This window comes from Giesbergeria anulus (assembly GCF_900111115.1).
Taxonomy (GTDB): domain Bacteria; phylum Pseudomonadota; class Gammaproteobacteria; order Burkholderiales; family Burkholderiaceae_C; genus Simplicispira; species Simplicispira anulus.
The window spans coordinates 113,464-206,731 of sequence record NZ_FOGD01000004.1 but is presented as its reverse complement, the minus strand read 5'-3'; the positions used below and the strand labels follow the sequence as shown (position 1 = coordinate 206,731).

Annotated in this window: 79 protein-coding genes and 1 pseudogene (1 of these 80 cut by a window edge); 39 read left to right on the top strand and 41 right to left on the bottom strand. The window is 58.3% G+C overall.

The genetic code is table 11. From position 1 onward, the window contains the following. Positions 1 to 756, bottom strand: a pseudogene (locus BMX55_RS16135) (heme utilization protein); the annotation flags it as partial. A gap of 317 nt (positions 757 to 1,073) precedes the next feature. On the opposite strand from BMX55_RS16135, the gene BMX55_RS09095 reads away from it, so the two are divergent. From BMX55_RS09095 to BMX55_RS09075, 5 genes are read left to right on the top strand one after another with little or no spacing between them, the layout of a single operon-like run. After that, entirely contained in the window at positions 1,074 to 2,153 is a 1,080-nt protein-coding gene (locus BMX55_RS09095; RefSeq protein ID WP_245751350.1) for a flagellar basal body P-ring protein FlgI, read from the top strand. A 1-nt stretch (position 2,154) separates the two neighbouring features. Further along, the gene (gene flgJ / locus BMX55_RS09090; protein WP_091456275.1) at positions 2,155 to 3,081 is read left to right on the top strand and encodes a flagellar assembly peptidoglycan hydrolase FlgJ; all 927 of its coding nucleotides are present in this window, start codon (positions 2,155 to 2,157) and stop codon (positions 3,079 to 3,081) included. 19 nt (positions 3,082 to 3,100) lie between these two features. Next, the gene (gene flgK, locus BMX55_RS09085) at positions 3,101 to 5,125 is read left to right on the top strand and encodes a flagellar hook-associated protein FlgK (protein ID WP_091456272.1); all 2,025 of its coding nucleotides are present in this window, start codon (positions 3,101 to 3,103) and stop codon (positions 5,123 to 5,125) included. A 24-nt stretch (positions 5,126 to 5,149) separates the two neighbouring features. Continuing rightward, positions 5,150 to 6,547 (top strand): flagellar hook-associated protein FlgL, encoded by a 1,398-nt coding sequence (gene flgL / locus BMX55_RS09080; RefSeq protein ID WP_091456268.1) that lies wholly within the window; start codon positions 5,150 to 5,152, stop codon positions 6,545 to 6,547. 15 nt (positions 6,548 to 6,562) lie between these two features. Continuing rightward, a complete protein-coding gene (locus tag BMX55_RS09075; protein WP_091456266.1) occupies positions 6,563 to 7,768 on the top strand; it encodes an HDOD domain-containing protein in 1,206 nt (401 codons plus the stop codon). A 16-nt stretch (positions 7,769 to 7,784) separates the two neighbouring features. Here BMX55_RS09075 and BMX55_RS09070 read toward each other — a convergent pair whose 3' ends face one another. The 5 genes from BMX55_RS09070 to hemE all read right to left on the bottom strand — a co-directional run bounded on the left by BMX55_RS09070 (position 7,785) and on the right by hemE (position 19,569). After that, a complete protein-coding gene (locus BMX55_RS09070) occupies positions 7,785 to 8,906 on the bottom strand; it encodes a response regulator (RefSeq protein WP_091456262.1) in 1,122 nt (373 codons plus the stop codon). Then, positions 8,890 to 12,372: an MASE3 domain-containing protein gene (locus BMX55_RS09065; RefSeq protein WP_091456259.1), complete on the bottom strand. Its 3,483-nt coding sequence runs from the start codon at positions 12,370 to 12,372 to the stop codon at positions 8,890 to 8,892. Before BMX55_RS09065 ends, BMX55_RS09070 begins: the two co-directional genes overlap by 17 nt. Before the next feature lie 9 nt (positions 12,373 to 12,381). Then, the gene (locus tag BMX55_RS09060) at positions 12,382 to 16,149 is read right to left on the bottom strand and encodes an Ig-like domain-containing domain (RefSeq protein ID WP_177172866.1); all 3,768 of its coding nucleotides are present in this window, start codon (positions 16,147 to 16,149) and stop codon (positions 12,382 to 12,384) included. A 177-nt stretch (positions 16,150 to 16,326) separates the two neighbouring features. Further along, a complete protein-coding gene (gene priA, locus BMX55_RS09055; RefSeq protein ID WP_091456253.1) occupies positions 16,327 to 18,435 on the bottom strand; it encodes a replication restart helicase PriA in 2,109 nt (702 codons plus the stop codon). A gap of 12 nt (positions 18,436 to 18,447) precedes the next feature. After that, the gene (hemE, locus tag BMX55_RS09050) at positions 18,448 to 19,569 is read right to left on the bottom strand and encodes a uroporphyrinogen decarboxylase (protein ID WP_091456314.1); all 1,122 of its coding nucleotides are present in this window, start codon (positions 19,567 to 19,569) and stop codon (positions 18,448 to 18,450) included. A gap of 69 nt (positions 19,570 to 19,638) precedes the next feature. On the opposite strand from hemE, the gene aas reads away from it, so the two are divergent. Both aas and BMX55_RS09035 read left to right on the top strand, forming a co-directional pair. Continuing rightward, complete coding sequence (gene aas, locus BMX55_RS09045) at positions 19,639 to 21,777, top strand: bifunctional acyl-ACP--phospholipid O-acyltransferase/long-chain-fatty-acid--ACP ligase (protein WP_091456251.1); 2,139 nt, start codon at positions 19,639 to 19,641, stop codon at positions 21,775 to 21,777. A 357-nt stretch (positions 21,778 to 22,134) separates the two neighbouring features. Beyond that, positions 22,135 to 22,677 (top strand): hypothetical protein, encoded by a 543-nt coding sequence (locus tag BMX55_RS09035; protein ID WP_143059610.1) that lies wholly within the window; start codon positions 22,135 to 22,137, stop codon positions 22,675 to 22,677. Between the two features lie 86 nt (positions 22,678 to 22,763). On the opposite strand, the gene BMX55_RS09030 is transcribed toward BMX55_RS09035, so the two are convergent. Beyond that, the gene (locus BMX55_RS09030) at positions 22,764 to 24,029 is read right to left on the bottom strand and encodes a magnesium and cobalt transport protein CorA (protein ID WP_218144474.1); all 1,266 of its coding nucleotides are present in this window, start codon (positions 24,027 to 24,029) and stop codon (positions 22,764 to 22,766) included. Positions 24,030 to 24,339: 310 nt separating this feature from the next. On the opposite strand from BMX55_RS09030, the gene recG reads away from it, so the two are divergent. Then, positions 24,340 to 26,457, top strand: a complete 2,118-nt coding sequence (recG, locus tag BMX55_RS09025; RefSeq protein ID WP_091456238.1) for an ATP-dependent DNA helicase RecG — start codon at positions 24,340 to 24,342, stop codon at positions 26,455 to 26,457. Between the two features lie 64 nt (positions 26,458 to 26,521). On the opposite strand, the gene BMX55_RS09020 is transcribed toward recG, so the two are convergent. The 8 genes from BMX55_RS09020 to BMX55_RS08985 form a co-directional block, all read right to left on the bottom strand. Next, a complete protein-coding gene (locus BMX55_RS09020; RefSeq protein ID WP_091456236.1) occupies positions 26,522 to 26,827 on the bottom strand; it encodes an NIPSNAP family protein in 306 nt (101 codons plus the stop codon). A gap of 24 nt (positions 26,828 to 26,851) precedes the next feature. After that, on the bottom strand, positions 26,852 to 27,709 hold the full coding sequence (locus BMX55_RS09015; protein WP_091456233.1) for an HTH domain-containing protein: 858 nt from the start codon (positions 27,707 to 27,709) through the stop codon (positions 26,852 to 26,854). Positions 27,710 to 27,881: 172 nt separating this feature from the next. Then, entirely contained in the window at positions 27,882 to 28,814 is a 933-nt protein-coding gene (locus tag BMX55_RS09010; protein ID WP_091456229.1) for an exopolyphosphatase, read from the bottom strand. A gap of 89 nt (positions 28,815 to 28,903) precedes the next feature. After that, positions 28,904 to 29,890, bottom strand: coding sequence for a pseudouridine synthase (locus BMX55_RS09005; RefSeq protein ID WP_091456226.1), 987 nt, complete (start codon positions 29,888 to 29,890; stop codon positions 28,904 to 28,906). A gap of 75 nt (positions 29,891 to 29,965) precedes the next feature. Then, positions 29,966 to 32,341 (bottom strand): putative bifunctional diguanylate cyclase/phosphodiesterase, encoded by a 2,376-nt coding sequence (locus BMX55_RS09000; RefSeq protein WP_425432061.1) that lies wholly within the window; start codon positions 32,339 to 32,341, stop codon positions 29,966 to 29,968. Continuing rightward, complete coding sequence (locus BMX55_RS08995) at positions 32,338 to 32,955, bottom strand: methylamine utilization protein (RefSeq protein WP_143059609.1); 618 nt, start codon at positions 32,953 to 32,955, stop codon at positions 32,338 to 32,340. The genes BMX55_RS09000 and BMX55_RS08995 overlap by 4 nt, the downstream gene beginning before the upstream one ends. Beyond that, positions 32,952 to 33,893: a DUF4394 domain-containing protein gene (locus tag BMX55_RS08990; protein ID WP_091456219.1), complete on the bottom strand. Its 942-nt coding sequence runs from the start codon at positions 33,891 to 33,893 to the stop codon at positions 32,952 to 32,954. The genes BMX55_RS08995 and BMX55_RS08990 overlap by 4 nt, the downstream gene beginning before the upstream one ends. A 95-nt stretch (positions 33,894 to 33,988) precedes the next feature. After that, on the bottom strand, positions 33,989 to 34,735 hold the full coding sequence (locus BMX55_RS08985; RefSeq protein ID WP_177172865.1) for a Crp/Fnr family transcriptional regulator: 747 nt from the start codon (positions 34,733 to 34,735) through the stop codon (positions 33,989 to 33,991). Positions 34,736 to 34,914: 179 nt separating this feature from the next. Between BMX55_RS08985 and BMX55_RS08980 the strand changes: the two genes are divergently transcribed. The 8 genes from BMX55_RS08980 to BMX55_RS08945 all read left to right on the top strand — a co-directional run bounded on the left by BMX55_RS08980 (position 34,915) and on the right by BMX55_RS08945 (position 44,671). Then, complete coding sequence (locus BMX55_RS08980; protein ID WP_091456312.1) at positions 34,915 to 36,102, top strand: ABC transporter substrate-binding protein; 1,188 nt, start codon at positions 34,915 to 34,917, stop codon at positions 36,100 to 36,102. Positions 36,103 to 36,271: 169 nt separating this feature from the next. Then, a complete protein-coding gene (locus BMX55_RS08975; protein WP_091456211.1) occupies positions 36,272 to 38,218 on the top strand; it encodes an AMP-dependent synthetase/ligase in 1,947 nt (648 codons plus the stop codon). Between the two features lie 8 nt (positions 38,219 to 38,226). Then, the gene (locus BMX55_RS08970; protein ID WP_091456205.1) at positions 38,227 to 39,012 is read left to right on the top strand and encodes an ABC transporter ATP-binding protein; all 786 of its coding nucleotides are present in this window, start codon (positions 38,227 to 38,229) and stop codon (positions 39,010 to 39,012) included. An 18-nt stretch (positions 39,013 to 39,030) separates the two neighbouring features. Further along, a complete protein-coding gene (locus BMX55_RS08965; protein WP_091456201.1) occupies positions 39,031 to 39,960 on the top strand; it encodes a branched-chain amino acid ABC transporter permease in 930 nt (309 codons plus the stop codon). Positions 39,961 to 39,990: 30 nt separating this feature from the next. Continuing rightward, positions 39,991 to 41,067 (top strand): branched-chain amino acid ABC transporter permease, encoded by a 1,077-nt coding sequence (locus BMX55_RS08960; RefSeq protein WP_091456198.1) that lies wholly within the window; start codon positions 39,991 to 39,993, stop codon positions 41,065 to 41,067. Positions 41,068 to 41,117: 50 nt separating this feature from the next. Continuing rightward, positions 41,118 to 42,443: an ABC transporter substrate-binding protein gene (locus BMX55_RS08955; RefSeq protein ID WP_091456195.1), complete on the top strand. Its 1,326-nt coding sequence runs from the start codon at positions 41,118 to 41,120 to the stop codon at positions 42,441 to 42,443. A gap of 120 nt (positions 42,444 to 42,563) precedes the next feature. Beyond that, positions 42,564 to 43,373 (top strand): ABC transporter ATP-binding protein, encoded by an 810-nt coding sequence (locus BMX55_RS08950; protein ID WP_091456309.1) that lies wholly within the window; start codon positions 42,564 to 42,566, stop codon positions 43,371 to 43,373. Between the two features lie 50 nt (positions 43,374 to 43,423). After that, positions 43,424 to 44,671 (top strand): phenylacetate--CoA ligase family protein, encoded by a 1,248-nt coding sequence (locus tag BMX55_RS08945; RefSeq protein WP_091456192.1) that lies wholly within the window; start codon positions 43,424 to 43,426, stop codon positions 44,669 to 44,671. Between the two features lie 23 nt (positions 44,672 to 44,694). Here the strand turns inward: BMX55_RS08945 and tgt are convergent, their stop codons facing one another. Further along, positions 44,695 to 45,867 carry a tRNA guanosine(34) transglycosylase Tgt gene (gene tgt, locus BMX55_RS08940; protein ID WP_091456306.1) on the bottom strand — a complete coding sequence of 391 codons (1,173 nt, stop codon included), beginning with the start codon at positions 45,865 to 45,867 and terminating at the stop codon, positions 44,695 to 44,697. A gap of 65 nt (positions 45,868 to 45,932) precedes the next feature. On the opposite strand from tgt, the gene BMX55_RS08935 reads away from it, so the two are divergent. Continuing rightward, positions 45,933 to 46,415: a universal stress protein gene (locus BMX55_RS08935; protein ID WP_091456188.1), complete on the top strand. Its 483-nt coding sequence runs from the start codon at positions 45,933 to 45,935 to the stop codon at positions 46,413 to 46,415. A 3-nt stretch (positions 46,416 to 46,418) separates the two neighbouring features. Here the strand turns inward: BMX55_RS08935 and BMX55_RS08930 are convergent, their stop codons facing one another. Both BMX55_RS08930 and BMX55_RS08925 read right to left on the bottom strand, forming a co-directional pair. Next, positions 46,419 to 46,808, bottom strand: a complete 390-nt coding sequence (locus tag BMX55_RS08930; RefSeq protein ID WP_091456185.1) for a hypothetical protein — start codon at positions 46,806 to 46,808, stop codon at positions 46,419 to 46,421. Positions 46,809 to 46,900: 92 nt separating this feature from the next. Beyond that, a complete protein-coding gene (locus BMX55_RS08925; protein WP_091456182.1) occupies positions 46,901 to 48,973 on the bottom strand; it encodes an ATP-dependent helicase in 2,073 nt (690 codons plus the stop codon). A gap of 217 nt (positions 48,974 to 49,190) precedes the next feature. Here BMX55_RS08925 and BMX55_RS08920 point away from each other — a divergent pair, with 217 nt between their 5' ends. Beyond that, positions 49,191 to 49,508 carry a hypothetical protein gene (locus BMX55_RS08920; RefSeq protein ID WP_091456180.1) on the top strand — a complete coding sequence of 106 codons (318 nt, stop codon included), beginning with the start codon at positions 49,191 to 49,193 and terminating at the stop codon, positions 49,506 to 49,508. A gap of 13 nt (positions 49,509 to 49,521) precedes the next feature. On the opposite strand, the gene BMX55_RS08915 is transcribed toward BMX55_RS08920, so the two are convergent. Further along, the gene (locus tag BMX55_RS08915; protein ID WP_091456174.1) at positions 49,522 to 50,391 is read right to left on the bottom strand and encodes a creatininase family protein; all 870 of its coding nucleotides are present in this window, start codon (positions 50,389 to 50,391) and stop codon (positions 49,522 to 49,524) included. Between the two features lie 92 nt (positions 50,392 to 50,483). Here BMX55_RS08915 and BMX55_RS08910 point away from each other — a divergent pair, with 92 nt between their 5' ends. Further along, positions 50,484 to 52,721: a protein-disulfide reductase DsbD family protein gene (locus tag BMX55_RS08910; RefSeq protein WP_091456171.1), complete on the top strand. Its 2,238-nt coding sequence runs from the start codon at positions 50,484 to 50,486 to the stop codon at positions 52,719 to 52,721. 3 nt (positions 52,722 to 52,724) lie between these two features. Here the strand turns inward: BMX55_RS08910 and BMX55_RS08905 are convergent, their stop codons facing one another. The 6 genes from BMX55_RS08905 to BMX55_RS08880 form a co-directional block, all read right to left on the bottom strand. Beyond that, the gene (locus tag BMX55_RS08905; protein ID WP_091456168.1) at positions 52,725 to 53,378 is read right to left on the bottom strand and encodes a methionine ABC transporter permease; all 654 of its coding nucleotides are present in this window, start codon (positions 53,376 to 53,378) and stop codon (positions 52,725 to 52,727) included. Then, positions 53,359 to 54,540, bottom strand: coding sequence for a methionine ABC transporter ATP-binding protein (locus tag BMX55_RS08900; protein ID WP_091456165.1), 1,182 nt, complete (start codon positions 54,538 to 54,540; stop codon positions 53,359 to 53,361). Before BMX55_RS08900 ends, BMX55_RS08905 begins: the two co-directional genes overlap by 20 nt. A gap of 93 nt (positions 54,541 to 54,633) precedes the next feature. After that, positions 54,634 to 55,443: a MetQ/NlpA family ABC transporter substrate-binding protein gene (locus BMX55_RS08895; protein WP_091456162.1), complete on the bottom strand. Its 810-nt coding sequence runs from the start codon at positions 55,441 to 55,443 to the stop codon at positions 54,634 to 54,636. A 39-nt stretch (positions 55,444 to 55,482) separates the two neighbouring features. Continuing rightward, positions 55,483 to 56,844 (bottom strand): LLM class flavin-dependent oxidoreductase, encoded by a 1,362-nt coding sequence (locus BMX55_RS08890; protein ID WP_091456159.1) that lies wholly within the window; start codon positions 56,842 to 56,844, stop codon positions 55,483 to 55,485. A 31-nt stretch (positions 56,845 to 56,875) separates the two neighbouring features. Next, positions 56,876 to 58,129 carry an acyl-CoA dehydrogenase family protein gene (locus BMX55_RS08885; protein ID WP_091456156.1) on the bottom strand — a complete coding sequence of 418 codons (1,254 nt, stop codon included), beginning with the start codon at positions 58,127 to 58,129 and terminating at the stop codon, positions 56,876 to 56,878. A 26-nt stretch (positions 58,130 to 58,155) separates the two neighbouring features. After that, positions 58,156 to 59,382: an acyl-CoA dehydrogenase family protein gene (locus BMX55_RS08880; protein WP_091456152.1), complete on the bottom strand. Its 1,227-nt coding sequence runs from the start codon at positions 59,380 to 59,382 to the stop codon at positions 58,156 to 58,158. 194 nt (positions 59,383 to 59,576) lie between these two features. On the opposite strand from BMX55_RS08880, the gene BMX55_RS08875 reads away from it, so the two are divergent. Further along, positions 59,577 to 60,026, top strand: a complete 450-nt coding sequence (locus tag BMX55_RS08875) for a CoA-binding protein (protein ID WP_091456148.1) — start codon at positions 59,577 to 59,579, stop codon at positions 60,024 to 60,026. 63 nt (positions 60,027 to 60,089) lie between these two features. After that, positions 60,090 to 60,953: a DUF2817 domain-containing protein gene (locus tag BMX55_RS08870; protein WP_245751342.1), complete on the top strand. Its 864-nt coding sequence runs from the start codon at positions 60,090 to 60,092 to the stop codon at positions 60,951 to 60,953. A 16-nt stretch (positions 60,954 to 60,969) separates the two neighbouring features. Here the strand turns inward: BMX55_RS08870 and BMX55_RS16425 are convergent, their stop codons facing one another. Beyond that, positions 60,970 to 61,113 carry a hypothetical protein gene (locus BMX55_RS16425; RefSeq protein WP_177172864.1) on the bottom strand — a complete coding sequence of 48 codons (144 nt, stop codon included), beginning with the start codon at positions 61,111 to 61,113 and terminating at the stop codon, positions 60,970 to 60,972. A gap of 333 nt (positions 61,114 to 61,446) precedes the next feature. Here BMX55_RS16425 and BMX55_RS08865 point away from each other — a divergent pair, with 333 nt between their 5' ends. From BMX55_RS08865 to BMX55_RS08850, 4 genes are all read left to right on the top strand, one after another. Continuing rightward, positions 61,447 to 62,733 (top strand): cyclic di-GMP phosphodiesterase, encoded by a 1,287-nt coding sequence (locus BMX55_RS08865; RefSeq protein ID WP_091456142.1) that lies wholly within the window; start codon positions 61,447 to 61,449, stop codon positions 62,731 to 62,733. Positions 62,734 to 62,774: 41 nt separating this feature from the next. Further along, positions 62,775 to 63,731 (top strand): 1-phosphofructokinase family hexose kinase, encoded by a 957-nt coding sequence (locus BMX55_RS08860; protein WP_091456302.1) that lies wholly within the window; start codon positions 62,775 to 62,777, stop codon positions 63,729 to 63,731. Between the two features lie 116 nt (positions 63,732 to 63,847). Further along, on the top strand, positions 63,848 to 64,297 hold the full coding sequence (locus BMX55_RS08855) for an ATP-binding protein (RefSeq protein ID WP_091456138.1): 450 nt from the start codon (positions 63,848 to 63,850) through the stop codon (positions 64,295 to 64,297). 29 nt (positions 64,298 to 64,326) lie between these two features. Beyond that, positions 64,327 to 64,668, top strand: a complete 342-nt coding sequence (locus BMX55_RS08850) for an STAS domain-containing protein (protein ID WP_091456133.1) — start codon at positions 64,327 to 64,329, stop codon at positions 64,666 to 64,668. On the opposite strand, the gene BMX55_RS08845 is transcribed toward BMX55_RS08850, so the two are convergent. The 3 genes from BMX55_RS08845 to BMX55_RS08835 all read right to left on the bottom strand — a co-directional run bounded on the left by BMX55_RS08845 (position 64,665) and on the right by BMX55_RS08835 (position 67,445). Continuing rightward, positions 64,665 to 65,804, bottom strand: coding sequence for a GGDEF domain-containing protein (locus tag BMX55_RS08845; protein ID WP_091456131.1), 1,140 nt, complete (start codon positions 65,802 to 65,804; stop codon positions 64,665 to 64,667). The two genes, BMX55_RS08850 and BMX55_RS08845, sit on opposite strands and share 4 nt — an antisense overlap. A 94-nt stretch (positions 65,805 to 65,898) precedes the next feature. Beyond that, complete coding sequence (locus tag BMX55_RS08840) at positions 65,899 to 66,651, bottom strand: 16S rRNA pseudouridine(516) synthase (protein ID WP_091456127.1); 753 nt, start codon at positions 66,649 to 66,651, stop codon at positions 65,899 to 65,901. Positions 66,652 to 66,659: 8 nt separating this feature from the next. After that, a complete protein-coding gene (locus tag BMX55_RS08835) occupies positions 66,660 to 67,445 on the bottom strand; it encodes a ParA family protein (protein ID WP_091456124.1) in 786 nt (261 codons plus the stop codon). Between the two features lie 194 nt (positions 67,446 to 67,639). Here BMX55_RS08835 and queA point away from each other — a divergent pair, with 194 nt between their 5' ends. Continuing rightward, complete coding sequence (gene queA, locus BMX55_RS08830; protein ID WP_091456120.1) at positions 67,640 to 68,761, top strand: tRNA preQ1(34) S-adenosylmethionine ribosyltransferase-isomerase QueA; 1,122 nt, start codon at positions 67,640 to 67,642, stop codon at positions 68,759 to 68,761. 39 nt (positions 68,762 to 68,800) lie between these two features. On the opposite strand, the gene trpB is transcribed toward queA, so the two are convergent. The 6 genes from trpB to trpD all read right to left on the bottom strand — a co-directional run bounded on the left by trpB (position 68,801) and on the right by trpD (position 73,220). After that, the gene (trpB, locus tag BMX55_RS08825) at positions 68,801 to 70,000 is read right to left on the bottom strand and encodes a tryptophan synthase subunit beta (protein WP_091456117.1); all 1,200 of its coding nucleotides are present in this window, start codon (positions 69,998 to 70,000) and stop codon (positions 68,801 to 68,803) included. A gap of 42 nt (positions 70,001 to 70,042) precedes the next feature. Next, a complete protein-coding gene (locus BMX55_RS08820; RefSeq protein WP_091456113.1) occupies positions 70,043 to 70,780 on the bottom strand; it encodes a uracil-DNA glycosylase in 738 nt (245 codons plus the stop codon). A 124-nt stretch (positions 70,781 to 70,904) separates the two neighbouring features. Beyond that, positions 70,905 to 71,090, bottom strand: coding sequence for a c-type heme family protein (locus BMX55_RS08815; protein ID WP_091456110.1), 186 nt, complete (start codon positions 71,088 to 71,090; stop codon positions 70,905 to 70,907). Positions 71,091 to 71,111: 21 nt separating this feature from the next. Next, complete coding sequence (gene trpC / locus BMX55_RS08810; RefSeq protein WP_091456106.1) at positions 71,112 to 71,912, bottom strand: indole-3-glycerol phosphate synthase TrpC; 801 nt, start codon at positions 71,910 to 71,912, stop codon at positions 71,112 to 71,114. 81 nt (positions 71,913 to 71,993) lie between these two features. Further along, a complete protein-coding gene (locus BMX55_RS16420) occupies positions 71,994 to 72,170 on the bottom strand; it encodes a hypothetical protein (protein ID WP_177172863.1) in 177 nt (58 codons plus the stop codon). Between the two features lie 18 nt (positions 72,171 to 72,188). Continuing rightward, positions 72,189 to 73,220 carry an anthranilate phosphoribosyltransferase gene (gene trpD / locus BMX55_RS08805; protein WP_091456299.1) on the bottom strand — a complete coding sequence of 344 codons (1,032 nt, stop codon included), beginning with the start codon at positions 73,218 to 73,220 and terminating at the stop codon, positions 72,189 to 72,191. Positions 73,221 to 73,573: 353 nt separating this feature from the next. Here trpD and BMX55_RS08800 point away from each other — a divergent pair, with 353 nt between their 5' ends. The 6 genes from BMX55_RS08800 (at position 73,574) to BMX55_RS08775 (ending at position 81,462) form a co-directional block, all read left to right on the top strand. After that, a complete protein-coding gene (locus tag BMX55_RS08800; protein ID WP_091456104.1) occupies positions 73,574 to 74,386 on the top strand; it encodes a formate/nitrite transporter family protein in 813 nt (270 codons plus the stop codon). Between the two features lie 36 nt (positions 74,387 to 74,422). After that, complete coding sequence (locus BMX55_RS08795; RefSeq protein WP_091456100.1) at positions 74,423 to 76,162, top strand: bifunctional protein-serine/threonine kinase/phosphatase; 1,740 nt, start codon at positions 74,423 to 74,425, stop codon at positions 76,160 to 76,162. Between the two features lie 21 nt (positions 76,163 to 76,183). Further along, the gene (cobA, locus tag BMX55_RS08790) at positions 76,184 to 76,981 is read left to right on the top strand and encodes a uroporphyrinogen-III C-methyltransferase (RefSeq protein WP_091456097.1); all 798 of its coding nucleotides are present in this window, start codon (positions 76,184 to 76,186) and stop codon (positions 76,979 to 76,981) included. A 219-nt stretch (positions 76,982 to 77,200) separates the two neighbouring features. Then, positions 77,201 to 79,726, top strand: coding sequence for a nitrite reductase large subunit NirB (gene nirB / locus BMX55_RS08785; RefSeq protein WP_091456094.1), 2,526 nt, complete (start codon positions 77,201 to 77,203; stop codon positions 79,724 to 79,726). 26 nt (positions 79,727 to 79,752) lie between these two features. After that, entirely contained in the window at positions 79,753 to 80,100 is a 348-nt protein-coding gene (gene nirD / locus BMX55_RS08780) for a nitrite reductase small subunit NirD (protein ID WP_091456090.1), read from the top strand. Between the two features lie 36 nt (positions 80,101 to 80,136). Continuing rightward, positions 80,137 to 81,462, top strand: a complete 1,326-nt coding sequence (locus tag BMX55_RS08775) for a nitrate- and nitrite sensing domain-containing protein (RefSeq protein WP_091456087.1) — start codon at positions 80,137 to 80,139, stop codon at positions 81,460 to 81,462. A gap of 24 nt (positions 81,463 to 81,486) precedes the next feature. Here BMX55_RS08775 and BMX55_RS08770 read toward each other — a convergent pair whose 3' ends face one another. The 5 genes from BMX55_RS08770 to apaG form a co-directional block, all read right to left on the bottom strand. After that, positions 81,487 to 82,293 (bottom strand): alpha/beta fold hydrolase, encoded by an 807-nt coding sequence (locus BMX55_RS08770; RefSeq protein WP_091456085.1) that lies wholly within the window; start codon positions 82,291 to 82,293, stop codon positions 81,487 to 81,489. Between the two features lie 89 nt (positions 82,294 to 82,382). Continuing rightward, positions 82,383 to 82,646, bottom strand: coding sequence for a hypothetical protein (locus tag BMX55_RS08765; RefSeq protein ID WP_091456082.1), 264 nt, complete (start codon positions 82,644 to 82,646; stop codon positions 82,383 to 82,385). A gap of 11 nt (positions 82,647 to 82,657) precedes the next feature. After that, positions 82,658 to 83,632, bottom strand: a complete 975-nt coding sequence (gene thiL, locus BMX55_RS08760; RefSeq protein WP_091456297.1) for a thiamine-phosphate kinase — start codon at positions 83,630 to 83,632, stop codon at positions 82,658 to 82,660. Between the two features lie 40 nt (positions 83,633 to 83,672). After that, positions 83,673 to 85,658, bottom strand: coding sequence for a site-specific recombinase (locus BMX55_RS08755; protein WP_091456079.1), 1,986 nt, complete (start codon positions 85,656 to 85,658; stop codon positions 83,673 to 83,675). After that, positions 85,655 to 86,062, bottom strand: coding sequence for a Co2+/Mg2+ efflux protein ApaG (apaG, locus tag BMX55_RS08750; protein WP_091456076.1), 408 nt, complete (start codon positions 86,060 to 86,062; stop codon positions 85,655 to 85,657). The genes BMX55_RS08755 and apaG overlap by 4 nt, the downstream gene beginning before the upstream one ends. A gap of 30 nt (positions 86,063 to 86,092) precedes the next feature. Here apaG and rpe point away from each other — a divergent pair, with 30 nt between their 5' ends. After that, on the top strand, positions 86,093 to 86,773 hold the full coding sequence (gene rpe, locus BMX55_RS08745) for a ribulose-phosphate 3-epimerase (protein WP_091456073.1): 681 nt from the start codon (positions 86,093 to 86,095) through the stop codon (positions 86,771 to 86,773). A gap of 11 nt (positions 86,774 to 86,784) precedes the next feature. Next, positions 86,785 to 87,492: a phosphoglycolate phosphatase gene (gph, locus tag BMX55_RS08740; RefSeq protein WP_091456070.1), complete on the top strand. Its 708-nt coding sequence runs from the start codon at positions 86,785 to 86,787 to the stop codon at positions 87,490 to 87,492. A 4-nt stretch (positions 87,493 to 87,496) separates the two neighbouring features. On the opposite strand, the gene BMX55_RS16845 is transcribed toward gph, so the two are convergent. Beyond that, positions 87,497 to 88,993, bottom strand: coding sequence for a methyl-accepting chemotaxis protein (locus BMX55_RS16845; protein WP_281242831.1), 1,497 nt, complete (start codon positions 88,991 to 88,993; stop codon positions 87,497 to 87,499). Between the two features lie 743 nt (positions 88,994 to 89,736). On the opposite strand from BMX55_RS16845, the gene trpE reads away from it, so the two are divergent. From trpE to BMX55_RS08715, 5 genes are all read left to right on the top strand, one after another. Further along, positions 89,737 to 91,236: an anthranilate synthase component I gene (trpE, locus tag BMX55_RS08730; protein WP_091456292.1), complete on the top strand. Its 1,500-nt coding sequence runs from the start codon at positions 89,737 to 89,739 to the stop codon at positions 91,234 to 91,236. Further along, positions 91,233 to 91,562, top strand: a complete 330-nt coding sequence (locus BMX55_RS08725) for a chorismate mutase (protein ID WP_091456064.1) — start codon at positions 91,233 to 91,235, stop codon at positions 91,560 to 91,562. The genes trpE and BMX55_RS08725 overlap by 4 nt, the downstream gene beginning before the upstream one ends. After that, positions 91,559 to 92,146 carry an aminodeoxychorismate/anthranilate synthase component II gene (locus BMX55_RS08720; RefSeq protein ID WP_091456062.1) on the top strand — a complete coding sequence of 196 codons (588 nt, stop codon included), beginning with the start codon at positions 91,559 to 91,561 and terminating at the stop codon, positions 92,144 to 92,146. Before BMX55_RS08725 ends, BMX55_RS08720 begins: the two co-directional genes overlap by 4 nt. 89 nt (positions 92,147 to 92,235) lie before the next feature. Then, positions 92,236 to 92,517 (top strand): hypothetical protein, encoded by a 282-nt coding sequence (locus BMX55_RS16130; RefSeq protein ID WP_143059608.1) that lies wholly within the window; start codon positions 92,236 to 92,238, stop codon positions 92,515 to 92,517. Positions 92,518 to 92,569: 52 nt separating this feature from the next. Beyond that, a protein-coding gene (locus BMX55_RS08715) for a PhoH family protein (protein ID WP_091456058.1) crosses the window boundary here: on the top strand, positions 92,570 to 93,268 show its 5' portion. Its footprint extends 267 nt past the window's final position; 699 of the gene's 966 nt are visible here — the first part of the coding sequence; its start codon is at positions 92,570 to 92,572; its stop codon lies beyond the right edge, outside the window.

Below are 93,268 nucleotides of genomic sequence, written 5' to 3'. Positions count from 1 at the left end.
GATGGCGGCGGTGCTGAGCCCTTGTACGGCGGCGGTGCTCAGTTTGCTCAGCTCGGCGCTGTCCAAGCTCGCTAGCTGCGCGGTGGTCAGCCCGGCGCCTTGCTTGCTGCTCAGTGCGCCCAGTTGCGCTGAGCTCAGTTGGGCAAAGTCGTCGGTCTCTAGGGCGGCGATTTGGCTGCTGCTCAGTGCCAGCAGTTGTGCGCTGCTCAAGCCTTTGACGTTGGTGCTGCTCAGGGCGGCGATTTGGTCAGTGCTCAGCCCGGCTATGCTGGCGGTGCGCAGCGCGCCAATCTGTACGCTGCTGAGGGCGGCGATGTCTTCGGTGCCTAGGCCGGGCACTTGGGCGCTGCTGAGCGCTTGCAGTTGGGCGGTGCTTAACCCTACAACAGTTGCCGTATCCAGTGCAGCCACCTGAGCGGAAGTGAGGGCATTAACCTGTGCTGTGCTAAAGCCCACAATTTGTCTTGTGGTCAGCCCAGGAACAGCGTTTGTACTTAGTGCCTGTATCTGGCTGCTACTCAACACTTTCAATTGACTGGTGGTGATTCCAGGAGTCTGGACAGAAGTCAATACCGCAAAGTCAACCAAGTCCAATGCAGTGATTTGCCCGGTAGACATGGCAGCAATCGCAGCTGAGGTCAGGTGGGGAACTTGGGCGGTGCTGAGTTCCCTGATCTGTGCAGTAGAGAGACTCTGAATATCACTGCTATTCAGATCAGCGATTTGTTGCGATGTAAGAGCCGTGACAAAAGACATGAAGAGTCCCCTTCCAAGAACAGAAGCTTTGCGCAGTTTGGGCCAGCAGCAGAGTTGCCTTGGCGCAAATCGATTTAATCAAAAGATATTTTTTGCTTTATACCTCAGAAACAAAACGGATCTACTAGGGAATTGGGAAAAACTGTTGCCCCGCATGCCTGCTCCCAGCAGATTCAACCTCGAAAATTAGCCGGTCAAGCCCCCGCTTTTCGGCCATTCTGCGCCGGGGTGCCGCTTCCACAATGGACGGCATGAACGCTGTCACCACTCCCCCTCTGTCCTCACGCCTAGCGGCCCCGCGCTGGCTGTGCGTGTTGATGCTGGCTTTGTGTACTGCATTGCCTGTCCAAGCGCTGCGCATCAAGGAAGTGGCAGCGGTGCAAGGCGTGCGCAGCAACCAACTGACTGGCTATGGTTTGGTGGTGGGTTTGGATGGCACCGGCGACCAAACCACGCAAATGCCCTACACCACCCAAGCGATGCAGAACTACCTGCAACAAATGGGTATCAGCCTACCGGCCAATGCGGCTGGGCAGTTGCAACTCAAAAACGTCGCGGCGGTAGTGGTAACGGCGCAATTGCCCGCTTTTGCCCAGCCTGGCCAAATGATTGACGTCAGTGTTTCGTCGATGGGCAACGCCAAATCGCTCAAGGGCGGCACACTGATTGTGACCCCTTTGCGCGGTGCTGATGGCGAGATTTATGCCTTGGCCCAAGGAAATCTGGTGATTGCTGGTGCGGGTGCGGCGCAAGGCGGCAGCAAAGTGCAAGTGAACCACCTGAGCGCCGGGCGCATCCCCCAAGGGGCGCAGGTAGAGCGTGCCGTGCCCACGCCGCTGCACGAAGGCGGCTCTATTACTTTAGGGCTCAATAGTTCTGATTTCCAAACAGCGCGCAAGGTGGTTCAAGCCATTAACAACCGTATGGGCGCAGGCCGAGCCACAGCGCTCGATGGTCGCACTGTGCAAGTACAAGCCCCCACCGACCCCGGTAGCCGCGTCAACTTTATTGCCGATCTAGAAGAACTAGCGATTGACAACGGCAGCCCATCGGCCAAGGTGGTAATTAATGCTCGTACTGGCTCGGTGGTGCTCAACCAAGCCGTCACGCTGGGGCCTTGCGCGATTGCCCACGGCAACCTGTCCATCACCATCAGCTCGACGCCACAGGTGAGCCAGCCCAACCCGCTGTCGCAGGGCCAGACCGTAGTCACAGAAAAGACCGACATCAAGATTACCCAAGAGCCCGGCGCACTGATCCAAATGCCGCCCTCAGCGCAATTGGCCGATGTGGTCCGCTCTTTGAACCAACTGGGTGCTACGCCGCAGGACTTGCTGGCCATTTTGCAAGCAATTAAGGCCGCTGGTGCCCTCAATGCCGAGCTGGAGGTGATTTGACATGGCACTCGCACTCAACCCCCCGTCTTCTGGTGCAGCGCTAGGCACCAATGGCTTGGCGGCTGACGCCCGCTCACTCAATCAACTCAAATACCAAGCCGGGCAAAACAGCGCTGAAGCCACCAAAGAGGCGGCAAAGCAGTTTGAATCGCTGTTTATGCGCGAGATGATTAAGAGCATGCGCGAGGCAACGATGAAATCGGGCCTGCTCGAAAGCTCACAAGCCGATCTGGGCACCGATTTGCTCGATCAGCAATTGTCAGTCAGTATGTCGGGCTTGCCAGGTGGCCTGTCCGAAGCCATTACGCGCCAACTGTCACAGCAAATGGGTGGTGCCAGCGCCACATTGGCAGTGCCTTCTACCCTGAGTTTGGCACGCAGCAGCCAAACTGCCGCCGCCATGCGCCCGAATGCTGCCACCAGTGCAGTAGCTAATGCGGGCCCTGCCCCTAAAGGGCGCGATGATTTTGTCCAGTTCCATGAGACTGCTGCCCAACGAGTAGCGCAAGAAAGCGGCATTCCGGCCAGCTTCATGCTCGGTCAGGCGGGCCACGAAACCGGCTGGGGCAAGAGCGAAATTCGCGGTAGTGATGGCAGCAACTCGCACAACCTGTTTGGCATCAAGGCAGGTAAAGGCTGGACGGGCAAGGTAGCCGAAATCGTTACCACCGAATACATCGACGGCACGCCACGCAAGGTAGTGGACAAATTTCGCGCTTACGACTCTTACGAAGACTCTTTCCGCGATTACGCCCGCCTCATCAACAGCAGCCCACGCTATGAGCAGGCGCGCACCCAAACCGGCTCTGCCGAGGCCTACGCCAGCGCCCTGCAAAAAGCAGGCTATGCCACCGACCCCGCCTATGCCCGCAAGCTCAGCGGTGCCATCCAAAGTGCTCTGCGTGCGCAGCAGCGCGACCAAGCTTGAAGTATTGAGGAGTTAAACCATGAGCCTCTTGAACGTCGGCGCTCGCGCCCTGCAAATCAACCAGACTGCCATCCAAACCGCTGGCCACAACATTGCCAACGTCAACACCGCTGGCTATTCCCGCCAAACGGTGGCGTTGGGCACCGTGCCCGGCCAGTACACCACCGATGGTTATATCGGCAACGGGGTGGATGTGCAGGGCATTTTGCGCAACCACAGCGAGTTGCTGACGCGCCAAGCCAGTGCTGCCGCGTCGGTGCAGGCAGGCGACGGCGTGCGCATGGATCGCCTTAAGCAACTGCAAGACGTATTTACCGGAGGGGCTACAGGCTTGGGCGCTGCCATCAATGACATGATGAATGCCTTCTCAGATGTGGTCAATGCCCCCACCGACCTGACCGCCCGTGGCGTGGTACTGACGCGCATGGATGAGACCGCCAAGCGCCTGCGCGATGCCTCCAGCCGCACCGATGAAATCGCCGCTACGGTAGAAAACCAGATGCAGGGCGGTATCAACGTGGTGAACAACTTGGCCACCAAAGTCGCCAACGTGAACCAGCAGATTGCCTTGGCCAGAGGCAATGGACAGCAGCCCAATGATCTGCTCGACCAACGTGACCAGCTCATCCGCGACATCAACCAGTATGTGCAGACCTCGCAGGTGGAGGCCGATGATGGCTCTGTGACATTGTTTGTGGCTAACAGCCAGCCGCTGGTGATGGGCAACCGGGCAGCCACGCTGTCGGTGGGCGACCCACAAAACTTTAATACCAATGGTGCGCAGAAAAAACTGCTGTTCACTCCAGCAGGTAGCACAGACAAGATTGAACTCAATGAGGCGGTGCTCGGTGGTGGTGAGGTGTCTGCGCTGATGCGCTTTCAGAACACTGATCTGGCCGAAGGGCGCAACCTGCTGGGCCGTTTGGCCGTAGGCATCAGCGAAACCCTCAACCTGCAAAACCGCCAAGGCCTGAATTTGGATGGCAAGTTGGGTGAGAACTTGTTTACCTCCATTAATTTGGGTCAGGCCGTGCCGGGCAACAGAAACACTTCCAGCGCAGTGATGGGTATGGAAGTGGCCGATGCCAGCAAATTGCAAGCGTCCAGCTATGTGCTCAACTTCAGCACGGGCAGCAGCGGCACCGTCACCCGGCAGTCCGATGGCAAGGTGTTTTCCTTTGCTGACATGACCGAACTCGATACCCTGATGCTGGGCCAAGGGCTGCGCCTGACTAACGGTGCGGCTGCCCCTGATACCACCTTGTTCAGTGATGCCGGTGGTGCTGCCGATGGCGATCAATTTCTGATTAACCCGCTGCAAAATGCAGCCAGCCAAATGCAGGCGGCACAGTTCTCGCCACGCAGTTTGGCAGCGGCCAACCCCATCAATGCCGCTATGGGGGCAGGTAACGATGGCTCCTTGCAACTGGTCAGCCTCAAAGCTACGGGCAACCCTGCCTTGGTGCTGCCGCCCAACTCTGACAGCACCAGCACGCCGCCTGTGCCCGGTGGTATCGAGTTGCGCTTTAGCGCCGGTTCTCCCATCACTTATCAAGCCTTTAACCGGGGCGTGGTGCCAGCCGAAGCGTTGGGCGACCCAGCCACCTACACGCCAGGCCAGCCTGTCAAGATGAATGGCTGGGAGATCACCCTCAACGGCGTGCCCAAAACGGGTGACACCGTGGTGGTGGGCAATGCGGCTGATCCCAAGTTTGGCGACATCTACCAACGCGACGCAGGCAATGCCAGCGCGCTCTTGAATCTGCGTGACGCCAAAATTTTTGACGGTGGCACGCTGACCGACGGTTTTTCTGGAGCGATGGCGCAAATTGGCACGCGCACCCAAAGCGCTACCTTTGCTGCCAAGTTGTCTTCCACCATTGCCTCCAATCTGGAAAACGAGCGCGCTGCGGTGTCGGGCGTGAATTTGGACGAAGAGGCTGCACGGTTGATCCAGTTCCAGCAGTCTTACCAAGCCTCGGCCAAGATGATCCAGATAGCGCAGAACATCTTTGACAACCTGATCCAGGCCGTGGGCCGTTAAACACCGCACCGAACGGAGTCCGCCATGAGCACATCCATTTCCCGCCTCGGCACAGCCAACCAGTATGACAGTGCCCTGCGCAACATCAATCAGCGCCAAACCGACCTGAATAATCTGCAAGAGAACCTGACTTCGGGCAAACGGGTGGTGAAACCCAGTGACGATCCGGTGTCTGCCGCGCAAGCTGAGCGCGCCCTGACCCGCATCAGCCGCATCCAAACGGAGCAGCGCGCGCTGGATTTGCAGCGCAACTCGATTGCCCAAGCCGAGTCTTCGTTGGGCGAAGCCGTTACGCTGAGTCAAGAAATCCGTGAGCTGATGGTCAATGCGGGCAACGCCATCCACAACCCCAAAGACCGGATAACCTTGGCCAACCAAATCAAGAGCCTGCGCGACCAGCTGTTTGAAGTCTCTAGCCGCAAAGACACCAATGGACAGCCGCTGTTTTCGGCGCTGGGCAGTGGATTGTCGCCACTGCTGGGGCCACAATCGTCGAGCTTGGATTATCAATTTGATGGCTTGGCAGGCCAGATGGCGGCCAGTGGTGCCAACATCCCCGTTACCTTGGATGGCGATGCCGCCTTTACCTTCAAGCCCCAGCGTGATGGTGTCTACCATGCGGCTTTCCAAGCCAGCACCGCTACCGAATGGAAGCCCGGTGCCGCTGCCGCCACCACCCCCGCCACCACTCCCAACCGCAAAATTGGCACCAGCACCATAGAAATGGTTAACCAAGGGGCTGTGACGGGTGACGGTTATTCCATACAGTTCAGCGCTGTTGGCCCCGGTGCCACTGCCGGTACCCTCACTGCGACGTACACGCTGACCAACACCACCACTGGCGAGGCATCTGACCCAGTCACTTTGGCTGATTTTCCGGTGGATCAACCGTTAAACATCGAAATTTCACAAAAGGCTGCCGAGGCTGCTGCTGGCGTGGGTAACGAAGATGCCGCTGTGGGTAAATTTATCCCCGGCGTTAAGTTCACGATTTCGGCTTCCCCCACTAAGGCAGTCGATGGCACCATCACCCTAGCCCCTGCCGATGGCGATACCTTTACCGTACAACCGAGCAGCGGTATCTTCAGCGTGATTGATACGGTGGTAAAAGAGTTGATGGCGGGCGGTGATAACAATTCGGCTATTCAGGCCACTGGGCAGGCTTTGGGCAATCTGGACAAGGCGCTCGATCGTATCCATACTGTGCGTGGGTATGCTGGTGAACTGCTCAACCGTGCTGACCGCATTACTGGAGACCAAGAAAAGCGCTCCATCCAACTCGAAGCAGATCGCTCACGCGCAGAAGACTTGGACATGGTCGATGGCATCTCCAAGTTTCAGAATCAGCAAACGGGCTACGAAGCGGCGCTCAAGTCGTACTCGATGGTTCAAAAAATGTCACTGTTCAATTACATGGCCTAAAGGTTTGAATCGCTCATGGTGCAATCGGTTCTGGGCAGCCTGACGCTGGGATACCGCCCTTTGTGGGGCCGCACCCGGCGGCTGATGGGCGTGCAACTTTATGTACACGCCATTGATGAAGAAGTTACGCTGAACCTGCCGCATTTGCTGCGTACGCTGCGCGAGATTTGGTCAGAGAACTCACCGCCGCTGTTGCTCTCGCCCCAACAGCCCAGCTTGTTGCAAGAATTTTTGCGCCATGCTAACCCTGGTGCCCCTTGGATAGAAGTGCAGGGGCGCTGGCTGCTCAATCCGGACATTTTGGAACAGGTGCGCAGCGCCCACGCGCGCGGCCAGCGCTTGGTCTGGCGTGGCGACCTGAGTGTCTTGCCACCCGCAGAGGTGGCGCAATGCTTTACCAGCAGCTTGCTCAGTGTGTCGCCTGAGGTGGCATTGGCGGCGCTACGCGCCGGGCCAGGCAATAGCCCCGTGCTAGCTGGGCAAATGTATGAGGGTATTGCCAGCCGTATGGTGATGCAGCACTGCCTAGACCAGCGCAACGCGCAAGCGATGGCCGGTTGGCCCGCTGAAGATGTGCTCTACAGCCTGCGCAATACCCACGCTAAACCTGCCCACGCCACGCTGGCCAAGCTGATGCGTGCCATTGATGCCGAGCAATCGCTAGAGACCTTTGAAGACATCTTGAGCGAAGACCCCATTTTGGCCTACCGCTTCATGAACTACACCAACTCAGCAGCGCTGGGCCTGCGTACTGGCATTGACTCGCTGCGCCGGGGGTTGATGATGATGGGTTATGGCTCGATTCAGCGCTGGTTGGGTAGCCAATTGCCCCATGCCAGCACCGAACAAGACTTGCAGCCGGTGTACCAGTCGATGGTGATGCGGGCGCAACTGACATCCCGCCTACTGGATGCTGGCGTAGAAAATGAACTGCGCCGCGAGGTGTATCTGTGTGGGTTGTTCTCGCAATTGGACTTGTTGCTGCGCGAGCCGATCAGTAATATTTTGAACCGCATTCCGCTGTCCGAGCGCATTTACGATGCCATTGTGCAGCGCACTGGCCCTTATGCTCCCAGTTTGCAATTGGCCGCGCTGCTGGAGTCAGACAACGCTGCGGCCATTCGCCAACTGTGCGAAGAAAACGAGTTTCCTACCGAAGAGGTCAACCGCGCCTTGTTGCGTATGTTGTCAGAACTGGAAGTGCCGCGCACGCGCCATTGAGCAGTGCAGGCTGCGTTCAGGCGTCTTCATACTCGTGGGCGATGCGGATGAATTGTGCGTGCTCCTGCAAAAACACATCGACGATGGTGGGGTCGAAATGCGTGCCCCGGCCTTGGCAAATGATGTCGGTGGCCTTTTCAATCGACATGGCCGGTTTATAAACACGGCGCGTGGTCAGTGCATCAAACACATCGGCCAGCGCCATGATGCGCGCGGGCAGTGGAATGTCCGTGCTGTGCTTGCGTTCTGGGTAGCCGGTGCCATCCCAACGCTCGTGGTGCGATTGGGCAATTTGCCGCGCCACATCCAAAAATGCCAAGGGCCGCGAGTCACTGCGGTAGCTGGAATGGTCGGCAGCCTGCACCTTGGTCATGGCTTGGGTGATGGCCTCGCTGCCAATGGCCGAATGGGTACGCATGATGGCAAACTCTTCTTCGGTCAAGGTGCCGGGTTTGAGCAAAATACGGTCTGGAATGCCCACCTTGCCAATATCGTGCAGCGGTGCTGCCTTAACCACCCGAACCAACTGCTCAGGGGGTAATTGTGCAGCGTATTCGGGGCGCTGGGTCAGGGCGCGGGCCAGCACCTCGACATAGCCTTGGGTGCGGTAAATGTGGTTGCCGGTATCGGTGTCGCGCATTTCTGCCAGCATGGCCAAAGCAGACAGGCTGGCGTTTTGCACGATTTCGTTGTCGTGCATCCGGCGGGCGATCTCGGCTTCTAAAAACTTGTTTTGGTCGGCCAGCACATGCTGGGCGCGGCGGTTTTCCAAATGGGTACGCACCCGCGCCAACACCACCAAGGGGCGAATGGGCTTGACGATGTAATCGACCGCGCCCAACTCTAGGCCGCGCTCCTCGTCTTCGGCGCTGTCGCGGGCCGTGACAAAAATCACCGGAATGTTTTTGGTGCTGGCGTTGGCATGCAGGCGCGAGAGCACGGCATAGCCATCGAGGTCGGGCATCATCACGTCCAGCAAAATCAGATCAGGCCGTGGCTCAGAGACGGCAGCACGCAAGGCGCGCTCGCCACAATCGGCCACCTTGACCCGGTAATGGGGCTCTAGCAGATCGGCCAAGATACTCAGGTTTTCGGGCTGGTCATCGACCAGCAAAACGGTTTCATGGGCTTGGGGCATGGTAGGGGCGTAGCAGATCAAGGGCTTGGGCGTAATCAAAGCGTTCGATGGCCGCAGCCAAAGGCTCTAGCACCGTGGACGGCCAATGGCCAGCCAGCGCAGCTTGTAATTGATGAAACAGGCGGCGTGCCTGTAGATCGTCATGGGTAAGTAGATTGTGCAGGGACTGCACCTCGGCGGCCAAGAGTGCAGGCAGGGCAGATGGCACCATAACTACCGGAGCTGCTGCCGGGATGGGGGCCGCCAGCGCTGTGGGGGCTACGGCGGCGCGCACATCGCGCACCAGCGCGGGCAACTCTTGCAGCAGGGCGGCCAGCGCCGGGCGTATTTGAGTGACATCAGCGCGTTCGGCAGCCAGCTCTAGCGCTAAGGCCTGCGCCCGAATGCCTTGGGCACCGATATTGGCTGCTGCCCCCTTGAGGGCATGGGCCAAGCGTGCCGCTTGGGCTAAATCACCTTGTTCTACCAGCGTCTGTAAGCGGGCAGCATCATCGGCATGGCTGTCGGCAAACAGGGCCAAAATGCGCCGGTAGGTGGGCAGTTTGCCGCACACGACTTTCAGGCCCGCCGCCGTATCGAGTTGGCGAATGGCGGCCAAGCGTTCTTCTAGGCCCTGCTCTGGCATAGGGGTGGCGGGCAAGGCTACGGCAGCAGGTTGCACCGCTGCGGTGGTCAGCCAGTGCTGCAAGGTGGCAAACAGTGTGTCGGGGTTTACCGGTTTGCTCAGGTGGTCGTTCATGCCTGCGGTAATGCAAGCTTCGCGGTCTTCAGCAAAGGCATTGGCCGTCATCGCCAAAATGGGCACCGTGGCCCGCCCCGGCATTTTGCGGATGGCAGCGGTGGCGGCCAAGCCGTCCATGCGTGGCATCTGAATGTCCATCAGAATCAGGTCGTAGGCATGGTCGCGGGCCAAGTCAACGGCTATTTGGCCATCATCGGCCACATCTACGCGCAGACCAACGCTGTGCAACAACTCCAGCGCCACTTCTTGGTTGACCAGATTGTCTTCTGCCAGCAACACGTAGTGGCCTTGTAAGCTCGGTGCTGGTGGGGTTGGGCTGGCGGCGTTGCTGTGCAACACTTCTTTGCCCGTCACCAAGCCGACAATGGTGTCGAGCAAACTCGATGGCGTGACTGGTTTGGGCAGCGCTGCGGCAATACCGGCCTCTTTGAATGCAGTGTCTGGGCACTCACGCCCATAAGCCGTGACCAAAATGACACTGGGGCGCGGCTGGGTATAGCGCGCCTGAATCTCGCGGGCCAGAGCGATGCCGTCCATACCGGGCATTCTCCAATCCAGCAGTACCAAATCAAACGGGCGTCCGTTGCGCTGGGCTTGGGCCATGATTTCTAGGGCTTGGGGGCCAGAATCGGCCAGCGTGGTGTGGCAACGCAGTGTGCGCAGCATGTCGGCCAGAGTTTCGCGCGCTTCTTCTAAATCATCGACCACCAACACTTCAAGCTCGCGGTCTAGAGAGCGCGTTGGCGTCGCGCCCAGCGCCAAGGCGTCACCCTTGGGCAAAGACAGTTCTAGCCAGAAGGTGCTGCCCATGCCCAAAGTGCTTTCTACCCCGACTTGGCCGCCCATCAGCGCCGCCAGCCGTTGGCTAATCGCCAGCCCCAAGCCGGTGCCGCCAAACTTGCGTGTGATGGATGGGTCAGCTTGCTCAAAGGGCCGGAACAGGCGTGCCTGCTGTTCTGCACTCAGGCCAATGCCGGTGTCGCTGATTTCAAAGCGAATCTTGACGGTATCGCCTTGCTGCTGCAACAAACGGGCGCGCAAGGCGATGGCCCCCGATTCGGTAAATTTGACGGCATTGGTGGCAAAGTTGAGCAGCACCTGTGACAGGCGCGTTCGGTCGCCACGCAAGGCTTGGGGTAGGGCGGGGTCAATACGGCTGATGACTTCAATGCCTTTGGCCTCGGCCTTGTCGCAAATGAGCTCATGCAGGTTGTGAAAAACGGCCTCTAGAGAAAAATCGGCCACTTCTAGCGTGAGTTTGCCCGCCTCAATCTTAGAAAAATCCAGAATATCGTTGATGATGCTCAACAGGTGCTGGGCCGCATTGGTGACTTTGTCTAAGCGATCACACTGCTGCGGCAGCACGGCGTCGCGGCGCATCAGGTGGGTTAGGCCCAGAATGGCATTCATGGGTGTACGAATCTCGTGACTCATGTTGGCTAAAAAAGCACTTTTGGCTGCATTGGCCTGATCGGCCTCCGTTTTGGCTTGCTGCAACTCCTCCATCAGGTGCTCTTGTGCTGTGATGTCTTGCACCGTGCCCGTAATGCGTTCAATCTGACCGTTGTTGCCGCGAATTCCCTCACCGCGTACTTGGATGAAAAGGCAGCGCTCGCCATTGAGCACCCGTACTTTGCGCATCAAAGGCAGCCCCTGTTGGCGGCATTGCTCAAGCCCTTCTAAAAACGATGCCCGGTCTTGTGGATGCAACGTTTCTAGCACCTCGTGCAGGGTTTGCTGGCCGCTCTCGGCAATACCAAAGCTGCGAAACACCACCCCACTCCATTCCCAAACGCCATCGCCCAGTGTCCAAGACCAGCGTCCTAAGCTGGCAATGGTTTGCGCTTCGATCAGGCCAGCCTCGCTGTGCTTGATTTCACGAAACAACAGGTTGACTGGGTCGCGCAGCCCGGTAACAACTACAGCCCGGTAAATGAGGGCAAAGGCGGCAATTTTGCAAAGATGACCGATTTGGTTGAAAGCATCGCTCATGGTGTCGGAGACGTAGAGCGTAAAACAAAGCTCTGTGGCTACCATCAGCACTAGCGACCATTGCAAACAGTGATATATCTTGGTGTGAAACAGGTGTCGACGCTGGTAGAGAAAATAGATGCTACCTAACAGCAAGGCGCAAATCACGTACTCGCTGAATACCTTGAATGGTGTGAGGCCCTTGCCCGCCTCAAAACAAACCGGAAATACCCTAAAATATAGGATAGAGGCCACCAGTGCGGTGGTAATTGTTGTAAATATTCCTAAAGTGAGTGGAATATGCAGTTGGCGTCGGGTGCCTAAAAAACCAATCGCCACCAGCATACTGATGGATTCCATGTAACGGGCGGCAATCCAAAACTGTGGGGCATAGTAATCGTAATCGGTAAAAATGGGCATTCCCTTGTAGGAAAGGGTATGCAGAAAATCAATAGAGCCAATAAATATATAAGATAATCCAATAAATAAAATATATTGGTTGCGGATAGATGCAGCACAGTTGATCGCGATAATAAATAATGTTACTGCGATAAAAATACTAAAGAACTCAGCTATTGCATGAAAAAGCAGATAACTGTAATGGCTGCTAAGGTGAACGCTAAACACCAGCAATATAAAAACTGCTACCCCCAATGCTGAGGTATTGAAATGGGCGGGAAAGAAGGCCAGAAAGCGCTGGAGGGCACTGCTGCCGCCCAATGGGGCGGCAGCAGTGGGTGCAGAAGGCGACATTAAGAGCCTTTAGAGGTATTCAACACCAGTTTGTTGTAGCCCAGTCAGTCCCACATGGAGCAAATTGCTATCGAGTTGAGCCACAACGGCCAGAAATTGGGCTTGGCTGTAATGGGCCGCACGGCCATCCATAAAACTGACCAAGACATCGACCATGGCTGAACCAGGCTCTCTGCCACCCGTTACATTGCGAAAGGCCAGCCGGGCGAGTGCTTCATTGCTATTGGAACCTGCCAATAATTCGACCGTCCCCTTGTTGATGGCAAGCTCGAAGGCTTCTTGCATGGTTTGCCCGGCATCAAATTGTTGCAAAACACTGCCAAACTGTAAGGGGCTGTTGATAGAGTTGTAATTGAGCACCCCCCAGAACAGCAGGGCCTGTCCTGCATGGTCAGACGGTGCCAGATCCAACGCAATTTTTTTGTCGGCAAACTGCAAACGCTCAATGCTTTGCAGGCGGTCATTGCCCTCACCAGTGACTACCCAGCCATTGGTGGTGGCGTTGTGTTGCAACTGATACCGGCTGGAGAGACCGGCATACTCCACTGTGTCTATACCCACAGTGCCGGTGAACTGGTCGTTAGACGGGGTGTTGTGCAAGGCCGGATGGCTGCGCGCTGTGGTGAAGTCGTAACGGCTGGTACCTGCATAAGGATTGCCTGCCAAATCCTTGACGGTTTGGGCGGGCAGGACAACGAAGTAGCTGGTATCGGCCTCCAGATCGGCACTGGGGTTAAGGGTGAGGGTGTTACCAGACAAGCGCAGGTTGGTGCTGGTGGCTACGTTAAAACTCTCCACCAAAGTTCCTGTATGCGAGCCAGCCCGAATTTCGATGTTGCCGCTGCCGCGTTGCACCGCCTCGTTGAAGGTGAGCACTATGGTGCTACCCAGCGCTACCCCGGTGGCTCCATCCAGGGGGGAAAAGGCAGTAACGATGGGGGCTGCGGTGTCTACTGTAGTGAAATTGTGGCCACTGATGCCTGTGTAGGCATTGCCCGCGCTGTCCTTGACGGTGCCACTGGCCGCCGTAAGAACATACTGGGTGTTGGGCTGTAGATCGACGGTGGGATTGATGGTCAGGATATTGCCTGCAATGCTCAAGCTGGCGCTGGTGGCAGCATCAAAGGTTTCGACCACCGTACCGGCTGCCGTCTTGAGCACCAGACTGCCCACACCGCGCTCAATCGGTTCGGAAAAAGAGAACACGATATTGCTGTTGAGTGCCACGCCAGTGGCTGCGTCGGTGGGACTGAACCTGACCACCGTGGGGGCGATGGTGTCTACCGTGCCAAAGTTGTAACTGCTGGTGCCCCTGTAGGCGTTGCCTGCGATGTCCCTAACGGCCCCGCTGGGTATGGTGACAAAGTAGCGGGCATTGTTGTCGAGGGTAACGGTGGGGTCGATGGTGAGCTGGTTGCCGTTGAAGGTCAGTTTGCTGCTGGTTGCCACATCAAGGGTCTCTACCACCGTGCCCGTGGCAGAACTGCTGCGAATCTGGATGTTGCCTATGCCTTTTCCGACGGGTTCGCTGAACGTGAGGACGAGATTGGCTGTTCCGGTGACGCCGGTAGCCCCATCGGTGGGGCTGAAAGCTGTCACGGTGGGTGCGGTGGTGTCAGCCGTGGCAAAGTCGTAGGTGTTGGTGCCCACATAGGCGTTGCCCACGGTATCTTTGACGGCCCCACTAGGGATCGTGACAAAGTAGCGCGTACTGTCGAGCAAAGCCGTCACTGGGGTGATGGTCATGTTATTGCCCACAAACGCCAGATTGCTGCTGGTGGCCGCATCCAGACTCTCGACTAGTGGCCCTGTAGCAGACCCGGTGCGGATCTGGATTGTCCCCGTGCCCTTTTGCACGGGTTCATTGAAGGTGAGTACGATGGCGCTGCCCGGAGCCACGACGCTGGCTCCATCAGCAGGGCTAAACGTGGTGACGATAGGGGCCGTGGTGTCTGCCGTCGTGAAATCATATGCGGTGGTGCCGATGTAGGCGTTGCCCATCATGTCTTTGACGGTACCACTGGCCAAGGTGACGAAATAGTGGCGGCCCGCCAGTAGATCGGCACTGGGGTTGATGGTCAGGCCGTTGCCCACCAGATTGACGCCACGGCTGGTGGCTACGTCCAGCGTTTCTACCACGGTGCCGGTTGCTGAGTCGAGGCGAATTTCAATATTGCCTGTGCCCTTTTGTATTAGCTCATTGAAGGTCAGGACTATGTTGGCAGACACCACCACACCATTGGCTCCATCTGCGGGGGTGAATGTGGTAACGGCGGGGGCGGTGGTGTCGGCAACCATGAAATCGTAGGTTGTGGTGCCAGCGTAAACATTGCCTGCCATGTCTTTGATGGCACCACTGGCCACAGTGACAAAATACTTGCCGCCTGAAGTCAAGGTTGCACTGGGGGTGATGGTCAGGGTATTGCCTGCAAACGATAGTCTGTTGCTGTCCGCAGCTTCCATGCTTTCTACTACAGTGCCAGTGGCCGAATCGAGCCGAATCTGCAACAGTCCGCTGCCACGCTGCACGGACTCACTGAAAGTGAGTGTGATGGGGCTGCTCGCGGCCACCCCGCTGGCTCCATCTGCCGGGCTGAAGGTGGTGACGGTAGGTGCCACGTTATCGAACACGCCTGCGGTAGTGAAGTCGTAGGTGTTGTTGCCTGCATAGGCATTGCCATCGGCATCCTTGATTGAGCCGCGCGCTACAGTGACGAAATAGCGGGTTCCTGCCGCCAATGCGGTGCTGGGATTGAGGGTGAGCACTTTGCCTGAGATACTGACTGAACCGCTGGTGACCACATCAAAGGTTTCTAGCACCGTGCCAGTGGCGGAGCCGACACGGATCTGGATGACGCCCATGCCTTTTTGGATCGGCTCATCAAAAGTCAGCCGGATATTGGTGCCCAGCGACACGCCAGTGGCTCCATCGGGGGGGCTGAAGATGGCAATGTTGGGGGCAACAAAGTCGGACTGCGTGGTGGTGTAAAACCTATAGCTTGAGCTGCCAGCATAAGCATTGCCTGCTACGTCTTCAATGCTGCCCGCATCAAAGGTAAGGTAATAGTAGTTGCGTGTGAGGAAGTTAGCGCTGGGCGTAATCGTCAGGGTGTTGCCTACAAACGTGAGGCCGGGGCTGGTATTGACGTCGAAAGACTCCACCTCGGCACCGCCGCCCTGTGGCAAAGCTATGTACAGCGTGATGTTTCCGCTGCCGCGTTGCACCAGCTCGCTGAAGGTTAAAACAATCGGGCTGTCTGGCGGCACGCCGGTAGAGGCGTTCAGGGGACTAAAGGACAACACGGTGGGTGCCGTGGTGTCTTGCACGCCTGCCGTAGTGAAGTCATAAGTGCTGGTGCCAGCATAAGGGTTGCCAGCCATGTCTTGGATGCTGCCCGCATCGAAGGTAACGAAGTAGCGGGTGCCTGTAGCCAGTGCGAGGCTAGGATTGATGGTCAATATATGGTCGGAAATACTCAAATCGCCACTGGAGGCTGCATTGAATGATGCCAAAATGGCCCCCGTCGCTGATTCGGTACGAATGTAAATTTGGCCACTGCCACGTTGCACTGGCTCACTGAAGGTCAGCACAATATTGGAGGCAATACCTACACCACTGGCGCTGTCTGCAGGACTGAAAGAGAGTACCGTTGGGGCTGTTGCGTCGATAGTGTTGAGGGTCTGTGCCCAGCGAACCATGGGGTGTGCCAACAAATTAGCAGCATAAACGCTGGATGCAACGGCCTGGCCATCGATGTAAACAGTCCTGTAGCTCATAGGGGCTCCGTGTGGGCGCAAAGCGCCATAAGTGATCAGACAGGTAGAGGGGCAAAATCCTACCATTGCTATTGAATCCATAGCTCACGAGCTCTTGCCTGTCCGATATCAAGAGCAAAAATAGAGATACCCCCAATTTAGCAGTACCGAGCGCAGGGGAAGCAGCTTCTGGCATGCTCAAATAGCCAGCGGATCAACATCTACCAGCCAGCGCACCAAGCCTTTATGTTCTGGTTGGTTGCGCAGAGCCAGCAACAAGGGTTGCCATGCCGCCAAAAAATGTTGCAAGGCCGGACGGTTGTCGCTTTCTAGCAGCATTTGCACCCGCTCTACATTGGCCACGCGCTGGATAACCAAGGGCACCGGGGGATAGAGTGTCACATGGTCACCTAAACCGGGCAAGCCTTGGGTATAAGCAGCATCGCTGGCCGCCAATAAAAAGCCTTGCGCTACTTCTTGCGTACGGGCATCGGCGCGCACCAGTGCCTGAAAGGCAAAGGGTGGCATGGCGGCGTCGCGGCGCTCTTGCAATTGTTGTTCGGCAAAAGCGATGTAATCGTGCTGGCGCAGTGCTGCCACCATGCCATGCTCTGGATGGAAAGTTTGTAACCACAGCTCACCACGGCTGCCTTGGCTTGCGATGTATTGGGCATCGCGCCCAGCACGGCCACCGGCCTGCATCAGCAGAGAAAATAAACGCTCAGGGGCACGAAAATCACTGGAGAAAAAGGCCCCGTCGGGCTGCACGGCTGCCACCAAGGTAATGCGCCTGAAATCATGGCCCTTGGCAATCATCTGTGTGCCCACCAGCACATCCGTTTCGCCAGAATGCACTTGGGCCAGTTGGGCCTCCAGTGCGCCTTTGGCCCGCGTGGTGTCGGCATCGATGCGCGCTACCCGCACCGGGCTGCCATCGGGGCGGCGCACGTCGGCCAGCAGGGTAGCCAATTGTTCTTCGAGTTGTTCGGTGCCCTTGCCTATCGGGGTGATGTCGGGGCTGCCGCAGCCGGGGCAAGCCCGTGGCACACGCACCGTAAAGCCACAGTGGTGGCAGCGCAGGGTACGGTCGGCCTTGTGAAAGACTTGGTGTGCGCTGCAATGGGGGCAATCGCTTTTCCAGTCGCAGTCGGCGCAGTGCAGCACGGGGGCATAGCCCCGGCGGTTGAGCAAGATCATGCACTGCTCGCCGCGCTCGACCCGCTCTTGCAACGCCGCCAGCAAGGGCGCAGAAAACACCGTGCGCCGTGGCTGGTGGTTCATATTGACCACGCGCAGGCGCGGCAAAGCACCCTCGCCAATGCGGCTGGGCATGTGCAGGCGCAGGTAGCGCCCGCCGGGGTCGTCTGCGCTAGCCGGGCGGCTGGCATACCAGCTCTCTAGCGATGGTGTGGCGCTGCCCAAAATCACCTTGGCCCCCTGCTCACGCCCACGCCAGATCGCCAAGTCGCGCGCAGAGTAGCGCGCCCCCTCTTGTTGCTTGTAGCTGGCATCGTGTTCTTCGTCGACCACAATCAGGCGCAACTGCGGTATGGAAGCAAACACGGCCATGCGTGTGCCCAGCACGATACGGGCGCTGCCGTTGTGCGCAGCCAGCCAACTTTTGAGGCGCTGTGGGTTGGTCATGCCGCTGTGCAGTGCTACCACGCTGGTAGCGCCAAAACGGGCGATGAAGCGCTCCTCTAGTTGCGGTGTCAGGTTGATCTCAGGCACCATCACCAGTGCTTGGGCGCTGGGATCGGCGGCCAGCATGGCTTGCACGCAGCGCAGATAGACCTCGGTTTTGCCGCTGCCTGTGCTGCCAAACAGCAGAAATGGCCCCGGCTGTGCGGCAATTTGCGCTCTCGCGTTTTCTTGCTCGGCGCTCAAAGCCACCAGCGGCACCGCAGCGGCATCAGTTTGGGCGGTTGGTGCTGGGCGGCGCAAACGTCGGGCCAGTTGTTCGGGCTGCAAATCGCGCAATTGCGGCGGCAAGGCCATCAGCGCAATCTCCCCTAGACTGCGCTGGTAGTAGCGGGCAGCAAAATTGACCAAACGCCGCCAATGGGCATCCAGCGGCGCAATGCCATCGAGCACCGCTGCCACCGCACGCAGGTCAACCCCTTCAGGTGGGGCGGCCAGCGCCTCCCAAACCACGCCCAGCACCTCGCGCCTGCCCAAGGGCACGCGCACCAGTGTTCCCGGTGCCAGCGGCTGCGCACTGCGGTAGGTGAGCAGATCGCCCATGCCGCTGTGGGCAGGCGTTTGCACCGCCACAGCGATGGTGTGCCCCGGTTCAGCCGTGCTCATGCAGGGTAAAAATCAGCCTTGGCGCATGGCGCGCGATTGGCGATGCACCGATTCGACCAGCGCCGCTACATGCTCTGGCGGTGTGAACTGGCTAATGCCGTGGCCCAAGTTGAAGATATGCGTCGGGCCGGTAGTGCTGTGGTCGGTATGGGGCTTGCCAAAGCTGTGCAACACTTTGGCCACTTGGGCATCGATTTGTGCGGGAGGAGCAAATAGCACATTAGGGTCGATATTGCCCTGCAAGGCTTTGCCGGGGCCGCCTACCTCGCCACCCACGATGGCGCGGGCTTGGCCGAGGTTGGCCGTCCAGTCTAGCCCCAGCACTTCGCAGTCCAGCGGTTTCATTTCAGGCAGCCAAATGCCGCCGCCTTTGGTAAACACGATGCGCGGCACATCGGTGCCATCGACGCCGGTGCGCTTGAGTTGCGCCAGCACGCGGGCTGTGTAGGCCAAGCTGAACTCTTGGAAAGCACCATCGGCCAGCACGCCGCCCCAACTGTCAAAAATCATCACGGCTTGGGCACCGGCATCAATTTGGGCATTGAGGTACTGGGCCACGGCGTCGGCATTCACGGCCAAAATGCGGTGCATCAGGTCGGGGCGCGAATACATCAGCGTTTTGACCAGACGGTAGTCGTCCGAGCCTTTGCCCTCGACCATGTAGCAAGCCAGCGTCCAAGGGCTGCCAGAAAAGCCAATCAGCGGCACCCGGCCATTGAGCGCCGTGCGAATGCTGGTCACGGCATCAAACACATAGCGCAGTTTGTCCATGTCTGGCACAGCGAGTTGCGCCACATCGGCCTCGGTGCGTACGGTTTTGGCAAAGCGCGGGCCTTCGCCCTCTGCAAAGCTCAGGCCCAAGCCCATCGCATCGGGCACGGTCAGGATGTCAGAAAACAAAATGGCCGCATCCAGCGGAAAACGATCCAGTGGCTGCAAGGTCACTTCGGTGGCGTAATCTACATTCGTAGCCAGCCCCATAAAGCTGCCCGCCTTGGCGCGGGTGGCCTTGTATTCGGGCAGGTAGCGGCCCGCTTGGCGCATTAGCCACAGCGGGGTGTAATCGGTGGCCTGACGGCGGCAGGCGCGCAAAAAGGTGTCGTTGACGAGGGGGGCGAAGGCGGATGGATTCATACGCACCATTGTCGCAGGCTGCCCGGCCCGGCTCGCCTACCATCTACACCCAGACAACGGAGTTTTTACATGCTCAAACCACTGCTGCGCACCGCCTTGCGGGGTGTTTTTCGAATTCTTTACCGGGTAGAGGTCAAGGGCCATTTGGGGCATTTACGCCAAGAAAAGACCTTGATCGTCGCCAACCACCAATCGCTGCTCGATGGCGTGCTGCTGGGGCTGTTTCTGCCAGTCGATGCCACTTTTGTCGTCAATACCGGCATTGCCAATAAACCGTTCTTTCGCATGGTGCTGCGCCTGTCGCGCTACCTGACGGTAGACCCCGCCAACCCGCTGGCCATGAAAACCGTGGTGGCAAGGGTGAACGAGGGCGAGCCGGTGGTGATTTTCCCGGAGGGCCGCATCTCCGTGACAGGCTCTTTAATGAAGACTTACCCCGGTACCGGCTTTGTGGCCGCCCGCAGCCAAGCCAGTGTGGTGCCGGTGAGTATCGAAGGGGCGTTGTACAGCCCGTTTAGCTATGTGAAGGGCTTATTCCCGACGCGCTGGTTTCCCAAAATCACCCTGACCATCCATCCGCCGCAAACCGTTGTCCGCGCTGAAGGCCCGGCCCGCGAGGCCCGGCGCAAAGCCGGTGAAGACCTGCACCGCGTCATGCAAAACATGACGGTAGAAACCCGCGCACGCACCACGCTGTTTTCTGCCCTGTTGGATGCCCGCGCCCGCTTTGGCGGGGCCTACCTGTTGGTAGAAGACATACGCCTGCAAGAGGAGTCTTACAACACCCTGCTGAAGATGGCGCTGGGGGCGGCACGCCTGCTGCTGGGGCATACCCGCCCCGGCGAGGCCGTGGGCGTGTTGTTGCCCAACAGCACTGGCACACTGGCCGCCATTTTGGGCCTGACCGCCTTTGACCGCGTGCCCGCGCTGCTCAACTACAGCGCCGGAGTGGGCGGAGTGCAGGCCGCCTGCCATGCCGCCCAAGTCAAAACCATTGTCAGCAGCCGCCTGTTTATTGCCAAAGGGGGGCTGGATAAGCTGATTGCCGGGCTGGAGCCGCACTACCAAATTTTGTATGTCGAAGATTTGAAGGGCCGCATGGGTTTGTCAGACAAGCTCTGGATTGCCGCCCGAATGTTGGCACCGCGCCGCCTGATTGCCCCCGGCAACCCAGAAGCCCCTGCGGTAATTTTGTTTACCTCCGGCTCGGAGGGCAAACCCAAGGGCGTAGTCCACAGCCACAACTCGTTGCTGGCTAATATCGCCCAAGTGCGCGCCAGTGCCGATTTCAAACCCACCGACAAGTTCTTTCTGGCGCTGCCGCTGTTCCACTCCTTTGGCCTGACCGCTGGTGCCCTGCTGCCGGTGCTGGCTGGTTGCAAGCTGTTTCTCTACCCCAGCCCGCTGCATTACCGCATCATCCCAGAGTTGGTTTATGACCGCGATGCCACGGTGCTGTTTGGCACCAGCACTTTTTTGGGAGCCTATGGCAAGCTGGCGCATCCGTTTGACTTTGCCCGCCTGCGCTATGTGGTGGCTGGCGCTGAAAAACTCTCGGACGCGGTGCGCGAACTCTGGTTTGATAAATTTGGCGTGCGTATTTTGGTCGGTTATGGTGCCACCGAATGTGCGCCGGTGCTGGCCGTCAACACCCCAATGGCGGCGCGCAGTGGCACCGTGGGCAAGCTGCTGCCGGGCATCCAATACCACCTAGAGCCGGTGCCGGGCATTGCCCAAGGTGGTGCACTCTATGTGCAAGGCCCGAACATCATGAAAGGTTATCTGCGCTACGAAAACCCCGGCGTGCTCGAAGTGCCCCAAGCCTTGGGCCGCCTCGGCTGGTATGAGACGGGCGATATTGTCTCGATGGATAGTGATGGCTTTGTCCGCATCGAAGGCCGCATCAAACGCTTTGCCAAGGTGGCGGGCGAGATGGTGTCTTTGGATGTGGCCGAACAGGTGGCCGTGAAAGCCTCGCCACTGCACAGCCATGCCGTGCTGGCCCAAGCCGATCCCGCCAAGGGCGAAAGCCTGCTGTTGCTCACCACCGATGCTGCCCTGCAACGGGCGCAACTGGTGGCCGCTGCCCAAGCCTTGGGTGCCCCAGAGTTGGCGGTGGCGCGCCATATCCGGGTGGTGGAGCGCATTCCGGTCTTGGGGTCGGGAAAAACTGACTATGTCAGTTTGCAGGCGCAGTTGGCGGGCTAATCACATTGATGCCAACATGCGGTGCGAGGTTGCAAACGGTATTTTTGTCATCAGTGTCAACTATCAAGGTAAACGGGTAGTTCGCCGACGCCTATGCAACTGAGCTGTTCTCCATCATTTGGCGGTAATTTTATCTCCATATGGTAAGCAAAGAATAGTGACGATTAGCTTCATTGTTAGAAGCATATCGTTACATGAGTTACGTAACTCATCGATTATTAAATTAATTCACAGCTAATTTTTGCTGTTATTATTGATTTTGCTACCAGCACATGGGGGGTGGATGAGTGGCTTTGTCACTGGAATGAATAATTTTGCAGCCCATCCACTTGATTTTTCAATGAAAAGGAGATATCGATGAGCTCAAATAATCGTTTTGCCGCCGCAATCGTTGGGGCAACAATGGCGTTAGGAATCGGATTAGCCAGCAGCCATGCGTATGCTGTTACTATTTCCGCAGAAGACGTTTCAAAAAAGATCATCTCCTGCGATAGCAGAAATCCATTTTTAAGAAGTGCTCCTCTGGGATCGTGCTTGGCTACACCGGACAAAACTCTATACGTGACGGCGACCTTGGACGAAGGCGAGGATCCGACAGTCCTTGACGAGATGGATGTGGTGGTGCAAGTTGGAGAGCAGTTCTATCACTACGACGGATCAGGAAATCAGCGCAACGATACTGAACTTTGGAGACCATTTTTAATAACGGCTGAAAGTGATGGTATGCCTGTACCATCGTTTCGACGCATGGTGGGTATCGAGACGAAGTCCATCACCCGACAAGTGAACTATTCGCCGTTCGTTAAAGAAAAAGGAGCGATTATCTATGTCGGAATCCGCAAGAGTCGGGATGAGCCCTATACAGAACAGATGATTAAGAAGGTGTTTATCATTCATTGAGGTCATTGTGGCAGTCAGCCAGCCATGCTGTGCTGGCCCAAGCTAAAAAATAATTTTTTAGTATTCGCACCTTGTTACTTATTTTATTATCGGTTTCGGATGGGGACTAATTTTGCGCTTTGTTTTTCTTTGTTTTCGAAATACTTCAGTCCCAAGAAGGTTATGCCACCCATCAAACAAGAAACTGCCAAAAAAGTGCTGTAGGCGATGGGCCAAGGAATACCTTGAGTCATCATAGAAAATTCTGACATACCCCCCATGCCTGCCAAAATATTGATAGGCATAAATACTACGCTTAATACTGTCAATTTATTAATTCTTCTGTTCTGATTGATATTAATAAAACCAATCGTAGCATCCATCAGAAAGTTTATCTTATCAAAAAGAAAAGAAGTGTGGCTATTCAAGGATTCAATGTTGCGCAGAATCTGTTTTGATTCTTCAAACTGCTCATTAGAAAGCACACGACTACGCATCAAGAAGTTGATAGCGCGCTGTGTATCAAGAATGTTGCCACGAATTCTTCCGTTCAGGTCTTCTTGTTCTGCAATTTCACCTAAGATAGCAGCAGCCTCCTTATCAGTGATAGCTTCACTCAAAACCTGATGCCCAACTTTACCCAAGGTTGCATAAATATCTTCAAGAGAATCTGCAGAATATTCAACATCAGCGCCATATAAATCTATTATGATATCAAAGGCATCTGAAACATATCCCGGCTGGGCATGGGCGCGCAGTCGTTGCAAGCGAAAAACGGGCAGTTCTTCATTTCTGAGTGTAAATAAAACCCCATTATGCAAAACGAAAGCAACAGGAATACTGCGTGAGCTTCCAGCGCGATCTAACAAAAAATTAGAATGTAGGTGAATATCACCGGAAAACTCCACGTGAAAGCGTGAACTAACCTCAAGGTCTGTTACATCACCAGGGTCTGGCAGACTAAGCCCAAAATGTTGTCCCACAAAATTGCGCTCTGCTTTGGTGACGTTAATCAGATCAATCCAGATCGGCTTCTTGCCCTCAAGGTCTTTTCTGCTTGAAACAGCAATTTGTAGCAGTTTTCCATCTACCAACTCAAACGCACAAATTTGGCTTTCGTCAAAACTGGGCTCTCGCTCACCCACCAGTTGTTCACGGCAGCTATCGGACACTTCCCAGAGAATATTGTTAGCCAATTCTTCAGGGATTTGTGACCAAACTATCTGGGCAGATTCTTTATCTAAGGCCTCCAAAATCGTAGCAATTTCTTCTGCTGGCAAGGGTTCGAGCAAACTTTTGAGTTCTGCCAGATGTTGGCGCTGCACTAAGGTTTCTACAATCTCTTGCCGAGGCATCGTTTGGACGCGGATCATGTCTTCAATCATTTTTTGTCGACCTAAGATGTCTCGAACCTTTTGAAGATGCATGGCAGTTTATGATGAAGGATGTTATTCTATAAACTGCTAATGAGATGATTGCAAAAACTTTGATCTAGAGAAGAGCAAGTTTCTTAAAAATCAATCTATTGACTTTGGTGAGTGCAGCATACCTGTGCATGCTTGCCAAGGAATAGACGCTTGATAGTGCAGGCTGGGCCTGTACGATTTTAGGGGCCGCTATGTGTCAATGGTGTGTCAGCGCTGACCGACGCACTGCAACCTTGTCATCGGTCAAAATCTACCCATGCCTGCACCCTCCTCCTCTGTACCTGCGGCCCTGAGCGGCCCACAAAAAGCCCTGCGCAAACTGGGGCTGGTGCGCGCCATTGACCTTGCGCTGCATTTGCCGCTGCGCTACGAAGACGAGACGCGCATCATCCCCCTGCGCAACGCACGCGACGGCCAAATGGTGCAAATTGAGGCCACCGTGACCGCTTCGGAGATCGTGCTGCACCCGCGCCGCCAATTGCGCATACTAGTCGATGATGGCACCGGCACTTGTGAATTGCGCTTTTTTAGCTTTTATCCATCGCAGCAAAAAACAATGGCGGTGGGGGCGCGCCTGCGCATCCGGGGCGAAGTCAAGGGGGGATTTTGGGGGCGGCAGATGTTGCATCCGGCCTTTCGTTTGGCTGAGGGCGAACTGCCTGCGGCCCTGACACCGATTTATCCAGCCACTGCTGGGCTGCCACAGCCGTATCTGCGCCGGGCGATTGTGACTGCGCTGGGGCGTGTGGATTTGTCCGAAACCCTGCCGCCAGGGGCACCACCGCCGCCCTTACAACGGCATGACCCGTTGGGCAGTGGGCAGCTGTGGACTTTGCGCCAAGCGCTGATGTTTTTGCACCACCCCCCGCCTGATGTGGCGCTGGCGACGCTAGAAGACCAAAGCCATCCGGCATGGCAACGCCTGAAAGCCGAAGAGCTGCTAGCGCAACAACTCTCGCAAGCGCAGTCGCGGCAGGAGCGGGCACAGTTGCGCGCCCCGGTGTTGCAGGCCCGCGTGGCTGGGCCTGCAGGCTTGCCCTTGCCTGAGCAACTGCTGGCTGTGTTGCCCTTTGCCCTGACCACCGCCCAACGCCGTGTGGGTACAGAAATTGCCCACGATCTGGCCCGCCCCGTGCCCATGCACCGGCTGTTGCAAGGCGATGTCGGTTCAGGCAAAACAGTAGTGGCTGCTTTGGCGGCTACCTTGGCAATAGAGGCAGGCTGGCAATGCGCACTGATGGCCCCTACCGAGATTTTGGCCGAGCAGCACTTTGCCAAACTGATTAGTTGGCTGGAGCCGCTGCTGGCGGCACGGGGCCAATCGGTAGCATGGCTGGTGGGTGGGCAAAAGAAAAAAGAGCGCGCCGCCATGCTGGCGCGCATTGAGAGCGGCGAGGCAGCACTGGTGGTCGGCACCCATGCCGTCATTCAGCAGCAGGTGCATTTCAAAAATCTGGCGCTGGCCTTGATTGACGAGCAGCACCGCTTTGGCGTGGCCCAACGCTTGGCGCTGCGGCAAAAGCTGGCGGCCCACGGCATGGAGCCGCACTTGCTGATGATGACAGCCACACCCATCCCGCGCACCTTGGCCATGAGCTACTACGCCGATTTGGATGTCTCGGTGATTGACGAGCTGCCACCGGGGCGCACCCCCATCGTTACCAAAACCATCAGCGACAGCCGCCGCGATGAGCTCATCGCCCGCTTGGGGGCACAAATGGCCGCTGGCCGCCAAGCCTACTGGGTCTGCCCGCTGATTGAAGAAAGCGAAGCGCTTGACCTGTCCAACGCCACGGCCACCCACGCCGATTTATCGGCGGCCTTGCCGGGGGTCGCCATCGGGTTGCTGCATTCGCGGATGCCCAGCGCCGAGAAAAAAGCGGTGATGGCGGCGTTTAGCGCCGGTCAGTTGGGCGTGCTGGTGAGCACCACGGTGATCGAAGTGGGCGTGGATGTGCCCAATGCCAGCCTGATGGTGATTGAGCACGCCGAGCGCTTTGGCCTGAGCCAGTTGCACCAGTTGCGTGGCCGCGTGGGCCGGGGGGCGGTGGCATCCGCGTGTGTGTTGCTCTACTCCACCGGTGACAATGGCCGTGTGGGCGAAGTAGCCCGCGAGCGTTTGCAGGCGATGGTTGAGACCAACGATGGTTTTGAGATTGCCCGCCGTGACCTAGAAATCCGTGGCCCCGGCGAGTTTCTGGGTGCGCGCCAATCGGGCGACGCCATGCTGCGCTTTGCCGACTTGAACACCGATGGCCTGCTGCTAGATTGGGCCAAGGCGCTGGCACCACAGATGCTGGCACAGCACCCCGAACTGGCGCAACGCCACATTGCGCGTTGGTTGGGCGGCAAAGCCGAGTTTTTGAAGGCTTAAATTTTGACCCAGCCCGCCTGATTTTTTCAGGCTGCTAGCGTTTCAAGCCCCAGTTGAACCCTTTTCATTCGAATACAGGCCTAAAAAAACTGCGTTCATAGCTGATGATGCAGCGTGTTTCCTCGGCATATTTGAACGCAGCTAAACACTCTGGGTCTTGGAGCGATTTGGTTCTGTACTCCTCGTACAGTGCCAAGCTGGGAAACGTGAACATTGCCAAGGCAACATTGTTTGCCCCCTCTGATGGCAAAAAGTAGCCGTGGTGTTTGCCACCAAACTTCTCAACCAGAGGAATCCATACTTTTCCGTAACTCTCAAATTCTTTGAGTTTAAACGGATCAATGATGTAACGTAGATAGCAAGTAACCATTATTTACTCTGAAGGTTTTACAAACTAAGGTAGGCGGCAACTGAAATCTGTCCGCTTGAGCATCTTGTTAGATTTTTTCACGAACCGCCTCGCATTTTTTTGCTCGATAGATCGGAGCGTGTTTTGAATTTCTCGCTCCCGTAACTCTGGATCAATGGATTGAATGTATTCAATAGCTGAGAAATCATCGCCACGTTTTCTATTCTGCGGCGGCTCAAGTGCTTCAATAAGCAGAGCTTCTAGTGTGGCAATAATAGTTGAAAGTGAATTATTGAACGGGGTTTCTTGTAGTTCTCCGTTATCCGTTGCTTCAAGTAAACCAAACCAAGAGAATCGGTTCCATCGACTACCGAGACGATCAGCGGTGTGTTCAAAAAGACGCTTTCCAATCGGGCGATCAACAGAGCGGCCAACATAGACCACCGTGTGATGATCATAAAGAATATAGATGCCTTTTTGTTTCCCAAAGTCAATTGACTTTGATGCTGCCTGCTGCTTTCCGTAGAGCTTGGGGTCGTTGCGCCATACAACAAGATCTCTTTGCCAATACATTCCGAAGGAACGGATAATAGAATCTGATGCCTCAATTTCAGGGTCGATGATTGCTTCCAACTGCTTATCCGAGGTTGGGATTAGAGTAGGCGATATAGAAAAAGAATCTTTTAATGCGAATATACCTTTGGCGACACGTATGAACGGAGACTTGTTTCCATCATGTTTGATGGATGATGCAATCTGAGCATTTACTGTTGCAGCTGGCGTTGCTCCGTCAGTTTCGTAGTAGCCACGAGAAAGAATCTGCTCCGATATTTCTGTGTAGTGCAAAGGTGAACCAGACTCCTTCAAAATTCGCTTAATCGCTTCTTTCCAAGACTTCTCCACGAAAACTCCCAAAATCTAACTAAGATTAAACGACAGCTCCAGCTCAGGTTAGCGCAACCCAACACCATCAGCCCGCGCTTTTTTAATCGTCGGGTTACACCTGCTGGGCTAACCCGACCTATGGGATTTGCACAGTAGAGGCCCGATATTCATCGGGCCACCACCAACGTCTTTAGCCGTCAGCGTTAATGCGTTGAATCAGCGTTTGCAGCACCGCATCGGCTTGGTCGTTGCTGATTTGGCAAGTACCAGCCGCATTGTGGCCGCCGCCGTTGTATTCGAGCATCAGGTTGCCCACATGGGTTTTGCTGCTACGATCGAGGATGGACTTGCCCGTGGCCAACACCGTGTTTTGCTTTTGCAAACCCCACATCACATGGATGGAGATGTTGGCGGTGGGGAACAGCGCATAAATCATGAAGCGGTTCACGGCCCAGATGGTCTCTTCGCCGCGCAAATCGAGCACCACCAAATTGCCGTGCTGGGTAGCACAGCGCAAAATTTGCTCTTTGGCTTTTTCGGCGTGGTCAAAATACAGCTCTACCCGCTCTTGCACATCGGGCAGGGCCAAAATTTGTTCAATGCTGTGGTTGCGGCAGTATTTAATCAAGTCCATCATCAGCTGGTAGTTGCTAACGCGGAACTCCCGAAAGCGCCCCAGCCCAGTGCGCGAGTCCATCAGGTAGTTGAGCAGCGTCCACTTTTGCGGATTGAGCACATCTTCACGCGAGTATTGCGCCGAGTCGGCCTGATCGACGGCCAGCATCATCTCGTCAGTCACGCGCGGAAAGCCCGCCTTGCCGCCAAAGTGGTTGTACACCACCCGTGCGGCGGAGGGGGCATGGGCCTCGATGATGTGATTAGCGCGCTCGCCGGTGTTGCGCACGGTCTCAGACTCGTGGTGGTCAAACACCAAATGCGCGCCCGCCACATAGGGCAAGTTGGTGGTGATGTCGCGGCTGGTGATCTCAATCTTGCCGTCTTGCATGTCCTTGGGGTGGACAAACACGATGTCGTCAATCATTTCCAGCTCATTGAGCAGCACGGCACAGACCAAGCCGTCAAAATCGCTGCGGGTGACCAGTCGGTATTTGGGGGAAGTCATGAAATTTCTCCTGAGAAACAAATAAGCGGGCGCAAGAAAATAAGATTTGCCACTGTAGCGCGGCTATGGGGCGTTAGGGCGATAACAGTTCAAAACTGCTCTTGTGGCCCCAGATAGCGCCATTGGCCTACTGGCAACTGGCCCAACACAACGCGGCCAATGCGGATGCGTTTCAGGCCCACCACCTTCAGGCCCACCAGTTCACACATGCGCCGGATTTGGCGCTTTTTGCCTTCGGTCAGCACAAAGCGCAGTTGTTCTGGGTTTTGCCATTCCACCTTGGCCGGTTGCAGTGGCTGGCCGTCTAGGCTCAAGCCGTGGCGCAGGCGCTCCAGTTGCGCCCGTGGAAACACCGCTTGCACATTGCTACTGACCGGATCGTTTTCGTGGATTTCGAGCAGCGGGGCAGCGCGCTCGTCGGGGGCCAAAGGGCGCAGCGGCCCCGGCCCCTGATAGACCACGCGCACCAAGTATTCTTTTTCCATCACCGAGTCTTCGCCAATGATCTGCCGGGCCACGCGGCCATCTTGCGTCAGAACCAGCAACCCCACCGAGTCAATATCGAGCCGCCCGGCTGGGGCCAAGCCGCGCAGGTGGGGCGGAGTAAAGCGCAAGCCGCTGCCATCTTGACGCCAATGGGTGCGCGGGTTGATCAGGGCCACGGCGGGTTGGTGGCCGTCTTCGGCTTGGCCTGAGACATAGCCAATGGGCTTGTTGAGCAAGATAGTGACGCGGCTGTCTTGCTGGCGTTGCGCGGCGCGCTCTACCTCGACGCGGTCTTGCGGCGTGACTTTGGTGCCCATCACCGCTACTTGACCATTGACCAGCACCCAGCCTTGGGCAATCCAATCGTCAGCCTCACGGCGCGAGCATAGGCCCAACTCGGCCAAGCGCTTGTTCAGCCGGATGCCTTCAGGGGATGGGGCAGGAGCCGCCGGGCGCGCAGGTGCTGGGGCGGGCCGCGCTGGGCGCAAAGGGGGGGCAGCGGCTACGATGCTTGGGCGGCGCAGCACTGGGCGGCCTGTGCTGGTAGCGGGGGGCGAAGCCGGGGGGCGGGGGGCATTATCAGAAGACATGAAAAAATCGCTAAAGCAGTGGTGCACCCTGCGGTACGAGGGCAGGGCGCTGGGGCATAGGGTGGTGGGTGGGTATCAGCGGCCTGTCTCTTGCGCCCAAGCGCGTTGGGCATGCCATGACAAAAAGGCATCGACCGGCACCGGGCGGCTGACATGGTAGCCCTGAGCTTCATCGCAAGACAGGGCGCGCAAGCGCTCCAAAATGGCGGCATTTTCTACCCCCTCGGCCACCACGGTCAGCCCCAGATTGTGGGCCAGATCAATAGTCGAGCGCACGATCATCTCGTCATCGTGGTCGTGCTCCATGCCCATGACAAAAGATTTATCGATCTTCAGCTCATCCACCGGCAGCCGCTTGAGGTAGCCCAGCGAGGAGTAGCCGGTGCCAAAATCGTCAATTGAGAGCTTAAAGCCGTGCTGCGATAGGCGGTTAAGCATGGCCTCGGCGCGCTGCGGGTCGTCCATGATCGCGCTTTCAGTGATTTCGAGGCAAAAGCCTTGTGGCAGTACTCCGTGGCGCACCAGCATGGCTTGCAGGCGTTCGCACAATTCGGGGTCGAGCAGGTCGCGCGTAGACAGATTGACCGAAATGCGCAGGCCCATGCCTTGGGTGCGTGGGTCGGCCAGCAGGCGCGCCGATTCCTCAAACATCCACAGCGTGAGTTGGCGCACAAAGCCGGTTTGCTCAGCAAACGGGATGAAGTCCATCGGTGGCACCAAACCACGCTGCGGGTGCTGCCAACGCACCAATGCCTCCACGGCCAAGCCAGGTTTGCCTTGTAGCGGCACCTTGGGCTGCAAGTACAGGCGCAGTTCGTTGCGCTCAATGGCGCGGCGCAGCTCAGTAAGCAGCGACAGCGTTTGTGCGCTAGACGAGTCCATGATCGGGTCATAAAGCTGCGGCCCGTTGAGTTTGCGCTTGGCCGCGTACATGGCAATCTCAGAGCGGTTGAGCAGCGTATCCACATCACTGGCATCTTGCGGCCAGCAGGCAATGCCAATGCCAGCACTCAAATCTACCATCTGGTCGCCAAAAGCCAAGGGGCGCTCAAAAGATTGGGTAATGTTGCACGCCACCACCATCGCGGCATGGGAATCAGTGCGCCGCAGCAGTAGGGCAAATTCATTGCCGCCCATGCGCGCCACCATATCGCCATGCGCCATGATCTGCTCGCGCAGCCGCTTGGCCACCGCTTGCAGCAGCTTGTCACCAAAGGCATGGCCCAGCACATCATTCACATGCTTAAAGCGATCCAAATCGAGCGTGATGACAGCTAAGCTCGTGACTTCGGGGCTATAGTCGGCATGGGCAGAAATGGCCGCCAGCACGGTGTTGCGAAAGCGCTCGCGGTTGGGTAGGCCAGTCAAGCGATCCCAATAGGCCAGATGGCGGATTTCTGCCTGCTGCTCGGCAATGTCAATGCGCATACGGTCAAAGGAGCGCGCCAACAGGCCAATCTCATCACGGCGCTCGGTGTGCTCCACGGGCATGTCGTACTCGCCGCGTGAAATGCGCTGGGTGCCCAGCACCAACGAGCGCAGCGGCGTAGTCACCCAGCGGGCCATCAAGCCGTGCCCCAACGCAAACAGCACTAGGCCGGTCAGGGTGATGGCAGCCAGTAACCATTGCAATTGCCGATATGGTGCCACCACGGCATCCACCGAACGCAGCAGCAGGGCTTGGGCCTGCTCAGGGCCTTCTTGGCCCAAGGCCATCGAGCGCACCAGCAGGGTATCGTGACCGTGGGTTAGCTCGGTCACTGCCTCGCTGCTATGCTTGCGCAGTGCTGCAAGGGCTGGAGCGCTCAGGGTACTGACGGGTACCCCCCATTGACCATCGGTGCCATGCACACGCAGGGCCACTTGCACAGCCAGCAGTTGCTGCATCTCATCGGCCAAGGGCTGGTTGATGGGAAAGCCCATCAGCACCCAACCCACCAGCACCGGCGCACGCATGGGTACCAGCACAAACTGGTATGGCAGACCATGAACGGTGCTGATCTGGCTGCTTTGCTCACTGGCAGACAGGGTGGGCAACACTTGGGCCAGTGCTTGGTCAAAGGTGCCCAGTCCTTTGTCGCTGCTGACGCTGCGCACCTGTAACTGGGTATCGAGTAGCGCCACCACCGCAGCGCCCATGCGCTGGCCGTGGTTTTCTAGGGCAGACTGTATGGTGTGCTGATCGCCAGAGCCCACGGCGGTGCGAAAGCCATAGTCGGCGGTCAGTAAGGTCGCGCCTTGGCGCAGCCGTTCGGCGTTTTGCTCTAGCAGGCGACGCCAGACGTTCTCATCGGTATCGAGGGTGTGGGCAATTTGGCTACGGGCATTGCGGTCGATGCTGTTGCGCACCAAGGCAAAACCAGCCATTTGTACCAGCAACAACAGCAGCAGTGAAATCCCAACCAGCCGTGCAATCAAGCTGCGGGACAGGGTAGCCAGACGCCAGTTCAAGGTGCCAGCTCCTTGAGTTGCACAGTGGTCGCGACGGTATCCGTGGTTCCGACGGTAATGGGCAGGTCTGGCACGGGTGTATGCACCGGCAGGTGCGGATGCCATACCCTCAGCCGGTAGTTGCCAGCGGGCACTTGGTCGATTTGTACTCGGCCCGTGTCGGCAGCCGTTTGCGCATAGTAGGGGGTATCGAGCACGACAATCCAGCCCACCATCTGATCGTGGATATTGCAACCTAGGGCCACCACGCCGGGCTGCTCAAAGCGCACGGGCGCGGTGGGGGTGCCGCTGTAGAGCTTCAGCTCAAACTTTTTGGCCGCCGAGAAAGAGTACACATGGTGGCGCACGGTGTCTCGATTCGGAAAAGCCACCTCGCTACCCACTGGAACCACCAGCACTTGCGGGATAAAGCGTTTGTTATCTTGGGCCATTTCTAGGGCGGGCAGGGGTTTAACCTGCCGCCGTGCTTGGGCTGACTCCAAAAAGACCACGGCTTGCCCCAGTGGCTGGCCGGTGGGCGATTGCACAGCTACCTGCACGCTGCCAGCGTGCGCGCCCATCAGCAAACCCCAGCTGGCGCACAGCATGGCCGTGGTGTGGTGTCGTAGCTTCATGGCGCAATGGCGATGCCCAGCAGCGCCTCTCCCTCTCCCACAATACCCAGGGCTGCAGCGCGGCCTGTGGCCAAATCAATCTGGTACAGGCTGGTGACGGCAGAAGTGGAGATGCCCCGCACCGCAGCCAGCGCTTGGTTGGACACATCAGAAATATCGAAGCTGGCATCGGCCAGTGCCCCCAGCCCCAAGGGGCCAATGGTGTGCAGTTGTCCAGTGTTGGGCGAGATGACTGGCTGTGTGCCTTCGAGCGAGCCTTGCACCACCAAGGTGCCTAGGGTTTTGTCGATGGCGTAGTTGGTGGTTAGCTTGTCATTGTGCTGGTTGTAGGTGTAGGCGGCAGCGGCAAGGTCGGGTTGGCGTCCGGCATAGGCATCGCCGGGCGCGTAATGGAGCTTGCCATCGGTTTGCACGCCGGGCTGTGCTGGGTCTCCATCCACCACTTGGCCCGTGTCGGGGTGCAAACGCAGATTCAGGCCACTGGGGCCCACCACACGCAGGCGATCGACCGTAGGATTAAAGTCTAGGCCAAAACTGCCTACTGGCAAAGACATGGCCGCAGAGCCTACCGGGTGCAGTGTGGCATTTTGCACATCTAGGGTGTAGAGCTGTCCTTGCCGCGACAGCGCATACAGTACGCCACGTGCTACCCGAAAATCAATGCCTACCAACTGCTGGTCTGCGGGCAGACCACGGATGCGCTGGCGCTGCAAAATCTGCCGGGGCTGCTTGGCCTGAAAACGGATCAGCTCCATCGAGGCCGTCACGGCTAGCAGCTCAGGGGCTTGCATTTGTGGCCGAGTCTGGGCAGGGTGGGCCGGGTTGGTGGCGTAGGTGTTATTAAGCTCTGAACTGGGCGTGGTAGCACAGCCTGCCAGTGCCCAAGGCAGCACAGCCAACCAGAGTAGACGGGGGGGGAGCAAGGGCGTGCAAGTCATAGGCAGAATCTATATCTTTATCGAAGGCGTTTGTTATAACTCTTAAGCACAGACTCTGCAAATGAGTGACCCCGCTGTGCTGGAGTTTGTAAAGGTTAACGCTTTTTGCGGCCCAGCTTGCCCTGCTCCCCAGCCTGAAACACATGCCAGCGCAGGGCGGCCAAATCCAGCACCCGCACGCCGCCGTATTCCACTCGGATGGCTCCTTGGCGCTCCAGCGCTGTTAGGGCCTCATTGACGCGCTGACGCGACAGCCCGACCAAATAAGCTAGTTCCTGCTGCGTGATGTGCAGCACTTGGCCCACACTGGGATAGAGCACCGGATTAAACAAAGCGGCCAAGCTGCGTGCCACGCGCAAGTCGGGGCTGTTAAGCCGGTCAATCTCGCGGGCGGCAATAAACTGGCCCAGCCGCTCATTGAGCTGGTTCATGACAAAACGGTTAAAACCAATGGAGTGGTCTAACAGCCAATGAAAGGTATCAATCGGCAAGCCTGCCACCACACTCTTGCGCAGCGCCTGCACGTTGTAGCGGTACGGTTCGCGTTTCATGGCAGTACCCTCGCCAAACCAGCCTCCAGGGGGCAAGCCAGCAAACGTCATGGTGCTGCCATCGGCATGGTCACTGCTCATCTTGAGCAACCCTTCAACTACACCAAACCAGTAGGTCACAGGGCGGCCTAAGCGGCACACATAGTCACCGGGGCTGGCATCGCCCACCTGCAACGCCGCAATGGCGCGCTCGCGCTCGTGGGCATGCAGGGGGGCCAGCCAAGGGATACCGTTAATTTCTTCGGCGGTGGGCGTGCGCCGACGCTGGTGCAAAGACAACTCTTGGGACATGGAGCGATACAAAGCAAGGGTTAATGCGGGATTTCCATGAGACACATTGTCGGGAACAAGACAGCTTTTGCTTGCACACTGCATGGTGATGCAAAGCCCAAGTATGCGCTGTGGGCCACCATGCAGCCTCTTCTTTTATGTCTGCAAGCCTCTTGCCCTCCATTGTCGAGTTGACCCCCATGACATCTCAAACTATTACAGATACAGAGATAGCTTCTCGTGCCGCACCGGTCAGTCTGGCCCGCCGTCGTTTTCTAGCCAGTGCCGTGGCCTTGCCTGCTTGTTGCACCTTACCCTCGGCTTGGGCACAAGAGACATCGTTAAAAATTTGCCAAACCACCGCCCTTACTGGGCCACTGGGCGATCTGGGCTCTGCACTACACCAAGGCGCAATGGCTGCATTTCACGCCATCAATGCGCGCGGTGGCGTTCATGGACGCCAGATCAAGCTTGAAACTTTGGACGATGCCTACGAGGTGCCCAAAGCCATGCTCAATCTGGAAAAGTTCTTGAACGACTCAGACTGTTTTGCGCTGTTCAATTGCTTTGGCACACCCATGGTCGAGGAGATGATGCCCCGGCTCAAGGATGGCAATATGCCCTTTTTTACCCCGTTAACTGGTGGGCAAGTCTCGCGGGTGGCCGGTGCGCGCCATGCGTTTAACATCCGGGCCAGCTATGCCGACGAAGCCGAGCGGCTTGTGCAGCACTTGGCTACCATTGGCATCCAGCGTATCGGTATTGCCTACCAAAACAATACCTTTGGCCGCGAGGTGTTTACGGGTGCTGAGGCAGCCATGCGCCGGGCCAAGCTACCCGATGCCATCGCCACCACAGTAGAAAGCAATGCGGCTGATGCCGCCAAAGCCGCTGCCCTGCTGGCCGAGAGCAACCCTGAGGCGGTGCTGGTCGGGCTGGCAGGTAAGCCGGGGCTGGAGTTCATCAAAGAGTTTCGCAAACTGCGCCGGGGCGTCAGTCTCTATGCTTTGTCTGTGCTGGGCACATCGGCCAATATTAAAGCCTTAGGTGCCGATGCGCTGGGGATGGCTATCTCCCAAGTAGTGCCTTTGCCCACCAATGCGTCCACCGCAGTGGCGCGCGATTTTGTCAAGGCACTCAAAAACTTCGATGCCCAAGCGACACCTTCACATTTGGCACTGGAGGGCTATATCAATGCACGAACATTTGCCGAAATACTCCAACGCGCTGGCAAGGGGGCCAGCCGCAGTGCCTTTATGGATGCCAGTTGGGGGCTAAAAAAGTGGGATTTGGGCGGCTTTGAGATCCACGCCACTACGCCCGACCGCAGTGCCTCGCGCTTTGTTGAGTTGACGGTGGTGGGGCGCGATGGACGCTTGATGCGCTGATCTATCAGCAAAACAAGGGTTTTACCCAACAAGGACAAACCCTGCAATTGTCGTCGTAAAGACAAATTGGCGTCAAATTGCTCCCTACCATTCCGGGCAGAGTTGTAGGCCCACGTGGCCTGCCAGCGTTGGCCTGACCGGCCACCCCTTGAACCTTTTAGGATCCGGAATGAAGACCACGTTTCCGCAACTGCTACTTCAGCACGCTGCCGAGCGCCCCGATGCCCCGGCACTGCGCGAAAAAGAATATGGCATCTGGCAGACCCACAGCTGGGCAGCCTTAGCTCGTCTGGTAGAGCAAGTGGCCGCTGGCCTGCACCAAGCTGGCTTAGGCCGGGGCGAGCATATGGTGGTGATTGGGGCCAACCGGCCCCGCCTGTACGCCACCATGTTGGCCGTGCAATCCTTGGGTGCCATTCCGGTGCCCTTGTACCAAGATGCCGTGGCCGCCGAGTGCGTCTACCCCCTTAACAACGCCGAAGTGCGCTTTGCTGTGGTCGAAGACCAAGAGCAGGTAGACAAGCTGCTCGAAATCCGCGACCGCTGCCCCGCTATCTCGCATATTTACTACGATGACCCGCGTGGCCTGCGTAAATACAGCGAGCCGGGGCTGGCCGCTTTTGACACCCTGATTGAAGCGGGCAGCGCCTTTGCCAGCAAAAATCCACAGTGGTTCCGCAACGAAGTGAGCAAAACCCAGCCGCAAGATGTGGCTGCCATGTTCTTTACCTCAGGCACCACCGGCAACCCCAAGGGCGTGGTGCATACCCACAACACGCTGCTCGACCGCGCCACCGCCGGCGCCGAGTTTGACAAGCTCACCAGCGCCGAAGAAGTGCTGGCCTACCTGCCACTGGCCTGGATTGGCCAAAACATCTTTAGCTATGCCCAATGGCTGGCCTGCGGCTACGTGGTCAACTGCCCAGAATCTGCCAGCACGGTCAACATCGACCTCAAAGAAATTGGCCCCACCTACTACTTTGCGCCGCCGCGTGTCTTTGAAGGGCTGCTGACTAGCGTCACCATCCGCATGGAAGATGCTGGCAACCTCAAGCGCAAAATGTTTGAGTCCTGCATGGCACTGGCCCGCCGCGTCGGCCCCGCGCTGATGAATGGCGAAAGCGTTAGCGCCATCGACAAGCTCAAATACATGGTGGGCGATTGGCTGGTTTATGGCCCACTGCGCAACAACTTGGGTTTCTCACGGGTGCGCGTAGCCTACACCGCCGGTGAGGCCATTGGCCCTGATTTGTTTACCTTTTACCGCTCCATCGGCATCAACCTCAAGCAGCTTTACGGCTCCACCGAAACAGCGGTGTTTGTCTGCCTGCACCCCGATGACCAAGCCCGTGCCGACACCGTGGGCGTGCCCATTCGGGGCGTGCAAATCAAGGTGGCCGACAACGGCGAGATTTTGGTCAAGTCCGCTGGGCTGCTCAAAGAGTATTACAAAAATCCCGCCGCCACGGCAGAAGTGCTCACACCTGATGGTTGGTACCACACCAGCGATGCGGGCTTCTTGGATGCCAATGGCCACCTCAAAATCATTGACCGCGTCAAAGACGTGGGCCGCCTCAAGGGTGGTGCCCACGATGGGGCCATGTTTGCGCCCAAGTATGTCGAGAACAAACTCAAGTTTTTCCCGCACATCAAAGAAGTGGTGGCCTTGGGTGATGGCCGCGACCGCGTGTGCGTGATGATCAACATCGACTTTGACGCTATGGGCAACTGGGCCGAGCGGCGCAACTTGCCCTATGCCGGTTACACCGATTTGGCGCAAAAGCCCGAAGTCTATGAATTTATCCGTGAGTGCGTAGAAAAGACCAACGCCGATCTGGCCAGCGATGTGCTGTTGGCAGGCAGCCAGATCAGCCGTTTCTTGATTTTGCACAAAGAGCTAGACGCCGACGATGGAGAACTCACCCGTACCAACAAGGTGCGCCGTGGCTTTATTGCCGACAAATACAGCGTACTGGTCGATGCACTGTATGCCAATCGTACCGAGCAATTTATTGAGACCGTGGTCAAGTTTGAGGATGGCCGCACTGGCAGTGTCAGTGCCACGCTCAAGCTCTCGGATGCCAAAACATTCACCCCGGTGAAAGCCGCTGCCTGAGGAAACCCATGAGCGATAAGAAGATTGGCGACGTCATCCTCGACATCCAGAACATCAGCCTGCGTTTTGGCGGCGTCAAGGCGCTGACCGACATTTCGTTCAATGTGCGCGAGCATGAGATCCGCTCCATCATCGGCCCCAACGGTGCTGGTAAAAGCTCGATGCTCAACTGCATCAATGGCGTCTACACCCCCACCGAAGGCTCTATCACCTTCCGTGGGAAAAAGTTCGATCACATGAACAGCCGCCAAGTGGCGGAGATGGGCATTGGACGCACCTTCCAGAACTTGGCGCTGTTCAAGGGCATGAGCGTGATCGACAACATCATGACCGGGCGCAACCTCAAGATCAAGAGCAACCTGTTTATGCAGGCACTGCGCATTGGCCCGGCCCAGCGCGAAGAAGAAAAACACCGCGAGTTTGTCGAACACATCATCGACTTTCTCGAAATCCAAGCCTTCCGCAAAACGCCCGTGGGCCAGTTGCCCTACGGCCTGCAAAAACGGGTGGACTTGGGCCGCGCCTTGGCAATGGAACCCCAAGTGCTGCTGCTGGACGAGCCAATGGCGGGCATGAACGTCGAAGAAAAGCAGGACATGTGCCGCTTCATTTTGGACGTGAACGACGAATTTGGTTCCACCATCGTGCTGATCGAGCACGACATGGGCGTGGTCATGGACATCTCCGACCGCGTGGTGGTGCTGGACTACGGCAAAAAAATTGGTGACGGTGAGCCGCAAGAGGTGCGCGACAACGAAGACGTGATTCGCGCCTATCTGGGCACCAGCCACTAACCGCAGGGAGAACAATCAATGGCATTTTTTCTTGAAACCCTGATTGGCGGCCTGATGGCCGGCATGTTGTATGCGCTGGTGGCGCTGGGCTTTGTGCTCATCTACAAGGCGTCGGGCGTATTCAACTTTGCCCAAGGGGCGATGGTGCTGTTTGCCGCCTTGGCAATGGCGCGTTTTTCGGAGTGGGTTCCCAAGTGGCTAGGCACCGACAACCTGCTGCTAGCCAACCTGCTGGCCTTTGTCATTGCTGGGGCTTGCATGTTTGCGGTGGCTTGGGTGATTGAGCGGTTGGTACTACGCCATCTGGTCAACCAAGAAGGCGCCACCCTGCTGATGGCCACCTTGGGCATTACCTACTTTCTGGAAGGCTTGGGCCAAACTTTCTTTGGCAGCGACATCTACAAAATCGACATCGGTATGCCCAAAGACCCGGTGTTCTTGTTTGAGTCCATATTCCCCGGTGGCGTGCTGGTGAACAAAGAAGACGTGATTGCTGCTGCCATTGCGGGCGGGCTGGTGATTTTGCTCAGCGTCTTTTTCCAAAAGACGACCACAGGCCGCGCACTGCGCGCAGTGGCCGATGACCACCAAGCCGCTCAATCCATTGGTATTCCGCTCAACCGTATCTGGGTAATTGTGTGGTGTGTGGCGGGTGTCGTAGCACTGGTGGCCGGGATGATCTGGGGTAGCAAGCTGGGTGTGCAGTTCTCGCTGACCACGGTGGCCCTGCGCGCCTTGCCGGTGGTGATTTTGGGTGGCCTCACTTCGGTGCCCGGTGCCATTATTGGTGGCCTGATTATTGGTGTGGGCGAAAAGCTCTCCGAGGTTTACCTTGGCCCGTTTGTCGGTGGTGGTATCGAAATCTGGTTTGCCTATGTGCTGGCGCTAGTGTTTTTGCTGTTCCGCCCACAAGGCTTGTTCGGTGAAAAGATCATCGACCGCGTGTAAACAACAAGAAAAAAGAAAAGGAGACTTTCCATGTTCTACCGCGAAAACGGCCAGTTCAAGACGTCCTACCGCACGGATCAGCAGATTTTCCCGATTGCGCAAGACCGCATTGCGATTGCGGCCTTGCTGGCAGTGGCTTTTTTGGTCGTGCCCATGCTGGCTACCGATTATTTTTACCGCGCTATTTTGATTCCGCTGGTCATTATGTCGATGGCCGCCTTGGGTGTGAATATTCTGGTGGGCTACTGCGGACAAATCTCGCTGGGTTCGGGAGCCTTTATGGCTGTGGGGGCCTATGGTGCCTACAACTTCTTTGTGCGCTTTCCGGGTATGCCGCTGATTCCGGCGCTGATTTTGGGCGGTCTGTGCGCCACCTTCTTCGGCATTTTGTTTGGTTTGCCCAGCTTGCGCGTCAAGGGCTTGTATCTGGCTGTGGCCACGCTGGCAGCGCAGTTCTTTAGCGACTGGATGTTCCTGCGCATCAAGTGGTTCACCAACAATTCGGACTCAGGCTCGGTGTCGGTCAATAGCTTGCAAGTGCTGGGAATGCCCATTGACAGCGCCACATCGAAATATGTGTTCTGCTTGGCTTTGCTGGTGGTCATTGCGCTGCTGGCCAAAAACTTGGTGCGTGGTGCTATTGGCCGCGAATGGATGGCAATTCGTGACATGGACGTGGCCGCCAGCGTGATCGGTATTCGCCCCATGTATGCCAAGCTCAGTGCTTTTGCCGTCAGCTCTTTCATCATCGGTATGGCTGGTGCGCTGTGGGCCTTTGTACACCTGAGCTCTTGGGAGCCTGCCGCCTTCTCAGTAGAAATGTCCTTCAAACTGCTGTTTATGGTGATTATTGGTGGCTTGGGTTCGATTATGGGCAGCTTCTTTGGTGCCGCCTTTATCGTGCTGCTGCCCATTGTGCTCAACCAGTTTTTGCCTGCATTAGCGGCACTGGTCGGTGTGGAGATTTCTACGGCGGGTGTCTCTCACGCTGAACTGATGATTTTTGGCGGTCTGATCGTTTGGTTCCTGATCGTAGAACCCCATGGCTTGGCCAAGCTGTGGTCTATTTCTAAGCAAAAGTTGCGCCTGTGGCCCTTCCCACATTGATGATTTCCCCGTACTCTGCACTTTTCACATTTCACACCAAGGAGACATCCATGAAGCTTTCGAAAATCGTGATTGCCGTGGCCGTACTGGCCGCCGGGGCCACATCCGTCACCAGTGCGGTGGCGCAGGCCAAAGAGCAGTTCTTCCCACTGTTGTCGTACCGCACCGGCCCCTATGCACCCAATGGCACACCTTGGGCCAACGGCAAGCAAGATTATCTAAAGATGGTCAATGCCCGTGATGGCGGCATCAATGGTGTCAAGATCAGTTTTGAAGAGTGTGAAACCGGTTATGCCACCGACCGGGGTGTGGAGTGCTACGAGCGCCTGAAAAGCCGTCCTGGTGTGACGTTGTTTGACCCCCAAGCCACCGGCATCACCTTTGCCCTGACCGAAAAAGCCCCCGTAGACAAAATCCCGCTGATGACGCTGGGCTATGGTCTGTCGGTGTCGCAAGACGGTATGGCCTTCAAGTGGAACTTCCCTTACATGGGCAGCTATTGGACTGGCTCTGACATCCTGATCCAGCACATCGGTAAAAATGCGGGTGGCCTCGACAAGCTCAAGGGCAAGAAGATTACGCTGGTCTACCACGACAGTCCGTTTGGCAAAGAACCCATCCCGCTGCTGCAAGAGCGCGCCAAAATGCACGGCTTTGAGCTGCAACTGCTGCCCGTGACCGCCCCCGGTGTCGAGCAAAAAGCCACTTGGCTGCAAGTGCGCCAAAGTCGCCCCGACTACGTGATGTTGTGGGGCTGGGGTGTGATGAACTCCACCGCCCTGAAAGAAGCGCAAGCCACCGGCTTCCCACGTGACAAGCTGTATGGCGTGTGGTGGGCCGGTGCCGAGCCTGATGTGCGCGATGTGGGCGAAGGTGCCAAGGGCTACCAAGCCTTGGCTCTGAATGGCTACGGCACGCAATCCAAAGTGATCCAAGACATTCTTAAGCATGTCTATGACAAGGGCCAAGGCACCGGTGCCAAGGATGAAGTCGGCTCTGTGCTCTACACCCGTGGCGTGATTATTCAGATGCTGGGCGTCGAAGCCGTGCGCCGTGCGCAAGAGCGCTTTGGCAAAGGCAAGGTCATGACTGGCGAGCAAGTGCGCTGGGGCATGGAAAACTTGGCCCTCGATCAGAAAAAGCTTGATGCACTGGGCTTTAAGGATCTGATGCGTCCCATCTCCACCAGCTGCGCCGACCACATGGGTTCGAGCTGGGCGCGGGTACAAACTTGGGATGGCAAGAAGTGGAACATCACTTCTGATTGGTACCAAGCCGACGAGCAAATTCTCAAGCCTCTCGTCAAGACCGGCTCTGACAAGTACTTGGCTGACAAAAAGCTGACCCGCCGCGAGGCTGCCGATTGCCAATCTTGATGGCATGACTCCGTTCCGGTGCAGCTGCGGCTGCGCCGGGTTCTGGCGGCTGCCAGCGCAGCCGCCAACCGGCAGGGTTGGCCTGCAAGCCCTGCCGATTGGCACAGAGAGAGAAACCTTATGGAAAACCGAAACATTGTCCTGAACGTCAACGGTATCGAGGTCATTTACAACCACGTGATCTTGGTGCTCAAGGGGGTCTCACTCCAAGTACACGAGGGTGGCATTGTGGCCATTCTGGGTGGTAATGGCGCGGGCAAAACCACCACCTTGCGCGCTATTTCTAACTTGTTGGCGGGCGAACGCGGAGCTGTTACCAAGGGCAGCATTGAGTTTCGGGGCGAACGCATCGAAAACCTCTCGCCTGCCGATTTGGTCAAGCGCGGCGTGGTGCAAGTGATGGAAGGGCGTCACTGCTTTGCCCACTTGACCATCGAAGAAAACCTGCTCACGGGGGCCTACACCCGTGCCAGCAAAGCCGAGATTGCCGCCAACCTAGAGAAGGTTTACAACTACTTTCCGCGCCTTAAAACCCGCCGCACCAGCCAAGCAGCCTACACCTCAGGCGGCGAGCAACAGATGTGCGCCATTGGCCGCGCCATCATGACCAACCCCAACATGGTGCTCCTCGATGAGCCATCGATGGGGTTGGCTCCACAAATTGTGGAAGAGGTGTTCAACATCGTCAAAGACCTCAACACTAAAGAGAAAGTCACTTTCTTGTTGGCCGAACAAAACACCAATATGGCGCTGAAGTATGCCGACTATGGCTACATCATGGAGTCGGGCCGGGTGGTAATGGACGGCACAGCAGCCGACCTGACCAGCAACGAGGACGTGAAAGAGTTCTATCTGGGTGTAGGCGGTGGCGAGCGCAAGAGCTTCAAGGACGTTAAGAGCTACAAGCGCCGCAAGCGCTGGTTGGCCTGAAGGCGGTCTGTTTTTTTCCCACGCACCCACCCACCTCGCCCCACACCACCATGACCTCTTTTTACGATACGCTGGAAACCCGTGCCCCCGCCGACCGTGAAGCCGCATTGCTGGCCGCACTACCGGCGCAGGTAGCCCATGCCCGCAATGCGGCTCCCGCTTTTGCAGCGCTTTTGGCCGACATTGATCCGGCCAGCGTTACCAGCCGCGAAGCTTTGGCCCGCTTGCCGGTGACGCGCAAATACGAACTGCTAGAGCGCCAGCAGGCGCAGCGCGCCGACAATGTCTTTGGTGGGTTTAGCGCTATTGACTTTGGTGCTGCCATGCCACGTGTGTTTTGCAGCCCTGGCCCGATCTATGAACCCGAAGGCAAGCGCGCTGATTACTGGCGCATGGCGCGGGCTTTGCACGCCGCTGGTTTTCGTGCCGGAGAGTTGGCACACAACAGCTTTAGCTACCACTTTGTGCCCGCTGGCTCCATGATGGAGAGTGGTGCCCATGCGCTCGGTTGCACGGTGTTTCCCGGCGGCACTGGTCAGACGGAGCAGCAAGTGCAGGCGATGGCCGAGCTGCGCCCCGCAGGCTACATTGGTACGCCCAGCTTTTTGAAACTGATTTTAGAAAAATCGGTAGAGTTGCAACAACCCATCCTGAGCATGAACAAGGCACTGCTGTCGGGAGAGGCTTTTCCGCCCAGTCTGCGTGACTGGCTGGCCGAGCGCGGCGTGCAAGGCTACCAGTGTTATGCCACCGCCGATTTGGGCCTGATTGCCTACGAGACTGCCGCCCGTGAAGGCTTGGTGCTTGATGAAGGGGTGATCGTAGAGATCGTGCGCCCTGGCACTGGCGACCCAGTGCCCGAGGGCGAGGTGGGCGAATTGGTCGTCACCACACTCAACCCCGACTACCCGCTGATTCGTTTTGGTACCGGCGATTTGTCGGCCATCTTACCGGGGCAATGCCCCACCGGGCGTACCAACACCCGCATTAAGGGTTGGATGGGTCGCGCTGACCAAACCACCAAGGTGCGGGGCATGTTTGTCCATCCGGGCCAAGTGGCAGCCATTGCTGCGCGCTTTCCGCAGGTGCTGCGGGCGCGGTTGGTGGTCACGGGGGAGATGGCCAATGACCAAATGGTGCTGCGCGCCGAAACGGCAGAGTTTGCCGGTGGCTTGGCCGAGCGCCTGCAAGACACCATCCGCGAAATCACCAAGCTGCGTGGTGAGGTGGAGCTGGTGGCCCCCGGCTCTTTGCCCAACGATGGCAAGGTGATTGAGGACGCCCGCAGCTATCGCTGATCAGCCCATTTTTTAACCTCAGCTCAGACGCCCCGCGCCCGCTCTGCCTTAAAGCGGGCGCGAAAAGCGGCAAACTGCCCCACATCCAGCGCCTCGCGCACCTCGCGCATCAGGTTCAGGTAGTAGTGCAGGTTGTGTACCGTGGTCAACATAGGGCCAAGCATCTCGCCACAGCGGTCGAGGTGGTGCAGGTAGGCGCGTGAAAAGCCCTCGCGTCCGCCCTGCTCCCAAGCCACGCCACTGCTACCGGCACAGGCATAGCAGGTGCAACTGGTATCGAGCGGCTGGTGGTCAGTTTTGTGGCGGGCGTTGCGGATTTTCAGGTCGCCATAGCGGGTAAACAGCGTTCCATTGCGGGCGTTGCGCGTCGGCATCACGCAGTCGAACATATCCACACCACAGGCCACGCCTTCTACCAAGTCTTCTGGGGTGCCCACACCCATCAGGTAGCGGGGCTTGTGGGCGGGCAGCCGGTGCGGTGTGTGCGCCATGATGCCGAGCATTTCTTCTTTCGGCTCACCCACGCTCACGCCGCCCACCGCGTAACCGGGAAAATCCATCTCCACCAGTTGCTGCAAAGATTCTTCACGCAGGTTCAGGTACATCCCCCCTTGCACGATGCCAAACAGGGCATTGGGGTTTTGCAGCCGCTCCATCTCGTTTTTGGAGCGCACGGCCCAGCGCAGGCTCATTTCCATCGAGGTGCGCGCTTCGCGCTCAGTGGTCAGGTGGCCCTTGGTTTCGTAGGGGGTGCATTCATCAAGCTGCATCACGATGTCCGAATTGAGCACCGTTTGGATTTGCATACTCACTTCGGGCGACATAAACAGCTTGTCGCCATTCACTGGGCTGGCAAAGGTCACGCCTTCTTCTGTGATTTTGCGCATAGCGCCCAAACTCCAGACCTGAAAGCCACCCGAATCGGTCAGGATGGGCTTGTCCCACTTTTCAAAGGCGTGCAGGCCGCCAAAGGTTTTCATGATGTCCAGGCCGGGGCGCATCCACAGGTGAAAGGTATTGCCTAGGATGATTTGTGCGCCCATATCGTGCAGGCTGCGCGGCATCACACCCTTGACGGTGCCATAGGTGCCCACGGGCATAAAGATAGGGGTTTGCACCACGCCATGGTTGAGTGTGAGCTGGCCGCGCCGGGCATGGCTGGCGGGATCGGTGGTCAGGAGTTCAAATTGCAGCATGGTGGCATTTTCGGTGATGCTGCGCCCGCTACACTGGTTCGTATCGACTCCCACTAGGAATTTCTATGCTCAAAATCCTCATCGCCATTGATGGCTCCGAATGCTCGCTTGATGCCGTACACCATGCCCTCAAGCTGGTAGAAAAGGGCTTGCAAGCCCAATTTGTACTGGCTAATGTGCAAGAGCCTGCTTCGTTGTATGAGCTGGTGACATCGCGCGACACCGACCTGATCGCCGCCGCCAGCGTGGAGGCAGCGCAAGATTTGATGGCCCCTGCACTGGCACTGCTGCAACAAGCCGGACAAGAATGCACTACCGAGGTGGGCATTGGCGACCCCGCCAATACCCTGATAGATATTATTGAAGACACCGGCTGCGATTTGGTGCTGATTGCGGCACGCGGCCAAGGGGCTATTGCCAGCGCGCTGCTGGGGTCGGTGTCGCAGGAGTTGGCCCATTCCAGCCCGGTGCCCGTGACCATCGTGCATCCTATCGATGCTGAATTGGCCCCCGACGAAGACGTAGACAGTGCGGATGCAACAGCCTGATGCTCAGGCAGCGCGGCGGAAACTGCTGGGACTTTGGTACTGCAATTTGCCGTGGGGTAGGGTAGCCAAGCGCTTGAACAGGCGCTGCACATAGCCACGCACCCACAGGCATTTGTTCAGTTCTTCTACTGGCAGTGGGCCGGAGATGACGATGATGTCATTGGCTTGGGCCAGATTGCCCGCTGCGCGCAGGCGTCGGCGGGTCATGGTGGCCCAAGAGTGGATGCGGGTAGGGTTGCCGTGCTGCTGCACCTCGCCGGTGTAGCGATCAAAGGCAATAGCCACGCTGTCTGTTTTCAGCTTAAAGCGGCGCTCGCCCGTGACGGCACTGGGCGTCTCGCGCATATCGTACAGGTAATAGCTCCCAGCTTTGAGCTGGTATTGCAAGTCCATGGTAGTTCTCCGTGGCGCGATTTTCGTGCAAATTGGTGTATTTCAGGTGTGGAATAGACCCCACAAAACGGGGCTTATAAGCAAAAAGCGCTTTACCGAGACTTGGCCGCAACGGCAGCAGCCGCTCTAGCCGCAAATTCGGCCTGCAATGCCCTGAACTTCTCGCGGTAGTCTTCTTGCGCCGTGGCTTGGTCGAGCTTCATTTCGGCAATAAAGCGGCTGGGCTGCGCCTTGACCATCTCGCGGCCTTTTTTGCGCTTTTTTGTCCAGCCCACAGCCAAGGTTCGCTGGGCGCGGGTGATGCCCACATACATCAGGCGGCGCTCTTCTTGCAGGCGTTGCACGATGTCTTCGCCCACGTCAGTGTCGCGACCGTTGTCATCGTCGAGTTTAAAGGGTAGCATCCCCTCGGTTACTCCCGCCAAAATCACGTGGGGCCACTCTAGCCCCTTAGAGGCGTGCAGGGTCGAGAGCGTGACCATATCTTGGTCTTTTTCGCGCTCCGAGATGGTCGAGAGCAAGGCAATGGTTTGTGCCACCTCCAGCAGGCTTTTGCTTTGGGTGGTAATCACATCGCCTGCCGCCTCGTCGAGTTGGCCGCCCGCGCGCTGGGCCATCCAGTCGCAAAATTCGAGCACGTTTGTCCAGCGGGCCGCTGCGACTTTTTCGCTTTCCTCGCCATCGTAGATGTGCTTTTCGTAGCCTATCTCTTGCAGCCAGTCTTGCAAAAATGCGTAGGCTGCTTCGGCCCCGTGGGTGTGGCGGGCGCGGTATTCCAGATCGTTGATGTAGCGCCCAAACTCGTGCAACCCTTCCAAGGCTCGTTTGGGGATGGCTGCGGGCAGCATGGCATTGAACAGCGCCTCAAACATGCTTTGCTTGTGCTGGGTGGCAAAGCCGCCCAGTTGGCCTAGTGTGGTGTGACCGATGCCACGCTTGGGGCTGCTGATAGCGCGCAAAAAGGCTGGGTCGTCGTCGGAGTTGATCCACAACCGGAACCAAGCGCACAGGTCTTTGATTTCGGCGCGGTCAAAAAAGCTGGTGCCGCCAGACACTTTGTAGGGTATGTTGACCTTGCGCAGCGCCTTTTCAAACGGCTTGGCTTGGTGGTTGGCACGGTACAAAATGGCGAAGCTGCGCCATTCTGGTGGCGGGTTGCTGGCAGCGCGCAGGCTTTGGATGCGTGCCACGGCGCGTTCGGCCTCGTGCTCTTCGCTGTCGGCGTCCACCACGCGCACCGGCTCGCCTTCGCCCAACTCTGAAAACAGCGTTTTGGGGAACAGCTTGGGATTGGGCTGGATGACGTTATTGGCCGCGCGCAAGATGGCGCTGGTGGAGCGGTAGTTTTGCTCCAGCTTGACCACCTTGAGGGCCGGAAAGTCTTGTGGCAATTTTTTCAGATTGTCTAGCGTGGCACCGCGCCAACCGTAGATGCTTTGGTCATCGTCGCCCACGGCGGTAAAGTGGCCGCGCTCGCCCACCAGCAGCTTGAGCAGTTCGTATTGCGTGGCATTGGTGTCTTGGTATTCATCCACCAGCACATGGCCGAGCAGGGCTTGCCATTTGGCACGCACGTCCGGAAAGTCGCGTAGCAGCTTGAGCGGCAGGCTGATGAGGTCGTCAAAATCTACGCTTTGGTAGGCGCTCAGGCGCTCCTCGTAGCGCGCCATGAGCACGGCAGTGCTGCGTTCTTGTTCGTCTTGCGCTTGGGCCAAGGCGGCAGCGGCATTCAGACCCTGGTTTTTCCAGCGGCTGATCGTCCATTGCCACTGCCGGGCGGTAGCGGCATCGGTGGTGCCACCGGCGGCATCTTTGAGGATGCTGGTCACATCGTCGGTGTCCAAAATGCTGAACTGGGGCTTGAGGCCCAGCACCCGGCCATCTTCGCGCACCATGCGTACCCCCAGTGCATGGAAGGTGCAAATCAGCACTTCTTTGGCCCGGCGGCCAATCAAGCCTTGGGCGCGCTCGCGCATTTCGGCAGCGGCCTTGTTGGTAAAGGTGATGGCGGCAATGCGGCGCGGTTCGAGTCCGTGCTCAATCAGGTGGGCAATTTTGTGTGTGATAACGCGCGTTTTGCCCGAACCAGCGCCGGCCAGCACCAAACAGGGGCCGTGGGTGTAATGGACAGCCTGAAGCTGGGCGAGGTTGAGACCGGCAGACATGGGGGATAGAGCAAGAACAAGGCAGGCGGGAGCGCGCGCAATGATACCGAGGCCGGTTTTGTCTGCTTTTCACCACGGTACAGAAAATTGCTGTTATGCCCTGTGACACCCGATAACATCGACGTTGATTGCTTTTTATAGGTACTTAGTACCTGTAGAGTAGTCTTTTTCTATTGTCTTACTATTAACTTACCATCTTCTTTTCAGAAGTATCCCCATGAAAAAGATCGTTGCCCTGACCGCATCTGCCCTGTGGCTGGTATTGAGCAGCAGCGCTTTTGCTGCCACCGACTACAACCGTCCTCCTTCTGATGATGCCCAATACCGCCAGTGCCTGCGCTACGCCGCCAATCTTTATGAAGGTGGCGATGAAGCCAGCCCCATCCGTGGCCAAACCAAAGCGCAAGCTTGGTGTACCTGTATGTGGAATGAAACCCCCGACGACTTTGGCGGCAACTTGGTCAAGTTCTCTGAGTCGGCCAAAGGCAAGTTCACCAACAAAATGTGTGAAAAGCACGCCGATTGGCAAGAGTGATGTGCTGAGAGTGTTAGCCCGCCAGAGGGCTGGGGGCTGATACCAAGGTACTCAAGGGCAGGCGGTGCAGCTCGTGCAGCAATTGCACCAACGCCTGCGCGGCGGCCTGCACCACAGCGCCGCCCTTGTCTGCGGTAGCAGCGGCGGCATTGCCTACAGCACCCGCCGGGTGGTAGTCTTGCATCGCCCAGCCCAGTTTGGCGCTTTTGCCATTGCCCAGCAAAGGATAGTGCTGGGAACGATCAAATGACGTGGATGGGAAATCTTGCGCCCGTGCCATCTGCACGGTTTGCGGGGCCAAGTGCAACATCATCGAGGTTTCGATATCTCCGGCGTGGATGCCAAAGCGGTGCTCATGGGCGCTGAACTTCCCGGCCACGGCTTCGGGTAAGGGCAGGCTAAACCAGCTAGCGCTATACACCAATAAATCGCATTGTTGGCGCAACTGCCGCGCTACGATGTCCATTACGCTTACTTGGCCGCCGTGGCCGTTGAGCAACAGCAATTTACGCACCCCAGCACGGGCCACACATTGGCCGATTTCAGTCCACAGGGCTATCAAAGTGGTGGGCGACAGTGTCAGGGTACCGGCAAAGGCGGTGTGCTCGGTACTGAGGCCGATATTTTGCGGTGGCAAGAACAGCACTGGTAGCTCGGCAGGCAATTGAGCTAGTGCCGTATCGATTACCCCTTGCAGCAAGCTAGCGTCCACTGACAGCGGCAGGTGCGGCCCATGCTGCTCTATGGCGGCCACCGGTAGCACGGCTACGATTTGCTCGGCAGTGCCTGTAGCCTGAAGCTGGGCAAAGTCGTGCGTAGAAAGTTCAGCCCAAAAGTGCGAGGGCAAAGGAGGGGTAGAGGTGAAGGGGGCAGAGTGGCTCATGGGGGCGATTGTCAGCCCTCCGCTACCATGCGGCTCCCCGGAGAATCATAGGAACGGAACCAAAGCGGCCCATCCGGCTCCGACTGACCACCATGCTGCACCCATTTCTTTTTCGCTTTTTCTCTGTTGTGTTGTGGCTGGTAGCCAGTGCCTTTGGCACTGCGGCACTCGCCCAAACTGGTTTCGCGGCTGCCACCAGCAGCGTGGTGACTACACCCCATGTGCGCGCTGAGCTGATCGCCCAAGCTCCACAAGGCGTGGCACCGGGCCAACCGCTGTGGCTGGGGTTGCAACTCACACACCAACCCGATTGGCACAGCTATTGGAAAAATCCGGGCGATTCGGGCCTGCCCACCGAATTGCACTGGGAGTTGCCTGCCGGGCTAGAGGCGGGTGAGGTGGCTTGGCCTGTGCCGCACCCGATTCGGGTGGGCACGATGGTCAACTATGGCTATGAGGGCGAGGTCTTGCTGGCGGTGCCCTTGCAGGTGACGCCGCTGTTCAAGCCACCCCTGTTGAGCACGGGCAACGTGACGGTGCGGCTGCGCGCCAGTTGGTTGGTGTGCCGCGTGGAATGTATCCCCGAAGAAGGTCAGTTTGCCCTGAGCTTGCCGGTGCAGGGTTCCACAGCGTTGCACAGTGCCGCCTTTGCCCAGCAATTGGCGGCCCAGCCAGTAGCTTTGGCGGGAGAGGCCAGCGCCCAAATTGACGGTGAACACCTGCAAGTGCGTGTGGCGGGCTTGCCAGCCTCGGTGCAGGGGCAAACTTTGTTGTTGTTGCCCGAAACCCCTGCCGTATTGCAGCATGTGGCGCAAGCAGACCCGCGTTGGACGCAAACTTGGGATGGCGCAGTCTGGGCTGCGCGCCTGCCGTTGTCCCCAGACCGAGGGGGCAATATCAGCCAGTTGCCTTTGCTTTTGGTGCCTGTGGGGACGGGTCAGGGCGTTGGCCCAGTGGCAGGCACTGCTTGGCGCACGGTGGCCGCAGTGCAGGGCCAGTGGACGCCTGCGGCGCGTGCCGAGGTTTCGCCCGCTTTGGCAGCTGCATTAGCCGCGAATCAAGCGGCCCAGCAAGCAGCGCCAGCACCAGTGCCGCCGCCATCGGTCAAAACTTGGTTGCTGGCTTTGCTCGGCGGTTTGGTGGGGGGGCTGTTGCTCAATTTGATGCCCTGTGTGTTTCCCATTCTGGCGCTGAAGGTGGTGGGTTTTGCGCGCCACGGTCAGGCACGGCGGGCGCAGCGGTTGGGGGGGCTGGCCTATACCGCTGGGGTGGTGTTGTCATTTTTGGCTTTGGGCGGGCTGCTGCTGGCGCTGCGTGCCGCTGGAGAGCAACTGGGCTGGGGCTTTCAACTGCAATCGCCTGGGGTGGTGGCCGCTTTGGCGGCCTTGTTTACCCTGATTGGTTTAAATTTGGCTGGGCTGTTTGAGTTTAGCCAGTTTGTGCCCTCTGGCTTGGCCAGTATGCAGGCGCGCCATCCGGTGGCTGATGCCTTTTTGTCTGGGGTGCTGGCGGTGGCGGTGGCCTCGCCTTGTACGGCTCCGTTCATGGGGGCCTCGCTGGGGTTGGCAGTGGCCTTGCCCACCTTGCAAGCGTTGGCGGTGTTTGCTGCACTGGGGCTGGGCATGGCCTTGCCTTATCTGCTAGCCGCTTGGCTGCCGGGAGTGGCGCGTTGCCTGCCCCGCCCCGGCGCGTGGATGCAGACTTTCCGGCAGGCGCTGGCCTTTCCGATGTTTGCCACCGTGGTTTGGCTGGTGTGGGTGCTGGGCCAGCAAAGCGGTATGGATGGCGCTGGTGCCTTGCTGGCGCTGCTGGTGGCCTTGGCGGCGTTGGTGTGGGCATGGGCTTTACCGGGGCGCAGCCGCTGGTGGCTGGTGGCGTTGGCCTTACTGGGCAATGGCTGGCTATTAGCGGTGGTTGGGCCTTATGTCATTCAGCCAGCGTCTGCCCATTCCAGTGGAGAGGGCATCGCGGCGGCTGGCAGCGTTGGCGAGCAGCGCTGGCAGCCTTGGTCAGCGCAGCGCGTGGCTGAACTGAGCGCCGCTGGTCAGCCGGTGTTTGTCGATTTCACGGCGGCTTGGTGCGTGACCTGCCAGTACAACAAGCGTACTACGCTGGCCGATACCTCGTTGCTGGCCGATTTTGCTGCGCACAAAGTAGCCTTGTTGCGTGCAGATTGGACGCTGCGCGACCCCGCCATCACTGCCGCACTGGCCCAATTGGGCCGCAATGGGGTGCCGGTGTATGTGCTCTACGCACAGGGCCGTGCGCCCGTGGTGCTGACGGAAATTTTGAGCGTGCAAGAAGTGCGCACTGCCTTGGCAGCACTGTGAATTTCAACGTGCGCGCAAACGGCGCACCCAAAAATCACCCGCAAACTGCACCAGACTGACCAAGGCGATCAGCACCACAATCACCGCCAGCATCACGGTGGTGTCAAAGCGCTGGTAGCCATAGCGAATGGCCAAATCACCCAAGCCCCCAGCCCCCACGGCACCAGCCATGGCCGAGGCACCAATCATCGACACCAAGGTGATGGTAAAGCCCCCAATAATGCCCGGCAGTGCTTCGGGCAACAACACATGGCGCACGATGTGCCAGCGGCGGCAGCCCATGGCTTGAGCAGCTTCGATCAGGCCGGACTCCACTTCGCGCAAACTGACCTCCGCGATGCGCGCAAAAAACGGCGTGGCGCTGATAGACAACGGTACCACCGCCGCCCAAATCCCAATCGTCGTACCCGTGATGAGGCGAGTTAGCGGGATCAGCGCCACCAGCAGCACGATAAAGGGCGTAGCCCGAAAAGCGTTAACGATACTGCCTGCAATCTTATGAAAGCGGGGCGCTTCCAACACCCCACCCGGCGAGGTGAGCACCAACAACACCGCCAGTGGAATACCCGCCAGCAATGCAATCAGGCCCGAAGCACCCACCATAATCAGGGTGTCTAGCAGGGCTTCCCAGAGGCGCTCATACATGATCGGTGACATAGCCCAGCTCCTTGGCATAGTGGCAGAGTTGCTGGCTGACCAGCGCGGCGGCGGCAGGCCCTTGGCCCGCCGTGGCAATGAGCAAACGACCGTGGGTGTGCCCTTGAATGCGATCGACACCGCCATGCAGCAGCCGCACGCGGCTGCCCAGTGTTTGGGCGATGCGGTCTAAGTCTGGTTCAATCTGGCCTTGGCCGGTAAAAACCAACTCCAGCACCCGCTGAAACGATCCACTGCTGGGTGCTTGCGTGTGCAGTTTTTGCAACAAATCTGGTGGCAAGTCGTGCTCCAATGGCCGCAGTAGCGCACGGGTGGCGTCATGCTGTGGGTCGCCAAACACTGCCCAGACTGGCCCGGTTTCGGCAATACGCCCGTTTTCGAGCACCAACACCTGATCGCAGATTTCCCGGATCACGCCCATCTCATGGGTGATGAGCACCACCGTCAGCCCCAGTTTGCGGTTGATGTCGCGCAGCAGTGCCAAAATCGACTGGGTGGTTTCGGGGTCAAGCGCCGAAGTGGCCTCGTCACAGAGCAAAATCTCCGGGTGGTGTACCAGTGCGCGGGCGATACCCACACGCTGCTTTTGCCCGCCTGAGAGCCGCCCCGGATAGGTTTGGTGCTTGTCACTCAGGCCCACCAAGTCGAGCACTTCAGTGACACGCTGGTAGACGTTGGCTTCGCGCACGCCTGCCACGCGCAGCGGCAGCGCCACGTTATCAAACACCGTTTTGGCCGACAGCAGGTTAAAATGCTGAAAAATCATGCCCACGCGCCGACGCAGTGCCACCAATCCATTCTCGTCCAAGGTGCTGATGTCTTGTCCATCCACCAGCACGCGGCCTTCGGTAGGGCGCTCTAGCCGGTTAATGGTGCGCAGCAGGCTGGACTTGCCCGCGCCGCTGCGCCCAATAATGCCAAAAATGCTGCCAGCGCGAATATCTAGGTGGATGTTCTCCAGCGCATGTACCGGCCCGGCGGAGGAGTGGTACACCTTGCCCAGACCTTCAAAGGTCACAGAACCGGCCACTGGATGTGCTGCACTGGTGCCACTGGAGGCGTCTGTGCGGCTAACTTCAGGAAAAGCCGGGGAAACAGGCCGAGATGCGTCGTGAGCGACAAAAAACGCATCGCGCTGGAGGGCAGGGTTGGAAATAGTCATTGCGATTTTCCTTTCAACCAAGGCTGGCTGTAGAAACTCTCACGGCTGCCAAAAGCCTTGTGAATCAACAAGCCAGCCGGAAGGCCAGTGTTTTTACGGGTTCAACCAAGCCAAGGTATAGAGCTTGGCATCACCAGCAAACAGCTTGTGGACTTGCTCGCGCACCGCCTGCGATTCCTGGAATATCTTGACGAATTTTTTAATGCGTGGGTCGTTGGCGTTGTCTTGGCGGGAGACAAAGCGGATCGCGTAATAGCTGTCAGATGCGCCAGAGTAAATCAGCCCCGCACTGGCAAACTGTGGTTTGCCTGCGCTGACAAAATGCGCCGGAATGCCTTGGGCCAAGTCCACATCGTCAATGGCGCGCACCAACTGCGGCCCTTCAACTTCGGCAAACTTGAGCTTTTTAGGGTTGCTGACAATGTCATTGACATTGGCCTTAGCACCCGCACCATCACGCAGTTTGATTAAACCGGCTTTTTCCAGTAGTTGCAGGCCGCGCCCTTGGTTGACGGGGTCGCTGGCCACGGCTACTTTCGCGCCCTCTTTCAACTCGTCAAAGCGCTTGATCTTGTACGAGAACAAACCGATATTGGGCAAAACGCCAATGCCTGCCACTGCAAACTTGTAGCCGCGCTGCTGGATGGCATTGTCCAAAAAGGCTTGGTGCTGGAAGTAGTTCAAATCCAGATCGCCGCTGGCTACGGCCTCGTTGGGCGTTGTCCAGTCGGTAAATTCGATAATCTTGACGTCCAGCCCGGCTTTTTTGGCATCGGCCACGGCTGCGGCCAGCGTGTCGGCATGGACGCCTGCCGAGGCACCAATTTTGAGGGTTTGTGCTTGGGCGGTGCAAACTAGCAACAGGGACGAGACGGCAGTCAGTAGAAAACGGGTCAGTTTCATGGTGATGGCTTTCTGGGATCAAGTAAAAAATGCGCGGCTTTAGGCCAGCTTGCGAAATTGCGCTGCGGCGTGGCGTGCTGGCAGGTGGTTGCCTTGGCCAAACAGCTTGTGACGCAGGCTGCCTTCGGTGTAAGACGTTTTGTGCAGGCCCCGGTTTTGCAGCTCAGGCACCACGACATCGACAAAATCTTCAAAGCTCTCAGGTACTACGGTGCGCGTCAGGTTAAAGCCGTCAATGCCGGTTTCTTTTACCCAAGATTGCAACTCGTCCGTGACTTGCTGTGCGTCCCCGACGATGGCCGGATAGCGTCCACCCAGTTGGAAGTGCTCCAGCAGCTTGCGCCGCGTGCCACCCAACTGCTCCAGCGCCCGCAGTGACGACTGGATGGCATTGGTCTGGTGAAACGCAATCGGTTCGTCTAAGTCGTAACGGGACAGGTCAATGCCCGTGCTGGAGGAAAAATGCGCCAATCCCGCTTCTGGGCTGGCATAGCGCACGTATTCATCGTGCTTGTCACGCGCTTCTTGCGTGGTGGCAGCGGGCACCACTGTGATGCCCAGCACGACCTTGATATCGTCCGCGTGGCGGCCTGCTTGCACGGCCTGCGCCCGCAGTTCTTGCACGGTGTTGCGTACCGTGGCTTTGTCATTGCCGCCGATAAACACTGCTTCGGCGTGGCGTGCCGCAAACACTTGCCCTCGGCCTGAAGTGCCAGCTTGAAACAGCACTGGCGTGCGCTGTGGCGATGGCTCGCACAGGTGGTAGCCCTCCACGTTGTAATAGCGCCCGTGGTGCTGGATGGAATGCACTTTGGCCGGATCGGCAAAGACCCGCGCTGCTTTGTTGCGCTGCACGGCGTCGTCTTCCCAACTGCCTTCGAGCAGCTTGTACAGCACCTCCAGGTATTCATCGGCGCGCTCGTAGCGCTCGTCGTGCAGCAATTGGTTGTCTTGACCAATGGCACGCGCTGCGCTGTCGAGGTAGCCGGTAACGATGTTCCAGCCAAAGCGCCCACGGGTCAGGTGGTCGAGGGTGGAGAAGCGCCGTGCCAGTAGGTAAGGGTGTTCTGTCAGCGGGTTGACGGTGACGCCAAAACCAAGATGCTGGGTGCTGGCTGCCATGGCCGACACCAGCAGCATCGGGTCGTTGATCGGCAGTTGCACCGCTTCTTTCAGCGTCAGGTCGATGTTGCCTTGGTAGATGTCGTAAACGCCCAGAATGTCGGCAATAAAGATGCCATCAAACAGGCCGCGCTCTAGGGTGCGGGCCATGTTTGTCCAGAACTCGATGGTGTGGTATTGGGTAGTCTGGTCGCGGGGGTGCGTCCACAGGCCGTGGTTGATGTGGCCGACGCAGTTCTCGTTAAAAGCGTTCAGGATGATGTGTTTTTGGGCGGTCATGGCTTGGTGCAATCAAGGGAGCGTTTTTGGCTCAAGCGGCCAGTGCTTGCGGGATGGGGGCCGCGCTGGGAAAGGCCACCACCTTGTGTGCTGTGGAGGGGGCGGTGCGAGCGCGCTGGCGGGCGGTGGCGTCTTGTGCCAAGTTGGCCAGTACCATGTCGTCTTGTGGCGGGTTGTACAAAGCGCACTGCACGTCACGGAAATAGCGCTCCAGTGGCAAGTCTTTAGACAGCGCGTGTCCGCCCACAATGCCCATCGCCAGCTCCACAATGCGGATGGCGTTGTTGGTCACGGTGTATTTGGCAATTGCCACTTCGTGGTGGAGCCGGTGCTGGATGGCAGCATGGCGCTCCCAACGCTCGGCCAAGCCATACAACAGGGTTTTGGAGCTGCCAATCAGCAGTTCGATCTCGCCCAGTTTTTGCTGTACCTGTGGCGCATCCAAGATGGAGCTGCCTAGGCTGCGCGATTGGTAGCCGTCGGCAAATTGCAACGCAAAGTCGCGTGCAGCCACGGCAATGCCTAAGTAAACGGCAGAAATTTGCAGGCCAAAGGCCCGGCTGGCGGTGGTAAAACTGCTCGATTGGCCGGGGTCGATATAACTGAGCAGCGCATCGTGGGGCACGAGCACATCATCGAATTCAATATCGTGGCTGCCGGTGCTGCGCATTCCGATGGTGTTCCAATTCTCGATGATGCGCACGCGCTCAGATTTGGGCACCAAGAATTCGGCCATCCGCCCTTCTTCTTCAATGAAGGCATAAACGATCATTTGTGCCAAAGCTGGGGCGGAGGAGCAAAAGGCTTTGCGGCCCCGGATGACATAGCCCGCCTCGGTTTTGCGCGCCGTGGTGCTGGGTTTAGCGCCGCGCAGCAGGTTGCCTGCCTCACGGTCGGTGATGAGCACATTGATGAGCACGCCGTCTTGCACCACCTCCCGGCACAGCCGCTCAAAAATGGGCCGCTGCCATTTCAAGTCGAAACTCAGGTAGCCAAACACCATCAGGTGCCAGCCCAGCGCCAGCGCGGTGGAGCCGCTGCCTTTGGCTAGGCGTTCTTGGAACAAGAGCAATTGGTAGAGCGAGAGGCCCTCGCCCCCCAGCGCTTGGGGTAAGGTCAATTTGAGCGCACCGCGTTGGCGCAGCAAGTCAAAATGTTCATGCGGAAATTCGCCCGACGCATCGTATTGGGCTGCGGTTTTGGCAATCTCGGCGGCCAGTTCATCGGCATAAGCAGCGATGGCGGCGTCGCTGGCATCGCGCAGGGTGACGTCAGAGGTGGTCATGGGGTTTTCTCAGGGACGGGCAAGACTCAGAACAGCCCAGAATGCGGTGGCTGCGTGCCTTTAAGCCGGTAAGCACCCACTACGGCGGCTTTCCAATGGCGTGGGTTGTGGTTAGCCACCGTGCGGGCATTGCGCCAGTGGCGATCCAAGTTGTGTGTGCGTGCGGTGGTGGAGGCTCCACCCACGTCAAACAGCAGTTCTGCGGCCTTGAGGGCCGCTTCAGCGGCGATGTACTGGGCTTGGGCCACATCAATCGCAGCTTGGGTGATGGAGGCTTCGTCCAAGCCAGAGGCCCATGCGGCGTCAATGCTGTCAGCGGCGCGCAGCACCACGGCCTCGGCGGCAAAAGCGCGGGCAGAAATCTCACCCACCGACAACTCTACATACGGGTCATCTACCGAGCGGCTGGCGCTGCTGTGCTTGATGGGGCGGGCATGGTGCTGGGCAAAGGCCACGGCATCATGGAGCGCGTTGCGGGCGATGCCCGCCTCGACCGCACCCAAAAACAACTGGGCATAGGGCGTGACGATGCTGCGCTGGTTTTTTCCTGCGGCATAGAGGTTTTGCGGCACGATGTCTTCTTCATAGACCAGCACGTTGTTCAGGTTGGTCGTGCCACTGGCTGTTAGGCGTTGGCCCATCGCGTCAAAGTCGTCGATCAGCTCCAAACCTTCTCGGTCGCGCGGCAACATGAAGCGTATTTCTTCACCTTCGGCATTGAGCGCCACCGCGCTGACCCAATCCGAATACAAAGCGCCCGTGCTGTAGTATTTGCTGCCGTTGGCGCGGTAATGATTGCCTTCGCGCTCCAAGCGGGCGCTAATGGCACCATTGGCTGCGCCCACTTCCCAGCCAGCGTTGCCAAACAGCTCCCCTTGCAAGTAATGCGGCAACCAGCGTTGCCGCGCGGCTTCATCGTCGCTGGCGAGCAGCCCTTCAAGAAATAGAAAACTTGGGCGCAACGCTTGGGCGATATTGGAGTCCACCGAGGCCACGTCGATCACAAACTCAATCACGTCGCGCACCGAGGCCCCACTGCCACCCGATTGCTGTGGAATGCGCCAAGTGAGCAGCCGCTCATCGCCAATGCGCCGGATGAGTTCATAGGGCAGGATGCGCTCACGTTCCCGCACCTGCACACCTTGGCGCAAAGCGGGCCACAGGGTGGTAGCCCGGCGTTGGAGTTCGGCCACACTCAGAGGTGCTGCTGCACTGATCTGAGACGACGATTTATCAAGGGTAAGTTTGGTCATAGACTTTTTGCGTGATGACGGCATCGTAAAAAGCCCATCCCTTATCTACAACAAAGCAATACGCATGACGAAAGTCAGAAATATTTGGTGCATTTGCTCGGTCGGAAATTTTTGTTAGCGGATCAGCCCTGCTTTAGTGCTGCGCTACCATCGCCACACTTGATTCAGCCTGCGCCCCAAAGGGGTTCCATTTCATGCCCAGCACTGACCCTTTGCGCGCCATCTTGGCGCAATGCCGCACCATTGCTGTGGTCGGCCTATCACCTAAGCCTCACCGCGACAGCTATCGTGTAGCGCTGTACTTACAGCAGCAGGGTTACCGTATCGTGCCGGTCAATCCGGTGGCTGCCCGCGAGGGGGAACAGATTTTGGGCGAGCCTTGCTATGCCAGTCTGAGTGATGCTGCCCAAGCCTTGGCAGCACAGCAGTTGCGCATAGATATGGTGGATGTGTTTCGCAACAGTGCCGATGTGCCACCCATTGCCCAGGAGGCTATTGCCATTGGTGCGCAATGCCTGTGGTTGCAACGAGGCATTTGCCATGAGGAGGCCGCAACCCACGCCCGTGCAGCCGGGTTGCAGGTGGTGCAAGACCGTTGCACCTTGGTTGAGCACCAGCGGCTGCACGCCACAGGGCAACTTTGATACCCCCTTTTCCCTATGAATTTCTTGTCTTTTCTACCCTGGAAGCAGCTTGGTTTTTGTTGCTTGGCCGTTGGGTTTAGTACCCCCTTATGGGCTACGCCACCTGCTCCATCCAAGGTGTCGGTGGATGCCTCTGTGACTCCAGAATGTCAGGCCCTCGTACGCCGCCTGCCCAATGTGACGCTCGCCCAGTGCCAACAGGCGGGGTTGGTCGTCAGTGCCGCCCGTTCGGTGCAGGGGCGGCGCATTTTGGTGCGCGATGTACCCGATGAGCAGGCGCAGTTGCGCGTGCTGGTGGTTGGGGGCATTCATGGCGACGAGCCTTCGGCGGCCTCGGTGGCTTTGCATTGGTTGGCGCTGGCCCGCGATAAAGCCTTTGAACTGCCCCAGCCGGTGCATTGGCGCTTTATTCCGGCCCTCAACCCTGATGGCTTGCTGATGGCACAGCCCCGCCGCACCAACGCCAATGGCGTCGATCTGAACCGCAACTTTCCCACACCTGAATGGGTGCGCGATGCCCCCCACTATTGGGCACAGCGCACCGGCAAAGACCCACGCCGTTGGCCGGGTAAGGAGCCGCTGTCCGAGCCTGAAAGCCGCTACCTGCACGAGGAGATGCAGCAGTTTAAGCCACACCTGATCGTCAGTTTGCATGCGCCCTATGGCGTGCTCGATTTTGACGGCCCCACCACGCCGCCGTCGCGTTTGGGGCGGCTCTATCTGGACCAAGTGGGTATTTACCCCGGTAGCTTGGGCCACTATGCGGGCGTACACAAGGGCATGCCGGTGGTGACGGTAGAGCTGGCTAGTGCCAAAACCACCCCACGCGATGCCGAAATGCGCCAGATGTGGGTAGACCTGCTGCGCTGGATGGGTGAGCGCCTGATAGCCGCCCCAGCGCGCCCGCAGGCGACGGGCAAATCTTGAGCCGGGCGGGCTGCGATCAGCCCGCTAACTGCACCTGCAAACTGACACAGTCGGTTTTGCCCGAACCCAATACCGAAATTGGCTCCACCACCCAGATATGGCGCGCCACAGCCAGCTCTGGTGTCCCCAAGGCTTGGGCTGCTGCTGCTACCCGTTGCACCCGTTACAGGGCGACTCACGTCCTATAGCTCATGCCGATGGTGGATATCCTCCCGGCAGAAGGTCAGGCAAACTACTGGAGGCAACTTGCAGCCAGCAACACCGCGACAGGGGTATTTAGTTAAACCAACCAGCCTCCTCAAAATTTGGGGCTGTTCACTGTTATAGCAAGATGTTGTCGCAGCGGCCTAGGTTTTGAAGCTATCGCGCCGATAGTTATAAAACGCAAAATTGGTGATAACAATTTGTTATCACTTGATGCATAACAATTTGTTATCGTTAGTGCCACACTGGCTATCGTCACCTTGCCAGTCAGCCCCACGGAAACATTGCTATGCTCAAGCGCATTCACGTCAAGCACCTCACTTTGGGGATGCACATCCATGAATTTTGTGGTTCATGGATGGAGCACCCCTTTTGGCGTACCCAGTTTGTCCTGACCGATCCCAAAGACTTGGACAGTATCCGGGCCACTACGATTAAAGAAGTCTGGATTGATGTGGCCAATGGTTTGGATGTTGCCCCCGGCACAGTCTCTACCTCTGAGGAAGAAGCTGAAGCCCAAGTGGAGCAGACCTTTCAGCAGCTCGATGATGTGCCTGCCATATCCCCCCCCGCACCCAGCCTAGCGCCTGCACCGCGCGACCGTAGCCCTACCAGCATGGCTCAGGAGTTGGAAACCGCAGCAGCAATTTGCCGCCAGTCCAAAACGGCTGTGGCATCTATGTTTAATGAGGCTCGGCTAGGCAAGGCCATCCACACCGAGAAGATGCGTGATCTAGTGGAGGATATTTCCTCCTCAGTGATCCGCAACCCTGGTGCTCTTATCAGTCTGGCGCGGCTCAAAACGGCTGACGATTATTCTTACATGCACTCGGTTGCCGTATGTGCTCTCATGGTGGCACTGGCACGCCAACTTCAGCTTGATGCCGAGCAGACACGCATTGCCGGGATGGCCGGGCTACTGCACGATCTGGGCAAGGCCACGATCCCGCTGGAAGTGCTGAACAAACCGGGCAAACTCACTGATGCCGAGTTTGCGATAGTACGAGACCACCCGGTGGCAGGCTGGCAAATGCTGCGCGATGGCGGCATGGCCGATGGCCCTGTGCTTGATGCCTGTCGGCACCACCACGAGAAAATGGATGGTTCAGGGTACCCCGATAAACTGGCCGGGGAGCAAATCCATATTTTTGCTCGCATGGCTGCGATTTGCGATGTGTACGATGCCATTACTTCTAATCGGCCTTACAAGGCAGGCTGGGATCCTGCCGAATCATTGCGGCGTATGGCCCAGTGGAGTGAAGGCCACTTTGACCTCCAACTGTTTCATGCATTTGTTAAAAGCATTGGCATCTATCCGGCAGGCTCGCTGGTGCGATTGAGCTCTGGGTATTTGGGGGTAGTAACCGACCAAAACCGCAGCACACTGACCGCACCGTGGGTCAAGGTGTTCTACTGCACCAATAGCCAGCTGCGTATTACGCCCCAAACCATCGACCTGAGCGCACCCGGTTGTACCGACAAAATCGCTGGCCGCGAAGACCCGGCGCACTGGAATTTTCCCGATTTGATCCATCTCTGGTCGGGATTTGATTTTCGCACCACCCACACGCACTAATGTCCGGCACTAATGCCCGCACCGGCCTTTCCCTCCATGGTATGAGCACCACCTTCCTGACCCTGACCCTCAACCCGGCTTTGGATATCGCCACCCGCACGGGGCAGGTGCAACCCACGCACAAACTGCGTTGTAGCGCACCGCAGTACTATCCCGGCGGTGGTGGCATCAACGTAGCGCGGGTACTGCACCGGCTGGGCAGCCCCACTACCGCGTGGTATCTGGCGGGGGGCTGTAGCGGTGCCCAACTGCAAACCCTGCTCCAAGCCGAGGGCGTGCCAGCATGGCCCCAGCCGATTGCGGGGCAGACGCGCGAGAACCTGTCAGTGCTGGAGGAAAGCACAGAGCAAGAATTCCGCTTTGTGTTGCCAGGGCCGACGGTGTTGGACACTGAATGGCAAGCCTGCCTAGACCAGTTAGCCGCTCTGCACCCCGCGCCCCACTGGCTGGTGGCCAGCGGCAGTTTGCCACCCGGCGTGCCAGATAATTTTTATGCTCGGCTAGCCAAGCAAGCACAAGAGCGTGGTCAGAGGCTGGTGTTAGATACTTCTGGCCCGGCACTGGCGGCAGCGCTGCGTGCAGGCGTTTATCTGGTCAAACCTAGCCTGCGTGAGCTGCGCGAACTCACTGGGCTGGCGCTGGAGCAGCCGGTGCAATGGCAGGCCGCTGCACAAAGTCTGGTGCACCAAGGGCAAACAGACATGGTGGCGCTGTCACTGGGGGAGCAAGGGGCGGTATTGGCCAGCGCCAGTGGTATTTGGCAGGCTCCAGCATTGCCGGTGCCTGCCGCTGGTGGCACCACCGGCGCTGGGGATTGCTTTTTGGCCGCACTGGTGTGGGCGTTGGCGCAGGGCCACCATCCTGCCCAAGCGCTTGCTTGGGCTGTGGCCGGGGGGGCCGCAGCCTTGCTGTCGGGCGGCACTAAGTTGGCGCAAGTCGATGACATTGCGCGGTTACAGCCACAGGTAACTATTTGTTATTTAGACAAAATGTTCTAGCCAAAGCGCACTGGGTCTCGTATATTTTGCGCACTCTTGACCAACTTGAGTCTTTTGTCTGTCTCCGTCCCTTATTTTGATCTGTCTGAGTCTTTGTAGAAAGTAAGGAGCTCCTGATGGACGGCCTACTGCCGCAATCGCACCACAAGACACTGCTACTAGATTATCAATTGCCAGCACATTTGCAGGAGCTCGAAAAACTGGCCGCTGCCGTAGAAGAGGCTTTGCCTGAGCACCCCGATTTAGCCTTTTCAGTCAACCTGTGCCTTGATGAGCTCATCACCAATACCATCCTACACGGATTACAAGGTGCGCAAAATCGCCTGATCCGTGTGCGTATGAATATCTCTGCGCAATTGCTAGAGATATTCATCAAAGACGATGCGCCCCATTTTGACCCCTTTTTGCAGGCCCCAATTCCCGACCTTGATCTGGACTTGGACGAGCGCCAAGTGGGGGGCTTAGGTGTGCATTTGGTGAAAACCTTGATGGACGATGTCCGCACTTACTACGATGGCAGTGGCAATTTGATTGTGCTGCTCAAAACTTTGCGCAAAGAGGCGTAAGTTTGTATCGCCCCTTAGAAAGTAAAAAAATGGCTCTCGAATGTACGATCTCGGAATTGGGCGCAGTGCGTCTGGCTTGCATCATTGGCCGTGTGGACAGCGCCACGGCGGGCGGATTAGAAAAGGCCATCATCCCCCTGTTTGACACCAGCGGATGCCATGCCATTGTCGATTTGGCGGCAGTAGACTACATCTCCAGTGCGGGTCTGCGCATCATTTTGATGGCGGCCAAGCGTGCCAAGCAGGCCAAGGCCCGGTTGGTGTTGTGCGGTATGGCCCCGCAGGTACGCGAGGTGTTTGAGATCAGTGGATTTCTGAAAATCCTAGAAGTAGCCGCCGACCAAGCCAGTGCTCAGGCGCTGTTGGCTTAAACCGAGAGCAGCCAGCAATTGCGCCCCGCTTCTTTGGCGCGGTACAAAGCGTTGTCGGCACTGCCGATCAGTGCTTTGTCCGCATTGGGGCCTTCTGGCACTTGGCTGGCGGCACCCACACTGACCGTAATATAGTGCGCCACATCCGAGGTTTTGTGCTCGCGGCCCAGCGCCAGTACGCCGTCCACCACGCGCCGGGCTACCGCAGCGGTACCTTCGCTGTCGGTATCGGGCAAAATCACGGCCAACTCCTCGCCTCCATAGCGTGCTACCAAATCGGTGGTGCGCTGGGTGGCGTTTTGCACGGCGCGCGCCACCGCCTGCAAGCAGGCATCACCGGCTTGGTGGCCGTAGGTGTCGTTGTAGCGCTTAAAAAAGTCCACATCAATCATCAGCAGCCCGATAGGCTCTTGGCGTCGTGTGGCGGCGGCGCATACTTGGGTCAGACGGTCATTGAAGTAGGCCCGATTGGCGATTTGCAACAGCCCATCGGTGCGCGAAAACGCCTCTAGCCGTAGGTTGGCCTGTTGTAGCTCTTCATTGGCGTAGGCCAGTTCGCGTGTGCGTCGGGCGACGCGATCTTCGAGCAATTGGTTGGCTTGGGCCAACTCGGTGTTTTGTGCCGACAGCACATGGTAGAGCTTGCCGATCATCTTGAGTAGCGCTTGGGTGCCGTTATCGTGCGCTGAATTTTCTTGCTCAAAGGCTTGGGCTGGTGATACGCCTTCACGAATCAGCACAATCTGGCGTGCCAGCGATTGGTCTACACCCAAAATATGCATCCCTAGCCACGAGGTCAGAAAGCCCACAAAGGTTTCTGCCGGGTCGCTCATCAACCCGCGCTGCTGCCACATGGTATGTACCTGGGCTACAAACTGCTGGTGCAAGCCTTTATGTGCTTGCACATGGCGTTCGTCTACGCCCTCGGCTTTCATCAGGGCTTCTTCATCGCTGAAATGGTAGTGGGTGTAGGCTACCAAGCGCTCAAAAATTTCAGTCAGCACTATTTCTCTGGAGTCATCAGTCAGGAATAGCGAACGGCTGAGTTCATTGAACAAATCCACCAGCGCATGGTGCTGCCCATCCACCTCGGCCAAGCCGGTGACAAAATTTTGATCCCAGACAAAGGTATCCATAGAGGCAGACTCGTTTCTTTGGAAAATAAGGGCACCCGGCCCCAAACAGCACAAAGCGTGGCCGCCATTATGGCGTGCCACTAAGGCAAAAATACTACGCCGTGACCATCGTCAGGCGCTGCAAATCTTCGGCGCTCAACCAGCGCCATTGGCCGGGGGCCAAATCGTATGGCAGCGCCAACTGGCCGATGCGGCTGCGGTGCAAACCCTCTACCCGGTTGCCCACAGCGGCCAACATACGCTTGACTTGGTGGTATTTGCCTTCGGTCAGGGTTAGGTCAAGGCAGTGGGTATCGACCAACGTGCAGGCGGCAGCGCGCACTGGTTTGGGGTCATCATCGAGCACAACCCCGGCCAGCAGGCGTTCTATTTGTTCGGGGGTGATGTCGTGCTTGGCCGTGACCCGGTACACCTTGGGCACATGCTTTTTGGGCGAGCTCATGCGGTGGATAAACTGACCATCGTCACTGAGCAGCAACAGGCCAGTGGTGTCTTGGTCTAGCCTTCCGACGGCCTGCACGCCTTGGATGGCACTCTTGACGGGCCGCTGGCGCAAGGGGGCGGGTAACAGGGTGTAAATGCTGGGGTAGGTGGAGGGCTTTTGCGAGCACTCAGTGCCTGCGGGCTTGTGCAGCATGACATAAGCATGGGCAAAGTAGGCCCAATCGACGCCTTGCACCCGAAAGCGCAGGCCCTCAGGGGCAAAGTCGGCACTGGCATTGAGGCACTGCACGGGCGGCTGGTCTGGCCCAGCTTCATAAACCTCTACCCAGCCCTGTTGCACCAAACCAGCACAAACACGGCGGGTGCCAAAACCTTGAGAATAAAGAATATCTTGTAACTGCATGGGCAAACTTAAACGTGGGTGGCTGGTGTGGCGGTCAGGGCTTGGTGCAAAGCCACCAAGGCTTGGGTGAGCTTGTGCCGGGGGTCGAGGTAAATCATGGGTTTGGCTTGCTGGTGGGACTCGCGCACTTTGATCGATTGCGGCAGGTAGGGCTGCAACACCGGCAGGCCCTCATTGAGCAGCTCTTGCACCAGCCGCTGGGGCAGGCTGGCACGGGCTTGAAACTGGTTGACCACAATGCCCTTGATCTGCAAGTCGGGGTTGTGGTCGGCGCGGATCTCTTGCACATTGGTCAGCAGGGTGTAGAGCGCTTGGCGCGAGAAATCGTCGCAGTCAAACGGAATCAGGCAGCCTTGTGCGCCCATCAGCGCTGAACGGGTATAAAAGTTGAGCGCTGGCGGCGTATCAATATAGATGCGGTCGTAGTCTTGGAGCAACACTTGCAGCGCCTCGCGCAGCTTGTAGATTTTGTGCCGCGATTCGAGTTTGGTTTGTAGCTCATCGAGCAGCGGGCTAGAGGCCATCAGGTGCAGGTGCTCAAACGGCGTGGGCTGCACAAAATGGCTAGGGGGCAGAGGACGCAGGCTAAACCCCAGCGTTTGCTCAAAGAAATGGGCCAAACCGGGTTGGGTGGGTGCCGGTGCAGCCCCCAACAAGTAGGCGCTGGAGTTGCCCTGCGAGTCCAGATCGATTACTAAGGTGCGCAGCCCTTGGCTGGCGCTGATGGCGGCCAGATTGCAGGTGATGGTGGATTTGCCCACTCCACCTTTCTGGTTGAACACGACAAGAGGCATGGCAATGGATTCCTTGGACGCTAAACAAGCACACCACCGCCAAAGGCACGGCGGCACCACAGCGGGCATGGCACACACCCGCAGCGCAGCGATTATGGGACAGCCGTCGTGGGACAATCGCGCCGCGCAGGCCCTAGGGTTGGCGTATTTCCCTTGTTTATCCTTGGCACGGGCCTGTTCGGCCCTCAAGCACTATGACCGATTTTTCTGCCCCCGTTTCTTCCGCCTTCACCCTCAGCGATTTTGATTTTGAGTTACCCCCAGAGCATATTGCGCAACACCCAGCCCCAGAGCGCAGTGCCTCGCGCTTGCTCGATGGCCGTGGCGTGCAGCCAGTAGATCGTATTTTTCGTGAACTGCCCGGTCTGCTGCGTGCCGGTGATTTGCTGGTGTTTAACGATACCCGTGTGCTCAAGGCGCGCATTTTTGGCGAGAAGGCCAGCGGTGGCAAATTAGAACTGCTGATTGAGCGCGTACTGAGCGACCATGAAGTGGTGGCCCACATGAAGGTGAGCAAAAAGCCCCAGCCCGGTGCTACCCTGCACATGGCCGGTGGCTGCAATGGCGGCGGCTTTGATGCCGTGCTGTTGGGCCGCTACCCCGATGAAAACGGCCCGCTGTTTCGCTTTGCGTTGCACGGCCCGGCCCACGAGAGCGCTTGGGACTTGATGGAGCGCCATGGCCACCTGCCGCTGCCCCCCTATATTGAACGCCAGCAGGCCGAAGGCAACGACCCCAACGCCGCCCAAGATGCGCAGCGCTACCAAACGGTGTTTGCCCGCGCCCCCGGTGCTGTGGCCGCACCCACCGCAGCATTGCACTTTGACGAGGAGGTGTTGGCCGCGTTGGCTGCGCAAGGTATTGAGCACGCCAGCGTGACGCTGCATGTGGGTGCAGGCACCTTTCAGCCGGTAAAAACCGAAAACTTGGCCGAGCACCAAATGCACAGCGAGTGGTACGAAGTGCCGCTGGCCACCCTAGCCGCGCTAGAGCGCTGCCGCCAGCGCGGGGGCCGCGTTGTGGCCGTGGGCACTACCACCGTGCGTACGCTGGAATCGTGGGCGCGCTCCGGCCAAACCAGTGGTGACACCAATATCTTTATCACGCCGGGGTTTGAGTTTCAGGTGGTCAATTTACTGCTGACCAACTTTCACTTGCCCAAAAGCACGCTGATGATGTTGGTGAGTGCCTTTGCGGGCTATGCGCCGGTGATGGGCTTGTACCACTATGCCATCAAGCGCAACTACCGCTTTTTTAGCTATGGCGACGCCATGTTGCTTGAGCGTCGTGCTGCTGGAGACGCTGGAGCCACGTAGGTCGGGTTAGTCCAGAGGGCATCACCCGACATAGAGCGATTAAAGCCCCAATTTTTGCGAGACGAAATCGGCATCCTTATCGCCACGGCCTGAGAGGTTGACCAGAATGGTTTGCTCAGGCGACATGGTTTTGGCTACCTTCATGGCATAGGCTACGGCGTGGGCGCTTTCCAGTGCTGGGATGATGCCTTCGGTGCGCGATAGCGTCATAAAGGCGTCTAGGCACTCGTCGTCGGTGATGCTTTCGTAGTTTACCCGGCCAATGTCTTTAAGGTAGCAGTGCTGCGGGCCTACGCCGGGGTAATCCAAGCCAGAGGCAATGGAGTACACCGGCAGTGGCTCGCCCTGCGCATCTTGCAGCGTGTAGCAGGCAAAACCGTGGATGGCCCCTTTGGTGCCGCGCGCCATCGTGGCAGCGTGGTCGGGCGTATCCAAGCCCTTGCCCGCAGGCTCTACGCCCACCAGTTGCACGGCTTCGTCGGGCAAAAATTCGGTAAAAATGCCCATGGCGTTGGAGCCACCGCCCACGCAGGCCACCACCATATCAGGCAGGCGGCCATGTTGGGTCAAGCACTGCGCACGAGCTTCGCGCCCGACAATGCTTTGGAAGTCACGCACCATCTTCGGGAACGGGTGCGGCCCCACCACCGAGCCGATGGCGTAAATAAAGTTGACTGGGTCTTTGAGGTACTCTTCAAAGGCGCTATCGACCGCGTCTTTGAGCGTGCGCGTACCGCGCGTGACCGGCACCAGCTTGCAGCCCAAAATCTTCATCTTGACGACGTTGGGGTGTTCTTTGGCGATGTCGATCTCGCCCATATGGATTTCGCAGTCAATGCCCACCAGTGCGCAGGCCGAGGCTAACGCCACGCCATGCTGACCCGCGCCGGTTTCGGCCAGCACCTTGGTTTTGCCCATGTGCTTGGCCAGCAGCGCCTCGCCCAGGCAGTGGTTGATTTTGTGCGCGCCAGTGTGGTTGAGGTCTTCGCGCTTGAGCACAATGCGCGCGCCGCCTTGGCGCTGCGACAGCCGCTTGGCATAAAAGATCGGGCTGGGGCGGCCTACATAGTGGGCATACAACTCGGCCAGCTCGTCTTGGAAAGCGGCTGTTTGGCGCACTTGGTCGTAGGCGGTGTTGATGTCATCCATCACAGCCTTGAGTTGTGGCGGAATCAGTTGGCCGCCGTACTCGCCAAAGTAGCCTTGGCTATCGGGCATGTCCAAAAAAGTGCGCTCCATCGGTGTCTCCTTAAGTGGTGGAAAAAATGCAAGCGCGCATTGTTACACCTCTTTTTCACCATCCTTTTGCTGCTGCGCCTGCCGAAAAGCCCGTGCTTGCCCAAAATGCCCGCAGCCGATAAAGGGCACTGGCGGGCGCAGCGCCGATAACGGCGAGGGGTGGTTGGCACACAGCACCAAATGGCCCCGATCGGTAGGAATGAAGGCCCGTTTGGACTGAGCGTGCGCCCCCCAGAGCATGAATACCACTGGGCGTGGCCCTTGGGCGACATGGGCAATGACGGCATCGGTCAGGCGCTCCCAGCCCTTGCCAGAGTGGCTGGCTGCTTGCCCTTCCTCTACCGTCAGGCAGGTGTTGAGCAGCAACACCCCATTCTTAGCCCACTTGACGAGGCTGCCCCCCGGCTGCGGAAACTCAGGCCAAGGCGTGCCCAGATCGCGCTGCAACTCTTTAAAGATATTGCGCAGCGATGGCGGCAGCGCCACACCGGGGGCCACCGAGAACGCCAGCCCCTCGGCCTGCCCGCGCCCGTGGTAGGGGTCTTGCCCCAAAATGACCACACGCACGGCATCGGGTGGTGTCAGCTCTAGTGCCCGCAGAGGCAAGGGCGGAAAGATGGTGGCACCGGTCTGCAAGCGCTGCTGCAAAAAAGCCAGCAAATTCTGCCCGCCCGTGCTGGAAAAAAAATCATCTACCAAGGCTTGCCAACCGGAGGCCACGGGCCAATCGGCTGGGTTAGCGCTGTGGAGTTGGCTAGGAGAGGTAGCGGTTTGGTTCATCTAAAACTAACTTCGGTTTGAAGCCTCCCCCTTTAGGGGGACAAAATTGCTTTGGGAGAGGAGTAACCTCTCTTCCAAAGTCGCCTCTTGAGAGGCGTGGATTGAAACATGGCGCAGTCGGCGTTCAGAGCGCCCGCTTGAGCGTGATGGCCCCGCGAATATCGCCAGGGGCGTAGCCTGTGGCCTTGTCGTGCGAGTACAGCTCGTGCAACTTGGCCTTGAAGTTTTGGCTCAAGTTGTCGGGGTTGCCGTGGCAACTGATGCACAGGGTTTGTGTGGGCAGGGCCTTGATATAGCGGTAGGTTTGCACTGTGCCTTCAGTGCAAAATCATCAAGCAAATAGTTTGGCTAGTTCTAGCCCCGGCTCCGGGGCGCGCATAAAGGCTTCACCCACCAAGAATGCATGGACACCAGCGCTGCGCATGGTTTGCACATCGGCAGGGGTCAGGATGCCCGACTCGGTGACCAGCAAGCGGTCTTGCGGCACATGGCGTTTCAGGTCTAGCGTGGTTTGCAGGTTGACCTCAAAGGTGCGCAAATTGCGGTTGTTAATGCCCAGTAGCGGCGTTTTGAGTTTGAGCGCCCGCTCCAGTTCGGCACCGTCATGCACTTCGACCAGCACGGCCATATCCAAGCTACGGGCAATGGCCTCAAAGTCTTGCATCTGCGCATCGTCCAAGCAGGCGGCAATCAACAAGATGGCATCGGCCCCCATGGCGCGCGATTCGTACACTTGGTAGGCATCGATCAAAAAATCTTTGCGTAGCACCGGCAATTGGCAACTGGCTCGCGCTTGCTTAAGTGCGTCTATGCTGCCTTGAAAGAACGAGCGCTCCGTCAGCACCGATAGGCAAGCCGCACTGACCTTGCCATCGCCTTCGGCATAGCTTTGCGCGATGTCTGCGGGGATAAAGTCGGCGCGGATCACGCCCTTGCTGGGGCTGGCTTTTTTGACTTCGGCAATCACTGCCGCTTGGCCCAGCGAAATCTTGGCGCGCAAAGCGCCCACAAAATCGCGCGTGAGTACGCGGCTTTCGGCGTCGGCACGCATGGCCGACAGGGATTTGGAGTTTTTGGCCGCAGCAACTTCTTGGACTTTGACGTCGCAGATTTTTTTCAGAATGTCAGACATGGTGAGGGTTTGAGGTGGGGGGGCGCGCCGATGTGGCGTACGGCATTTTGCACTTGCATTGTCGGGCTATTGGGGTACCGATTAACGCGGGGGCTGATTTTCTGGTGGTGCTGAGTCGGGCGGTGGGGGCGTACGTACCACCTTCATGATGGTGCGGTGCATGATGGCCCCGACCACCAGAAATAACAGCGAAATCCCCAGCACAATCCAAGTGCCGGAGTCTTGCCAAATGGGTGCATCCCAAAGACTGGTGGACATGGTGTGTACCTTGACAGCTTAGGCGGCTACTTTTTGCGTGTAGGCCACCAGAGCCTCTAGCTTGGCTTGGGCTGCGCCGCTGTCAATGGCTTGTTGCGCCAGCGCCAAGCCAGTGGTAATGCTGTCGGCCACATTGGCGGCATACAGCGCCGCCCCGGCATTGAGGCACACAATATCGCGTGCTGGGCCGGCTTTGCCTGCCAGCACTTCTAGCACGATGGCGCGCGATTGCTCTGGCGTCTCGACGCGCAACTGGCGTGTGCCCACCATCGGCAGGCCAAAATCTTCGGGATGAATCTCGTACTCGGTGATCTGGCCGTTTTTCAGCTCGCCCACCAAGGTGGAAGCGCCTAGGCTGATCTCATCCAAGCCATCGCGGCCATAAATCACCAGTGCATGTTCGGCCCCCAAACGCTGCAAGGCACGTATTTGGATGCCGACCAAATCTTCATGGAACACGCCCATCAAGATGTTGGGCGCGCTGGCCGGATTGGTCAAAGGCCCCAAGATATTGAAGATGGTGCGCACACCCAGTTCTTTGCGCACCGGGGCCACATTTTTCATGGCCGGGTGGTGGTTGGGGGCAAACATAAAGCCCACACCTACTTCGGCAATGCACTGGGCAATCTGCTCGGCAGTCAGGTTGATGTGTACGCCCAGCGCCTCCATGGCATCGGCACTGCCGCTTTTGCTGCTCACGCCGCGCCCGCCATGCTTGCTCACTTTGCCACCAGCGGCGGCAATCACAAAGGTGGCACAGGTGGAGATATTGAAGGTGTTGGCCCCATCGCCACCCGTGCCCACAATATCCACCAGATGGGTGCTGTCGGCCACCTGCACCTTGTGCGAAAACTCGCGCATCACTTGGGCTGCGGCAGCAATCTCGCCAATGGTTTCTTTTTTCACGCGCAAGCCCGTGACGATGGCGGCGGTCATCACCGGCGAGAGTTCGCCGCGCATGATGAGCCGCATCAGGTGCAGCATTTCGTCGTGGAAGATTTCGCGGTGCTCAATGGTGCGCTGGAGCGCTTGCTGGGGGGTGATGGGCATGGGGATTCTCAAAAAAATACGCTGTTCTAGCCTTGGAGCGTACAACGACTTGCCCGTCTTGGCAGCACAAAAATAGATCAGGCTGCACCAGAGCGCAGCGTCCGCGCGCCCCGATGCACTGCGCTGGCCCATTCTGGGGCAGACAGCCACCACAAAAATCAGGCACGGAATGTGCATACAGCCAGCATGTTGAGCTGACGATGGCTTGATAGCACGCTTCACGGTTTGTTACCGTGGGGTGTGAGGTGTACCCCCATGACACGGATAACGGCGTCCCCCCTGCCCCAGCCCCAAGCTGATGGCAGTGTGGTGACGCCGTTTTTGTTTTTTCCTCACCCTGCAAAGGAACTGTAATGGCCTATCTTGCTCCTGCCGAATTCGTCACCAAAATGGTCGATGCTGGCGAATCCAAACTGCTGATGTCCACCCGCGACACCCTGATCCGCTCCTACATGGCCGGTGCCATTTTGGCGCTGGCCGCAGCGTTTGCCGTCAGCGTCACCGTTAACACCGGCAACCCTTTGATTGGGGCATTGCTGTTTCCGGTGGGCTTTTGCATGCTCTACCTGCTGGGCTTCGATTTGCTCACCGGCGTGTTTACCTTGGCTCCGCTGGCGGTGTTTGACCGGCGTCCGGGCGCGACTTGGGGCGGCGTGATGCGCAACTGGTCATTGGTGTTTGTGGGCAATTTTGCTGGGGCGCTGACGGTGGCCTTGTTCATGTCGATCATCTTTACCTTTGGCTTTACCGAGGCCCCTAACGCCATCGGGCAAAAGCTGGGCACGATTGGGGAGGGCCGCACGGTAGGCTATGCCGCCCACGGTGCTGCCGGGATGCTGACGCTGTTTATCCGGGGCGTGATGTGCAACTGGATGGTCTCTACCGGCGTGGTGGCAGCCATGATGTCCACCTCGGTGTCGGGCAAGGTGATTGGCATGTGGATGCCGATTTTGGTGTTCTTCTATATGGGCTTTGAGCACTCCATCGTCAATATGTTTTTGTTTCCTACGGGGCTGATGCTGGGCGGCAATTTCACATTCATGGATTACCTGATCTGGAACGAAATCCCCACCGTGTTGGGCAATTTGGTGGGCGGCCTGACCTTTGTCGGGGCCACGCTGTACTCCACCCACTACAAAACGGCCCCTAAGCGCATGGTGGCCTGAGGCAGCTCCACCACGGCCCGACCAGAGGAACCCCCCATGAGCAGCACCACCAGCCTGCGCGTGACGCTGGGCCAACACGCCCAAGCCGGGCGCAAGTCTGTGCAGCAGGACTTTCATGGGGCCATGCTGCCCCAAGGCCCGCTGCTGGCCAGCCGGGGCATTGCACTGGCGCTGGCCGATGGCATCAGCAGCAGCAGCGTGAGCCAAATCGCCAGTGCGGCGGCGGTGCGTTGCTTTCTGGACGACTACTACTGCACCTGTGAGGCGTGGCCAGTGCGCCGCGCTGCACAGCGGGTGCTGCAAGCAGGTAACTCTTGGTTGCACGCACAATCGCAGCGCAGCAGCGCCCGCTTTGACCGAGACCGCGGCTACGTTTGTACCTTCAGCGCCCTGATTCTCAAGGGCCGTGAAGGCCATTTGCTGCACGTAGGCGATGCCCGCATTTACCGCCTGCACCCCCAGAGCCTAGAGCAACTGACGCAAGATCACCGCGTGGTGCTGTCCAGCTCTGAAAGCTACTTGGGCCGCGCTCTGGGGGCCAGTGCTACGGTGGATATCGACTACTGCTGCTGGCCGCTGGCGGTGGGCGAGGTCTATCTCTTGGCTACCGATGGTGCCTACGAATACCTAGATGCCGCCACCATCCAAGAAACACTGGCACAGCACGGTGATGACTTGGATGGCTGTGCCGCTGCCCTGATCGCCACGGCATTGGAGCGCGGCAGCGACGACAACCTGACCGTGCAGCTGGTGCGCATTGATGCTTTGCCCGATGCTGGCCCCCTGCCCACCGGGCGCGAAGGGCTGGCGTTGCCCCCGGCAGCACTGCCCCGGCGCAGCCGCCTAGACGGCTACACCGTGGTGCGCACGCTCCAGCACAGTGCGCGCAGCCACCTTTATTTGGCGGTGGACGAGGCCAGCGGGCAGCAGGTGGTGCTCAAAACCCCTTCAGTGGATTTGCAGGCCGACCCGGCCTATCTGGATCGCTTTCTGCTCGAAGAATGGATTGCCCGGCGCATTGACAGCCCGTATGTGGTCAAGGCAGCGGCCCACGACGGCCCGCGCACGCACCTGTATGTGGCACTGGAATATGTAGAAGGGCAAACGCTGGCGCAGTGGATGATTGACCACCCACAGCCCGATCTCAATAGCGTGCGCCAGATCATTGAGCAAGTGGCCCAAGGCTTGCAAGCCTTGCACCGCAAAGAAATGCTGCACCAAGACCTGCGTCCCGAAAACATCATGATCGACTGCCACGGCACTGCCAAGATCATTGATTTGGGGGCTACCCATGTGGCGGGCCTGACTGAAGGCACCGACCAAGCCCAGCCGCAAGCGCTGCTAGGCTCGCTGCAATACACCGCCCCAGAATACTTTGTCGGTGGCATGGGCAGCCCCCGGTCAGAATTGTTCTCGCTGGCCGTTATCACCTACCAAATGCTGACTGGCCATTTGCCCTATGGTTTGCAGGTCACGCAACTGCGGCAACCGGCAGACTTGCACCGGCTGCGCTACATCGGGCTGCGCACCCGTCGGCCCGACCTGCCGCTGTGGCTCGATGCCGTGCTGCGCCGGGCGCTGCACCCACAGGCCCAGCAACGGCAAGAGGTGCCCTCAGAACTGGTGCATGACCTGCGCACGCCGGGCCTGCGCTACCAGCAGCACCGCACCACCCCACTGATCGAACGCAACCCCTTGCTGTTTTGGCAAACCCTGTCTTGCCTGCTGGCATGGGCCATGCTGGTGTTACTGGCCCTACAGGCCACCCGTGCCTAAAACCTTGTCCATCACACTGCCATGAAACACCCTTGCTCCCCGCGCATTCCCGGCACCTGCACTTTGGTGGGGGCTGGCCCCGGTGATCCAGAACTGCTCACCCTCAAGGCCCTCAAAGCCATTCAAGCCGCCACCGTGTTGCTGGTGGATGATCTGGTCAGCGATGCCATCGTCGCCTATGCTGCCCCTACCGCCCGCGTCGTGTATGTGGGCAAACGTGGTGGCTGCCAAAGCACACCGCAAACCTTTATCGAAAAACTGATGCTCATGGCGGTGCAAGAGGGCGAACGGGTGGTGCGCCTCAAGGGGGGCGACCCGTTTATCTTTGGCCGGGGCGGCGAAGAGGTAGAGCACCTGCGCGCTGCGGGCGTAGAGGTGCAAGTGATCAACGGCATCACCGCTGGGCTGGCTGCCACCACCGCTTTGGGTGTGCCGCTCACGCACCGCGAATATGCCCACGGCGTGGTGCTGGTGACGGGCCACGCCAAACCCGGCGACAGCGGTACCGACTGGCGTCAACTGGCAGCCACCGCACACAGCGCCCGCCTGACGCTGGTGATTTACATGGGCATCAGCGGTGCAGCGCATATCCAACAAGAACTGCTGACCGGGTTGCCCGCTGAGACCCCGGTAGCCATCATCCAAAACGCCAGTCTGGTGCAGCAACGCCACGCCCTGACCACCCTAGAGCACTTGCACCACACCATTGCAGACACAGGACTGGGCAGCCCCAGCATCATCGTGGTGGGGGATGTATTGCAGGGGTTGGCTGCCTCCTCGACCAGCCTGCACCCAGCCACCGGCACCTACGCCCACTGAGGGCACCATGCTGGTGCATTTGCACGATCTGATGCTACCTGCATTGCAGGCACGCATATTGCTTTAAAAGCTTGTGTTTCCGCAGGCATTGGCGCTTGCGTAAAGCACATGGTCTCCGCTAACGACGGCGGATACCGGCCCCTTCACTGTGCGCTGTACAGGGGATCAGGCCGGTCTCACCCCTATGGGTTGCAGTCTTTACCGTCGCAGGAGTACCTTATGAAAATCGTTGTTGTGGGTCACGGCATGGTGGGCCACCAGTTTCTGGAAAGTCTGGCCGAACGGGGCCTGACACAGGCCCATGTCACGGTGTTGGGTGAGGAAGTGCGCCCCGCCTATGACCGGGTGCATCTGTCAGAGTTTTTTGCAGGCAAGTCGGCCCAAGACCTGTCCTTGGTGGCCCCCGGTTTTTTTGAGCGCACCGGCATCGAGTTGCGTCTGGCGGCACAGGCTATGGCTATTGACCGCATCGCCCACACTGTGACCACCGCCACCGGAGAGGTGCTGCCCTACGACAAGCTCGTGCTAGCCACCGGCTCTTACCCCTTTGTGCCAGCGGTGCCGGGGCGCGACCGGGCAGGCTGTTTTGTGTACCGCACCATTGAAGACCTGCAAGCCATGCAGGCCGCCGGAGCACGCGCACGCAGCGGCGTGGTAGTGGGGGGCGGGCTGCTGGGGCTGGAATGCGCCAAAGCCCTGCGCGATTTGGGCCTGCAAACCCATGTGGTGGAGTTCTCGCCCCGTCTGATGGCGGTGCAAATGGACGAAGGTGGCGCACGCATCCTGCGCGAGAAAATCGAGGCGCTGGGCGTACAGGTGCATCTGGGGCGCAACACGGTAGAAATCACCGATGGGGCCAGCGCCCGCCACCGCATGGTGTTTGCCGATGGCACTTGGCTAGAAACCGACATGATTGTGTTCTCGGCAGGCATTCGCCCGCGTGATGAGTTGGCCCGCCAAAGCCTGCTGGCTGTGGGCGCACGCGGTGGCATCGCTATCGACCCACAGTGCCGCACCAACGACCCGGACATCTATGCCATTGGCGAATGTGCCGCTTGGAACGACCAAACCTTCGGCTTGGTGGCCCCCGGTTACGAGATGGCCCGCGTGGCGGCCAAGCATTTGGCAGGCGATACCAGCGCCGCCTTTGCTGGGGCCGATATGAGCACCAAACTCAAACTGCTGGGGGTGGATGTCGCTAGCATTGGCGATGCCCACGGTAAGACGCCGGGCTGCCGCAGCTACCAATACATTGACGAGCGCCAACAGGTCTATAAAAAGATCGTTACCAGCGCCGATGGCCGCACGTTGTTGGGCGCAGTGTTGGTGGGCGATGCTGTCGAATACGGCACCCTGCTGCAAATGGCGCTCAATGGCATTGCCTTGCCCAGCCACCCAGAATTCTTGATTTTGCCCTCCAGTGAGGGCCAAGCCAAACCCGGCTTGGGGGTAGAGATGCTGCCCGACTCGGCACAAATTTGCTCTTGCAACAACGTCAGCAAGGGCCAGATTGCCCAAGCCGTGGGCGAGGGCGCGACCACCATCGCCCAACTCAAGGCGTGTTGCAAGGCCGGGGCCACGTGCGGCGGCTGCATCCCGCTGGTGACGCAGGTGATGAAGGCGGAGATGGCCAAACGCGGTTTGGCGGTGAATAACCACCTGTGCGAGCACTTTGCCCACTCGCGCCAAGAGCTGTACCACTTGGTGCGCGTCGGCCACATCCAAAGTTTTGATGCCCTGCTGGCCCGGCACGGCCAAGGGCTGGGCTGCGATATTTGCAAACCCACCGTAGCCAATATTCTGGCCAGTTGCTGGAACGATTTTGTGCTGCAACCGGATTTGGCCCCGTTGCAAGACAGCAACGATTACTACTTGGGCAACATCCAAAAAGATGGCAGCTACTCGGTGGTGCCCCGGATGCCGGGCGGTGAAGTCACGCCGCAAGGCTTGATTGCCGTGGGGCAGGTGGCGCAAAAATACGGCCTGTACACCAAAATCACTGGCGGCCAACGGGTGGATTTGTTTGGTGCGCGCGTCGAACAATTGCCGCTAATTTGGGAAGAGCTGATTGCGGCAGGTTTTGAATCAGGCCACGCCTACGGCAAATCCTTGCGCACCGTCAAATCTTGCGTTGGCTCCACTTGGTGCCGCTATGGTGTCGATGATTCGGTGGGCATGGCGATTGCCCTAGAAAACCGCTACAAGGGTTTGCGTGCGCCACACAAGATCAAATTTGGCGTTTCCGGCTGCACTCGCGAATGCGCCGAAGCCCAAAGCAAAGACGTGGGGGTGATTGCTACCGACAAGGGCTGGAACCTCTACGTCTGTGGCAATGGCGGCATGAAGCCACGCCACGCCGAACTGATCGCCAGCGATTTGGACAAAGACACGCTGGTGCAACTCATCGACCGCTTTTTGATGTTCTATGTGCGCACTGCCGACCGGCTGCAACGCACCAGCACGTGGCGCGACAACCTCCAAGGTGGTTTGGATTACCTGAAAGACGTGTTGATCCGTGACTCGCTGGGCATTGCCGCAGAATTAGAAGCCCAAATGCAGCAGGTGGTCGATACCTACCAGTGCGAATGGAAAACCGCCGTGACCACGCCCGCCGTGCGCCAGCGCTTTCGCTCCTTTGTCAACAGTGCGCAGCCGGACGAACAGATCATCTTTGTGCAAGAGCGGGGGCAAATTCGGCCCGCCCGCCCACAAGAGCGCACCGCCCTGGCCAGCATTCCAGCCTAAGCCCTTTGCCCTCAAGGATTGAGACCATGACTACCCCTACCGCTGCAACCCCCCACTGGACGGCTGTGTGCGCCGTGCAGGATATTCTGCCCAACACCGGCGTTTGCGCCTTGGTTGGTCAGCACCACATTGCCATCTTTCGGACGGGCACCGGGCAATGGTTTGCGCTCAATAACATCGACCCCCGTTCGCAGGCTAGCGTGCTGGCGCGCGGGCTGATAGGCAATCTGGGAGATCGCTTGGTGGTGGCCTCGCCGCTGTACAAACAGCACTTTGATCTGCACACTGGTGAATGCCTAGAAGCCCCACAGCAATCGGTATGCACCTACCCCGTGCGTACCGAGGGCGGCCAAGTGCTGGTGCAGGCCAGCTAAACCCATCGCCCCCAGCACTCTATACGGTGACGTCCCATGCAACAGTCTGTTTCTGATCTTGTTCTACGCGCCCGGCAACTGGAGCGCGAAGCGCTGGAGCATCTGGCCCAGCGCATCGCACTGGCCGATGTGATCGGGCAACTGATCCATGCCCTGCAACACGAACGCGGGGCCACCAGTATCTATCTGGCCTCGGGCGGCGAGCGCTTTGCCAGCGTGCGCCAAGAAGCGGCACAGGCCATTGGCCCCATCACCGCCACGTTGCAAGCCCTGTGTGGTGCGCAGCAGGTGCCCGCCAACGGGGCTTCAGCCCAGATGCTCTCGCTCATGGCATGGGTGCTGTTGGACTTGGATATGCTGGAAGAGCTGCGCCCGCAGATGGCGCAACGCACCCTCACGGCCCATGATGCCGTGGCGGCGTTCAGCCGCGTGATTGCCGGGCTGGTAGAGCTAACCTTTGAGGTGGCCGATACCCACCTGCACCCCGATATTTCGCGTTTGCTGGTGGGCTTTTTCCATCTGGTGCAGGGCAAAGAGGCGGCAGGACAAGAGCGGGCCGTGGGAGCGCAATTGTTTGCCTCCGGCAGTTGTAGCGAAGCACAGCAGTTGCGCATCACGCACTTGATTGATGCCCAAGAGCGCAGCTTGCAAGTGTTTGAAGAATTTGCTGAACCACCGTTGCGCGCCCAGTGGCAACACAGCCAGTTGACCCCGCAACTGGTGCTGTTGGAGCGGCTGCGGCGCACGCTCTGCACCGCCCGGCACGGTGGCCCCTTAGAACAAAGTCTGAGCGAGGCTTGGTTTGAGGTCTGTAGCGAGCGCATCACTGGGCTGTGGCAACTGCAAGAGGCATTGGTGCAATGCTTGCGCCAAACCTGCGCCCGCTTGATTGCTGTGGCTGAACAAGACCTGCTTGACTCGGAAGGCTTGTTGCGGCGGCTGCGCGACAACCCGCCGCCTCATACCCATGCCGTGCAGCGCTTTTTTGACCCGACAGTCCGGCCCGGCACTGCCCCGGTGCTGCCCCTGCGCGGTGAAGCAACCCAAGACCAAGGCACCGGCATGGAGGCCAGTACCGTGTCTGGGCTGATGGAGTTGGTACACACACAGTCCGAGCGCTTGGCAGGGATGGAGTTGGAACTCGATACTGCCCGGCGGGCCATGCAGGAACGCAAGGTGATTGAACGCGCCAAGGGTGCTTTGATGTCGCGGCTGGGCCTGAGCGAGGAAGTGGCTTACCGAGCGTTGCAAAAAGCGTCCATGGACCACAACCGGCGGCTGGTGGATGTGGCCCACGCCACCTTGAGCCTACCGGACTGTTTTTTCCAGACCCCCACCAGCAATGCCCCCGTAGCCCGATAGGTTGTGTTACGCTAATAAGTGGAGCTATGGCTTATCGGCCAAAAAGTGGGCTACCAAGGCCAGCACTTCTGGCTCTTTTTCGCGGTGGGGTATATGCCGGGTATCTTGCATCAGTGCCAGCTGTGCAGGCCCACCCGTGCTTTGAACGATCCGTTCCGGATGGAGATGGGTGCCATATTCATCATCAACGCCGTGAATGGCGAGCACCGGGCAAGCGACTAGAGGCAACGCAGGGTCTAGTGACCAATCGGCAATGGCTGGATTAAGCCAAGAACCAATCCAAGCCTCCAGCACCCACGGTGCTTTGTCGCCGTGGTACTTTTGCAGACGCGCTATCTGCTCTGCATCGCTGAAAAACACCTTGGCCTCTTGCAGCCCTTGGATGGTGCGGTCTTCCACAAACGCTTGGGCCGATTCGGCCACTAAGGCCACGCAGGCATCGGCAAACTGGGCTGCGCAGCCCACTGCCATGCCGCCGCCCACGCTGTGACCAAACAGGGCAAAACGCTCAATGCCCAACTGCTGGCGCACGGCAGCAAAACTGCCCACGGCCTCTTGCAGCACAAAATCCAGTGGCAGCTTGCCCGTGTGGGGGCAAGATTGACCAAAGCCCAGCCGGTCATAGGCCACAACTTGCCGCCCAGTGGCGGCGCACAGTGCCGCCGGAAAACCCCGCCACAGCACCACGCTGCCCAAAGAGTCGTGCAGCAGGATGATCGGCACCTCTGAGACCACGGTCTGTGGCGTCCAGATGCGCACAAAAAGACGGCCTTGTGGAACGGACACCCATTGGTCTTGGGTGGTGATGGTAGGTTGGGAAGTGTGAGGCATAACGTTGGGATATGACCGGCCTAGCGGGCCGAAACAGATCGCCTCATCATAGTTGACGTTTACGTCAACGTAAAGAATTCGGCCCGATCTTAAAGATCTCCCAGCCCCTCTAGCACGCTGCCAATGCCTTGGCCCACGGCGGAGAGCACATCCCCCGCCGTCGATAGCACGGCACCACCGACATCACAGGCGATGTCTGAGAGGCTGCCCAAAGCATCTAGGATGTCAACGCCTTGAGACAACACGTCGGCGGCGGTGCTGTTGCCCGATTCCTGCTGTGACTGTTGCCGTTCTTGTTGTTCTGCAAGCTCTAGCCCTTCTTGGATGCTGGAGGTTGGTGCGGAAGGTGGCATGGTAGATTCCCTCAGGCAAAGTGGTCAAACGAAGCATAACGCGCCGTGATGGTTTGGCCTTGGCTATCCATCAAGCGCAGACCGGGGCTAGCCTCTATGGTGCCAATACGCGTGACGGCTGTGGCGCTGGCCTGTGCGGCAGCCAGCACAGCATGGCGCTGGCCAGGTGCTGCGGTAAACAGCAATTCGTAATCGTCACCTCCTGCGAGGGTGCATTGTCGTACCCGTTCTGTCTCCAAGGGTTGACCCGTTTGGCCGGCTGCAACCTGTGTCGCCAGCAAGGCGCTGGTGCAGGAGGTATCGACACACGCCCCAACTCCTGAGGCGCGCAGGAGATGGCTCAAGTCCCCCAGCAGGCCATCGCTCACATCCAGTGCTGCACTAGCGATGCTGCGCAGCGCCTGCCCCAGTGCTACCCTCGGCGTAGGCGCTTCCAGCCGCTGCTGTGCTGGAGCCAGCAAGGCCGGGGGTAAGGCAAAATGGCCGAGCAAACACTCCAGCGCCAGCCGGGCATCACCCAGATGGCCGCTGACATACAAATCGTCCCCAGCGCGGGCGCCACTGCGCAGCAGCGCTTGCCCAGCAGGCACCTCGCCAAACACCGTGATGCAGATATTGAGCGGCCCTTGCGTGGTATCGCCGCCGATCAGTTCACAACCGTGGGCATCGGCCAGCGCCAGCAGCCCGCTAGAAAAGGCTTGCAACCAAGGCTCATCCACCCTAGGCAGAGCCAGCGCCAGCGTGAAGGCTACAGGCTGGGCACCGCAGGCAGCCAAATCACTCAAGTTGACGGCCAATGCTTTGTGGCCCAGACGGTAGGCATCCGTTCCGGCAAAAAAATGCCGTCCCTCCACCAGCATATCGCTGGAGATAGCCAGTTGTATCCCAGCGCGGGGCTGTAGCAGCGCGCAGTCGTCGCCCACCCCCAAAACTGCCCGGCGCACGGGCCGCGTGAAATAACGTGCAATCAGATCAAATTCACCCATGCCGCCATTGTGGCGCTTGTAGTGCATGGCTGCCCCTGTGTCAGATGGTGGGCGGGGAATGGCGGGGCCTGAAAAAATCCAGCGGGTGCGTGCGCAGCCGCGCCCCAATGGCGGCGTAGATGCGCGAGCGCTCAACGCCACTGACGTTTTGTGCGCTCAGAGCCACCCGAAAGGCCAAATAAAAGCTCACGCCCACATTCAAAGCCGCCAGAAACGGCAGGCTGGCCAGTGCCCACCAAAAGGCGGGCAGTTGCAGTGCCTCTAGCAAACCCAAACCCATGCCCGCCGCAGCAATTTGGCCCGCAGACAGTGTGACGTGGCGTACATCCAGCCCCAAGCCAAAAAAGGTGGCAAATACTGGAACCAGCCCCAGCATCAGCCCCAGCGAGACATTGGCCGCCAGCCCCGAAATATTGTTGCGAAAAAACAGCGCCCAGCGCGCTGCGCGCGCAGGCCCCAGCAGGCCCGTAATGCGCGGGTTGTAGCGTAGCGCTGAATCGATCCGGTAGAGCACAAACCAGTTTTCTGCACCGCCTGCCACCATGCTGGAGGCAAACAGTAGCACGCCGGTAAATGCCGCATAGAGCACCGACGGCCCCAGCAGTTGCAGCGATGCCAGCGTGGATTGGGTTTTATCGGCATCCAGAAACGGCGCACCTGACCACAGTTGCCAGCCACCCGTGAGCAGCAGCACGGCGGGAAACACCACCAGCACATTGCCCAGCACGGCAGCCACCTGTGAGCGCACCAAATGCGTGACCTCATCGACAAAGGCATTGATGCCTTCACCAGAACCCAGCTCCTTGAGCTTGGCGGCCATCGCAGGGGCCGTCATGGCGGGCTGCTTGGTAGCCACGGTAAAGTGCAGCAGTTGTACCAGCACAAAGCTGATGGCGTAGTTCATGCCCGCCACAAACCCGGCCCAAAATGCCGACAGTGCCAACGCCCCCAGCGCAAACTTGGCTAGCGTGGTCAGGGCTATCACGGCCCCACCGCCAGCAGCATGGCCGAGCATGGCGCTGTACTCTGCTGGGGTACGGGTGATGTAGTGCTCGCCGGTTTCGGCACTGCGCTCGGCCACCTTGGCCGCCAGCAATGATGAGTTGGCACTGAACACCGCACGTAGGCTGCGCCGCTCTTGCGCCACCTGCACCAAATGCCCTAGCAAGCGCGCACCATGCAATGCTGGGGTGGGCGAGAGCACGCATTCCAGCAGTTCACGCATACGCACAATGCGGGCACGCAACTGGCGCAGACGAAACACCAACCCCACCGAGATGCCATTGTCCTCAAAATGGCCATAAACGCTGGTGGCTGCGCTGCGGCAGGCATCTAGGCGCCCGCGTAGGCGCTGGGCGGTTGCTTGTAGCCGGTCTGGGGTGCGCAGGCTGTGCAGCACTTCGACCCGCAAGCTTTCGACATCCCGAATCAGGGCGTGAAAGGGCTGTGCTTCGCGCGCCTCTGGGGTCATGCGCAGGCGCAGTTCTGGGGCAAAGCCGGTGGAGAGGATTTGCCCAGCGCAGTAGGTCATGGCATCGAGCAGGGCGCGCTGCCAGCGGGTGCTGTGGCCGTTGCTGCCGCACAGCTCCATCATCAACCGATCCAGCAAGTCGGCGGGCAGGGCGGCCAGCCACTGGGCATCAAAGGCACTGGGCAGGGCCAGAGTAAACAACTCCGTGGCGTCAATGGTTTCTGGGCTACCGGGCAAGATTTTCAGGCGCAGGCGCTCGGCCAGTTCACTCAGCAGTGCCGTGCGCGGTGCAAAACCAAAATCTGCCAGCAGCGCGGTGATATCCACCGTATCGACCAACGTTTGCCACCAAGTTTGCAGGCGCTGCTGCAATTCGGGGCGCGCTTGCACGGCATCGAGCAGTAGGCCCAAGCGGCCCACTGCATCGGGCACCGAATCGCCTTGGCCGCGCACCCAACCGAGTGCGTTAATCAGCCACAGGTGGCGCTGCGCCAAGTTAGCCTGTGGATCGAGTTGCTCCAGCAGGCTGTGCAGATCGTAGCGGGGCCGCGTCAATGCAACACCCTTGCGCTTAGGGGCTGATCTGGTGCTTCGGCATTGGTAGCCTCCAGCATAAACAAGGAGATGGGGCAGTCAAAGCCCTCGCCATCGTCGGCCACGCAGTGAAAAATTCCGTGCATGGTGCCGCTGGGGGTGCGCAATTGGCAGCCACTGCTGTACTGGAATGCTTCGCCGGGGTGCAGTAGCGGTTGCTCACCCACTACCCCCAAACCCTTGACCTCGTGGGTGTGCCCCAGCGCATCGCTGATGTGCCAGTGGCGCGATACCAGTTGCGCCGCCACCTCGCCGGTGTTGCGTACGGTGATGGTGTAGGAAAAGCTAAACACCCCAGCCTCGGGGGCGGATTGCTGCGGCAGGTATGCCGGGGTGACTTCCACTTGAAATTGGTACTTTGGCATAAAGCAATAGTAACTGCGACAATCAAAACTATGAGCCACACCTACCGTATTGCCCCCTCTATCCTCTCTGCCGACTTTGCCCGTCTGGGCGAGGAAGTGCGCAACGTGATTGCCGCTGGTGCCGATTGGATCCACTTTGATGTCATGGACAACCACTATGTGCCCAACCTGACCTTTGGGCCGATGGTCTGCCAAGCCCTCAAGCCCCATGCTGTGACCCCGGCAGGCGTTGCCGTGCCCATTGACGTGCATTTGATGGTATCACCCGTCGATGCCTTGGCCGCTGCCTTTGCCCAAGCCGGTGCCGACCTGATTAGCTTTCACCCCGACGCCTCTACCCATGTCCACCGCAGCGTGCAGGCCATCCAAAGTCAAGGCGTCAAGGCCGGGCTGGTGTTTAACCCTGCCGAGCCGCTGGACGTGCTCGACTGGGTGATTGACGACATCGACCTGATTCTCATCATGAGCGTCAACCCCGGTTTTGGCGGTCAGGGTTTTATTGATTCGGCCCTGCGCAAAATTGAGCAAGCGCGCAAACGCATTGACGCCAGCGGCAAAGATATCCGCCTCGAAGTCGATGGCGGCATCAAGGTAGACAACATCCGCCGTGTGGCCGATGCTGGGGCCGACACTTTTGTGGCGGGCAGCGCCATTTTTGGCAAGCCTGACTACCGCTCGGTTATTGACGCCATGCGCGTGGCTTTGGTTTGAGTGGGCGCAGCATGGCCCTGCTCACTTTGCCGCTAGACGCTACAGGACTAGACGCCGCCATCATCGATCTGGATGGCACGATGGTGGATACCTTGGGTGATTTTGTCGAGGTGTTGCGCCGTATGCTGGCCGATGTCGCCCTGCCCCCAGTGGCAGCCGCCGAGGTCGAACGCATGGTCGGCAAGGGTACCGAGCATCTGATTGCATCGGTGCTGCACCATCTGCTGGCACCTGCCCATCCTGAGCTTGCCGAGCGCCAAGCGGTGGTAGAGGCATTGTTTCCCCGTGCTTGGGCCAGTTACCAGCACCATTACCCTGCCGTCAACGGGCAGTTTTCGCGCGTTTATCCGGGGGTGTTGGAGGGCTTAGAGGCGCTGCACGCTTTGCATTGGCCGCTGGCCTGCCTGACCAACAAGCCTACTGCCTTTGCTGTGGCTCTGTTACAAGCCAAAAAACTGGACAGATTTTTTACCCATGTTTTTGGCGGCGATGCCTTTGCCCAAAAAAAACCCGATCCGCTGCCACTGCGCAAGACCTGCGAGGCCTTGCGCACGGCACCGGCCCGCACCTTGGTGGTGGGCGATTCCAGCAACGATGCCCAAGCCGCCCGTGCCGCTGGTTGCCCAGTGTTGCTGGTCACTTATGGCTACAACCACGGCCAGCCGGTGCGCCAGGTCGATGCCGACGGCTGGATCGAGAGCTTGGCTGCGCTGCGCTAAAGCCTTAGCGAATCAACAATGTCCCCTGGCCTGCTCTGGGGGGTGTTGTGTATGCAGGGTGTGCATTGGTCTTGAAGACTGACACCACCTGCACCAAGTCTTCGGCTTGGGCGTGTAGGCTGTTGGCGGCAGCAGCCATTTCTTCGACCAATGCAGCATTTTGTTGCGTTACCTGCTCCATGTGGGCCATCCCGTCGCTGACATGGATCACACCCGTCGATTGCTCATGGCTGGCCGCACTGATCTCACCCATGATGTCAGTCACGCGGCGGATGCTATCGACCACTTCGGTCATGGTCGAGCCTGCCTGATCGACCAGCGCTGTGCCCTGCTCCACCCGCTCGACGCTGGCATTGATAAGGGTTTTAATCTCTTTGGCTGCCTCGGCGGAGCGCCCCGCCAAGTTGCGCACTTCTGAGGCCACCACGGCAAAGCCCCGGCCCTGCTCGCCTGCTCGCGCTGCCTCGACCGCCGCATTGAGGGCCAAAATGTTGGTTTGGAATGCAATGCCATCAATCACGCTGATGATGTCAGAAATTTTGCGTGAGCTTTCGTTGATACCCTTCATGGTTTGCACCACTTCAGACACCACTTGGCCGCCACGCGTGGCTACGGTGGATGCACTCATCGCCAACTGATTGGCTTGGCGTGCGTTGTCGGCGTTTTGTTGCACGGTGCCACCCAGTTCAGCCATAGAGCTGGAGGCACCGTTGAGGGCGTTGGCCTGCGCCTCGGTGCGGCCTGACAGATCACTGTTGCCGCTGGCGATTTGGGCGCTGGCGGTGGCTACAGAATTGGCCCCTTGGCGTACTTCACCGACGATGTTGGCGATTTTGTCGCGCATGGTCTGGATGGCACTGAGCAGGCTGGGTTGATGGGCATCGCGGATCGTGATTTCTACCGACAAATCGCCGTCGGCGAGGCGGTGGGCTATGGCTGCGGCATAAGCCGGTTCACCACCCAATTGTTGCAAAATGCTGCGCGCAATCAGCCAGCCCAACAAAGCCAAACACCCGGCCAATGCCAAAGACCCCAAAGAAAATGATATGACCCGTTCTGCAATTACCGAGTCTACGGTGTCTACATATACGCCAGAACCGATAATCCAGTTCCATGGGGCAAAACCTTGCACATAAGAAACTTTTGGCACCGGGGTTTCATGACCGGGCTTGGGCCACATATAATGAACAAATCCAGAGCCGTTAGACTTTACTTTGCTCGCCATTTCACTAAAAAATAGCTTGCCAGTAGGGTCTTTTAAATTAATAAGATTTTTGCCATCTAACTCAGGTTTGATCGGGTGCATCAGCATCAGTGCATCAGCATCATTGATCCAGAAGTATTCATCTTTGCTGTAGCGCAAAGCTTTAATGGCAGCAATGGCTTGTTTTTTTGCTTCGGCTTCCGGCAAAGTACCATTTGCGGATAGGGCGTGATAGTAAACGGCCAAACTACTCACAGTTTCTACTGTTTGGCGCACACCATTTTCACGCTCATTCATAATAAGGTGACGTTCAGAGAAAAGAAAAACACTGGCTAAAAATATAATGCCAAATACAGCAGCTAAGGTCAGGGTGAGCAGGCGCCTAGACACAGTGTAGGAGGTAAATTTAAACATGCAGGGCACCTGTAAAATAATAAAAAATAATTGGTCAGTCTATTTACGGTGTAAGCAGATCGTGCTTGGTGATCGACTCAGTATGCTACGTCTACGCCATGCTGAAAAAGGTGAATTCTGGGTCGTTTTTTCTTGTTATACATCAGGGTTTGCCATAGGATGTAGGTCTGATGGATGCTGCGCCATTGGTTTCATTGTGCCAGAACAGAGGGGGTGGTATTATTCAAAGTTTGACTGGCCTGTTGTTTTTGAATTTTTATTAGGCTAATGTGGTGGGTGTCAAAAATTGTTTTTCCTGAATAGGTTGGCTCCTGCTGGGTGCAGCCAACATAGCGCAGCAAGGGCTGGCAGGTTACAGCAACACGGCAAGGCCGCAACGCTGCGGGTGCAGTTTGCTACACTTTGGCCCATGTTTATTCACCGCGTGTTCATCGCAGGTCACAGCGACCGGGGAGCTTGGCCCTGGCGTCGCTCTGTTTGTTGGTATGTCTGATGCGTGCGGGCATGGCCCTGTACGCCCCCCGTGGCCTTTCTCTGTCCTGTAGCAGAGGCCGATTGCATGAACACTGCGGCACGGCGTTGTTGTCTACGCCAGCATGTGCCGCCCCAGCAGGGACCAATCTCCCGTGATCACAGAATCTGAATTTCACCATTTGGCCCAACAGGGCTACAACCGTATTCCGCTCATGGCCCAAGCCTTTGCGGATTTAGAAACCCCGCTCTCGCTCTACTTCAAGCTCGCCCACAGCCAAGCGGGTGGGCAGCACAGCTTCTTGCTCGAATCTGTGGTGGGTGGCGAGCGCTTTGGCCGTTATAGCTTTATTGGTTTGCCTGCGCATACCTTGGTGCGCGCCAGCGGCTTTGGCGCTGCGGCCCGCACCGAAGTAGTCACCGATGGTGTGGTGGTAGAAACCGCCACGGGCAACCCGCTCGATTTTATTGCCAGCTACCAGCAGCGCTTTAAGGTGGCATTGCTGCCGGGCTTGCCGCGCTTTTGTGGCGGGCTGGCAGGCTACTTTGGCTACGACGCCGTGCGTTACATCGAGAAAAAGCTCGAAGCCACCTGCCCCCCTGACACCCTGGGCTGCCCCGACATCTTGCTGCTGCAATGCGAAGAGCTGGCAGTGATTGACAACTTGTCGGGCAAGCTGTCGTTGATTGTGTATGCCGACCCCACCCAGCCCGAAGCCTATGCCCAAGCCCAGCAGCGCCTGCGCCAGCTGAAAGAGCGGCTGCAAGCCCCGGTGGTGGCCCCGGTGGTGCAAGCCAGCACCAGCCACCCAGCGCAGCGCAGTTTTGCCAAAGACGACTATCTGGCCGCCGTGGCTCACGCCAAAGAGCTGATTGCCGCTGGCGACTTTATGCAGGTGCAAGTGGGCCAGCGCATCCACAAAACCTACACTGAATCGCCCTTGAGCCTGTACCGCGCTTTGCGTTCGCTCAACCCCTCGCCCTATATGTATTTTTACAACTTTGGCGATTTTCAGGTGGTGGGTTCTTCGCCCGAAATTCTGGTGCGCCAAGAGCAAACACCCGAAGGGCAAAAAGTCACCATCCGCCCCTTGGCCGGTACGCGTCCGCGCGGTGCCACGCCGGAGCAAGACAAGGCTGCCGAGCTAGAACTCATCAACGACCCCAAAGAGCGCGCTGAGCACGTCATGCTGATTGACTTGGCCCGCAACGACATTGGCCGTATTGCCCAAATTGGCAGCGTCAAAGTGACCGAAGCGTTTGTGGTGGAGCGCTACAGCCATGTCATGCACATTGTGAGCAACGTCGAGGGCATCCTCAACGAGGGCATGACCAGCATGGATGTGCTCAAGGCCACGTTCCCGGCAGGCACGCTCACGGGTGCGCCCAAAGTCCACGCCATGGAGCTGATCGACCAATTGGAGCCGAGCAAGCGCGGCATTTATGGTGGTGCCTGTGGCTATCTAAGCTACGCGGGCAATATGGACTTGGCCATTGCCATCCGCACTGGCCTGATTAAAGATGGCACCTTGTATGTGCAAGCGGCTGCTGGCGTGGTGGCCGACTCTGTGCCTGAGCTGGAGTGGAAAGAAACCGAACACAAGGCCCGCGCCCTGCTGCGCGCCGCAGAACTGGTAGAGGAGGGCTTGGAATGACCCGCGCCATCGACAACGTGCAGCATTGCACCACCATGCAAGACGTGCGCCGCTACATTGACGCTTTGGACGATGTGCTGGTGCCCCTGCTGGTGCAACGCACCGGCTACATGACCCAAGCCGCACGCATCAAGCAAGACCCATCGCAGGTGCGCGACGAAGAGCGCATTGAGGCTATCGTGGCGCGGGTGCGTGCCAGCGCGGCGCTGCATGGTGGCGCGCCCGATGTCATGGAGGCCATTTACCGCAGCCTGATGGAGCACTCTATTGCCCATGAGCACCAAGAATTTGCCCGCCTGCGCGCGCCCCAAGGAGAGCAAGTATGAAACTCTTGATGGTTGATAACTACGACAGCTTCACTTACAACATCGTGCAGTATTTTGGCGAGCTGGGGGCTGAGGTAGAAGTGTTTCGTAACGATGAAATCACCGTGGCTGATATTCAGGCCCGCTTGGATGCAGGGCAACTGGATCGACTGGTGATCTCGCCGGGGCCTTGTTCTCCGGCAGAGGCGGGTATTTCAGTCGCAGCGATTCAGCATTTTGCAGGCAAGTTGCCGATTTTGGGGGTTTGCTTGGGCCACCAAGCTATTGGGGCGGCCTTTGGCGGCAACATTGTGCGGGCGCAGCAGCAAATGCACGGCAAAACCAGCGTGATTACCACCACGCAGCAGGGCGTGTTTGCGGGCTTGCCAGCGCAATTTACCGTTAACCGCTACCACTCGCTGGCCATTGAGCGCACCACTTGCCCCGATTGCCTAGAAGTTACCGCTTGGACAGAAGACGGCGAGATCATGGGCGTGCGCCATAAAACCTTGGCGATTGAGGGTGTGCAGTTTCACCCCGAAAGCATCTTGACCGAACACGGCCATGCCATGCTGCGCAACTTTTTGGAGCAGCGCCCAGCCTGAACGGTAGACGCACGGTGCAGCACATCGCTATCGTAAAAGCGGCTGCTGCACTATAGTGGGCATCTACTCCCAACCTTGAGGAGCCTGCCGTGAAGCGATTTTTTCTGCTGCTTGCTGTTTGGGGTGCCATAGGCACCCTGAGCGGTTGTCTGGTGGCGCCAGTGTCAGACCGGGGTGTTTACTACCAACGTGCTATTCCCTACGAGCAGCCACCCAGCTACTACTACGAGCCAGCGCCCTCTGTTGAGTATGTGGGGCCGCCGTTGTTGCCCACCTTTTTGTGGTTTGGCGCTACTTGGCATTGGTCAGAACATCGGCATGCTGGGCCGTCCCCATTTCACCGTGGCTACCGTGGTGGTGGGCGGCGCTGAAGGGGGCAAAGTTCTATGATGCCTCTCTTGCCCCCATAAGCTACCCCGTATTGTGATTCTTCGCCACACTTTTATCCCCCACAACAACAACCGCCTGACGCACCTGTGCGGCCCGGCAGATGCCCACCTGCGCACCATTGAGGCGGCATTGCAGGTCAGCATTGCCCACCGGCATGAGCAGTTCAAAATTGATGGCCTCAAGGCCCGCGCCACCCAAGCGCTAGAAATGCTGCAAGCCATCTATGAGATGGCCGACCGCCCCATCACCGAGGAATACCTGCAACTGATGCTGGCAGGCGATAGCGCCATGAACGAGGCCGCCAGCACGGCCCCTACCCTGAGCACCCGCCGCGCCGACTTGCGTGCGCGTACCCCCACCCAAGCGATGTACCTCGAGAACATCGCCAGCCACGACATCACCTTTGGTATTGGGCCTGCGGGCACTGGCAAAACCTATCTAGCGGTGGCCTGTGCCGTGGATGCGCTGGAGCGCTCTAGTGTGCAGCGTATTGTGCTGACACGCCCAGCGGTAGAGGCGGGCGAGCGGCTGGGCTTTTTGCCGGGCGATTTGGCACAAAAGGTAGACCCGTATCTGCGCCCGCTGTACGACGCCCTCTATGAACTGATGGGCTTTGACAAGGTGCAAAAAGCGTTTGAGCGCAATGCCTTAGAGATTGCACCGCTGGCCTTTATGCGTGGGCGCACACTCAACAATGCCTTTGTGATTCTGGACGAAGCGCAAAACACCACC

Bases quoted from the DNA above. Each gene is read 5' to 3' on its own strand.
- BMX55_RS09095 (WP_245751350.1), top strand. From the start codon at position 1,074: ATGCTGGCTTTGTGTACTGCATTGCCTGTCCAAGCGCTGCGCATCAAG.
- flgJ (WP_091456275.1), top strand. From the start codon at position 2,155: ATGGCACTCGCACTCAACCCCCCGTCTTCTGGTGCAGCGCTAGGCACC.
- flgK (WP_091456272.1), top strand. From the start codon at position 3,101: ATGAGCCTCTTGAACGTCGGCGCTCGCGCCCTGCAAATCAACCAGACT.
- flgL (WP_091456268.1), top strand. From the start codon at position 5,150: ATGAGCACATCCATTTCCCGCCTCGGCACAGCCAACCAGTATGACAGT.
- BMX55_RS09075 (WP_091456266.1), top strand. From the start codon at position 6,563: ATGGTGCAATCGGTTCTGGGCAGCCTGACGCTGGGATACCGCCCTTTG.
- BMX55_RS09070 (WP_091456262.1), bottom strand. From the start codon at position 8,906: ATGCCCCAAGCCCATGAAACCGTTTTGCTGGTCGATGACCAGCCCGAA.
- BMX55_RS09065 (WP_091456259.1), bottom strand. From the start codon at position 12,372: ATGTCGCCTTCTGCACCCACTGCTGCCGCCCCATTGGGCGGCAGCAGT.
- BMX55_RS09060 (WP_177172866.1), bottom strand. From the start codon at position 16,149: ATGAGCTACAGGACTGTTTACATCGATGGCCAGGCCGTTGCATCCAGC.
- priA (WP_091456253.1), bottom strand. From the start codon at position 18,435: ATGAGCACGGCTGAACCGGGGCACACCATCGCTGTGGCGGTGCAAACG.
- hemE (WP_091456314.1), bottom strand. From the start codon at position 19,569: ATGAATCCATCCGCCTTCGCCCCCCTCGTCAACGACACCTTTTTGCGC.
- aas (WP_091456251.1), top strand. From the start codon at position 19,639: ATGCTCAAACCACTGCTGCGCACCGCCTTGCGGGGTGTTTTTCGAATT.
- BMX55_RS09035 (WP_143059610.1), top strand. From the start codon at position 22,135: ATGAGCTCAAATAATCGTTTTGCCGCCGCAATCGTTGGGGCAACAATG.
- BMX55_RS09030 (WP_218144474.1), bottom strand. From the start codon at position 24,029: ATGATCCGCGTCCAAACGATGCCTCGGCAAGAGATTGTAGAAACCTTA.
- recG (WP_091456238.1), top strand. From the start codon at position 24,340: ATGCCTGCACCCTCCTCCTCTGTACCTGCGGCCCTGAGCGGCCCACAA.
- BMX55_RS09020 (WP_091456236.1), bottom strand. From the start codon at position 26,827: ATGGTTACTTGCTATCTACGTTACATCATTGATCCGTTTAAACTCAAA.
- BMX55_RS09010 (WP_091456229.1), bottom strand. From the start codon at position 28,814: ATGACTTCCCCCAAATACCGACTGGTCACCCGCAGCGATTTTGACGGC.
- BMX55_RS09005 (WP_091456226.1), bottom strand. From the start codon at position 29,890: ATGTCTTCTGATAATGCCCCCCGCCCCCCGGCTTCGCCCCCCGCTACC.
- BMX55_RS08995 (WP_143059609.1), bottom strand. From the start codon at position 32,955: ATGAAGCTACGACACCACACCACGGCCATGCTGTGCGCCAGCTGGGGT.
- BMX55_RS08990 (WP_091456219.1), bottom strand. From the start codon at position 33,893: ATGACTTGCACGCCCTTGCTCCCCCCCCGTCTACTCTGGTTGGCTGTG.
- BMX55_RS08985 (WP_177172865.1), bottom strand. From the start codon at position 34,735: ATGTCCCAAGAGTTGTCTTTGCACCAGCGTCGGCGCACGCCCACCGCC.
- BMX55_RS08980 (WP_091456312.1), top strand. From the start codon at position 34,915: ATGACATCTCAAACTATTACAGATACAGAGATAGCTTCTCGTGCCGCA.
- BMX55_RS08975 (WP_091456211.1), top strand. From the start codon at position 36,272: ATGAAGACCACGTTTCCGCAACTGCTACTTCAGCACGCTGCCGAGCGC.
- BMX55_RS08970 (WP_091456205.1), top strand. From the start codon at position 38,227: ATGAGCGATAAGAAGATTGGCGACGTCATCCTCGACATCCAGAACATC.
- BMX55_RS08965 (WP_091456201.1), top strand. From the start codon at position 39,031: ATGGCATTTTTTCTTGAAACCCTGATTGGCGGCCTGATGGCCGGCATG.
- BMX55_RS08960 (WP_091456198.1), top strand. From the start codon at position 39,991: ATGTTCTACCGCGAAAACGGCCAGTTCAAGACGTCCTACCGCACGGAT.
- BMX55_RS08955 (WP_091456195.1), top strand. From the start codon at position 41,118: ATGAAGCTTTCGAAAATCGTGATTGCCGTGGCCGTACTGGCCGCCGGG.
- BMX55_RS08950 (WP_091456309.1), top strand. From the start codon at position 42,564: ATGGAAAACCGAAACATTGTCCTGAACGTCAACGGTATCGAGGTCATT.
- BMX55_RS08945 (WP_091456192.1), top strand. From the start codon at position 43,424: ATGACCTCTTTTTACGATACGCTGGAAACCCGTGCCCCCGCCGACCGT.
- tgt (WP_091456306.1), bottom strand. From the start codon at position 45,867: ATGCTGCAATTTGAACTCCTGACCACCGATCCCGCCAGCCATGCCCGG.
- BMX55_RS08935 (WP_091456188.1), top strand. From the start codon at position 45,933: ATGCTCAAAATCCTCATCGCCATTGATGGCTCCGAATGCTCGCTTGAT.
- BMX55_RS08930 (WP_091456185.1), bottom strand. From the start codon at position 46,808: ATGGACTTGCAATACCAGCTCAAAGCTGGGAGCTATTACCTGTACGAT.
- BMX55_RS08925 (WP_091456182.1), bottom strand. From the start codon at position 48,973: ATGTCTGCCGGTCTCAACCTCGCCCAGCTTCAGGCTGTCCATTACACC.
- BMX55_RS08920 (WP_091456180.1), top strand. From the start codon at position 49,191: ATGAAAAAGATCGTTGCCCTGACCGCATCTGCCCTGTGGCTGGTATTG.
- BMX55_RS08915 (WP_091456174.1), bottom strand. From the start codon at position 50,391: ATGAGCCACTCTGCCCCCTTCACCTCTACCCCTCCTTTGCCCTCGCAC.
- BMX55_RS08910 (WP_091456171.1), top strand. From the start codon at position 50,484: ATGCTGCACCCATTTCTTTTTCGCTTTTTCTCTGTTGTGTTGTGGCTG.
- BMX55_RS08905 (WP_091456168.1), bottom strand. From the start codon at position 53,378: ATGTCACCGATCATGTATGAGCGCCTCTGGGAAGCCCTGCTAGACACC.
- BMX55_RS08900 (WP_091456165.1), bottom strand. From the start codon at position 54,540: ATGACTATTTCCAACCCTGCCCTCCAGCGCGATGCGTTTTTTGTCGCT.
- BMX55_RS08895 (WP_091456162.1), bottom strand. From the start codon at position 55,443: ATGAAACTGACCCGTTTTCTACTGACTGCCGTCTCGTCCCTGTTGCTA.
- BMX55_RS08890 (WP_091456159.1), bottom strand. From the start codon at position 56,844: ATGACCGCCCAAAAACACATCATCCTGAACGCTTTTAACGAGAACTGC.
- BMX55_RS08885 (WP_091456156.1), bottom strand. From the start codon at position 58,129: ATGACCACCTCTGACGTCACCCTGCGCGATGCCAGCGACGCCGCCATC.
- BMX55_RS08880 (WP_091456152.1), bottom strand. From the start codon at position 59,382: ATGACCAAACTTACCCTTGATAAATCGTCGTCTCAGATCAGTGCAGCA.
- BMX55_RS08875 (WP_091456148.1), top strand. From the start codon at position 59,577: ATGCCCAGCACTGACCCTTTGCGCGCCATCTTGGCGCAATGCCGCACC.
- BMX55_RS08865 (WP_091456142.1), top strand. From the start codon at position 61,447: ATGCTCAAGCGCATTCACGTCAAGCACCTCACTTTGGGGATGCACATC.
- BMX55_RS08860 (WP_091456302.1), top strand. From the start codon at position 62,775: ATGAGCACCACCTTCCTGACCCTGACCCTCAACCCGGCTTTGGATATC.
- BMX55_RS08855 (WP_091456138.1), top strand. From the start codon at position 63,848: ATGGACGGCCTACTGCCGCAATCGCACCACAAGACACTGCTACTAGAT.
- BMX55_RS08850 (WP_091456133.1), top strand. From the start codon at position 64,327: ATGGCTCTCGAATGTACGATCTCGGAATTGGGCGCAGTGCGTCTGGCT.
- BMX55_RS08845 (WP_091456131.1), bottom strand. From the start codon at position 65,804: ATGGATACCTTTGTCTGGGATCAAAATTTTGTCACCGGCTTGGCCGAG.
- BMX55_RS08840 (WP_091456127.1), bottom strand. From the start codon at position 66,651: ATGCAGTTACAAGATATTCTTTATTCTCAAGGTTTTGGCACCCGCCGT.
- BMX55_RS08835 (WP_091456124.1), bottom strand. From the start codon at position 67,445: ATGCCTCTTGTCGTGTTCAACCAGAAAGGTGGAGTGGGCAAATCCACC.
- queA (WP_091456120.1), top strand. From the start codon at position 67,640: ATGACCGATTTTTCTGCCCCCGTTTCTTCCGCCTTCACCCTCAGCGAT.
- trpB (WP_091456117.1), bottom strand. From the start codon at position 70,000: ATGGAGCGCACTTTTTTGGACATGCCCGATAGCCAAGGCTACTTTGGC.
- BMX55_RS08820 (WP_091456113.1), bottom strand. From the start codon at position 70,780: ATGAACCAAACCGCTACCTCTCCTAGCCAACTCCACAGCGCTAACCCA.
- trpC (WP_091456106.1), bottom strand. From the start codon at position 71,912: ATGTCTGACATTCTGAAAAAAATCTGCGACGTCAAAGTCCAAGAAGTT.
- BMX55_RS16420 (WP_177172863.1), bottom strand. From the start codon at position 72,170: ATGTCCACCAGTCTTTGGGATGCACCCATTTGGCAAGACTCCGGCACT.
- trpD (WP_091456299.1), bottom strand. From the start codon at position 73,220: ATGCCCATCACCCCCCAGCAAGCGCTCCAGCGCACCATTGAGCACCGC.
- BMX55_RS08800 (WP_091456104.1), top strand. From the start codon at position 73,574: ATGGCCTATCTTGCTCCTGCCGAATTCGTCACCAAAATGGTCGATGCT.
- BMX55_RS08795 (WP_091456100.1), top strand. From the start codon at position 74,423: ATGAGCAGCACCACCAGCCTGCGCGTGACGCTGGGCCAACACGCCCAA.
- cobA (WP_091456097.1), top strand. From the start codon at position 76,184: ATGAAACACCCTTGCTCCCCGCGCATTCCCGGCACCTGCACTTTGGTG.
- nirB (WP_091456094.1), top strand. From the start codon at position 77,201: ATGAAAATCGTTGTTGTGGGTCACGGCATGGTGGGCCACCAGTTTCTG.
- nirD (WP_091456090.1), top strand. From the start codon at position 79,753: ATGACTACCCCTACCGCTGCAACCCCCCACTGGACGGCTGTGTGCGCC.
- BMX55_RS08775 (WP_091456087.1), top strand. From the start codon at position 80,137: ATGCAACAGTCTGTTTCTGATCTTGTTCTACGCGCCCGGCAACTGGAG.
- BMX55_RS08770 (WP_091456085.1), bottom strand. From the start codon at position 82,293: ATGCCTCACACTTCCCAACCTACCATCACCACCCAAGACCAATGGGTG.
- BMX55_RS08765 (WP_091456082.1), bottom strand. From the start codon at position 82,646: ATGCCACCTTCCGCACCAACCTCCAGCATCCAAGAAGGGCTAGAGCTT.
- thiL (WP_091456297.1), bottom strand. From the start codon at position 83,632: ATGGGTGAATTTGATCTGATTGCACGTTATTTCACGCGGCCCGTGCGC.
- apaG (WP_091456076.1), bottom strand. From the start codon at position 86,062: ATGCCAAAGTACCAATTTCAAGTGGAAGTCACCCCGGCATACCTGCCG.
- rpe (WP_091456073.1), top strand. From the start codon at position 86,093: ATGAGCCACACCTACCGTATTGCCCCCTCTATCCTCTCTGCCGACTTT.
- gph (WP_091456070.1), top strand. From the start codon at position 86,785: ATGGCCCTGCTCACTTTGCCGCTAGACGCTACAGGACTAGACGCCGCC.
- BMX55_RS16845 (WP_281242831.1), bottom strand. From the start codon at position 88,993: ATGAATGAGCGTGAAAATGGTGTGCGCCAAACAGTAGAAACTGTGAGT.
- BMX55_RS08725 (WP_091456064.1), top strand. From the start codon at position 91,233: ATGACCCGCGCCATCGACAACGTGCAGCATTGCACCACCATGCAAGAC.
- BMX55_RS08720 (WP_091456062.1), top strand. From the start codon at position 91,559: ATGAAACTCTTGATGGTTGATAACTACGACAGCTTCACTTACAACATC.